Origin of the sequence: Streptomyces sp. NPDC096176, assembly GCF_044763255.1 — a bacterium.
Taxonomy (GTDB): Bacteria; Actinomycetota; Actinomycetes; order Streptomycetales; family Streptomycetaceae; genus Streptomyces.
On the sequence record NZ_JBIWFV010000008.1, the window covers coordinates 171213 to 259464 of the forward strand.

75 protein-coding genes, 1 tRNA gene and 6 pseudogenes (1 of these 82 running past the window's edge) are annotated in these 88252 nt (G+C 70.5%); 56 read left to right on the top strand and 26 right to left on the bottom strand.

The features are described from left to right. The 3 genes and pseudogenes from ACIQ7Q_RS23130 to ACIQ7Q_RS23140 all read left to right on the top strand — a co-directional run. Positions 1-323, top strand: partial view of an ArsR/SmtB family transcription factor gene (locus ACIQ7Q_RS23130; protein WP_403865221.1) — the 3' portion only. It extends 55 nt beyond the left edge of the window; the window shows 323 of its 378 coding nt (coding positions 56-378); its start codon lies beyond the left edge, outside the window; the stop codon is at positions 321-323. Beyond that, a pseudogene (locus ACIQ7Q_RS23135) lies at positions 320-872 on the top strand (aquaporin); the annotation flags it as partial. The gene ACIQ7Q_RS23130 and the pseudogene ACIQ7Q_RS23135, both read left to right, overlap by 4 nt. Before the next feature lie 96 nt (positions 873-968). Continuing rightward, entirely contained in the window at positions 969-1379 is a 411-nt protein-coding gene (locus ACIQ7Q_RS23140) for an arsenate reductase ArsC (RefSeq protein ID WP_403865224.1), read from the top strand. Positions 1380-1383: 4 nt separating this feature from the next. Here ACIQ7Q_RS23140 and ACIQ7Q_RS23145 read toward each other — a convergent pair whose 3' ends face one another. Then, positions 1384-1533 carry a hypothetical protein gene (locus ACIQ7Q_RS23145; protein WP_403865227.1) on the bottom strand — a complete coding sequence of 50 codons (150 nt, stop codon included), beginning with the start codon at positions 1531-1533 and terminating at the stop codon, positions 1384-1386. 130 nt (positions 1534-1663) lie between these two features. Between ACIQ7Q_RS23145 and ACIQ7Q_RS23150 the strand changes: the two genes are divergently transcribed. After that, the gene (locus tag ACIQ7Q_RS23150; RefSeq protein ID WP_403865230.1) at positions 1664-2248 is read left to right on the top strand and encodes a hypothetical protein; all 585 of its coding nucleotides are present in this window, start codon (positions 1664-1666) and stop codon (positions 2246-2248) included. 825 nt (positions 2249-3073) lie between these two features. Here the strand turns inward: ACIQ7Q_RS23150 and ACIQ7Q_RS23155 are convergent. Continuing rightward, positions 3074-4060: a GNAT family N-acetyltransferase gene (locus tag ACIQ7Q_RS23155; RefSeq protein WP_403865233.1), complete on the bottom strand. Its 987-nt coding sequence runs from the start codon at positions 4058-4060 to the stop codon at positions 3074-3076. 807 nt (positions 4061-4867) lie between these two features. Here ACIQ7Q_RS23155 and ACIQ7Q_RS23160 point away from each other — a divergent pair. Then, complete coding sequence (locus tag ACIQ7Q_RS23160) at positions 4868-5173, top strand: TnsA-like heteromeric transposase endonuclease subunit (RefSeq protein ID WP_403865236.1); 306 nt, start codon at positions 4868-4870, stop codon at positions 5171-5173. A 47-nt stretch (positions 5174-5220) separates the two neighbouring features. Here ACIQ7Q_RS23160 and ACIQ7Q_RS23165 read toward each other — a convergent pair whose 3' ends face one another. After that, complete coding sequence (locus tag ACIQ7Q_RS23165; protein ID WP_403865238.1) at positions 5221-6165, bottom strand: LysR family transcriptional regulator; 945 nt, start codon at positions 6163-6165, stop codon at positions 5221-5223. An 89-nt stretch (positions 6166-6254) separates the two neighbouring features. Between ACIQ7Q_RS23165 and ACIQ7Q_RS23170 the strand changes: the two genes are divergently transcribed. The 3 genes from ACIQ7Q_RS23170 to ACIQ7Q_RS23180 are packed head-to-tail and all read left to right on the top strand — an operon-like array spanning position 6255 to position 8907. Then, on the top strand, positions 6255-7175 hold the full coding sequence (locus ACIQ7Q_RS23170; protein ID WP_403865240.1) for a zinc-binding dehydrogenase: 921 nt from the start codon (positions 6255-6257) through the stop codon (positions 7173-7175). Then, a complete protein-coding gene (locus ACIQ7Q_RS23175) occupies positions 7172-8164 on the top strand; it encodes an alpha/beta hydrolase family protein (protein WP_403865243.1) in 993 nt (330 codons plus the stop codon). Before ACIQ7Q_RS23170 ends, ACIQ7Q_RS23175 begins: the two co-directional genes overlap by 4 nt. Continuing rightward, positions 8161-8907, top strand: a complete 747-nt coding sequence (locus ACIQ7Q_RS23180) for an SDR family oxidoreductase (RefSeq protein ID WP_403865245.1) — start codon at positions 8161-8163, stop codon at positions 8905-8907. Before ACIQ7Q_RS23175 ends, ACIQ7Q_RS23180 begins: the two co-directional genes overlap by 4 nt. Before the next feature lie 187 nt (positions 8908-9094). Here ACIQ7Q_RS23180 and ACIQ7Q_RS23185 read toward each other — a convergent pair whose 3' ends face one another. Beyond that, positions 9095-9319, bottom strand: coding sequence for a group II intron maturase-specific domain-containing protein (locus tag ACIQ7Q_RS23185; protein WP_403865248.1), 225 nt, complete (start codon positions 9317-9319; stop codon positions 9095-9097). Positions 9320-10038: 719 nt separating this feature from the next. Between ACIQ7Q_RS23185 and ACIQ7Q_RS23190 the strand changes: the two genes are divergently transcribed. Further along, positions 10039-10458, top strand: a complete 420-nt coding sequence (locus ACIQ7Q_RS23190) for a hypothetical protein (protein WP_403865251.1) — start codon at positions 10039-10041, stop codon at positions 10456-10458. Here the strand turns inward: ACIQ7Q_RS23190 and ACIQ7Q_RS23195 are convergent. Then, positions 10448-11266 (bottom strand): helix-turn-helix domain-containing protein, encoded by an 819-nt coding sequence (locus ACIQ7Q_RS23195; RefSeq protein ID WP_403865254.1) that lies wholly within the window; start codon positions 11264-11266, stop codon positions 10448-10450. The genes ACIQ7Q_RS23190 and ACIQ7Q_RS23195 overlap by 11 nt on opposite strands. A gap of 30 nt (positions 11267-11296) precedes the next feature. Beyond that, positions 11297-11725: an SsgA family sporulation/cell division regulator gene (locus tag ACIQ7Q_RS23200; protein WP_403865257.1), complete on the bottom strand. Its 429-nt coding sequence runs from the start codon at positions 11723-11725 to the stop codon at positions 11297-11299. A 665-nt stretch (positions 11726-12390) separates the two neighbouring features. On the opposite strand from ACIQ7Q_RS23200, the gene ACIQ7Q_RS23205 reads away from it, so the two are divergent. Further along, positions 12391-13929, top strand: a complete 1539-nt coding sequence (locus ACIQ7Q_RS23205; RefSeq protein ID WP_403865260.1) for an ATP-dependent DNA ligase — start codon at positions 12391-12393, stop codon at positions 13927-13929. Positions 13930-13984: 55 nt separating this feature from the next. Here the strand turns inward: ACIQ7Q_RS23205 and ACIQ7Q_RS23210 are convergent, their stop codons facing one another. After that, positions 13985-14491, bottom strand: coding sequence for an FBP domain-containing protein (locus ACIQ7Q_RS23210; RefSeq protein WP_403865263.1), 507 nt, complete (start codon positions 14489-14491; stop codon positions 13985-13987). 103 nt (positions 14492-14594) lie between these two features. On the opposite strand from ACIQ7Q_RS23210, the gene ACIQ7Q_RS23215 reads away from it, so the two are divergent. From ACIQ7Q_RS23215 to ACIQ7Q_RS23230, 4 genes are all read left to right on the top strand, one after another. Continuing rightward, positions 14595-14897, top strand: coding sequence for a 4a-hydroxytetrahydrobiopterin dehydratase (locus ACIQ7Q_RS23215; RefSeq protein ID WP_403865266.1), 303 nt, complete (start codon positions 14595-14597; stop codon positions 14895-14897). Positions 14898-15024: 127 nt separating this feature from the next. Further along, complete coding sequence (locus ACIQ7Q_RS23220; RefSeq protein WP_403865269.1) at positions 15025-15786, top strand: class I SAM-dependent methyltransferase; 762 nt, start codon at positions 15025-15027, stop codon at positions 15784-15786. 79 nt (positions 15787-15865) lie between these two features. Continuing rightward, positions 15866-16828: an AraC family transcriptional regulator gene (locus ACIQ7Q_RS23225; protein ID WP_403865272.1), complete on the top strand. Its 963-nt coding sequence runs from the start codon at positions 15866-15868 to the stop codon at positions 16826-16828. 26 nt (positions 16829-16854) lie between these two features. Next, a complete protein-coding gene (locus ACIQ7Q_RS23230) occupies positions 16855-17718 on the top strand; it encodes a class I SAM-dependent methyltransferase (RefSeq protein WP_403865275.1) in 864 nt (287 codons plus the stop codon). A gap of 70 nt (positions 17719-17788) precedes the next feature. On the opposite strand, the gene ACIQ7Q_RS23235 is transcribed toward ACIQ7Q_RS23230, so the two are convergent. The 5 genes from ACIQ7Q_RS23235 to ACIQ7Q_RS23255 form a co-directional block, all read right to left on the bottom strand. Further along, positions 17789-18262: an RICIN domain-containing protein gene (locus ACIQ7Q_RS23235; protein WP_403865278.1), complete on the bottom strand. Its 474-nt coding sequence runs from the start codon at positions 18260-18262 to the stop codon at positions 17789-17791. Positions 18263-18437: 175 nt separating this feature from the next. After that, positions 18438-19268 (bottom strand): aldo/keto reductase, encoded by an 831-nt coding sequence (locus ACIQ7Q_RS23240; RefSeq protein ID WP_403865281.1) that lies wholly within the window; start codon positions 19266-19268, stop codon positions 18438-18440. Between the two features lie 107 nt (positions 19269-19375). Further along, a complete protein-coding gene (locus ACIQ7Q_RS23245; RefSeq protein ID WP_403865285.1) occupies positions 19376-21175 on the bottom strand; it encodes an AMP-dependent synthetase/ligase in 1800 nt (599 codons plus the stop codon). A 314-nt stretch (positions 21176-21489) separates the two neighbouring features. Then, on the bottom strand, positions 21490-22371 hold the full coding sequence (locus ACIQ7Q_RS23250) for a LysR family transcriptional regulator (protein ID WP_403865819.1): 882 nt from the start codon (positions 22369-22371) through the stop codon (positions 21490-21492). Between the two features lies 1 nt (position 22372). Further along, complete coding sequence (locus ACIQ7Q_RS23255) at positions 22373-23512, bottom strand: PP2C family protein-serine/threonine phosphatase (protein WP_403865288.1); 1140 nt, start codon at positions 23510-23512, stop codon at positions 22373-22375. An 83-nt stretch (positions 23513-23595) separates the two neighbouring features. Here ACIQ7Q_RS23255 and ACIQ7Q_RS23260 point away from each other — a divergent pair. The 6 genes and pseudogenes from ACIQ7Q_RS23260 to ACIQ7Q_RS23285 form a co-directional block, all read left to right on the top strand. After that, a pseudogene (locus tag ACIQ7Q_RS23260) lies at positions 23596-23853 on the top strand (ATP-binding protein); the annotation flags it as partial. A 277-nt stretch (positions 23854-24130) separates the two neighbouring features. Beyond that, the gene (locus ACIQ7Q_RS23265; RefSeq protein WP_403865291.1) at positions 24131-26956 is read left to right on the top strand and encodes a SpoIIE family protein phosphatase; all 2826 of its coding nucleotides are present in this window, start codon (positions 24131-24133) and stop codon (positions 26954-26956) included. A 365-nt stretch (positions 26957-27321) separates the two neighbouring features. After that, on the top strand, positions 27322-28455 hold the full coding sequence (locus ACIQ7Q_RS23270) for an ABC transporter substrate-binding protein (protein WP_403865294.1): 1134 nt from the start codon (positions 27322-27324) through the stop codon (positions 28453-28455). A 307-nt stretch (positions 28456-28762) separates the two neighbouring features. Beyond that, positions 28763-28963: pseudogene (locus tag ACIQ7Q_RS23275) on the top strand (hypothetical protein); the annotation flags it as partial. Between the two features lie 205 nt (positions 28964-29168). After that, positions 29169-30206: a bile acid:sodium symporter family protein gene (locus tag ACIQ7Q_RS23280; protein WP_403865297.1), complete on the top strand. Its 1038-nt coding sequence runs from the start codon at positions 29169-29171 to the stop codon at positions 30204-30206. Then, complete coding sequence (locus ACIQ7Q_RS23285; RefSeq protein WP_403865300.1) at positions 30203-30610, top strand: (2Fe-2S) ferredoxin domain-containing protein; 408 nt, start codon at positions 30203-30205, stop codon at positions 30608-30610. Before ACIQ7Q_RS23280 ends, ACIQ7Q_RS23285 begins: the two co-directional genes overlap by 4 nt. Positions 30611-30691: 81 nt before the next feature. Here the strand turns inward: ACIQ7Q_RS23285 and fdhD are convergent, their stop codons facing one another. From fdhD to ACIQ7Q_RS23310, 5 genes are read right to left on the bottom strand one after another with little or no spacing between them, the layout of a single operon-like run. Then, positions 30692-31531, bottom strand: a complete 840-nt coding sequence (gene fdhD / locus ACIQ7Q_RS23290) for a formate dehydrogenase accessory sulfurtransferase FdhD (protein ID WP_403865303.1) — start codon at positions 31529-31531, stop codon at positions 30692-30694. 5 nt (positions 31532-31536) lie between these two features. After that, the gene (locus ACIQ7Q_RS23295) at positions 31537-32397 is read right to left on the bottom strand and encodes a 2Fe-2S iron-sulfur cluster-binding protein (RefSeq protein WP_403865306.1); all 861 of its coding nucleotides are present in this window, start codon (positions 32395-32397) and stop codon (positions 31537-31539) included. Continuing rightward, on the bottom strand, positions 32394-34268 hold the full coding sequence (locus ACIQ7Q_RS23300) for an NADH-ubiquinone oxidoreductase-F iron-sulfur binding region domain-containing protein (RefSeq protein ID WP_403865309.1): 1875 nt from the start codon (positions 34266-34268) through the stop codon (positions 32394-32396). The genes ACIQ7Q_RS23295 and ACIQ7Q_RS23300 overlap by 4 nt, the downstream gene beginning before the upstream one ends. Beyond that, entirely contained in the window at positions 34259-36184 is a 1926-nt protein-coding gene (locus tag ACIQ7Q_RS23305) for a molybdopterin oxidoreductase family protein (RefSeq protein ID WP_403865311.1), read from the bottom strand. Before ACIQ7Q_RS23305 ends, ACIQ7Q_RS23300 begins: the two co-directional genes overlap by 10 nt. Further along, positions 36181-37170, bottom strand: coding sequence for a 2-dehydropantoate 2-reductase (locus ACIQ7Q_RS23310; RefSeq protein ID WP_403865314.1), 990 nt, complete (start codon positions 37168-37170; stop codon positions 36181-36183). The genes ACIQ7Q_RS23305 and ACIQ7Q_RS23310 overlap by 4 nt, the downstream gene beginning before the upstream one ends. Positions 37171-37418: 248 nt before the next feature. Here ACIQ7Q_RS23310 and ACIQ7Q_RS23315 point away from each other — a divergent pair, with 248 nt between their 5' ends. The 3 genes from ACIQ7Q_RS23315 to ACIQ7Q_RS23325 all read left to right on the top strand — a co-directional run bounded on the left by ACIQ7Q_RS23315 (position 37419) and on the right by ACIQ7Q_RS23325 (position 39639). Further along, a complete protein-coding gene (locus ACIQ7Q_RS23315) occupies positions 37419-38366 on the top strand; it encodes a beta-ketoacyl-ACP synthase III (RefSeq protein ID WP_356631191.1) in 948 nt (315 codons plus the stop codon). A 22-nt stretch (positions 38367-38388) separates the two neighbouring features. Then, positions 38389-38850: an NUDIX domain-containing protein gene (locus ACIQ7Q_RS23320; protein ID WP_403865317.1), complete on the top strand. Its 462-nt coding sequence runs from the start codon at positions 38389-38391 to the stop codon at positions 38848-38850. A 111-nt stretch (positions 38851-38961) separates the two neighbouring features. Continuing rightward, on the top strand, positions 38962-39639 hold the full coding sequence (locus ACIQ7Q_RS23325) for a GntR family transcriptional regulator (protein ID WP_356631195.1): 678 nt from the start codon (positions 38962-38964) through the stop codon (positions 39637-39639). Between the two features lie 20 nt (positions 39640-39659). Here ACIQ7Q_RS23325 and ACIQ7Q_RS23330 read toward each other — a convergent pair whose 3' ends face one another. After that, positions 39660-40733 (bottom strand): FAD-dependent monooxygenase, encoded by a 1074-nt coding sequence (locus tag ACIQ7Q_RS23330; RefSeq protein WP_403865320.1) that lies wholly within the window; start codon positions 40731-40733, stop codon positions 39660-39662. 64 nt (positions 40734-40797) lie between these two features. On the opposite strand from ACIQ7Q_RS23330, the gene ACIQ7Q_RS23335 reads away from it, so the two are divergent. The 17 genes from ACIQ7Q_RS23335 to ACIQ7Q_RS23415 all read left to right on the top strand — a co-directional run bounded on the left by ACIQ7Q_RS23335 (position 40798) and on the right by ACIQ7Q_RS23415 (position 62726). Next, on the top strand, positions 40798-41358 hold the full coding sequence (locus tag ACIQ7Q_RS23335; protein ID WP_403865323.1) for a TetR/AcrR family transcriptional regulator: 561 nt from the start codon (positions 40798-40800) through the stop codon (positions 41356-41358). A gap of 739 nt (positions 41359-42097) precedes the next feature. Beyond that, positions 42098-43279: an ROK family protein gene (locus tag ACIQ7Q_RS23340; protein ID WP_403865326.1), complete on the top strand. Its 1182-nt coding sequence runs from the start codon at positions 42098-42100 to the stop codon at positions 43277-43279. Positions 43280-43376: 97 nt separating this feature from the next. Beyond that, a complete protein-coding gene (locus ACIQ7Q_RS23345; protein ID WP_403865329.1) occupies positions 43377-44900 on the top strand; it encodes a sugar ABC transporter ATP-binding protein in 1524 nt (507 codons plus the stop codon). Continuing rightward, positions 44897-45931, top strand: a complete 1035-nt coding sequence (locus tag ACIQ7Q_RS23350) for an ABC transporter permease (RefSeq protein ID WP_403865332.1) — start codon at positions 44897-44899, stop codon at positions 45929-45931. Before ACIQ7Q_RS23345 ends, ACIQ7Q_RS23350 begins: the two co-directional genes overlap by 4 nt. An 82-nt stretch (positions 45932-46013) precedes the next feature. Further along, entirely contained in the window at positions 46014-47060 is a 1047-nt protein-coding gene (locus ACIQ7Q_RS23355) for a substrate-binding domain-containing protein (protein WP_403865335.1), read from the top strand. Positions 47061-47139: 79 nt separating this feature from the next. After that, complete coding sequence (locus ACIQ7Q_RS23360; protein WP_403865338.1) at positions 47140-48354, top strand: Gfo/Idh/MocA family protein; 1215 nt, start codon at positions 47140-47142, stop codon at positions 48352-48354. Between the two features lie 33 nt (positions 48355-48387). Further along, complete coding sequence (locus tag ACIQ7Q_RS23365) at positions 48388-49395, top strand: sugar phosphate isomerase/epimerase family protein (RefSeq protein WP_403865341.1); 1008 nt, start codon at positions 48388-48390, stop codon at positions 49393-49395. Positions 49396-49633: 238 nt separating this feature from the next. After that, positions 49634-53329: a ThuA domain-containing protein gene (locus tag ACIQ7Q_RS23370; protein WP_403865344.1), complete on the top strand. Its 3696-nt coding sequence runs from the start codon at positions 49634-49636 to the stop codon at positions 53327-53329. A gap of 102 nt (positions 53330-53431) precedes the next feature. Beyond that, on the top strand, positions 53432-54550 hold the full coding sequence (locus ACIQ7Q_RS23375; RefSeq protein ID WP_403865347.1) for an inositol-3-phosphate synthase: 1119 nt from the start codon (positions 53432-53434) through the stop codon (positions 54548-54550). Then, on the top strand, positions 54547-55755 hold the full coding sequence (locus tag ACIQ7Q_RS23380; protein ID WP_403865350.1) for an SCO3242 family prenyltransferase: 1209 nt from the start codon (positions 54547-54549) through the stop codon (positions 55753-55755). Before ACIQ7Q_RS23375 ends, ACIQ7Q_RS23380 begins: the two co-directional genes overlap by 4 nt. Beyond that, the gene (locus tag ACIQ7Q_RS23385; protein ID WP_403865352.1) at positions 55752-56624 is read left to right on the top strand and encodes a sugar phosphate isomerase/epimerase family protein; all 873 of its coding nucleotides are present in this window, start codon (positions 55752-55754) and stop codon (positions 56622-56624) included. The genes ACIQ7Q_RS23380 and ACIQ7Q_RS23385 overlap by 4 nt, the downstream gene beginning before the upstream one ends. Further along, positions 56621-57268, top strand: coding sequence for an EboA domain-containing protein (locus ACIQ7Q_RS23390; RefSeq protein WP_403865355.1), 648 nt, complete (start codon positions 56621-56623; stop codon positions 57266-57268). Before ACIQ7Q_RS23385 ends, ACIQ7Q_RS23390 begins: the two co-directional genes overlap by 4 nt. Beyond that, positions 57268-58116: a TatD family hydrolase gene (locus ACIQ7Q_RS23395; RefSeq protein ID WP_403865358.1), complete on the top strand. Its 849-nt coding sequence runs from the start codon at positions 57268-57270 to the stop codon at positions 58114-58116. Before ACIQ7Q_RS23390 ends, ACIQ7Q_RS23395 begins: the two co-directional genes overlap by 1 nt. Positions 58117-58128: 12 nt before the next feature. After that, positions 58129-59298: a metabolite traffic protein EboE gene (eboE, locus tag ACIQ7Q_RS23400; protein WP_403865361.1), complete on the top strand. Its 1170-nt coding sequence runs from the start codon at positions 58129-58131 to the stop codon at positions 59296-59298. Beyond that, positions 59295-60713 carry a nucleotide pyrophosphatase/phosphodiesterase family protein gene (locus ACIQ7Q_RS23405; RefSeq protein WP_403865364.1) on the top strand — a complete coding sequence of 473 codons (1419 nt, stop codon included), beginning with the start codon at positions 59295-59297 and terminating at the stop codon, positions 60711-60713. The genes eboE and ACIQ7Q_RS23405 overlap by 4 nt, the downstream gene beginning before the upstream one ends. 19 nt (positions 60714-60732) lie before the next feature. Further along, a complete protein-coding gene (locus ACIQ7Q_RS23410; RefSeq protein WP_403865368.1) occupies positions 60733-61899 on the top strand; it encodes a sugar phosphate isomerase/epimerase family protein in 1167 nt (388 codons plus the stop codon). A gap of 203 nt (positions 61900-62102) precedes the next feature. Next, entirely contained in the window at positions 62103-62726 is a 624-nt protein-coding gene (locus ACIQ7Q_RS23415; protein ID WP_403865371.1) for an HAD family acid phosphatase, read from the top strand. Between the two features lie 113 nt (positions 62727-62839). Here the strand turns inward: ACIQ7Q_RS23415 and ACIQ7Q_RS23420 are convergent, their stop codons facing one another. The 4 genes from ACIQ7Q_RS23420 to ACIQ7Q_RS23435 all read right to left on the bottom strand — a co-directional run bounded on the left by ACIQ7Q_RS23420 (position 62840) and on the right by ACIQ7Q_RS23435 (position 69460). Beyond that, positions 62840-64228, bottom strand: a complete 1389-nt coding sequence (locus tag ACIQ7Q_RS23420) for an OFA family MFS transporter (RefSeq protein WP_403865374.1) — start codon at positions 64226-64228, stop codon at positions 62840-62842. Positions 64229-64382: 154 nt separating this feature from the next. Continuing rightward, complete coding sequence (locus ACIQ7Q_RS23425) at positions 64383-66521, bottom strand: acetate--CoA ligase family protein (RefSeq protein WP_403865377.1); 2139 nt, start codon at positions 66519-66521, stop codon at positions 64383-64385. Continuing rightward, on the bottom strand, positions 66521-67762 hold the full coding sequence (frc, locus tag ACIQ7Q_RS23430) for a formyl-CoA transferase (RefSeq protein ID WP_403865380.1): 1242 nt from the start codon (positions 67760-67762) through the stop codon (positions 66521-66523). Before frc ends, ACIQ7Q_RS23425 begins: the two co-directional genes overlap by 1 nt. A gap of 12 nt (positions 67763-67774) precedes the next feature. Then, positions 67775-69460 carry a thiamine pyrophosphate-binding protein gene (locus ACIQ7Q_RS23435; RefSeq protein WP_403865822.1) on the bottom strand — a complete coding sequence of 562 codons (1686 nt, stop codon included), beginning with the start codon at positions 69458-69460 and terminating at the stop codon, positions 67775-67777. Positions 69461-69657: 197 nt separating this feature from the next. Here ACIQ7Q_RS23435 and sucC point away from each other — a divergent pair, with 197 nt between their 5' ends. The 5 genes from sucC to ACIQ7Q_RS23460 all read left to right on the top strand — a co-directional run bounded on the left by sucC (position 69658) and on the right by ACIQ7Q_RS23460 (position 75022). Then, on the top strand, positions 69658-70785 hold the full coding sequence (gene sucC / locus ACIQ7Q_RS23440) for an ADP-forming succinate--CoA ligase subunit beta (RefSeq protein ID WP_403865383.1): 1128 nt from the start codon (positions 69658-69660) through the stop codon (positions 70783-70785). A gap of 15 nt (positions 70786-70800) precedes the next feature. After that, positions 70801-71703, top strand: coding sequence for a succinate--CoA ligase subunit alpha (gene sucD, locus ACIQ7Q_RS23445; protein WP_403865386.1), 903 nt, complete (start codon positions 70801-70803; stop codon positions 71701-71703). Positions 71704-71821: 118 nt separating this feature from the next. Next, positions 71822-73363, top strand: a complete 1542-nt coding sequence (locus ACIQ7Q_RS23450; protein ID WP_403865389.1) for an aldehyde dehydrogenase family protein — start codon at positions 71822-71824, stop codon at positions 73361-73363. 388 nt (positions 73364-73751) lie between these two features. Continuing rightward, positions 73752-74240: a sortase gene (locus tag ACIQ7Q_RS23455; RefSeq protein ID WP_403865392.1), complete on the top strand. Its 489-nt coding sequence runs from the start codon at positions 73752-73754 to the stop codon at positions 74238-74240. Positions 74241-74395: 155 nt separating this feature from the next. Continuing rightward, a complete protein-coding gene (locus tag ACIQ7Q_RS23460; protein ID WP_403865395.1) occupies positions 74396-75022 on the top strand; it encodes a class F sortase in 627 nt (208 codons plus the stop codon). A 49-nt stretch (positions 75023-75071) separates the two neighbouring features. Here ACIQ7Q_RS23460 and ACIQ7Q_RS23465 read toward each other — a convergent pair whose 3' ends face one another. After that, positions 75072-76388 carry a DUF2254 domain-containing protein gene (locus ACIQ7Q_RS23465; protein WP_403865398.1) on the bottom strand — a complete coding sequence of 439 codons (1317 nt, stop codon included), beginning with the start codon at positions 76386-76388 and terminating at the stop codon, positions 75072-75074. Positions 76389-76556: 168 nt separating this feature from the next. Here ACIQ7Q_RS23465 and ACIQ7Q_RS23470 point away from each other — a divergent pair. The 7 genes and pseudogenes from ACIQ7Q_RS23470 (at position 76557) to ACIQ7Q_RS23500 (ending at position 82126) form a co-directional block, all read left to right on the top strand. Further along, positions 76557-76641: transfer RNA gene (locus tag ACIQ7Q_RS23470), tRNA-Leu, on the top strand. Between the two features lie 121 nt (positions 76642-76762). Further along, positions 76763-77182 (top strand): DUF2809 domain-containing protein, encoded by a 420-nt coding sequence (locus ACIQ7Q_RS23475; protein WP_403865401.1) that lies wholly within the window; start codon positions 76763-76765, stop codon positions 77180-77182. A gap of 192 nt (positions 77183-77374) precedes the next feature. Beyond that, entirely contained in the window at positions 77375-78400 is a 1026-nt protein-coding gene (locus ACIQ7Q_RS23480; RefSeq protein ID WP_403865403.1) for a LacI family DNA-binding transcriptional regulator, read from the top strand. Continuing rightward, positions 78352-78546, top strand: a pseudogene (locus tag ACIQ7Q_RS23485) (ATP-binding cassette domain-containing protein); the annotation flags it as partial. The gene ACIQ7Q_RS23480 and the pseudogene ACIQ7Q_RS23485, both read left to right, overlap by 49 nt. A gap of 110 nt (positions 78547-78656) precedes the next feature. Further along, positions 78657-79622, top strand: a complete 966-nt coding sequence (locus ACIQ7Q_RS23490) for a ribokinase (RefSeq protein WP_403865407.1) — start codon at positions 78657-78659, stop codon at positions 79620-79622. Next, complete coding sequence (gene rbsD, locus ACIQ7Q_RS23495; RefSeq protein WP_403865411.1) at positions 79619-80008, top strand: D-ribose pyranase; 390 nt, start codon at positions 79619-79621, stop codon at positions 80006-80008. Before ACIQ7Q_RS23490 ends, rbsD begins: the two co-directional genes overlap by 4 nt. A 168-nt stretch (positions 80009-80176) precedes the next feature. Continuing rightward, complete coding sequence (locus ACIQ7Q_RS23500) at positions 80177-82126, top strand: glycoside hydrolase family 5 protein (RefSeq protein WP_403865414.1); 1950 nt, start codon at positions 80177-80179, stop codon at positions 82124-82126. A gap of 23 nt (positions 82127-82149) precedes the next feature. Here the strand turns inward: ACIQ7Q_RS23500 and ACIQ7Q_RS23505 are convergent, their stop codons facing one another. From ACIQ7Q_RS23505 to ACIQ7Q_RS23515, 3 genes and pseudogenes are all read right to left on the bottom strand, one after another. Beyond that, positions 82150-82413, bottom strand: coding sequence for a GlsB/YeaQ/YmgE family stress response membrane protein (locus ACIQ7Q_RS23505; RefSeq protein WP_403865417.1), 264 nt, complete (start codon positions 82411-82413; stop codon positions 82150-82152). A gap of 499 nt (positions 82414-82912) precedes the next feature. Further along, positions 82913-84583, bottom strand: a complete 1671-nt coding sequence (locus tag ACIQ7Q_RS23510; protein WP_403865420.1) for a sel1 repeat family protein — start codon at positions 84581-84583, stop codon at positions 82913-82915. 197 nt (positions 84584-84780) lie between these two features. Next, positions 84781-84975 (bottom strand): annotated as a pseudogene (locus ACIQ7Q_RS23515) (3-phenylpropionate dioxygenase); the annotation flags it as partial. 281 nt (positions 84976-85256) lie between these two features. On the opposite strand from ACIQ7Q_RS23515, the gene ACIQ7Q_RS23520 reads away from it, so the two are divergent. The 4 genes and pseudogenes from ACIQ7Q_RS23520 to ACIQ7Q_RS23535 all read left to right on the top strand — a co-directional run bounded on the left by ACIQ7Q_RS23520 (position 85257) and on the right by ACIQ7Q_RS23535 (position 87970). After that, positions 85257-85772, top strand: a complete 516-nt coding sequence (locus tag ACIQ7Q_RS23520) for a peroxiredoxin (RefSeq protein ID WP_403865423.1) — start codon at positions 85257-85259, stop codon at positions 85770-85772. A gap of 154 nt (positions 85773-85926) precedes the next feature. Further along, entirely contained in the window at positions 85927-86256 is a 330-nt protein-coding gene (locus ACIQ7Q_RS23525; protein ID WP_403865426.1) for a hypothetical protein, read from the top strand. Between the two features lie 158 nt (positions 86257-86414). Beyond that, positions 86415-86581 (top strand): annotated as a pseudogene (locus tag ACIQ7Q_RS23530) (DUF4031 domain-containing protein); the annotation flags it as partial. 315 nt (positions 86582-86896) lie between these two features. Continuing rightward, on the top strand, positions 86897-87970 hold the full coding sequence (locus ACIQ7Q_RS23535; protein WP_403865429.1) for a hypothetical protein: 1074 nt from the start codon (positions 86897-86899) through the stop codon (positions 87968-87970). Positions 87971-88252 lie beyond the last annotated feature (282 nt).

Here is an 88252-nt window from a genome sequence, read left to right on the forward strand (position 1 = left end):
GGCAACTGGCGGCAGCGCCGCTGGACGAGGACCGGGCCGTGGAACTGGCGAAGGTGTTCAAGGCCCTGGGGGATCCGGTCCGGCTGCGGCTGCTGTCGATGATCGCGTCCCGGGACGGGGGCGAGGTCTGCGTGTGTGAGCTGACCCCGGCCTTCGAGCTGTCCCAGCCGACGATCTCTCACCACCTCAAGCTGCTGAGGCAGGCCGGCCTCGTCGACTGCGAACGCCGAGGGACCTGGGTCTACTACTGGGTGCTGCCTGCGGCCCTGGAGCGGCTGGCCGCCGTCCTGAACGTTCCGCGGACGACCGGGGTGACCACATGAGCGGCCGTCCTCTTCCGCTGGGTCGGCGTGTGGCCGCGGAAGCCGTCGGAACAGCGGCGCTCGTCGCGGTCGTGGTCGGCTCCGGCATCCAGGCCACCGAGCTGTCGAAGGACGTCGGCGTGCAACTGATGGCCAACTGCCTGGCAACGGTATTCGGGCTGGGGGTGCTGATCGCGGTGTTCGGGCCGGTCTCCGGAGCCCACTTCAACCCGGTCACTCTCGCGGCCTGGATCAGCGGCCGCCGCTCGGGCGAGGGGCCCTCACTGCGGGAAGCGGCGGCTTATGTGCCCGCCCAAATCTTCGGCGCGATCACTGGGTCGGCGCTGGCGAACGCGATGTTCGGCCAACCACTGGTGGCCTTCTCGGGCCATGACCGCTCCGCGTCACATCTGTGGCTCGGCGAGGTGGTTGCGACGGCTGGACTGATGCTGGTGGTCTTCGGCCCGGGCCGGCCGGGTGAACCTCGCTCCTGCCGTGGTGGCTGCCTTCATCGGAGCGGCCTACTGGTTCACCTCCTCCACCGCCGCCGTCGGTCTGGCCCTGCTCATCCTGGTCTTCGGCCCGCCCGCGCCCGGGGCAGCCGCCGAATCGGCGGCTCCTCTCGCCGCTGTCCCCGCCCGCTGAACCGTTCTGGAGACTCCTGCCGTGAAACCGCCCTCCTCGCGTCCGTCCGTGCTGTTCGTCTGCGTCCACAACGCCGGCCGTTCACAAATGGCCGCCGCGTTCCTCACCCACCTCGGCGATGGCCGCGTCGAGGTCCGCTCGGCCGGCTCGGCTCCGGCCGATGCCGTGAACCCGGCCGTCGTCGAAGCGATGGCCGAGGTGGGGATCGACGTCTCCGCCGAGACCCCGAAGGTCCTGACCGTCGAGGCCGTCCAGGCGTCCGAGGTCGTGATCACCATGGGCTGCGGGGATGCCTGCCCTGTTTTTCCCGGCAAGCGGTACCTCGACTGGAAGCTCGACGACCCCGCTGCGCAGGGCCTTGAGGCCATCCGTCCGATCCGGGACCAGATCGAGGCCCGCATCCGAGGACTGCTGGGCGAATTGACCGCCTGACACGTTAGTGACGACGGCCTCGACATTCCCTGCCGGCGATGTGAACGGTCAGCGAGACGGCTGCGGCCCAGGCCGAGGTGAGCATCCGGCCGCGGCGCGCCGGCGAGCGGATCGCGGCGCCGAGCTCGAGGACCGCGACGACGGCATCCGTCACGCTGATCACCACGGCGGAGGCCGGCCAGGGGCGGGCCATCCGGGCGGGGCGCCGGGCGCGTACGGCATGGCGGCCCAGGGCCGCGGTGCCCCGCGGCGCATGCTGATGTCTCCCCCTGCAGGAGAGGCCTGTGAGTGATCTCAGCTCCCGAGTGACCCCGAGGCCGGCGTCCGCCGCAGCGGGCGATGGCATTCCCGGACCCGGCGTCATCGGCATCGGGCTCGCCGCGGTGCTGACGTTCGCGCTCGCCCAGGGCTCGTGGCAGTGGTTCGCCACGTTCATCGGGGTGACGCTCCTTGCGGTGATGCTCGCCTTCCAGCAAAGGGCGGAGTGGACGCCGGACATCCGCTCGGCGTACATGCGCGGCCTGGTCGCGTACGCGCTGATCGTCGGCCTGTGCGTGGCCATCGCGCTCGCCCCCCTCCTGCAGCGCTGGGCCTGGTTGTTCCCGATGCGGGGCACGCGCAGGGAGTGCCTGCTGATGGGCAGGTACGAGGCTCTCAAGGTGGAGGCCGCGCTGGGGAACCTGGCCGGCAGTGACAGCGCGGCCGTGGCGTTCGCGCAGGGGGACCAGGCCCGTGAGGCCATTGCCGAGTGCCTGGCAGCCACGACGACCCTGTGGCTGCCCCTGTACGGAGTGGGGATGGCGGTTCTGGTGGGAGCGGGTGCGTGGTTCCGCGACCGGGCCCGGGCCCGGTCGGGCCCCGTCGGCTAGGCGCTTCGTTCGAATCAGGGCGTCATTACCTGGGGCGTGACCGGGGCTCCCCTCCCGTAACCACTACGCGGACGCTATAGCGGCTGGCGCAAACCACAGCATGGGTGTGGCCCGACCCGACGACAAAAGGTAATGCGAGTTTTCTCAGCTCACTGTGCGAAGGAAGCGAGATGATAGGGGTTCACCCCATCACCAGTGAAGGTGACAGGCGGTGCAGACTCCCGCCCAGCCAAGCGGGCGCCCGTCGCTCTTGTACCCGCGCCGCTACGACAGCGCGCGAGGATTTGAACCGGTTTCGGGAAATCCTTCGGCACCGCGCACGCCTACGTCACCGCCATCACCGGGCCTGCTCGCCGCCCGTGCCCAGGGCCACCCTTCACGGCAGGCCGTCTGTGGGCCGTCCGAAGGCGGCCCACGACCATCAACGACCAGCGACAGCAGCTACTGCGCAGCTCCCCGAGGGGGCGCATGGTTGCGGTCGCCGGAGGTACCTCCCAAGCGTCCTTGGCTGCGCCGTGGCCCGCCGAGGCAGCTCTGCGCGGGCCCTGCGCATGCTGTGACAGGACGCGGAATGGATCGGCCAGAGGCCTCTTGGGCTGCATTGAGTTGAGACAGCGGTGTCTGCTCGACGGGGCAGCACGCGTCGAAGGAATTTGCTGGCGCGAGCGGTCAGGAAGAGGCCGACCCCTTCGCCTGGCTCTGTCCATGAGAAGGGACAGCACTTCGACAGTGGTCCGGGAGGTGTCTGGCCGTCGGCGCCGACGCGGAATGTTCATGGGCTCGGGCAGCACCGGGCCTTCCTCGCGGGCCGAGTGTGGCGGGGTCTCAGCGCCAGTCGTCGATCACGTAGGCGTCGGGGTGGCTGTAGCAGGGTTCGTTGGGCCTGTGCATGGTCACGCCCTGCAACCAGGTGCGGAAACCGCGGTCGACCATTCGACGGTAGGCATCCGGGCGGCCCAGGTTCACCCCGGCGTCCAGTTGAGCCAGTCCGCGCTCGGCGGCCAGCTGCTCGCACGCGCCAAGCAGTCGTTCGAACCGGTCGGCCGCCTCCGGGCCAGGGCGCACGGCGCCGAACTTGACGAAACACACGTCCTCGCCGGCCTCCGACCCGGCTCCGCAATGGCAGACGGCCAAGCCATCGAGCTCGGAGCCGGCGCCCTGGAGCAGAATGGTGTCACCGAGTCCCTGCGCGTGCGTGGCCACGATCTCGCGTTCCAGGCTCAGGCCCTCGTACACGGCCCCGGTCAGTGCGCGACAAAGGCTCAGGGCGTCGGGCTGCTCGGCGGCGGGCAGCTGGCTGTACAGCACTCGGCCGGGGACTGCGGCGCTGCCTGCCACCACCTGCTTCTTCATGATGGCTGTGAGGAATCGGGGCCAGAAACCGTAACGGCGGTAGAGCTCAAGGTGCTTGGGACTGTGCGAGAAGGTGAACAGGCCCAGGTGGCGGTTCTCCCAGGTGTCGAAGCAGTCCATGACCGGCTCCATGAGGCGCCTGCCGACGCCCTGGTCCCACAGGTCCGGACGCACGGTCAGCGGACCGAAGTACCCGACGCTGCCCCAGTTGACGGCGAAGTTCGATGCAACGACTTCGCCCTCGACCGTCGCTGCGAAGGCCGCCTGTGGATCGGCCGCCCAGCGAGTACGGACGTAGTCGGCGGTCCCAAAGAACGTCTTCGGCTCAGGAGCCCCGAAGAACGTCCCGAAGGCGACCCTGAAGATCTCGTCGGCCCGATCCAGATCCGCCTCACCCAGCGGGCGCACCGACACAGGGCCGCCCGTGCCACTCTTGCGCTCCCCTGCCGGTGGGATCATCGCTCTCTCCTTCCCGACCCCCTGTTTCATCGCACCATGTGCGTGCGCCGCAGGCGAGGCGAAAGGTCCACCGATACCAGGGACCGAGGACCCGGCCGGTCTGCCTTGCCTGTCCGCCGGGAACTGCAGCAGTCACCAGGCCGAATACCGACCGGTCGAACAACGGCTACTACGGGTACCGAGGCCCAGGAAGGCCACCCTCTGCCCAGGCGGGGAGTCAGTCGACGGGTGCTGTCCGTTCTCGGACCCGTGAACAAAGCCAGGCTGGCGACGCCCCGGGCCGCGGGCACCGCCGGCGCAGGGGGACCCGCCACGCGAACAGCTGCGATCTCGCCGGCTCCCGCCGCCGATGTAACTCCGCCGCGTCCCAATGGTGCGGTGATCGGGTCAGTCAGGGAGCGCCGGAGGCAGCTCGGCCTGAAGATGCTTCGCCCCTCATAGGGGTATCGACGAAATGCGCCCCGAAGTGACGGAATGCGCGGGTCAGAGTCAGCGAGCCCGGCGACCGCTGCTGACCTCTCGCAGCGAAGGTTGAGCATCGTCACCGAAGGTTGGTGACCGCTGGGTTTTCTCAGCGAAGGTTGAGTGGCCGTTGAGATCTGGCTGTCTGGGGAGACGGTGGGGGAACCGTTACACGCGTACGGCGATCCCGTACTCGGCGCCTTCGACTTGGACTTCTTCCACGGCAGCCAACGTCGTCGTACCACGTTAGGTGCCGGGTGGAACGTCCGATTCGAGGACGCGCCTCCCGCACGGGGGTTCCGCTGGAACGAGGGCGACCGCAGCTTCCCGGGTTGATACTACGCGGTGACCACCGGTGGCCATGTGGGCCACGAGTCGTGGCTGGAGCGGGATCGGCTAATACTGCTGGACTCCGCCCCGGACGTGGTGGGGATCGCCTCCCAGCCGTTCTGGCTGAACTGGCGCGAAGGCGAAGTGCGGCGACGGCACGCGCCTGACTACTTCATACGGCTGGCCGACGGCCGCGCTCGGGTGGTGGGTGTCCGTGCCGAGGATCAGGTCGACGAGCGGACCGCGGAGGCGTTCGCCGCGACCGAGCGGGCCTGTTCGGCGGTCGGCTGTTCATCGGTCGTGCAGCTCTATCCGGTTTGATCCAAGTTTGCGCACGGTGGGAGACGGCGCGCTTGAGGCAGTACTGCTCAATGCTCCTTGCCGGCGGCGCGGTTCGCGGGCGGTTCGGGCAGCCAGTCGCGAGCCGGGTCGTACTCCAGCCAACGGCGTTGCCCTGCTGCGGTGGCGCAGACGGCTGCGAGGTCGCTCAGTCCCGGGTGTGCGTTGCCAGCGCACCACAACAGCGACCAAGCGTACAGCGGCGTGGGGTTGACCAGCGGGACGGAGCGCAGCCCCGGGATCTCTGGCAGCGGCGCGTCGGCGGGCAGCAGCGAGAAGCGTCGCGGGTCTTGCGCCACCTCGGCGAGGAAGTGGGCGAGGCCCAGGTTGACGCTCGTGGCTGTGTCTCGGATGTCGAATCGGTCGGCGAACCGGTGCAGGAAGTCGAGCCGGTCCAGCTGACTGGGTGCCCACAGCACGCTGTCGCTCAACTGGTCGGGTCGCAGTGCTGGTTCGGCTGCGAGTGGATGGTCCGTACTCAGTACGGCGTCCACCGGCTCGAGGCGGACGAGGCGGTGTGCAAGGCCGGAGCGCAGCGGGGGGTGGACCCGGCCGAAGGCCGCGTCGATGTCGCCGTGCAGCAGTGCCGCTGTCACTGACGGCAGGTCGCGCCCGTGCCCCAGCGTCAGGTCCCCGGCTTCTCCGGCGACCTGGGCCAGTGTCCGCATCGGTGCGTAGAGGTGCCCCCAGACATCGACGCGCAGTGGACGGTGCTTGCCGACTGCCGCCGCGACCGCGGCGTCGGCGGCGGCCAGGGTCTGCCGGGCCGGCGGAAGGAAACGCTGTCCGGCCTCGCTGAGGCGTACCCCGTTGCCGGCGCGCTGGAACAGTTCGGTGCCGAGCAGGGATTCCAGCCTCGCGATCCTCTTGGACAGCGCCTGCTGGGAGATGGCGAGCGTCCCTGCTGCTCGCCCGAAGTGCAGTTGCTCGGCGGCTCGCACGAAGGCGCGTACCTGTGCCACGTCGAGATCCATGGCTTCCACCATAGGTGACAACCGAAAGTTGTCGGCTGTGCGTGTGCGTTGTTGGATCACGGGGCTGCTGTGGAGGTTGCATTCTCGGCATGCAAAGACTGATTCCCACAGGGGAAGCGGCGCGTCCCGTCGCCTTCGCCGAGGTTCCCCAGCCCGTCCCGGAGCCTGGTGAGGTGCTGGTCAAGGTCGAGGCGTTCGCTCCGAATCGGGGTGAGACGTTTCTCCTCGAACGCCCCCGGCGGGGGATGCTGCCCGGCAAGGACATCGCGGGGCTCGTCGTGCAGGCGGCGGCCGACGGCTCGGGTCCCGGCATCGGCACCCGTGTGGTCGGACATCCGACGCACGGCGGCTGGGCCGAGTATGCCGCCGTGCCCACGCACTCGCTCGCGGTGCTCCCGGACAGTATCGACAGCGTACGGGCGGCAGCCCTGCCCCTGGCCGGGATCACCGCCCTGCGCCTGCTGAGTACGGCCGGTTCCCTGGCCGGCGGGCGGGTGCTGCTGACTGGCGCCGCGGGCGGGGTTGGCCACTACGTCACCGAGCTGGCCGTCGGTGCTGGGGCCGAGCTGACCGCGGTCACGGCCACGCCGGCTCGCGGCGAGCGGCTCGCGGAGCTGGGCGCGCAGGTGGTGCACGACGTCGCGGCGGCTCAAGGACCGTTTGACGTCGTGCTGGAGTCTGCGGGCGGGCCGGATCTGCCGGTCGCCCTCGCCAAGGTGCGCCCCGGCGGGCTGCTCGTCTGGTTCGGCCAGGCAAGCCGCACGCCGGTGACCCTCGACTTCTTTCAACTGCTGAGCGGGCCCGAGCGCGTCACGATCCAGCACTTCCACTACGCCGGCGCCCCCTACGGCTCCGAACTCGCAGCCCTGGTACGCCTAGTGGAGCAGGAGCGGCTGCACCCGGAGATCGGCCGGATCGCCGCCTGGGCGGAGACCGCCGACACGCTGGTCGACTTGCGGGAGCGCCGGATACGGGGCAAGGCCGTACTGACAACAGGAGCGACACGATGAGCATCGCCGAGTTCGCCGCCGCCCAGCGGACACGCGCCACCGGCGCGGGCGTCGACCCCCACGAGTACCGGCGCGTGACCGACGCCCTCACCTCCGTCGCCGACGTGGAGGCGTCCTTCATCCGCACCGCACACGCCTATCTGGAGCGCGCGCAGAAGGCGGGATCGTCCGTCTCCGCGGGGGAACATCTGCTGATGGCGGCCCGGTGGTTCCACCTCGCCACGCTCGCGCCGTACGCGCGGTCAAGCCGTGCCGCCGTCGAGGCCGACCATGCCTTGAGCAGAGCACTCACTGCGCTGGAGCCCGGCGCCCGACGTGTGAGCGGTGAGGGGTTCACCGGCTGGCTGCGCGGCCCCGCCGACGCTCCCGGTACCGTGGTCGTCGTCCCCGGCCTGGACTCGGCCAAGGAAGAGTTCCTCGATCTGGCCTCCGCGCTGCTGGCCAGAGGGCTGGCGGTGTTCGCCATGGACGGGCCCGGGCAAGGCGTGCTAGCCGCCACGACAACCTTCCAGCCGGACTACGAGCAGGTCGTGGGCCGGGTCGTCGATGCCCTCGGCGTCGCACGGATCGGGCTCGTCGGCCTGAGTCTGGGCGGCTATTTCGCGGCCCGGACCGCGGCGCTTGAGCCGCGCGTGGCCGCGGCCGCAACCGTCAGCGGCCCCTTCCGCCTCGGCTGGGAGGAACTGCCCCCGCCGGTACGGGACATCATGGCCCGACGTACCGGCGGCCCCGATGCCGCGCACGCGTTCGCCCGCCAGGTGGACCTCTCTGCCCTCGCACCTCGTATCGCGGCCCCGCTGCTGGTCGTGGACGGGGGTCAGGACGTCATACCCGGCGTGACGAACGGCGAGCCGCTGGCCCGTCTGGCACCGCACGGCACCTATCTGTCCGTACCGCACGGCGACCACCTCCTCGGCAACGCACGGGCCGACTGGCTGCCCCACCTCACCGACCACATCACGCGCACCCTGACGGGAGCATCGGCATGAACCGCTTCACCGGGAAGACCGTCCTCATCACCGGCGGCACCAGCGGCATGGGCCTGGCGACCGCACACCGCCTCATCACCGAAGGCGCTCACGTCATCGTCACCGGCCGCACCCGCGCACGAGTGGACACCGCCGTCCAGCAGCTCGGTCCCAACGCCTCGGGAGTCGTGGCCGACTCCGCCGACCTCGCCGCGGTGGACACGCTGATGCAGAGGGTCCGCGAGCGTCACGGGCGTCTCGACAGCCTCTTCGCGAACGCGGGCACTGGCACGTTCCTGCCGTTCGACAAGGTCGCCGAGACTGACTTCGACCACGGCGTCGACGTCAACTTCAAGGGGGCGTTCTTCACCGTCCAAAAGGCACTGCCGCTCCTGGCGGACGGAGGCTCGATCGTCATCAACGCATCGTGGACCATCCACCGGGGCAACAGTGTCCTCACCCTGTACTCGGCGACCAAAGCCGCCGTACACAACCTGGCCCGGACCCTCGCTGCCGCACTCTCCCCGCGCGGCATCCGCGTCAACTCCATCAGCCCCGGGTACATCGATACCCGGATGTATCCGTCCGCCGCACTGAGTGCGGCGGAGATGAAGGCACTGACCGGCCGGATCGCCGCAGGCCGCTTCGGACGCCCGGAGGAGATCGCAGCGGCCGTGGCATTCCTCGCCTCGTCCGACGCGTCCTACGTCAACGGCCAGGACCTCGTCATCGACGGCGGCCTGGTCGGTGCGGTATCCGCCTGACGAACGGTCGCGCACACCCGAAGCCAGCCGGCTTCTCCCAGGCCCGCGCTGGCGACCGCCGTCCAAGCTGTCCCCCTCGGCCGCGGGAGAATGGCCGGGCACCGCGGGAACGATCTCCATGAATGCCTGCGCAGCCCCGGGGCAGCGACCTTCGTCGGCGCCTCTGTTCTTCCGCTTGTTGGCCTCGTCATACGTGCGGCGAGGTACTCGGCCCAGTCGCGTCGGGCGTAGGCGACCCAGCGAGCTCCCGCAGCATGCGGATGAGACGCCACCACACGAAGGCGTCGAGCCTCTCGAAGACATGCTTGGCGACCGCGTGCTTGAAGTAGTTGGCCCAACCGCGCATGATCTGAGTGAGTCTGATCAGCACGGCGGCAAGATCCTGCTGCGTCCACCACGCCATGCTCGGCATCGCCCGCCTCCACAACCTCGCCCTGACCGGATAGCGCATCCACGCCGGCGGCCGATCAGGACCACCTCTGAGGTCACTTGCGGGACAGCCCTTAGCGCCTGCTCCTGCGTAGATCTTGGCCCGAAGGCAGCCGTATGCGCAGCAGTGCGGACGTACCCGTCTAGCTCTCCACTGGGGCTGCTCGCGGCTCAGATTCCATGTGGTGAGTCATGCGAGCCGTTGTAGGAGCAGAGGCAACGGCGAGTCCGAGTAGGGCCAGGTAGTTGCGGGGATGGTGTTCGTAGCGGTGGTTGAGTGCCGAAGACGGCCCGCGCCGCCACGGGTGGCCAAGTGCCCCGGTAGGCATCCCCGGGCGAACTTACAAGGCAGGCGTCGGGAGCGCCCCCGCGTGCCGCTTGTCCCGCGTCACGGCGGTTGCGCGGCGGCTCACGCGGGCCACAGGAAGAGAGCCCGGAGGGGGAGCCCCGGGGAGCCACTCAGGGAGCCGCACGCCACGACACCTAGCGGACTCTCACGGACTCCCACGGCCGATCGTCAGTAGTGGACAGCGGGGTTGGCGCCCGCCGAATGTCGTCCCGTCCGCTGCCGCATTACCTGGCGCGTAATCGACGTCCGAAGGGCCGCGCGGCAGCCTGTGAGCACCGGGTCCCGGGCGGCGCACTCCGTCCGGGACCCGGGCCCACCACGTCCCGCGAACCCTCGACGGAGGCTGATCCGCCATGTCCGCCACGCTGCTCGCCGGAATCTCCCGCACCACCGAACCGCAGTCCATGCTGCGCCGCTTCCTCGCCGCCGACGCGCTCGTCACCGGGGCCAACGGCCTTGCGTACTCCGTGGCTTCGGGCCCACTCGGACGTCTGCTCGGTGTCGACGGCACGCTGCTGCTTGTCCTCGGCCTGCTCCTGACCGCGTACGCCGCCGGTGTCGGCATGCTCGCCGTGCGGCCCCGGCCGCCGCAGCTCGCCGTCACGCTCGTCGTCGACATCAACATCGTGTGGTCGGTCCTCGGCGTCGTCGCGCTCGCGCTGTGGCTCGAGCCCACAGCAGTGGGCGCCGCCTGGACCGTGCTGCAGGCGCTGGCCGTCGCCGGCTTCGCCGTGCTGCAGTGGTCCGCTCTGCGCGCCGCCGCTACGGCGTGAGCGACTGCAGGTACTTCACCGTCGCCGGGTCGGCCGGGAGGAACGTCTCGATGGCCAGCTCGGCGACGGTCACGTCCAGCGGAGTGTTGAAGGTGGAGATCGAGGACACGAAGGAGAGCACCCGCCCCTCGTGCTCGATCCGCAGCGGGAGCGCGAAGTACGGGTACGGCGCGGAATCGGGGCCCGTCGCCTCACTCTCGTCGCCGGCGGCGTTCTGCGGCAGCGGATACGCGGCGACCTCGTCGTACAGGCTGCGCAGCGCGCCGGAGCGGACCAGTGCCATCTGCCGCTCCATCTGGTGCAGGAGATGGCCGCGCCACTCCGGCAGATTGCGGATCCGCGGGGCGAGACCCTCGGGGTGGAGCGTGATCCGCATGGCGTTGAGCGGCGGGGAGAGCAGATGCTCCGGCAGCCCGTCGAGCAGCATCGCGATACCCCGGTTGGCGGCGAGCACATGGTAGGTGCCGTCGACGACAAGTGCCGGGTACGGCTCGTAGCCCTGAAGGAGCCGTTCCATGCCCTCGCGCAGCGCTTCCATCGCCGGGTCGCCCAGCGGTGTCTCGGCGTACCGAGGTGCGTAACCTGCTGCCAGCAGGAGGGCGTTGCGCTCCCGTACGGGAACGTCGAGGTGCTCCGCGAGGCGCAGGACCATCTCCTCGCTGGGGCGGGAGCGGCCCGTCTCGATGAAGCTGACGTGGCGGGCGGACGACCCGGCGCGCAGGGCGAGTTCGAGCTGGCTGATCCGCCGCCGCTCGCGCCAGCCGCGCAGCAGCGGTCCCACTCCCGTACCGGACAGGGCAGTTGTCATAGCCAGACCGTAGTACGGAGCGGCGGCTTGTTACTCTGTCAGCCCCCGTGCGTTGCCCAGGAGCGCGGCCAGCGCCCGTTCGATGTCCATGGCGCCTGCCTCGTTGCCGGAGGGTACGGTCGCGTACGAGCGCACGAGGAACCGGCGCAGGCTCACGGTGTCCAGCTGGAGCAGTGCGACCCCTTCAGGTGAGCGCAGTTCCACCATGGTCTGCACCCGCCCGCAGGGCCAGATGTGCACGTCGCCGTCGCCGGATGGGGCACGCAGGCCCGCGTCGAGCAGACTTCGGGCGAAGGTCCAGGTGACGCCGGTGTCGTTCAGGCAGGCCTCGGGCGGGAAGACCATACGGACGGCGAACGGGTCGCTGTCGCTGTAGCGCAGGATCACCGGCACGGCCAGGGAGTGGGGCGCATCGCTGATGAGGCGGGCCCGGACGGATTGCTCGATGGTCGACGACATCGCTCACTCCTCTGCTGTTCCGCTCCTCGTGCACGTACAGCCACGGGCAGGGCTCACGCTCGCGCGAGCGACACCAGTGGCGTGTGTGACCTGCATCACCCAGCCTGAAACGATTCGGCCTGGATGGCTAGAGTTTTGCGCCATCGCATATCCCCGTAAATAGGGCTCGCCCCTGGTTACGGACGGGTATCCCGGCGGAGGATACGTGCGGGCCGGTCGCAGAGCTGTCGCGAGAGGAGCCCACGCGAAAGACCGGGGGAGAGTCGGCGTGAAAACGGGGGAGGACCCGGCGCGGAGGGTGGCGGAAAAGGAGCCCCGGCCGGACGGGGGTTTCCGGCCGGGGCGGTCACAGGGTGTGGGCACGCATGGCGGTCGCCTCTCGGCGAAACGCTCCACAGGGCTTCAGCCGAACGATCGTCCCCGTGGGCACAAGGTGAGGCCCGGGGACACTGTCCCATCCGCACCCACGCATAGATGAACGATAAACCATCCTCGGCTGTTCCGTGGCACCCCGGGGGTCCGCTGTGATGAGTGTTACTCCCCGTTACCTCGTGGCGCGACCGGGCCCGCGACATTCCGGCCGCGGAGCCGCGCCTCCGCGCGACCACCCGGGTGCGGTGTGCCCGGGGAGTGCGGCATCCGTCCGGCAGGGGCACGATGGCCGCATGCTGCTTGCCCGCGTCGCCGAAGTCTCCCGCGAGGTCGCTGCCACCTCGGCCCGTTCGCGCAAGATCGCCGCGCTGGCGGACCTGTTCTCGGAGGCCTGGCCGGAGGACGTCGCCCTTGTCATCTCCTACCTCGCCGGGCAGCTGCCCCAAGGCCGCATCGGCATCGGCTGGAGCGTCCTGAAAGAGCCGGTGCCGCCGGCCGCCGTCCCGGCTCTCACCGTCGGCGAGACCGACGCCGCGTTCACCGCCCTCGCCGGCGTGTCCGGCCCGGGATCCCAGGCGGATCGCCGCGACCGGGTGCAGCGGCTGATGTCCGCGGCCACCGAGGACGAGCAGCAGTTCCTGGTACGTCTCCTCACCGGCGAGGTGCGTCAGGGGGCACTGGACGCCGTCGCGCTCGAGGCCGTCGCCCGGGCCGCCGGGGCGCCGGCGGCGGACGTGCGCCGCGCCGTGATGCTGGAGGGCTCGCTGCCCCGGGTGGCACGTGCGCTGCTCGCGGAGGGTCCGGCGGCGCTGGAACAGTTCCGGCTCCGTGTCGGCAGCCCCGTCCAGCCGATGCTCGCGCACACCGCCAAATCCGTCACCGAAGCGGTCCAGTCGCTCGGTGTCGCCTGCACGGTCGAGGAGAAGCTCGACGGCATCCGCGTCCAGGTCCACCGTGCCGGAAGCGAGGTCCGGATCTACACCAGGTCCCTCGACGACATCACCGACCGGCTTCCCGAAGTGGCCCACCAGGCCCTCGAGATGACCGGTGACGGGTTCATCCTCGACGGCGAGGTCATCGCCCTGGCCGCCGACGGGCGGCCCGTCCCCTTCCAGGACATCGCCTCACGAGTGGGGTCCCGCCTCGACGTGGAGACAGCCCGCGCCGCACTGCCGCTGTACCCGGTCTACTTCGACGTCCTGGCCGCCGACGGCGAGTCGGTGCTCGACCGGTCGGGGGCCGAGCGGCACAAGATCCTCGCCCGGCTCGTTCCCGAACCGACCCGGGTCAGGCGGGTTGTCGTCGACGACCCGGAAGTCCCCGACCAGGTCGTCGCGGCGGAGGAGTTCTTCGCCGCGACACTGCAGCGCGGCCACGAGGGAGTCCTGGTCAAGGCCCTGGACGCGCCGTACAGTGCAGGCCGCCGAGGTCGCTCGTGGCTCAAGGTCAAGCCCGTCCACACCCTCGACCTGGTGGTCCTGGCCGCCGAACGGGGCCACGGCCGGCGCACCGGACTGCTGTCCAACCTCCACCTGGGTGCCCGCGCCGAGGACGGCGGGTTCGTGATGCTCGGCAAGACCTTCAAAGGCCTCACCGACGAGATGCTCCGCTGGCAGACCGAACGGCTCCACGAACTCGCCGTCGACGACGACGGTTTCACGGTGCGGGTCCGCCCCGAACTGGTCGTGGAGATCGCCTACGACGGGCTGCAGCGCTCCACCCGCTATCCGGCGGGCGTCGCCCTGCGCTTCGCCCGGGTTCTCCGCCACCGGCCCGACAAGTCCGCGGCCGAGGCGGACACCATCGACCAGGTGCTGGCGGCGCGACCCTGACCGAACGACGGGCGGGACCCGACGGGCTCGTCAGCCAAGCCCAGCGACCGGCTCGTCAGCGCAGACCCAGCACCTTGTCCGCGAACGCCGACAGGTTGTCCCTGGTCCGGGCGATCTGCTCCTCGAGCGTGAGGCTCTCCTCGTACCGGCCGTGTCGCAGCTTCGGCTGCTTCTTGCCACGCACGTACAGCGAGCAGGCCAGATCCGCGCACAGGTACGTGCCCACCGTGTTCCCCTCCCGGCCTGCCGCGCCGGCCAGCGGCGCGGTGAACAGGGTCACCCCCGAGGCCGCGTGCGCGGTGAGACACGCCTGGCACATGCTGGACTTGAGAACGCTGGTCCGCCCGGTGGACGGGATGCGCAGGGTGATGCCGACCGGCCCGTCCTCCCGGGGCAGGACGATATACGCCCTCAGCGGCGCGCCCGGATCCACCCACCCGAGAAAGTCCAGGTCGTCCCAGGGAAGTTCGGCGAAGTCGGCGGGCAGCCGCATCCGGCCGGCCTCTCCCTTCGTGCAGTTCACAAAGGACGTACGGATCTGTTTGTCGGTCAATGGTTCCACTCGGTGGAACGTACACAGCGTGGCCTGGTGCAGGCATCCGAATTACCGGGCATCCGATCTATGGTGTCCCCGTCCGCCGCCCCCTCCCGGAAGGATCCTGGTCATGCCCACAGAGCCGCTGTCGCAGAAGGAGATCGAGGACCGGCTGCGTGAGCTTCCCGGCTGGTCCCTCGAGGGCGCCAGGATCGCCCGCTCCTACCGTCTCGACTCGCACTTCGCGGCGACCGCCATGGTCGTGCACATCGCACAGATCCAGGAGGAGCTGAACCACCACTCGGAGATGACGCTCGGCTACAACTCGGTGGCGCTGACCGTTCAGTCCCACGACGCGAACGCGATCACCGAGCGGGACTTCCGGCTGGCCGAGAGGGTGGAGGAGATCGCTGCGGGCCACGGCGCGAACTAGCATCCCTCCCGGGCAGCTTTGCCCGTCGCGCAAGCAGTGCCGGTCACGGCACTGCTTGCGGCCAGCTGACGGAGGGTGCCGCCGTCATGCCCGCGGTGTCTCCCGATGGTTCTGGCATGCTCCAGACATGCTCGACTACGACCGTGAGGCCGCCGTCTACGACGCGACGCGTGGCGGCGTGCCCAGGGCCGAGGCCGCCGCCGCGGCGGTGCTCGGCCTGATACCGGCACAAGCGCGCACACTCCTCGACATGGGCTGCGGCACCGGCCTGGTGACGACACGTCTGCGCCGCCCCGGCCTGCGCGTGATGGGCTGTGACGGCTCGTACGGCATGGCGCACAAGGCTGCCGAGCGCATGGGCGCCGCCGTCGTGCTCGGTGACGTGCGGCGGCTGCCGCTGCGGGACGGAGCCTTTGACGCGGTCAGCGCCGTATGGCTGCTGCACCTGGTGCCCGACTCGGCCGCGGTGGTCGCGGAGGCCGCACGGGTGCTGCGGCCCGGCGGGGTGTTCGTCGCCACCGTCGACAAGGACGTCGGGCACGACGTGGACAGCGACATCGACATGATCCTGCGTCCACACCGCTCGTTCGCCGCCGCCTCCGACCGCGCGGACCTGATCGAAGCGCACGCGGCCGCCGGCGGCCTGCGACCCTTCGGCCGGGCCCGGTTCGCCGGCCATGGCCAGGGCCGCACCCCTCGTGACACGGCAGCTGCGCTGCTCGCGGGTCGCTTCCGTTCCTGGTTCTCCCACGGCGGCGACAGCGCGACGGCCCGCGAACTCGCGGACCGGCTGGCCCTGTTGCCCGGTCAGGCCACCCGCCGCCCTGACCCCTCGTACGTACTGCACGCCTTCCGCAGGGAGGCCGGCTTGACCGCGGGCGCACGGTGACGGGCAGAGCTCGCCCGGAGGTGTGACTTGCGCAGGTGCGCGGCCGCGCCGTCATACGCGTCCGTCTACGCTGGTGGTCATGGACGCTCTCGCCGGACTTCTGGACGGGCCGCGGGCCAGGGGGGCTTTTCTGCTGCGCATGGTGATGGAGCCGCCGTGGTCCGTGCACATCGACGACGAGGCCCCGCTCTGTCTGATGTGCGTCACCCACGGCGAGGCCTGGATCGCCCCCGCCTCGGGGGAGCCGGTGCTGCTGCGGCCCGGTGATGTGGCCGTCGCGCGGGGCCCCGAGCCCTACACCGTCTCCCACACGCCCGGTGCCGAGCCGCACGCCCGGATCGGTCCCGGCGGCACCTGCCACACCCTGCAGGGCGAACCGCTCAACCAGTCCATGCGGCTGGGCGTGCGGACCTGGGGCAACGCGCCCGACGGCTCGACCTCCATGCTCATCGGGACGTATCAGATGAAGGGCGAGGTCAGCGGCCGGTTGCTGGACGCGCTGCCGCCGCTGCTGCACCTGTCGGCGCAGGTGTGGAACCACCCCCTCATGACCGTCCTCGACGAGGAGATCGCCCGTGACGACCCGGGTCAGAGCGTGGTGCTCGACCGGGTGCTCGACCTGCTGCTGATCGCCGTGCTGCGCACCTGGTTCTCCCGGCCCGACGCCGAGGCGCCCGCCTGGTACCGGGCCATGGGCGATCCGGTGGTGGGGCAGGCGCTGCGGCTGATCCAGGACGGCCCGGCCCGCTCCTGGACCGTCGCCTCGCTCGCCGCGGAGTGCGGCGTGTCGAGGGCCGCGCTCGCCCGGCGCTTCAACGAGCTGGTCGGCGAGCCGCCCATGGCGTACCTCACCGGCTGGCGGCTCACGCTCGCCGCGGACCTGCTGCGCGAGAGCGACGCGACGGTCGAGGCGGTGGCGCGGAAGGTCGGCTACAGCGGCTCGTTCGCGCTCAGCGCGGCCTTCAAACGGGTGCGAGGCATCAGTCCGCAGGAACACCGCTCGGGTGGTGTTTTGCCGGACCGGCAACGAAGTTTGCCGTAGGGGAGCGGCCGGGTAACCCTGGGCCCATGAGCAACCACCACGACTCCACCCACATCGACTGGGACGAACTCGGGCCGCTGCTGGAGCGCGGCGCGGAGGTGCAGAGCCCCCTGTACCGGCAGGCGACCGACTGGCTGCGGGAGCTGGTACCCGCCGGAGGTGTCCGGCGGATCCTGGACATCGGCAGCGGACCCGGCGTGATCACCGGGCTGCTCGCCGAGGCGTTCCCGTATGCCGAGGTCGTCGCCGTGGACGGCACCGAGCCGCTGCTGGAACGGGCCGCCGCGCGCGCCGCGCGGGCAGGCCAGGGCGACCGTATCCGTACGCGCACGGCCGAACTTCCCGATGACATGGCCGACTTGGGCGAGGCAGACCTCATCTGGGCCGGCGGCTTCGTGCACCATCTGGGCGACCAGCGCGCGGCGCTCGGCACCCTGGGCCGGTTGCTGCGGCCCGGTGGGCTGCTCGCCGTCGTCGAGGGCGGACTGCCGGCCCGCCACCTCCCGCGCGACTTCGGAATTGGCCGGCCGGGCCTGGAGAGCAGGGTCGGCGCGGCCGTGGAGGACTGGTTCGCCCGGATGCGGGCCGAGCTGCCCGGAGCCAAGGACGAGGTCGAGGACTGGCGGGCACTGCTCGCCGCATCCGGGCTCACCCCGAGCGGCACCCGCTCGTTCCTGCTCGACGTCCCGGCGCCCGTCCCCCTGTCCGTGCGCGAGCAACTGGTGTCGGCCTTCGCCTGGCAGCGCAGGCTGGTGGAGGGCCTGCTGCCGGCCGACGACATCGCCGTCCTCGACCGGCTGCTGGACCCCGAAGACGCGGAGGGCCTGCTGCAGCGTTCCGACGCGTACCTGCTGACCGCCCGCACCCTCTACACGGCACGCAGGGACTGAACGGGGCGGCCCGCAGGGACTGGCCGGCCGGGCGGGACCGGCGTGCGGCACCGGGGGGCAGGGCCGGTGGTCAGAGTTCCGGGCCGTCGGGGACCACCGGCTCCAACTGCCACCACTGGCCCGGCGAGTCGGTGTCCTCCCACTGCTGCACGTTCGCTCCGTCGTCGGTGGCGCCATCGGCCACCTCGAGCATCAGCCCGCTGATGAAGCTGACGATGGTCACCGTGCCCGGCGAGTCGACGTGGCGTTCGACGATCCATTCCTGGGCGCCGAAGTTGTTCGCCTTCCACTGCTGGACGTTGGCGCCGTTCTCGGTCGAGGCGTTCGCCACGTCGAGCCGCTTGCCGCCGGCCGCGTTGACGAAGTGGTACAGCCCGTTCCCGTTCGGTACGGGGTCGATGCGCCATTGCTGAGCGGTCGTACCGGCGTCCTTGCCCTGCTGGACGTTGACGCCGCTGCCCTTGCCGCCGCCGTACACCTCCAGCAGCAGCCCGCTGTTGACATTCCGCACGCGATAGAGCCCTGCCTCAAGTGGTCCGTCCACTGTTCCCCCTCGTGCCCGGCCTGCGATTGACGACCTGGATCATCGTCGCAGCCTCCACTGACAACGGCCTTCACCGACTACGACGGACAACGACGGACAGCGAAGAACGAAGAACGGCGCAGCCGCCTCCTCGCGACTGCGCCGTTTCCGTCCTTGAGGCCCGGTTCTCGTGCGGTCAGGAGTTGATGTCGGCCGGGTCCGGGCCGAGCCGCTTGCCCTCGTCCAGTGCCGCGAAGGCGGCCAGGTCGTCGGCGTCCAGCTCGAAGTCGAACACGTCGATGTTCTCCTGGATCCGCGACGGCGTGACGGACTTGGGGATCACCACGTTGCCCACCTGGAGGTGCCAGCGCAGCACCACCTGGGCCGGGGTGCGGTCGTGCTTGCGGGCGACCGCGACGACGGCCGGGGCCTGCAACAGCTCCTTGCCCTGGCCGAGCGGGGACCAGGCCTCGGTGGCGATGCCGTGCTTCGTGTGGAAGTCCCGTGCCGCGGACTGCTGGAGCTGCGGATGCAGCTCGATCTGGTTCACCGCCGGGACCACCGTGGTCTCGTCGATGAGGCGCTCGACGTGCTCCGGCAGGAAGTTCGACACGCCGATGGCCTTGGCGCGGCCGTCCGAGAGGATCTTCTCCAGGGCCTTGTAGGTGTCGACGTAGATGTCGCGCGCCGGCATCGGCCAGTGGATCAGGTACAGGTCGACGTAGTCGAGGCCCAGCTTCGCGAGGGATGCGTCGAAGGCGTGCAGCGTGCTGTCGTAACCCTGGTCGGAGTTCCACAGCTTGGTGGTGACGAACAGCTCGTCGCGGGCGATCCCGGAGCCGGCGAGGGCCTTGCCGGTGCCCGCTTCGTTCCCGTAGATCGCCGCGGTGTCGACGCTGCGGTAGCCGGCCTCCAGGGCTGCGCCCACCGTCTGCTCCGCCTCGTCGTCGGGCACCTGCCAGACGCCGAAGCCGAGCTGCGGCATCGCGACGCCGTTGTTGAGAGTGATGAAGGGGACCTTGCTCACGAGCGGTCGATCCTTACGTCGTCGGTTTGGGACTCCCATGCTCAACGATCAGCACCCTGATCGCATTCCCGCCGCCGCGAGCCGGACCGGAGCGAAGGACTGCAGGCTCACCGGTAGAGGGCCTCCACTTCGGCCGCGTACGCGTTCTCGATCGCCTTCCGCTTCAGCTTCAGCGACGGCGTCAGCAGCCCGTGTTCCTCGCTGAACGGATGCGCCAGTATCCGGAACGTGCGGATCGACTCCGCCTTCGACACCAGGGTGTTCGCGGACACCACCGCTCGGCGGATCTCCATCTCCAGGTCCGGGTCGCGCACCATGTCCGCCGGCGGCAGATTCGGCCTGCCCTGGATGGACAGCCAGTGGTCGACCGCTTCCTGGTCGAGGGTGACGAGTGCCGCGATGTAGGGCCGGTCGTTGCCGACGACGATGCACTGCGCGATGAGCGGATGCGACCGCACCCGCTCCTCCAGGCCCACGGGCGAGACGCTCTTGCCGCCCGAGGTCACCAGGATCTCCTTCTTCCGCCCGGTGATCGTGAGATAGCCGTCCTCGTCGAGCGCGCCCAGGTCCCCGGTGGCCAGCCAGCCGTCGTGGAGCACGGCGTCCGTGGCCTTCGGATCTCCCAGGTAGCCCTGAAATATGTGCCCGCCGTGCAGCCACACCTCGCCGTCCTCCGCGATGTGCACGGTGGTCCCGGGGATCGGCAGGCCGACGGTGCCGTAGCGGGTGCGCTCGGGAGGGTTCGCGGTGGCCGCCGCGCTCGACTCCGTCAGACCGTAGCCCTCGTAGATGGTGACGCCCGCACCCTCGAAGAACAGACCGAGCCGGCGGTCCATGGCGGAGCCGCCCGACATCGCGTGCCGCACCCGGCCGCCCATCGCGTCGCGGACCTTTCCGTACACCAGCTTGTCGAAGAACTGGTGCTGCATACGCAGACCGGCGGAGGGACCGGGCCCGAGGTCGAACGCCCGGTGCTCCACGGCCTCCGCGTACCTCACGGCCACCTCGACGGCCTTGTCGAAGGCCCCCACCTTGCCGGCGCTCTCCGCCTTGCGGCGGGCGGCGTTGAAGACCTTCTCGAAGATGTACGGCACAGCCAGGATGAACGTGGGCCGGAACGAGGCGAGATCGGGCAGCAGCGCGCTCGCCTGGAGGACCGGCTGGTGACCGATCTTGACGCGCCCGCGGATCGCCGACACCTCGACCATCCGGCCGAAGACGTGCGACAGGGGCAGGAAGAGCAACGTCGACGCCTCGTCACCCGGCTTGGAGGTGAACACCGGCTCCCACCGGGTGAGCATCGTGTCCGTCTCGAACATGAAGTTGGAGTGCGTGAGCACACAGCCCTTGGGGCGGCCCGTGGTGCCCGACGTGTAGATGATCGTGGCAACCGAGTCGGGGGTCACCGCCCGCCGGTGCCGGTGCACCACCTCGTCGTCGATCTGCGCGCCGGCCGCGACCAGCTGGTCCACCGCGCCGGCGTCCAGCTGCCACAACCGTTTCATCAGCGGCAGCCGGTCGATCACGGAACCGATCGTCATGGCATGGTCCTCGTGCTCCACCATGCACGCGGTGACCTCCGAGTCGTGCAGCATCCAGAAGACCTGCTCCGCCGACGACGTGGGATACAGCGGTACGGACTGGGCACCGACCGTCCAGAGCGCGAAGTCGAACAGCGTCCACTCGTAGCGGGTACGGCACATCAGGGCGACACGGTCGCCGAACCGGACGCCGTGCGCGAGCAGTCCCTTGGCCACCGCCAGTACCTCGTCGCGGAACTGGGCCGACGTCACCTCCTGCCAGACGCCCTCGGCGTCCTTGCGGCCCAGCGCGACGCGGTCGGGATCGTCCACGGCATGGTCGAAGACCGCGTCCGCAAGTCCGCCGACCTGAGGCGCCGCGGCCATGGGTGGGACAGTGAACTCGCGCAATGGCTGCTCCTTGTGGCGCTCCGCACAGCGCCGTGACCGTACCTCACGATTTCGCCCGGCGGGAGGCCTCTCGTCAACTGTGTACGAATAGCGTAGACACAGGTCAGCACCCGTAAGGTGCCGTCGAAGGGGACCCGCCGAGCCGTCCACTGACGGGCGAGTAAGTACGCCGCGGCGGAATCTCCACCGAATCTGCCCGCGGCGATCACCGCCGCTCTACCTGCGCTTCGGCCTTGGTCCGTACCTGTGGCAACAAGGGGCGAGAAACCGAGGGACGCCCGGTTACGCGGTCAACGCGTCGCCGGCCCCTCCAGCCGGTCGCCCGCGGCGAGCAGGGCGTCGGCCAGTGCGTCGGCCGCCTCCTTCGCCGCCTCCCTGCGCCGGCCGTGCAGAAGGACGAAGTCGACCGCGCCGAGCTCAGGCAGGCCCACCCGGTCCGGCACCGTGACGAGCCCCGGCGGGATCAGCCCGCGGGTGTGCGCCATCACGCCCAGCCCGGCGCGGGCGGCTGCCACCAGGCCGCTGAGGCTGCCGCTCGTGCACGTGATGCGCCAGGCGCGGCCCGCCTGCTCCAGTACGTCCAGCGCCCTGGCGCGCGTGACAGCCGGTGGCGGGAACAGGATCAGCGGCAGTGGACGCTCCGGATCGACCCGCAGGCCCTCCGCGGAAATCCACACCATCCGGTCCCGCCACACCAGTTCGCCGTGCGTCGCCCCCGGCCCCCGCTTGGCGAGCACGAGGTCCAGCCGGCCCGCCTCCAGCCGCTTGTGGAGGGTGCCCGACAGCTCCACCGTGAGCTCCAGGTCCACCTCGGGATGGTCACGGCGGAACGTCTCCAGGATCTCCGGCAGCCGCGTCAGCACGAAGTCCTCCGACGCGCCGAACCGCAGCCGTCCGCGCAGTCTCGTCCCCGTGAAGTACGCGAAGGCCCGCTCGTGCGCCTGCAGGATGGTGCGGGCGAAGCCGAGCATCGCCTCGCCGTCCTCCGTCAGCTCCACGCTGTGCGTGTCGCGGCTGAACAACGGCCGCCCGGTCGCCTCCTCGAGCCTGCGCACATGCTGACTCACCGTCGACTGCCGCAGCCCGAGCCGGCGGGCGGCCTGGGTGAAGCTCAGGGTCTGCGCGACCGCGAGAAAGGTCCGAAGCTGCGTGGGCTCGTACACGCCGTCGATCCTAGGCGCGCGGGGCCGGCCGGCTCTGGGGGCGGTCCGTCAGGGTGAGGGCGAGGACGGCCTGGTCGTCGTCGCAGTCCTTCGCCCAGCGTGCCGTGTCGGCGCGTACGAACGACACGACGTCCGCCGGGTCCGGTGCCCGGCCGTCCCCGAACCGTGTCGCGAGGCGTTCGAGCACCGGGTAGAACGCTCCGGTGCCGTCGCGTGCTTCGCTCACCCCGTCGGTGTGGACGACAACCACATCTCCGGGGCGCAACGTGTGCGCCGTCGTTTCCGCGGCGCCGCCGGGCGACAGCGCGCCGAGTCCCAGCGGCAGCGCGGGGGCGGTGGCCAGGCGCCGGGCGCCGTCCGGGCCGACGACGATGGGCGGCGGGTGGCCGCGGTCGACGATCCGCACCTCTCCGCCGGAGAGTGGGAACTCCAGCACCAGCGCGGTGACGAAGAGTTCGGGATCGTTCGTGTCACCGACGGGATCGTTGCGGGCGATGCTGAGTTCCAGCCGCTCCGCCAGGCTGGTCAGATCCTGCCACTCGTGCGCGGAGACCCGGAAGCTGCCGAGCACCGCCGCCACCGTCTGCACCGCGCCGAGCCCCTTGCCGCGGACGTCGCCGATGATCGCCCGCACCCCGAAAGGGGTCGCGCACACGTCGTAGAGGTCGCCGCCGACGAGCGTGCCGCCCTCGCCGGCCGAGTAGAAGGCCGCTGCCCGCACCGGACCGAGCCTGTGCGGAACGGGTCGGAGCAGGGCCCGCTGCATCGCTTCGGCGACCGAGTTCGCCCGGATCAGGTGCGCTCTCGTCCGCACCCGCTGCCAGGACAGGGCCGTACTGACAATGCCGATGATCAGTGTGGCTGCGTAGAGCGCCACATGGTGCTGCTCGTCGAAGTGACCGGGACGACGAGCGGCGAAGAGCATCTGCAGCCCCAGGCAGACGACCGCCGACAGCGCCGTGCCCCGGGGGCCGTGCGTCGCGGCGGCAAGCGGGGGGACACCGACGAGCAGGAAACTCACCGGCTCGCGCCCGCTCAGGGCCAGCTCGGCGACGAGGTCCGCCAGCACGGCGGCGAACGGCAGCCACCAGACCCACCCTTGACGCAGCAACAGGGGAGGCCGGCCGTTCGAAGATCCCTTGCGAGGCATAAGGCGACCTTAGACCGTGTCCTATGCGGCGAGGCGGTCGTTGGGCTCGGCATGAAGCGAGCGTAGGGCCGCCTTCGGGCAGTCTGATCGCCAGTGAACTGGTCACCAACGCCTACCGCTACGCCAGTGGCCCCGTGACCCTGCGACTCATCCGGGAACGGTGTCTCGTCTGCGAGGTCGCCGACGCCAGCCACACCTCACCACACCTGCGCCGCGCCCGCACCACCGATGGGGGCGGCCGGGGCCTGTTACTGGTGGCCCAGCTGACCGAGCGCTGGGGCACCCGCTACGCGCGCGAGGGCAGGACCGTCTGGACCGAACAGTCGCTGCTCGGGCTGTGAGCCAGCACCCCGGCCGCGCCCGCGAGTGTGTTGCTACCGGTCGATGTGCAGCAGGCTCTGCAGGGGTCGGGCCGGGCCGGGCTGGGCGGGAAGCGGGGAGCGGCCACTTCCCTGCCGGAGGTCGCAGGACTGGATCACGCGCGCGCCCGACTTCCGGCAGGCGACTTGGGGCCGGATGCCCGTCCGGGCGCGGCGGGCCGAAACGCCCGGCGGTTCCACCGTGACCGGTCACCCCACTCGCCCCGTGATCGGCAGCAGAAAACGATAGAAATGTTCCATGTGCAAATTTTTGGGGCGAATCGGGCGTAGATCGCCCGCGTCGCCCGGGAGCGACCAGGCGCTCGGTAGATGGAGCGCGCGGCGGTTGCTGCGGCGCCTGCGTTCCCTGCTGCGCGTGCGCAGCCTCGCCGGCCAGGTGTTCCTCCTGCAGCTGGCGGTTGTGGTGCTGGTCGTCGTTGCCGCGCTGGTGGCTCTCGTACTGCAGGCGCGCCGCGACAGCATGGCGGACGCCCGGAGCCGGACGCTCACCGCGGCCGAGACCTTCGCGAAATCGCCAGGGCTCCTCACGGCATTGGAGAGTCCCGACCCCGCAGCGGTGCTGCAGCCGAGCGCCGAGGCGGTTCGCAGGGCCGCCGGTGTCGACGCCGTCATCGTCTACCGGCCGGACGGGATCACCCTCACCCACAGCGACCCGAAGCAGATCGGAAAGCACGTCATCGGCCCCTACGCGGAAGCGGCGGCAGGAAAGTCGTTCACCAGGACCTTCGAGGGTGCCCTGGGGCTCTCCGTGATCTCGGCCGTCCCCGTCAAAGACACCGGCAACTCGACCGTCGCCATTGTCTCCTCCGTCGTCACGGTGGAAAAAGTTCAGGACCGGGTGAACCAGCAACTGCTGGTCCTGTTCGGCGTCGCGGCCGGGGCACTCGCCCTCGCCGCGGGCGGGTCGGCACTGGTGAGCCGTCGCCTCCAGAAGCAGACCCACGGCCTGGGCCCCGCCGAGATGACGCGGATGTACGAGCACCACGATGCGGTCCTCCACGCCGTACGGGAAGGAGTGCTGATCGTCGGAGGTGACGGCCGGCTGCTGTTGGCCAACGACGAGGCCCGCCGCCTGCTGGACCTGCCGGGGGATGCGGAACGTCGCCACGTGAGCGCGCTGGGGCTGAACGCCGACCTCGCCGAGCTGCTCACCTCCGATCGCCCGGTCACCGACGAGGTGCACCTGGCGGCCGACCGGCTCCTCGCCGTCAATAAGAGGTTGACCGCTCCTCATGGCCCGGCGAGCAAGGTGGTGACGCTGCGGGACACCACCGAACTGCAGGCTCTCTCCGGCAGGGCCGAGACCGCGCGACGGCGCCTGGAGCTGCTCTACGACGCAGGCATGCGGATCGGGACCACCCTGGATGTCACGCGCACCGCCGAGGAACTCGCGGAGGTCGCGGTTCCGCGCTTCGCCGAGGTCGTCACCGTCGAGCTCCTTGACCCGGTCCTGCACGGTGAGGAGCCCTCCGGCGCCAGCACCGAGTTGCGCCGCACCGCCGTCGTCGGACTGGAGGGGGACCAGCTGCTCTACCCGGCCGGCACGCTGATCCGCTTCGTCCCCGACCACCCCATGGCCGCGGGCGCGCGCGACGGCCGAGCGGTCCTGGTGGAGGACCTGAGCACCTCCGAGGGCTGGCGGGCCCAGGACCCCGATCGCGCCCGCCGGGTCCTGGACCACGGCATCCACTCCCTGATCGTGGTCCGGCTGCGCGCCCGGGGCGTGGTGCTCGGAACGGCCCACTACTGGCGGGCGAATACCTCCCCGCCGTTCGAGGAGGAGGACGTGTCCTTCGCCGAGGAGCTGGCCGCCCGGGCGGCGGTGTGCATCGACAACGCCCGCCGCTACACCCGCGAGCACACCATGGCCGTCACGCTGCAGCGCAGCCTGCTGCCCAGCCGGGTGCCCGAGCAGACGGCACTGGAGGTGGCCTACCGCTATCTGCCCGCCCGGGCCGGGGTGGGCGGGGACTGGTTCGACGTCATCCCGCTGTCCGGTGCCCGGGTCGCACTGGTCGTCGGAGACGTCGTGGGTCACGGCCTGTACGCGGCGGCCACCATGGGGCGACTGCGCACCGCGGTGCACAACTTCTCCGTCCTGGACGTCCCGCCGGAGGAACTGCTGGGCCGCGTCGACGAACTGGTGGCCCATATCGACAGCGACGAGGCCGCCGACGACAGGGAAGGGCAGGGCATCACCGGCGCGACCTGCCTGTACGCCGTGTACGACCCCGCCTCCGGGCAGCTGGCGGTCGCCACCGCCGGCCATCCCGGACCGGCGGTGGTCCACCCCGACGGCACCGTGGAATTCCCCGAGCTGCCGATCTCCCCGCCGCTGGGCCTCGGGGCCGGACTGCCCGACGAGAGCGCCGAGCTGACCGTGCCCGAGGGCTCCCGGCTGGTGCTCTACACCGACGGGCTGATCGAGGACCGGGACCGCGACCTGGACGTCGGCATGGCGACCCTGCGCGACGCGCTGACCGGGCCCGACCGTTCCCCGGAGGACACCTGTGCCGCGGTCGTCGACGCCATGATGCCGGACCGGCCCCGGGACGACATCGCGCTGCTGGTGGCCCGCACCCACCGGCTCGATCCCACCCGGGTCGCCGAATGGCAGGTGCCCCGCGACCCGGCGGCGGTCGCCCCGGTCCGTGCTGCCTGTGTCCGGCGGCTCCAGGAATGGGGCCTCGAGCAGATCGACTTCGCCGCCGAACTCGTCCTCAGCGAGCTGATCACCAACGCCATCCGCTACGGCACCGAGCCCATCACCGTCCGGCTCCTCCGTGACCGAGCCCTGATCTGCGAGGTCTCCGACGGCAGCAGCACCTCGCCACGACTGCGGCAGGCCAAGGTCACCGACGAAGGCGGCCGCGGACTCTTCCTCGTGGCCCGGTTCGCCGAACGCTGGGGAACCCGCTACACACCCACCGGCAAGGTCATCTGGGCCGAACTGTCCCTCCACGGCGGCGCCGGTCCGTTGGTGGAGGGACTCGCCGAGATCCTGCTCGACGAGGACGAGCCGCTCTCCGGCGAAGGCCGGGAGCAGAACGGCGCGGCATGGTGAGGGGCATCGCGAAGCCGCCGTACGACCGCTCGCCCACCACGCCCCACGGGCCGGGCCACGGCTTCCGGCCCGCCGCCGTTCCCCCGGCCGGGGCGGCGGGCATGAACGGCGCGGCGACCGAAGGCTGCGCCGACCACCCGGATTCCGCCCCCGGCGCATCGCGCCTCCCTGAACCGGCTGCTCGGGTCCGTGACTCGCCCCGGGCGCCGTGCCGCGGGTGCCACGCCGTATCTCGCCGCAAGACCGCTCAGCACCACCGCTCCTCACACCGGGATCGCGTCGGATCCGGCGAAAACCGGACCTGCACCGGTGACAACCGCTCGTCGCCTCCGCTCTGTCCCGACCCCCTGCGTCCTGGAGCCATCGTGACCGCACCTCGTGCCCGGACAGCTGCCGCCGCAGGCTGCCTCACCCTCCTGATCCTGAGCGGCTGCACAGAGACGCCGAAGGTCACGCCCGTGAAGCCTTCGGTGGCCACCTCCGCCGAGGAGGCCGGGGGCATGAGCAAGTTGATCGCCGCGGCGAGGGACGAGGGCGCGCTCAACGCGATCGCTCTTCCGCGCGACTGGGCCAACTACGGGGGTCTGATCGACGGCTTCGAGAAGAAGTACGGGATCAAGGTCACCGTCGACGAACCCCAGGGATCCAGCCAGGACGAGATCGACGCCATCAAGGAGCGGGGGAAGAGCGCCGACGCCCCCGACGTCATCGATGCGGGGGACACGTTCGCCCGGACAGCGGCCCGGCAGAACCTGCTGGCGGCGTACAAGGTCGCCGCCTACGACTCGATCCCGGACAACCAGAAGGACGCCGAGGGCCGCTGGTCCAACAACTACGGCGGCTACATCTCCATCGGCTGCGACGCCAACCGCGTCAAGCCCTGCCCCCGGACCTTCGCCGATCTGCTGGACTCCCGGTACAAGGGGATGGTCTCGCTCGACGGCAACCCCACCCGTTCCGGCACCGCCTTCGCCGGCGTCTACGCGGTAGCCCTCGCGAACGGGGGGTCGTTCGACGACATCCGTCCCGGCCTCGACTTCTTCGCCGAACTGAACGACAGGGGCAACTTCAACCCCGTCGAGTCGACCTCGACCGCGGTCGAGACCGGCAGGACCCCCATCAGCATCGACTGGGACTACATCAACCTCGACTACGCGGAGCGGTTCCGCGGCAAGGGCCTGGACTGGCAGGTTGCGATTCCCTTCGACGGCAGCTTCGCCCAGTACTACGCCCTGGCCGTCAACAAGAACGCCCCGCACCCGGCGGCGGCCCGCCTGTGGCAGGAGTATCTCTTCAGCGCGACGGGCCAGAACCTCCGGCTCAAGGGCTACGCCCGCCCGGTACTGATGGAGACCATGCGCGAGGACGGCACCCTCGACGAGGACGCGGCGGCAAAACTGCCGACGGTGGAGGGGGAGCCCAAGTTCCCCACGGACGCGCAACTGGAGAAGGCGAGGATGACGGTCGACCGGGGCTGGGCGAAGGCCGTAGGAGGCTGAACCCATCACGTGAGGGATTCACGAGTCCGGCACCCGGGCCGGGTGATGCCAGGCGGCTCTCTGCTCAGGTGTGTGCCGTGAAGGGTGCCTGACGGGCAGAAGCCCACGTCAGGCCACCTTCGCGCATCCCAATGAGTGGTCGAGTCGTCGCGGGGACGCCAGGCGGCCAATCGTTTGAAGCCACCCACGAGGCTGGAGACACGCGGCCACACCCAGCATCCCTGGGCTTCCCGATCCTACGAGTGACCGGAATCAACCCACGAACAACGTAAGGAGACACGACCCGCACAACGGCCGCGACTTCGACCGCCGAAGGTGGGTGATCGAGCGCACCATGTCATGACTCACCGGGTACCGCAGACTCAACCACCGCTACGAGGGCAATCCTTGCGACTACCTGGGCTTCCGCTCCCCGCATAGTTCCCACAGCCCGTCCGGAACAATCCAACTCCACGTACCCCGCCCCATGCAGACCTCAACGAGCCAGCACCACATAGGAACCACATAGGACACGGTCTTAGGATCCGCGGCCGCCCGCCGGCGGCCACCGAACGCGACGTGGCATGCTCGGTGACCGCCGGTGCTTACCCGTCCTCAGGCGGGGATCATCACGAATCGTGATGGCAATCAGTACGGTGTGCGGGATTCCCGATCAACGGGGGACGGAGGATCATGGGGAGGGCACGACCCTGAACCGAGAGCAAGTGGAGCACATGAGCCGCCCCCGCGCCCCGCGCCTGCCGTCCTGGCTGCCGATCGACCCGTACATACTGGCGTTGCTGGGGACCGTGGCTCTCGCGGCACTGCTGCCCGCTTCGGGAGCGGCGGCCGATGTGGCGGGCGGCGCGTCGACCGGCGCGGTTGCCCTGCTGTTCTTTCTCTATGGCGCTCGGCTCTCCACCCGCGAGGCACTCGACGGGCTGCGGCACTGGCGGCTGCATCTGACGGTGCTGGCCGCGACGTTCGTGGTCTTCCCGCTGCTGGGACTCGCGGGGCGGGTGCTCGAACCGTCCGTGCTGACGCCCGCCCTCTACAGCGGGCTCCTCTTCCTGTGCCTGGTGCCCTCGACCATCCAGTCGTCGATCGCGTTCACGTCCATGGCGCGCGGCAACGTGCCCGCCGCGATCTGCGCCGGCTCCTTCTCCAGCCTCGCCGGCATCGTGCTCACCCCGCTGCTCGCGGCCCTGTTGCTCGGCGGCGCGGCCGGCGGCTTCTCGGCCGGTTCGCTGCTGCGGATCGTGCTCCAGCTCCTCGTGCCGTTCCTGGTGGGACAGCTGCTGCGCCGCTGGGTCGCCGGGTTCCTCGTCCGGAACAAGAAGGTGCTCGGGTACGTCGACCGGGGCTCGATCCTGCTCGTCGTCTACACGGCCTTCAGCGAAGGCATGAACGCCGGGGTCTGGCGCCAGGTCACGCCCGTCCGGCTGGGCGCCCTGCTCGCCGTCGAGGCGGTGCTGCTGGCGGCGATGCTGACGCTCACCTGGTACGGCGCGAAGCGCCTCGGCTTCGGCAGGGAGGACCGGGTCGCGATCCAGTTCGCCGGTTCGAAGAAGAGCCTGGCGGCGGGACTGCCCATGGCCGCGGTGCTGTTCGGCGCGCAGGCGAGCCTCGCGGTGCTGCCGCTGATGCTCTTCCACCAGATGCAGCTCATGGTGTGCGCGGTGATCGCGAAGCGCCGGGCACATGACACCCCTGACCCGGCCGCGCCCGTGCGGCGGGACGCCGGGTCGCAGGGTGCGAAGATCACTGCGTGAAGACGTATCCGATACGCCCGTTCGGTGCCCGCCCCTGCACGCTCGTCGTCTGCCGCGGCTGTTGCTGCGGCGACGCGCGGAAGAATCCCGGCACGGACCATGCCGGTCAGCTCGCCAGACTGCGTGACGCCGCAGCTGTGTCCGGTGGGCGGCTCGCGGTGCGGACCAGCGACTGTCTCGGGCCGTGCGGCCAGGCCAATGTGATGGTCGTCCAGCCGTCCACCGAGGGCCGCCGCCGCGGGGCGCGGGCCGCGTGGATCGGCTGGGCGCTCGACGACGACGCGACGGACGACGTGCTGGCGTGGGCCACGGCCGGCGGCCCCGGGATCGCCCCGCCCCCGGCCACGCTCACGCTCCAGATGATCCCGCCGCCGTCGGATGCCGGACGCCGGAACCGCCGCTGACGCGGGGGACGCACGGAAGGACCCGGCCGGCGCAGGGGGCGCTCCCCGCCGGCCGGGCCGTATCCCGTGCAGCGGGGCGCCTCACACCCCAGTGCTGAGGGCGATGCGCTCGTCGCCCGCGTACACGTTCATGTTGGGGCCGCGCAGGAAACCGACCAGCGTCAGACCGGTCTCCGCGGCCAGGTCCACCGCCAGCGACGACGGCGCGGACACGGCCGCGAGCACCGGGATGCCGGCCATCACCGCCTTCTGCGCCAGCTCGAACGACGCCCTCCCCGAGACGAGCAGGATCGACCGGGACAGCGGCAGCCGGTCGTCCTGCAGCGCACGTCCGACGAGCTTGTCGACCGCGTTGTGCCGGCCGACGTCCTCGCGGATGTCGAGCAGCTCGCCCTCCGGCGAGAACAGCGCCGCCGCGTGCAGGCCCCCGGTCCGGTCGAAGACCCGCTGTGCCGCCCGCAGCCGGTCGGGGAGGCCGGCGAGCAGAGCCGGCTCGACACGGACCGGGGGAGTATCGGCGATCGGATGGCGGGTCGTGGTGCGCACGGCGTCGAGGCTGGCCTTGCCGCACAGTCCGCACGACGACGTCGTGTAGACATTGCGCTCCAGCGTGATGTCCGGCACCGCCACACCCGGCGCAAGCGCCACGTCGACCACGTTGTACGTGTTGGAGCCGTCCTCCGTCGCGCCCGCGCAGTACACGATCGACCGCACCTGCGAGCCGGAGTGGATCACGCCCTCGCTGACCAGGAAGCCGGCCGCCAGCGCGAAGTCGTCGCCCGGGGTGCGCATGGTGATGGCGAGCGGCTTGCCGTTCAGCCGGATCTCCAGGGGTTCCTCCGCGACGAGGGTGTCGGGACGGGACGAGACCACCCCGTCCCGGATACGGATGGTTCGGCGGCGCTCGGTGACCCGTCCCATGGCGATCAGTTCCGATTCTGTACGTGTTGGTAGCCGAAGCGGCCCTTGAGGCAGAGGTTGCCGTGGGTCACCGGGTTGTCGTGCGGCGAGGTGACCTTGACGATCTCATTCTCCTGCACATGCAGGGTCAGGTTGCAGCCGACGCCGCAGTACGCGCACACCGTCGTCGTCTGCGTCTGGGCCGACTCGTCCCAGGTCCCGGCTTCCCGCATGTCGAACTCCGACTTGAAGGAGAGCGCCCCCGTGGGGCACACCTCGATGCAGTTGCCGCAGTAGACGCACGCCGAGTCGGTCAGGGGCGCGTCGTGCTCGGTGGAGATACGGGAGTCGAAGCCGCGGCCCGCGACGGCGATGGCGAAGGTGTTCTGCCACTGGTCGCCGCAGGCGTCCACGCACTTGTAGCAGAGGATGCACTTGTCGTAGTCGCGGACGTACAGATCGTTGTCGATCTTCGGCTCTTCGTTGACACGGGCCGCGTCCGTACCGAAGCGGTCCGGCTTCGCCTCGTACTCCTTGATCCACTCGGCGGCGCGGGGCGTCGTGGAGAGGTCGGTCGACGACGCCAGCAGCTCCAGCACGACCTTGCGGCTGTGCCGGGCCCGCTCGGTGTCGGTCCGCACGCTCATACCGGACTCCGCCCGCCGGGAGCAGGCGGGCGCGAGGGTCCGGGAGCCCTCGACCTCGACGACGCACACCCGGCAGGCGTTCTTCGGCGTGAGCGTGTCGCCCTGGCAGAGCGTCGGTATGTCCTTGCCCGCGGCCCGGCACGCGTCGAGGATCGTGTCGCCCTCCGGGACCCTTACGTCCTCGCCGTCGAGGGTGAAGCCGACGAGCCTGCGCGGCATGTGGAGGGGGATCGAGGTCATTCGTAGGCTCCCAGCCGGTCGATGGCGGATTCCACTGCGCTCCAGGCGGTCTGGCCGAGACCGCAGATCGAGGCGTCCCGCATGGCCCGTCCCACCTCGCGCAGCAGGGCGATGTCGTCGGCGGCGTCGGCGCCGGTGCGGTCCTTGATGCGGTGCAGCGCCTCCTCCTGCCGGACCGTGCCGACCCGGCAGGGCACGCACTGCCCGCAGGATTCGTCGCGGAAGAACTCGGCGATGCGCAGCAGGACGCGGGGGAGTTCGACGGTGTCGTCGAACACGAGGACCACGCCGGAGCCGAGAGTGGTGCCGGCCGCCCTGGTGCCCTCGAAGGTGAGCGGGATGTCCAGCTCGTCGTGGCGTACGAAGCTGCCGGCCGCCCCGCCGAGGAGCACGGCGCGGATGCGTTCGGGCGGTCCCGCGAGCTCGATCAGTTCACGCAGCGTGACGCCGAACGGCAGCTCGTAGACACCGGGGCGGGCCACGTTGCCGGAGAGGCAGAACAGCTTTGTCTCCTCGGTCCTGCCGGTGAGGATCGGCAGGACGTTGACGAGCGTCTCGACGTTGTTGACGGCGGTCGGCTTGCCGAAGAGGCCCTTCTCCACGGGGAACGGCGGCTTGGTGCGGGGCTCGCCGCGGTAGCCCTCGATGGAGTTGAAGATCGCGGTCTCCTCGCCGCAGATGTAGGCGCCCGCGCCTCGGCGGATCTCGATGTCGAACGCGTAGCCCTGGCCGAGGACGTCGTCGCCGAGGAGGCCGCGGGCACGGGCGGAGTCGATGGCGTTCTGCAGGAGCCGCAGGGCTTTCGGGTACTCGCCGCGGAGGTAGAGGAAGCCCTTGTGGGCACCGACGGCGTACCCCGCGACGGTCATGGCCTCGATGAGCGCGTACGGGTCGCCCTCCATCAGAACCCGGTCCTTGAAGGTGCCGGGCTCGCTCTCGTCGGCGTTGCACACGAGGTAGTGGGGGCGGTCGGGCTGCGACGCGGTTGCCTGCCACTTGCGCCCCGTCGGGAACGCCGCCCCGCCGCGGCCGACCAGGTTCGCGTCGGTGACCTCCCGGCTGACGCCGGCGGGGCCGAGGTCGAAGGCGCGCCGAAGGGCGGCGTAGCCGCCGTGCGCACGGTAGTCGTCGAGGCTGTACGGGTCGACGACGCCGACGCGCCGCAGGAGCGTGAGCCCTTCGGAACCGGCCTGCGGCACGGCGGCGCTCGCGGCGGCCTCGTCGGGGGCGCGCTCGGGGGAGCGGGCGGCGGCGAGGAGGGCGTCGGCGGTGGCGGGGGCGACGACGGCGGTGGTGCTTTCCCCGCCGCGCCCCTTCCCGAACCGGGGCTCCGCTCCCGCCCCCGACCCCGGACCGCCTTCGGCGGTGTCCTCGAACACCGGACGGGCCGGCGATGCGCCCGCGCGGATCAGCAGCGCTGCCGGGGCCCGTTCGCACAGGCCCAGGCACGGGCTCGGCTGGACGGCGACGTCCGGGCCGAGCCCGTCGGCCAGGGACAGCGAACCACCCCGCGCCGCGCACGCGATGTCCGTGCACACATGCAGCACCTTCGCCGCACGCGGCTTCACCGAGAACATCGAGTAGAACGTTGCCACCCCGTACGCCTCCGCCGGCGGCCCCGTCAGCCGTCGGCAGATGTAGTCCAGCGCCCCTTCGCTCAGCCACCCCACCCGGTCGTTGACCGCGTGCAGCGCGGGCAGCAGCAGGTCCCTGCGGTCCCGGGCCGCCGCCCCGCCCTTCGCCCAGCGCAACTCGTCGGACGAGCGGGCCGACCCGCCTTCCCAGCCGCTCTCCGGCGGGCCCAACAGCCCGTCGACCGCGTCCCGTTCCTCGTCCGTCGCCTTCGCCGCGTCCGTGAACTTCAGGTCCATGCGGGCTCCAGCTTCTCGATCCGTACCGCCGACGCCTTGAATTCGGCGGTGCCCGCGATCGGACAGTTCGCCTCGATCGTCAGGGAGTTGGTGTCCACCTCGTCGGGGAAGTGCATCGTCATGAACGCGAGCCCGGGCCGCAGCCCGGGATCGATCCACACCGGCGCGGTCACCGAGCCGCGCCTGGAGGAGACACGGACCTCCTCCTCGACCTGCACCCCGTACGCCGCGGCGTCCTCGGGGCACAACTCGATGTACTCGCCGCGCCGCAGGGGGGAGGCGAAAGAGCCGCTCTGCACACCGGTGTTGTACGAGTCGAGCCGGCGCCCCGTCGTCAGCCGCAGCGGGTAGTCCTCGTCGGTGAGGTCGACCGGCGGGTCGTGCTCGACCAGCCCGAACGCCGCCGGCATGCCTCGCGCGGCGGGGTCCTTCTCCCAGAGCCTGCCGTGGAGGAAGCTCGACGGCAGTTCGTCGACGTCCGGGCACGGCCACTGCAAGCCCTGGTGCTCGTCCAGCCGTTCGTACGTCATCCCGAAGTGGTCCGGTGACAGCGAGCGCAGCTCGTTCCAGACGGCCTGCGAGTCGGCGAACTTCCAGTCGTGGCCGAGTCGTCCGGCGAGGTCGCAGATGATGGCGATGTCCTCGCGGGCCTCGCCCGGCGGAACGAGCGCCGCCCGTACCCGCTGCACTCGGCGTTCGCTGTTGGTCGTCGTGCCGTCCGTCTCCGCCCAGGCGGCCGTCGCGGGCAGCACCACGTCCGCCAGCTCCGCGGTCCGTGTCAGGAAGATGTCCTGCACCACGAGGTGGTCGAGGGCCTCGAGCCGCCGTATGGCCTGACCGCTGTCGGCCTCCGACTGCGCCGGGTTCTCGCCGATGCAGTAGACCGCTCGCAGCTCGCCGCTCTCCATCACCTCGAACATCTCGGTCAGGGTCTTGCCGTAGTGCGGCTGGATGGTGGCGCCCCAGGCCCGTTCGAATTTCTCCCGGGTGTCCGGGTGGAGGATGTCCTGGAAGCCGGGCAGCCGGTTGGGGATGGCGCCCATGTCGCCGCCGCCCTGGACGTTGTTCTGGCCGCGCAGCGGCTGGACCCCGGCGCCGTACCGGCCGACATGGCCGGTGAGCAGGGCGAGATTGATCAGCGCGCGGACGTTGTCGGTGCCGTTGTGGTGCTCGGTGATGCCCAGGGTCCAGCAGAGCTGGGCGCGTTCGGCGGTCGCGTAGGCGTGCGCCAGCTCGCGGATCGCCTCGGCCGGTACGCCGGTCACCTTCTCGGCGGCGGTCGGCGTCCAGGGCTCGACGAGCTTCGCGTACTCCTCGAAGCCGGTCGTCGCGCGGTCCACGAAGGCACGGTTGACGAGGCCGGCGTGGATGATCTCGCGGCCCACCGCGTGGGCGAGGGGTATGTCGGTGCCCACGTTGAGGCCGAGCCAGCTCTCCGCCCACTCGGCGGTCGAGGTGCGGCGCGGGTCGACGGCGTACATCCGTGCCCCGTTCCTGATCCCCTTCAGTACGTGCTGGAAGAAGATCGGGTGCGCGAAGCGGGCGTTGGACCCCCACATCACGATCAGATCGGTGTGGTCGACCTCCTCGTACGAGGAGGTGCCGCCGCCGGAGCCGAAGACCGCCGACAGGCCGGCAACGCTTGGCGCGTGGCAGGTGCGGTTGCACGAGTCGACGTTGTTGGTGCCCATCACGACGCGGGTGAACTTCTGCGCCACATAGTTCATCTCGTTGGTGGCGCGGGCGCAGGAGAGCATCGCGAAGGCGTCGGGGCCGTGCGTCTCGCGGGTCCGGCGGAACCCGGCCGCGGCCCGCTCCAGCGCCTCGTCCCAGCTCGCCCGGCGCAGCTGTCCGTCGTCGCCGCGGACCAGCGGATGGGTGAGCCTCGGATACCGCTTCTGCGGCTTCTTCTTCATGCTGCGCTCCCTGTGGAAGGGGTCGAGGTCGATGCGAGAAGGTCGGCGAGTGCGTGCACGGCGCACAGCTTCGGTACGGGGGTCCTCGTCAGAGCGGCCAGTTCGACGACGGCCGCGAGCAGCACGTCCAGTTCGAGCGGCTTGCCCTTCTCGAGGTCCTGGAGGGTGGAGGTCTTGTGGTCGCCGACGCGCTCCGCTCCGGCGAGACGCCGCTCGACGGAGATCTTGGGGTGGCAGCCGACGGCGGCCGCGACCTCGAGCGTCTCGTGCATCATCGTCTCGACCAGTGCCTTGGTGTCCCGATGGCGGCAGATCTGGGACATCGTGGCCCGGGACAGAGCGCTGATCGGATTGAAGGAGATGTTGCCGAGCAGCTTGATCCAGATGTCGTTGCGCAGATCCGGCTCGACGGGGCACTTGAGCCCGCCGGCGATCATCGCGTCGCTGAAGACGGCGCAGCGCCGTGACACGGTCCGGTCGGGCTCGCCGATGGAGAACCGGGTGCCTTCCAGGTGCCGTACGACGCCGGGGGCCTCGAGTTCGGTCGCGGCGTAGACGACGCAGCCGATGGCGCGCTCGGGCGGCAGGGTGGCGCTGACCGCGCCGCCGGGGTCGACGGCCTCGATCCGTCGGCCGGTGTACGGGCCGGGCAGGCCGTGGAAGTACCACCACGGAATGCCGTTCTGGGCGGCGACGACGGCGGTGTTCCCGTGCAGCAGAGGATGCACCAACGGGCCCGACGCCGCATAGGAGTTGGCCTTGAGGCCGAGGAATACATAATCGACGGGCCCTACGGCGGACGGGTCGTCCGTCGCGGCGGGGCGTGCGGTGAAGTCACCGCGGGGGCTCAGTACGCGGACGCCGTGGCGGCGCATGGCTGTGAGATGGGCGCCGCGAGCGATGAGATGGACCTCGGCGCCGCCGCGGTGGAGCGCGGCCCCGACATATGCGCCGATGGCACCGGCGCCGACAACTGCGACTTTCACGGGGCTCTCCGTTCGGTTGACGACCGAGCGAGGGCGGACTGTGATGAGGGTTGAGTCGACAGAATATTGTCTACAGTATGCCTTCACGGGGGGTCAAGACTCGTGCCGGGACGCGTGACCGAGGGGCCCGGACTCTCGGGAAGCTCCAAAGTCCGGCCTTGGAAGCTGTGGGATCACCTGCCGTCGTACCGGTCGGTAGCAGCCAAGACTGGGTTGTTCCTGACATCCGATCGAGGAGAACGCCGCCCATGACAGGCTCTCGTGTCGTCGCCCTCGGGCACTATCAGCCCGCCAAGGTGCTCACCAACGACGACCTGGCCCTCATGGTCGACACGAGTGATGAGTGGATCCGCAGCCGCGTCGGGATCCACACCCGTCATGTGGCCGGCCCCGACGAGCCCGTCGACGAGCTCGCCGCGCACGCCGCGGCCAAGGCCCTGGCGTCGGCCGGGCTGATGCCCGCCGACGTGGACCTGGTGCTGGTCGCCACCTCCACCGCGGTCGACCGGTCGCCCAACACCGCGGCCAGGGTGGCGGCGCGGCTGGGTATGGCCTCTCCCGCGGTGATGGACCTCAACGTCGTCTGTGCCGGCTTCACCCACGCGCTCGCCACCGCCGACCACACCCTGCGGGCGGGAGCGGCGACCCGCGCCCTCGTCATCGGGGCGGACAAGATGGCCGACATCGTCGACTGGACCGACCGCACGACGTGCGTCCTCGTGGGCGACGGCGCCGGCGCGGCCGTGGTCGAGGCCGTCCCGGACGGGCAGGAGCCCGGCATCGGCCCGGTGCTGTGGGGGTCGGTGCCCGAGATGGGGCACGCCGTGCGGATCGAGGGAACCCCGGCGCGCTTCGCGCAGGAGGGTCAGGCCGTCTACCGCTGGGCCACCACCCAGCTGCCGCCGATCGCACGCAAGGTCTGCGAACGGGCGGGCGTCGCACCCGAGGACCTGGCGGCAGTCGTGCTGCACCAGGCCAATCTGCGGATCATCGAGCCGGTCGCACGGAAGATCGGCGCGGTCAACGCCGTCATCGCCCGCGATGTCGTCGACTCGGGCAACACCTCCGCCGCGTCGATCCCGATGGCCCTGTCGAAGCTGGTCGAACGCGGCGAGATCCAGTCCGGCGACCCCGTCCTGCTGTTCGGGTTCGGCGGAAACCTGTCGTACGCGGGGCAGGTGATCCGCTGTCCGTGACGTTCACGGGCAGACTGGCGGCATGGTGACGAAGCGAAGCGCCGGGCTGCTGCTGTGGCGGCGCCGGGAGGCGGGGGTCGAGGTCCTCATCGGACACATGGGCGGCCCGTTCTGGTCGGCACGGAACGAGGGAGCCTGGTCGATCCCGAAAGGCGAGTACGCCCCCGACGAGGAGCCGATGGCGGCCGCGCGGCGTGAGTTCGAGGAGGAGCTGGGGCTCCAGGCGCCGGACGGCGACTGGCATCCGCTCGGCGAGACGCGCCAGTCGAACGGCAAGCTTGTGACGGTGTGGGCGATGGAGGGCGATCTCGACACGGCGCTCGTCGTGCCGGGCACCTTCACCATGGAGTGGCCGAGGGGATCGGGCGTGACACAGGAGTTCCCCGAGATCGACCGGGCCGAGTGGTTCGGTGTGGAAGAGGCGCGGCCGAAGCTGGTGACCGGCCAACGGGTCTTTCTGGACCGACTTCTTCCGCTTCTGTGACGTGACCGGCGTCTCGGTGTGGCCGGTGATTGCGCTCGGTAGACTGTAGACGATAGCCAATCGCTCGATCGCCGTTGTCGTTCGCCGCTCGCTGGCCGGAGGGGACCGCCGATGTTGTCAGCAGGACTGCCGCAGGGAACCGTGCCCAAGCTGGAACGCCCCGGTCCACTGCGTGAGCGTGTGTACGAGGCGCTGCTGGAGCTGATCACCACCCGTGCGCTGAGGCCGGGGCAGCATCTGGTCGAGAGCGAGCTCGCCGGGCACCTCGGCGTCTCCCGCCAGCCCGTGCGCGAGGCGTTGCAACGCCTCAACACGGAGGGCTGGGTGGATCTGCGCCCCGCTCAGGGCGCATTCGTCCACGAGCCCACCGAGGCGGAGGCCGATCAACTCCTTTCCGTACGAACGCTGTTGGAGGCGGAGGCCGCCCGGCTCGCCGCGGCGAACTCGGGCACGGCGGGCATCGAGGCCCTCGAATCGCTGTGCGCCAAGGGCGAGCAGGCGGTCGCCGACGACGACGTCGACCTGGCCGTGGCCACCAACGCCGCCTTCCACGCCAAGGTGATGGAGCTCGCCGGCAACCTGGTCCTGGCGGAGCTGGCGGCCCAGGTGGACCGCCGGGTCCGCTGGTACTACACCCCGGTCGCCCGTCAGCGGGGACGCCAGTCGTGGATCGAGCACCGAGAGCTGATCGCCGCGATCTCCGTCCGCGACGAGAAGCGGGCCACCGAGGTCATGCGCGCGCACACCGAGCACACCCGCACGACCTACCACCAGCGCGAACAGGCCTGACCGGCCCGGTCCCCGCGCCCTCAGGCGGGCGGCCTGCCGACGGCGAGCATCAGCCGCATCGCCGTGTTGCGGACCGGCGCGACACCGGGCGTGTGCACCATCTTGTTCATCAGCCGCGCGGCCCGGGCCAGCCGCTGCGTCGGTACGCGCCGGAGCGCGTCGTACGCGGCGAGGGCGTCCTCGACCCTGTGGTGGGTGCACAGCTCGCGGGCGAGCGTCACGCCGTCGATCAGCGCCTCGCAGGCGCCGCGGCCCAGGTCGGGCGTCATGGCATGGGCCGCGTCCCCGATCAGAGCCGTGCGCCCGCTGACGTAACGGGGCAACGGCCGCGCGAGGTCGTGGAGGTCGAGGCGCAGCACGCCCTCACCGTCGTTCTCGCGCACCCGGTCCAGGACGCTCCGCACGCCGGGGTGCCAGTCGCCGAAGCACTTTTCCAGCGCGGCGAGTTCGCCTCTTGGTGCCTTGGCCCGCTCCGGGGCGCGAACGCACGCGAACCAGTTGGTGCGGCCTTCCGTGTGCGGGGTGACGCCGAAGCGGGCACCCGAGCCCCACGTCTCGACGACGGTGTCCGTGTCGCCGTCGACGATTCCGCGCCAGGACGTCACGCCGGTGTAGCGGGTGCCGTAAGTGTTGCCGAACAGGGAATTGCGCGCACGGCTGTTGATGCCGTCGGCGGCGACGACCACGTCGTAACCCGACAGTTCGCGGACATCGTCGACGCTCTCGCCGAAACGGATGACGCCGTCGTCGAGCGGGCCGGCGAGCGTGCGCAGCAGCGGGACCCGGGAGATCAGGTACACCGGGTCGCCCGTGCGGCGCCGCAGCGCCGCCACGTCGACATCCGCGATGCGGGCGCCGTCCGCCCGTACGAACCCGCCGCCGGTCTGCGGGCGAGCGAGCGAACGCACGGTGGCGCCGAGCCCGAGGGTGTCCAGGGCCCGCAGGGCGCTCGGCCACATGCCGAGTGCCGTGCCGGTCTCCGGCAGGCCCGCCGCGCGCTCCCGCACATCCACGTCCCAGCCGTTCGCGTGCAGATGGACAGCGGTGGCGAGACCGCCGATACCGGCTCCGATGATGATCGCTGTTCTGGCCATGCGTACACGGTACTATGTTTGTAGTGATCGGACACGGTTTCATCGGGAAGGCGGCTGGAACCCCATGGCGGGCAGGCGTGACGAGGTCCTCAATGCGGCGATCGCGGTGCTGGCCGCGGGTGGACTGCGCCGGCTGACGTACCAGGCGGTGGACGGAGCAGCCGGTGTCCCGGCCGGCACCACGTCCAATCACTTCCGCAACCGGGACGCCCTGGTCGACGGGGTGGTCGCGCACCTGGAGAAGCTGGACCGGCGTGACTGGGAGTCCTTCGCCGGGCGTGCCGCCCCCCACGGGATCGACGAACTGGCGGCCGCCCTGGCCCGGATGGTGGAGCACCTGGTCGGCCCGGCCCGCGACCGCACGAGCGCCCGATACGCCCTGCTGCTGGAAGGCCTCGCCCGCCCCTCGGTGCGGGTTCCGCTTGTGCGCGGGCGGGAGTCGCTGGTGCGCTGGGGCGCGGAGTGGCTTGCGGCATCGGGCTCGCCGGACCCGGAGGGGCACTGCCGGGTGCTGTTCGACCTGCTCGAGGGCATGATGTTCCACCAGGTCACGCTGCCGGACGAGTCGTTCCGCCCGGAACGTGCGATCCGCACGGCACTGAGGGCGTTCTTCCCGGAAGCGTGACGCTCCGGGCATGGCCCGGTCGGGGGGCGTTGCGCCCCTGTGCCTGACCGGTCCGGCGGGCGCGGCGCCCCCCGTGTGCCCCTGCCGGGGGTGGGTGCGGGGGCGGGGCCTCCGGAGGGGGATCGCGGACTGCTTTCCCGTACTTGCCCCGCCCTGACTCACGACGCTTTACGTCCGCTCACCCCCCTCCTGCGACCCCGCCCCCTCCCGCCGGTCGCGGGACCGTGGGGCCGGTGCGCCCCTACGCCGGCTCCACTTCCGTTGCGGGGAGCGCAACGGTCGCTCAGTGCCGACGCTTGTGTGCTGCGGGCGGTGGCTGTCCACCTCCGGGAGCGAAGCCGTTGGCCGGGGGGAGGGGGACGCGCAGGGGGCGTGTTCGGGACGTAAGGCGTCGTGAGTTAAGGCGAGGCAGGTACGGGAAAGCAGTCCCGGACATGCCCCCGGAGCGGCACCCGGACGCCACACGACAAGGACCAGGCCACGCCCGGCAGCGCACCCGGGACAACCGGGCCCCGCCCGGCATCGCACCCGGGGAAACCGGGCCCGCCCGAGACGCCCCGCCCGAGACGCCCCGCCCGTGGGGACCTTTGTCCCGGGTGTGGAGAAAGTTGCGCCGGAACTGCGCGCAAGTTCTTCCCAGTTCGGTAAAGCGCTGCTACGTTCCCCTCGAAAGCCCGACGGAGACAGCCGACTGGGTCCCCAGCCGAAGGCCAGGGGAGGGGAGGGGCACGTGAGACGGATGACAGCTCGACCCGCGAACGCGCACCAGGCGCGACTGCTTCGGCTGCTGCGTGACGGTGGCCCCAACTCCCGCGCGCAGTTGGGCGACGAGGTGGACCTGTCCCGTTCCAAGCTCGCCGTCGAGGTCGACCGGCTGCTGGAGACCGGGCTCGTGGTCGCCGACGGACTCGCCGCCTCCCGCGGCGGCCGTCGCTCCCACAACATCCGGCTCGCGCCGGCGTTGCGTTTCCTGGGCGTCGACATCGGCGCCACCTCGATCGACGTCGCCGTCACCAACGCGGAGCTGGAGGTCCTGGGGCACCTCAACCAGCCCATGGACGTCCGCGAAGGTCCTGTCGCCGTCTTCGAGCAGGTGCTGGCGATGGCGGCGAAGCTCAAGGCCTCTGGGCTGGCGGAGGGCTTCGACGGGGCGGGCATCGGCGTGCCCGGCCCGGTCCGCTACCCGGAGGGCGTGCCGGTCGCGCCGCCGATCATGCCGGGCTGGGACGGCTTCCCCGTGCGGGAGGCGCTCAGCCAGGATCTGGGCTGTCCGGTGATGGTCGACAACGACGTGAACCTGATGGCCATGGGAGAGCAGCACGCGGGCGTCGCGCGTTCCGTGGGTGACTTCCTGTGCATCAAGATCGGCACGGGCATCGGTTGCGGCATCGTCGTCGGCGGAGAGGTCTACCGCGGTACGACCGGCAGCGCCGGCGACATCGGCCACATCCAGGTCGCACCGGACGGTCGCGCCTGCGCCTGCGGCAACCGGGGTTGTCTGGAGGCGCATTTCAGCGGCGCCGCGCTCGCCCGTGACGCCGAGGACGCGGCGCGCGCCGGCCGGTCGGCCGAGCTCGCCGCCCGGCTGGAGGCGGCCGGGCAGCTCACGGCCGCGGACGTGTCCGCCGCCGCGGCCGCGGGGGACGCCACCGCCATCGACCTCATCCGTGAGGGAGGCAACCGCCTCGGTCAGGTCATCGCGGGACTCGTCAGCTTCTTCAACCCGGGTCTCGTGGTCATCGGCGGCGGTGTGACCGGCCTCGGCCACACCCTGCTCGCCAGCGTACGCACCCAGGTCTACCGGCAGTCCCTGCCGCTGGCCACTGGCAATCTTCCCATCGTGCTGGGCGAGTTGGGTCCGACCGCCGGAGTCATCGGCGCGGCCCGGCTCATCAGCGACCACCTGTTCTCACCAGCCTGATCCCTCAAGGCCGGCGTCGCACACGGCTCAGTAAAAAGCACACGCACCTGGTTCCACCCTGCCCGCTCACCGGCCGCACCCGCCGAGGGGATTTGTCATGGCCTCAGAACCACCGCTGCTCACCATGTCCGGCATCACCAAGTCCTTCCCGGGCGTCCGCGCACTGGACGGAGTGGACCTCGAGGTCCTGGCCGGCGAAGTCCACTGCCTCCTCGGCCAGAACGGCGCCGGCAAATCCACCCTGATCAAGGTGCTGGCCGGGGCCCATCAGCCGGACGGCGGGGAGATCACCTGGCGCGGGGAGACCGTCGCCCTCAAGTCGCCCATCGCCGCCATGCGCCTCGGCATCGCCACGATCTACCAGGAACTCGACCTGGTGGAAGGGCTGTCCGTCGCGGAGAACGTCTTCCTCGGGCACGAGCCCACCTCCGCCGGATTCGTCGTGCGCGGCGGCACGGCCCGGACGGCGACCACGCGACTGCTCGAGCGGCTCGGCCACCCGGAGATCGACCCCGCGCGTCTCGTGGGCGAACTCTCCGCAGCACAGCAGCAGATCGTCTCGATGGCACGCGCGCTCTCCCACGAGGTGCGGATCATCGTGATGGACGAGCCGTCGGCCGCCCTCGACCCCGACGAGGTCGACAACCTTTTCCGGATCGTCGGCGACCTGACCGCCGACGGTGTCGCCGTCGTCTACATCTCCCACCGCCTCGAGGAGATCCGGCGCATCGGTGACCGGGTCACGGTACTCAAGGACGGCCGGGCGGTGGCCGTCGGACTGCCCGCCAAGGCGACCCCGACCCGTGACATCGTTGCCCTGATGACGGGACGCAACGTCGAGTACGTCTTCCCCGAGCGCCCGGCCGGCGGTGCCGCCGCCGCGAAGGAGCCCGTACTGCGCGTCGAAGGTCTCACCAGGAAGGGCGAGTTCGCCCCGGTCGACCTGGAACTGCGGCCCGGCGAGATCGTGGGCCTCGCCGGACTCGTCGGCTCGGGGCGCAGCGAGATCCTGGAGACGATCTACGGCGCACGCAAGGCCGACGCCGGCCGTGTCCTCGTCGACGGCACCGTGCTGCGACCCGGCAGCGTCCGTGCCGCCGTCCGCGCGGGGATCGGGCTCGCCCCGGAGGAGCGCAAGGCGCAGGGGCTGCTGATGCTCGAGTCCGTCACCCGCAACGTCTCCGTGTCCACCCTCTCCCGCTTCGCCCGTGCGGGCTGGCTCGACCACCGTGCGGAACGGGCGGCCGCCCAGCAGGCCACCAGGGAACTCTCCCTGCGGCCCGACAACCCCGACGCCCGTATTCGCACCCTGTCCGGCGGCAATCAGCAGAAGGCCGTCCTGGCCCGCTGGCTGCTGCGCGGCTGCAAGGTGCTGCTGCTGGACGAACCGACCCGCGGCGTCGACGTCGGGGCCAGGGCCGAGCTCTACGCAGTGATCCGCCGGCTGGCCGACGAAGGCCTCGCCGTACTTCTCGTATCCAGCGAGGTGCCCGAAGTTCTGGGCCTCGCGGACCGGGTGCTGGTGCTCCGGGAGGGCAGCGTCGTCCACACGGCGGACGCCCGGGAGCTCGACGAGCACCGTGTACTCGACCTCGTGATGGAAGGGAGCCCGACGGCATGACGCAGCCGGCCACTCCGGCGCAGCAGACCGCGCCGATGCGTAGCCCCAAGACCACCCCGGACAAGGGGGAGTCGCGCCGTCCGCTCGGACTGCGCCTCGATGTCCGCAACCTCTCGCTGCTCGGCGTCCTCGCCGTCCTCGTCGCGGTCGGCGGCATCACCAAGCCCGACGAGTTCCTCGCGACGAGCAACCTGCAACTCGTCCTCACCCAGGCCTCCGTCATCGGCGTCGTCACGGTCGGCATGACGTTCGTCATCACCAGCGGCGGCATAGACCTGTCCGTCGGCGCGATCGTGGCGCTCGCCTCCGTGTGGGCGACTACCGTCGCCACACAGGAGTACGGTTTCGCCGGCATCCTGTTCACGGCCGTCATCGTCGGCCTGGGCTGCGGTCTGGTGAACGGCCTGCTCATCGCCTACGGCAGGATGGTGCCGTTCATCGCCACCCTCGCCATGCTGGCCTCCGCCCGCGGCCTCGCCCTGCAGATCACGGACGGCAAGACCCAGATCGTCACCGTCGACTCGGTGCTCGACCTCGGCATCAGGGACGCCTACATCCTCGGCATCCCGCCGCTGGTGCTGGTCTTCGCCGCGGTCACCGCCGTCGGCTGGCTCCTGCTCAACCGCACCACCTTCGGCCGCCGCACCGTCGCCGTCGGTGGCAACGCGGAGGCGGCACGGCTCGCCGGCATCGACGTACGCCGGCAGCGCCTCTACCTGTACCTCCTGTCCGGTCTGTGCTGCGGCATCGCCGCCTTCATGCTGATCGTGCTGGCGGGCTCCGGCCAGAACACCAACGGCAACCTCTACGAACTCGACGCCATCGCCGCCGCGATCATCGGCGGCACGCTGCTCAGCGGCGGTCGCGGCACCATCGTCGGCTCCGTCCTCGGCGTCCTCGTCTTCACCACGATCACCAACATCTTCGCCCTCAACAACCTCGAGAGCGCGGTCCAGCAGATCGCCAAGGGCGCCATCATCGTCGCCGCCGTACTGGTCCAGCACCGGACGCTGCGGGGCGGCGACGTCTGACACCGCCCGTCCCGCGCCTCCCTCCTCTTCCGACACCTTCTCGCACCGCCCACACCCGCATAGTTGAAGGGGCTGACCCGTCATGCCAGAAATCCCAGCCACCAGCCGCAGAGGACTGCTCTTCGGCACCGCCGCGATCTCCGCCGGCGCGCTGCTCACCGCCTGCACCAGCAACGAGCCCAAGACCGAGAAGACGGCCGCCGACAACGCCCCGGCCGCCGACGACAAGCCCGGCAAGGCCGTCACCATCGGCTTCGCCGGCCCGCAGGCCGACCACGGCTGGCTCAACGCCATCAACCAGAACGCCAAGTCCCGCGCGGAGAAGTACTCGGACGTCACCCTGGAGATCACCGAGGGCTCCAACGACACGGCCGCGCAGATCGGCCAGGTCCAGACCCTGATCAACAAGAAGGTCGACGTCCTGGTGATCCTGCCCGCCGACGGCAAGGCGCTCACCCAGGTCGGCCTGCAGGCCATGAAGGCGGGCATCCCCGTCGTCAACCTGGACCGGATCTTCGCCTCGCCGCAGGCGTACCGCTGCTGGATCGGCGGCGACAACTACGGCATGGGCCTCAACGCCGGCAACTACATCGGCGAGCAGCTCAAGGACAAGCCGAATGCCAAGGTCATCGAGCTCGCCGGGCTGGACAACCTGGAGCTCACCAAGCAGCGCACCCAGGGCTTCGACGACGCCCTGAAGAACTACCCCAACATCAAGAAGGTCGCCCGGCAGGCCGCCGACTTCACCGTTGAGTCCGGCCAGGCGAAGATGGCGCAGCTGCTGCAGGCCCAGTCGCAGTTCGACGCGCTGTGGAACCACGACGACGACCAGGGCGTGGGCGCCCTGCGCGCCATCGCCCAGGCGGGCCGCAAGGACTTCCTGATGGTCGGCGGCGCCGGTGCCAAGTCCGCCATGGACGCCATCAAGGCCGACGACAGCGTGCTGAAGGCGACGGTGCTGTACCCGCCGACCATGGCCGCCTCCGCCATCGACCTGGCCCGTGCGCTCGGGCAGGGCAAGGGCGTCAGCGGGATGGCCGAACTGGAGATCCCGGCCTCCCTGACCCTCTACTCGGCCGTCGTCACCAAGGACAACGTCGACGAGTACCTGCCCACCGGCTTCAACTGACCGGCACGCCCGGGCGATCCTCTCGGGCCCCCCACCGAGCACACCGACGAGATCGTGACTCCGACGAGGAGGATTCCGTATGGAACCAAGGGACAGCGACGCCGCACCGCCGACACTCGGCGTCGGCATGGTCGGCTACGCGTTCATGGGCGCCGCACACTCCCAGGGGTGGCGCACCGTAGGGCGCGTGTTCGACCTGCCGTTGCGGCCGGTCCTCGCCGCGATCGGCGGCCGTGACGCCGCCGCCGTGCGGGCTGCGGCAGGCAAGCACGGCTGGGCGGCGGCGGAGACAGACTGGCGCGCCCTCGTGGCCCGCGACGACGTGCAGCTCGTCGACGTCTGTACGCCGGGCGACAGCCATGCGGAGATCGCGATCGCGGCGCTGGAAGCGGGCAAGCACGTCCTGTGCGAGAAGCCGCTGGCCAACTCGGTCGCAGAGGCGGAAGCCATGGTCGCGGCAGCCGAACGTGCCAGGGAGAACGGCCAGTTGGCCATGGTGGGTTTCAACTACCGGCGGGTCCCGGCCCTCGCGTACGCCCGCCGGCTGATCGCCGAGGGCCGGCTCGGCTCCCTGCGGCACGTACGGGTCACCTACCTTCAGGACTGGCTGGTCGACCCGGACTTCCCGCTGACCTGGCGGCTCCAGCGCGAGCACGCGGGCTCCGGTGCGCTCGGCGATCTCGGCGCGCACATCGTCGACCTCGCGCAGTACCTGGCGGGGGAGCCGCTGGTCGGGGTCTCCGCCCAGATGGAGACCTTCGTGAAGGAACGGCCCCGGCTCCAGGGCGCCTCCGCGGGCCTGACTGCATCGGGCGGCACGGAGCGCGGGTCGGTCACCGTCGACGACGCGGCGGTCTTCAGCGGCCGGCTCGCCTCCGGTGCGCTCGCCACTTTCGAGGCGACCCGGATGGCGACGGGCCGCAAGAACGCGCTCCGGCTGGAGATCAACGGCGAGCACGGATCGCTCGCCTTCGACCTCGAGCGGCTCAACGAGCTGTCGTTCCACGACCATCACGAGCCCGCCGCCACGGCCGGGTTCCGCCGGATCCTCGTCACCGAGGCCGAGCATCCGTACGTGGAGGCCTGGTGGCCGCCGGGTCACGCGCTCGGATACGAGCACACCTTCGTGCACCAGGCGCGCGACCTGGTCGAGGCCATCGCCAGCGGCACCGACCCGGTGCCGTCGTTCGCCGACGGGCTCCAGGTGCAGAGGGTGCTCGCGGCGGTGGAGGAGAGCGCCCAGAAGAACGCCGTCTACACCCCAGTACAGGCAGTACAGGCACAGGTCCGGTAGAGAGATCCGGCAGGGATCCGGTTTGGAGGCGCCATGCCACGCCCGTTCACACTGTTCACCGGCCAGTGGGCCGATCTGCCGCTCGAGGAGGTCTGCTCCCTCGCCCGTGAATTCGGCTACGACGGTCTGGAACTCGCCTGCTGGGGCGACCATTTCGAGGTCGACAAGGCGCTCGCCGACCCGTCCTACCTGGACGGGCGGCACGCGCTGCTGGAGAAGTACGGCCTCAAGTGCTGGGCCATCTCGAACCACCTGGTCGGCCAGGCCGTCTGCGACAACCCCATCGACGAGCGCCATCAGGGCATCCTGCCCGCCAGGATCTGGGGAGACGGCGAGCCCGAGGGCGTGCGGCAGCGGGCCGCGGCCGAGCTGAAGGACACCGCGCGCGCCGCGGCCGCCTTCGGTGTCGACACCGTCATCGGCTTCACCGGTTCGTCGATCTGGCACCTCGTCGCGATGTTCCCGCCCGTGCCCGAGCGGATGATCGAGCGCGGCTACGAGGACTTCGCGGAGCGCTGGAACCCGATCCTCGACGTCTTCGACACCGAGGGCGTCCGCTTCGCCCACGAGGTCCACCCCAGCGAGATCGCCTACGACTACTGGACGACCAAACGGGCCCTGGAGGCGGTCGGCAACCGCCCGGCATTCGGGCTGAACTTCGACCCGAGCCACTTCGTCTGGCAGGACCTCGACCCCGTCGGCTTCCTGTACGACTTCCGGGACCGGATCTACCACGTCGACTGCAAGGAGGCTCGCAAGCGCCTCGACGGGCGCAACGGGCGGCTCGGCTCCCATCTGCCGTGGGGCGACCCCCGGCGCGGCTGGGACTTCGTCTCCGCCGGGCACGGCGACGTGCCGTGGGAGGACGTGTTCCGGATGCTGCGCTCGATCGGCTACGACGGCCCCATCTCCGTGGAGTGGGAGGACGCCGGCATGGACCGGCTGACCGGTGCTCCACAAGCGCTTGCCGCCCTGAAGCGCTTCGACTTCGACCCGCCCACCGCCTCTTTCGACGCGGCATTCGGGGGCGGCGAGAACTAGTAACTCCAGGTCCGAGCCCGGTGGTCGGCAAGGCCGCCGGGCCGGTCAGGGCTGCCCGGGTGCATCTTTGTCCTGCGCTGGGAAGAAGTTCAACTTCTCTGCTGCGCAAGGGCTTTCGGCACAAGACGAACCCGGCTACGGTCCCATCTCGTGTACACGACATAGGTGGTTCGGGAGTGACGGCGCATTCCGGTTCCACGGCACACCGCCCGTTCGACCGGCATACCGGAGGACATTCGTGCACAGAACAAGGCTCAGAGGCCGCAAGGCGCTCGCGCTCCTCACCGGCGGACTCCTCGCCGCAGGGTCGCTCGCCCTCACCGCGCCGACAGTGGCGTCCGCCGCAGACCCGGAGGCGGCGCGCTCCGCGGCCGCCGAGGAATTCCAGCAGGTGACCCTCGCCAAGGGCGGTGAGGAGACCGGCGAGCCCATGTCGCTGGCCGTGTTGCCCGACCGGAGTGTGCTCCACACCTCCCGCAGTGGCGAGCTGCGCATGACCGACGCCGCCGGCAACACCCGGGTCGTCGGAACCATCCCGGTGTACTCGCACGACGAAGAGGGACTCCAAGGCGTCGGCCTGGACCCCGACTTCGCGCAGAACCGGTTCATCTATCTCTACTACGCACCCCCGATGGACACTCCCGCAGGCGACGCCCCCAACGAGGGCACCGCGGCGGACTTCGCGAAGTTCGACGGCGTCAACCGGCTCTCGCGGTTCGTCCTCAACGAGGACGGCACACTGGACAACGCCAGCGAGAAGAAGATCATCGACATCCCGGCGACCCGCGGCATCTGCTGCCACGTCGGCGGCGACATCGACTTCGACGCCGAGGGCAACCTGTACCTGTCGACCGGCGACGACTCCAACCCCTTTGCCTCCGACGGCTTCACGCCCATCGACGACCGCCCCGGCCGGAACCCCGCGTACGACGCCCGCCGCACCTCCGGCAACACCAACGACCTGCGCGGCAAGATCTTGCGCATCAAGGTGAACGAGGACGGCTCCTACTCCGTACCCGAGGGCAACCTCTTCGCGCCGGGCACGGACAAGACCCGGCCCGAGATCTACGCCATGGGCTTCCGCAACCCCTTCCGCTTCAGCGTCGACAAGAAGACCGGCATCCTCCACGTCGGCGACTACGGGCCCGACTCCGGCACCGCCGACCCCAAGCGCGGCCCGGCCGGACAGGTCGAATTCGCCCGCGTCACCGGCCCCGGCAACTTCGGCTGGCCGTTCTGCACCGGCGACAACGACCCCTACGTCGAGTACGACTTCGCCACCAAGACCTCGGGCGCCACCTTCGACTGCGCGAACCTGAAGAACACCTCGCCGCACAACACCGGCCTCGTCGACCTGCCGCCCGCACAGCCCGCCTGGATCCCGTACGACGGCGGTTCCGTGCCCGAGTTCGGCAGCGGCTCCGAGTCCCCGATGGGCGGTCCCGTCTACCGGCACAACCCGGACTCCGACTCTCCGGTGGCCTTCCCCGCCGAGTACGACGGTGACTTCTTCGCCGGCGAGTTCGGCCGGCGCTGGATCAAGCGGATCGAGCAGGGTGAGGACGGCACCGTCCAGTCCATCAACCCCGTCCCCTGGACCGGCACCCAGATCATGGACATGGCCTTCGGGCCCGACGGCGCGCTGTACGTCCTCGACTACGGCACCGCCTGGTTCGGCGGCGACGAGAACGCCGGCCTGTACCGGATCGAGAACGCCACCGGCGGACGCTCACCGGTCGCCGAGGCCTCAGCCGACAAGACCTCCGGCCAGGCGCCGATGCGCGTCTCCTTCTCCTCCGCGGGCACGACGGACGCCGACGGCGACACCCTCACCTACGCCTGGGACTTCGGTGACGGCACCACCTCCACCGCGGCCAACCCCGTCCACCGCTACACCAAGAACGGCACCTACACGGCGACGGTCACCGCCAAGGACCCCACGGGCCGCACCGGCTCCGCCAGCGTCCATGTGGTGGTGGGCAACACCGCGCCCAAGGTCACCCTCGAACTCCCCGCAGAGGGGACGCTGTTCAGCTTCGGCGACGAGGTCCCCTTCAAGGTGACGGTCACGGATCCCGAAGACGGCCCGATCGACTGCGCCAAGGTCAAGGTGAACTACATCCTCGGCCACGACAGCCACGGCCACCCCATCACCTCGGCCACCGGCTGCTCCGGCACCATCAAGACCTCCGCCGACGGCGGCCACGACCCCAACGCCAACATTTTCGGAGTCCTCGACGCCGAGTACACCGACGGCGGAGGCGGCGGCCAGGCCGCGCTGACCAGCCACGACCAGGCACAGCTGCAGCCCCGCCACCGGCAGGCGGAGCACTTCGACAACCAGTCCGGCATCAAGACCTACGACAAGGCGGCCGCCAACGGCGGCAAGACCGTCGGCGACATCGACAACGGCGACTGGATCTCCTTTGAAACGTACAACCTCGCCGGATCGACCAAGCTCACCGCCCGGATATCCTCCGGCGGCGCCGGTGGCTTCCTCGAGGTGCGCACCGGCTCCGCGAACGGCCCGATCCTCGGCTCGGCACCCGTCCCGGTCACCGGCAGCTGGGAGACGTTCCAGGACATCGACGTACCCCTGCGGGGCGTGACCAAGAAGACCACCGAACTGTTCCTGGTCTTCAAGGGCGGCGCCGGCGTGCTCTATGACCTCGACGACTTCGAGTTCTCCAACACCCCCGTCGACCGGACCGCCAAGCGTGTCCTCGTCTTCTCCAAGACCGCCGGCTTCCGCCACGACTCCATCGAGAGCGGTGTCACCGCCCTGAAGGAGCTCGGGAAGACCAGCAACATCACGGTCGACGCCACCGAGGCGGCGGGCCAGTTCACCACCAACAACCTCGCCCGCTACGACTCCGTCGTGTTCCTCTCCACCACCGGTGACGTGCTCAACGCCGAGCAGCAGAAGGCGTTCGAGAACTACGTCGCCAAGGGCGGCGGCTACATGGGCGTCCACGCCGCGGCCGACACCGAGTACGACTGGGAGTTCTACGGCGGGCTCGTCGGCGCCCACTTCCATTCCCACCCGCACATCCAGCCCGCCACCGTCCGCGTCGAGGACCACGCCCACCCGGCCACCGCGCACATCGACGGCCCGTGGGAGCGCACCGACGAGTGGTACAACTACCGCACCAACCCCCGTGATCAGGCCCGCGTCCTCGCCACCCTCGACGAGACCACCTACGAGGGCGGCACGATGAAGGGCGACCACCCGATCGCCTGGTGCCAGACCTACGAGGGCGGCCGCGCCTTCTACACCGGAGGCGGCCACACCAAGGAGTCCTACGCGGAGCCGGCCTTCCGCCAGCACCTGCTCGGCGGCCTGCGCTACACCACGGGCCAGGTGAAGGCCGACTGCAAGCCCCGCACCGGCTACCGGACGATCTTCAACGGCGAGACCCTCGAAGGCTGGAAGCAGGCCGGACCGGGCAAGTTCACCGTCGCCGACGGCGAACTGCGCACCGAGGGCGGTATGGGCATGCTGTGGTACCAGGGCAAGGAGCTCGGCTCGTACTCGCTGAAACTCGACTGGAAGATGGACGGTGACGACAACTCCGGTGTCTTCGTCGGCTTCCCGGCCTCCGACGACCCGTGGTCCGCGGTGAACAACGGTTACGAGGTCCAGATCGACGCCACCGACGCCGCCGACCGCACCACCGGCGCCGTCTACGGCTTCAAGTCCGCGAACATCAAGGCCCGCGACCAGGTACTGCGGCCGCCCGGCCAGTGGAACAGCTACGAGATCCGCGTCCAGGGTGAGCGTCTGCAGGTCTTCCTCAACGGAGTGAAGATCAACCACTACACCAACACGGACCCGGCCCGCAGCCTCAAGGACGGTTACATCGGCATCCAGAACCACGGGGCCGACGACCAGGTGTCCTTCCGGGACATCCAGGTGAAGCAACTGCCCTCGTAGCCCCCCGGGCCGCCCATGAGCCGGCGGCGGGCGGGGAGGCGCCGTACCCCCCGCCCGCCGTCCTCCACCACATCGGAACATCGACTGGCAGGGAGGCAGCCCGTGACAGACGGGAATGCACGCACCGGAGTCTGGTTCGTCGGAGCACGCGGCTCAGTGGCCACCACAGCCGTCGCGGGATGTGCGGCGGTCACGGCCGGCCTGCACCCGCCGACCGGCATGGTCACAGAGACCCCGGCCTTCGCCGGGGCCGGGCTGCCGCCCCTGTCCTCCCTCGTCTTCGGCGGACACGACACCGCCCACTGCCCGCTGCCCAAGCGCGCGGAGCACCTCACGGAGGCGGGCGTCCTGCCGCACGGGCTCGCCGCCGCCGTACGCGCCGAACTGGCCGCGGCCGACGCGGAGATACGGCCCGGAGGTCCCGGCGCCGGCGACACCCGCTCCGACGAGGAACTCATCACCGCGTTCGCCGCCGACATGGAATCCTTCCACTCGCGTCACGCCCTGGAACGGGTCGTCGTCGTCAACGTCTCCTCGACCGAACCGCTCCCCGAGCCCGGCGCCGTACGGCTGCCGCCGAGCTCCCTCTACGCCGCCGCCGCCGTGCGCGCCGGCTGCCCCTACGTCAACTTCACCCCCTCCACCGGGCTGCGCACCACGGCCCTCACCGACGCCGTCGCGGCCAGTGGACTTCCCCACGCGGGCCGCGACGGCAAGACAGGCCAGACACTCCTGCGGGCCGTACTGGCCCCGATGTTCGTACAACGGGCCCTTTCCGTACGGGCCTGGTCCGGCACCAACCTGCTGGGCGGCGGGGACGGGGCCGCGCTGGCCGACCCGGCCGCCGCGGCGGCCAAGAACGCCGGCAAGGAGCGCGTCCTCGCCGACACCCTCGGCCACACGCCGGAGGGCGAGGTCCACATCGACGACGTACCCGCGCTCGGCGACTGGAAGACGGCCTGGGACCACATCGCCTTCGAGGGCTTCCTCGGCTCGCGGATGATCCTGCAGACCATCTGGCAGGGCTGCGACTCGGCGCTCGCCGCGCCGCTGGTCCTGGACCTGGCACGACTGGTGGCCCGCGCCCACGAGGCGGGCCTCTCCGGCCCGCTCCCCGAACTCGGCTTCTACTTCAAGGACCCGGACGGCGGCCCGGCGGGCCTGTCCGAACAGTTCACGGCGCTGCTGTCCTTCGCCGACCGGTTGCGGGAGACCCGTTGATCAGCTCACTACTGGCCCGCCTCGCGCCGGCGCGAGCGGGTGACGCACCCGAGTCACCCCGCCGCGCCCCGGCCCCGGCGGCTGCTGCCGCCCGTCCGCCCGCCGGCACCCCGCGAGGCCGCGCCAAGCTCCGGGACTGGGCCGAACTGCTACGCGTCTCCGCTCTGTTCACGGTCCCGGGCGACGCCCTGGCAGGCGCCGCCGCGGTCGGACTGCGTCCCAACCGCGGCACGGCGCTCGCCATGGGCGCCTCCTTGTGTCTGTACGAGGCGGGCATGGCGCTCAACGACTGGGCGGACACCGCCGAGGACGCCGTCGACAGGCCCCACCGGCCGATTCCCTCCGGGCGCATCTCGCCCCGCGCCGCGCTGGGCGCGGCGGGGGTGCTCACGGCGGCCGGCCTGACCCTCGCGGCCCGCGCGGGTCGCCCCGCCCTCGCTGTGGCAACGGCCCTTTCGGCGACGGTCTGGGCGTACGACCTGCGCCTCAAGCACACGAAGGCCGGCCCGACGGCGATGGCCGCGGCCCGCGGCCTCGACGTACTCCTGGGCGCGACGGCAACGTTGTCCGCGGCGACGGACTCCCCGCGACCAGGCGGGGTGCCGTCGCCGGCCCCTTCCCGCGGGCCGCGGCGCGGGGCGGCCGTTGACGGCACAGGGGCAGGTCCCGGACGGACCTACCCTGCCGCGCCCGGCCGCGGGGCCGCTGCCCAGCGGACGGAGGCAACGCCGCCGGTGTCCCGTCAGGGGTTCGGGGAGGGGTGGGGCGGGGGATCCTCCATCCCTCCCCGGACCGCCCTGCGCGCCTCCGCTCCCGCCGCCGCGATGCTCGCCGCGCACACCTACGCCGTCACCTCAGTGTCCCGGCACGAGGCGCAGGGCGGCTCGACGCTGGTGCCGCTCGCCGCGCTGGCCGGCACCGCCGTGCTGGGCGTCCTCGCCGGGCGGCCACGCGGCGCGGCGGCGGCCACGGCGCCGGCCCTGCTCGCCGCCGCGTACCTGCGTACCGCCGCAACCGGCTACCTCCATGCCGCACTCAACCCGTCCCCGCCCCTCACGCAACGCGCCGTCGGCGGCGGTATCCGCGCCATGATCCCGTTCCAGGCGGCCCTCGCCGCCCGCTCCGGGGCGGGCGGCATCGGGCTCGCCGTGATGGGGCTCGTACCGCTTGCCCGCACACTCGCACGGAAGGTGAGCCTCACATGAGCCCTTCGCCCGCACCCCTGCGGTTCGGCTACGGCACCAACGGCCTCACCGATCTGCGCCTCGACGACGCCCTCGGCCTGCTCGCCGACCTCGGCTACGACGGTGTCGGGCTCACGCTCGACCACATGCACCTCGACCCCCTCGCGCCCGACCTCGCGACCCGCACCGCGGCTGTCGCCCGCAGGCTCGGCGCACTGGGGCTCACCGCAACCGTCGAGACCGGCGCGCGCTACATCCTCGACCCGCGCCGCAAGCACGGCCCGTCCCTCCTCGAGCCGGACCCGGACGCCCGCGCCGCCCGCACCAAGCTGCTGATCACGGCCGTGAAGGTCGCCGCAGACCTCGGGGCGCACGCCGTGCACTGCTTCAGCGGCATCATCCCGCCCGGCACGGACGTCGACACCGCCTGGAAGCGGCTGGAGGACGCGCTGCTGCCCGTCCTCGACGCCGCCGCCTTCGCCGGCGTGCCGATCGCGATCGAGCCCGAGCCGGGGCACCTGCTCGGGAACCTCGCCGACTTCCACCAACTGCGCACCTCTCTCGGGAATCCCGCACCCCTCGGACTCACCCTCGACATCGGCCACTGCCAGTGCCTGGAGCCCGTCCCCCCTGCCGACTGTGTCCGGGACGCCGGCCCCTGGCTGCGGCATGTGCAGATCGAGGACATGCGCCGCGGCGTCCACGAGCACCTGCCCTTCGGCGAGGGCGAGATCAACTTCCCTGCGGTCCTCGACGCCCTCGTAGCCACCGGCTATCAGTGCCTCACCGTCGTCGAACTGCCCCGGCACTCCCATGCCGGGCCCGAGCTCGCCCGCACGTCGATCGAGTTCCTCAACTCCGCACGCACGAAGGGAGAGACCGCATCGTGAAACAGGCACCTCCCTGGACGCGCGAGGACGTCGACGCCGGGCTCGCCGACGACACCGCCCGCGCCTGGCTCGACGACGCTCTCGCCGACGCGGCCCGCGCCGCCCAGGCGCCCTGGGCCGGACCCTCCCCGTACACCGCGAACACCTGGGAGCTGCGCTTCGCCGCCGCGGGCCGGCACTGCGGCCGGGACAACGCGGACGGTGTCCGTACCCTCCTGCTGGTCGAGGCCCGCGCCGATGTGGAGACCCTCACCCGCCTCTACCGGCAGGGCAGCGCCGCCGAGCGCCGCGCCGTGCTCCAGGCCCTGCCCGCACTCGTCGACGGCCCCCATGCCGTGCATCTGGTCGACGACGCGCTGCGCACCAACGACACCCGGCTCGTGGCCGCCGCCGTCGGCCCGTACGCCGCCGCCCATCTCGAACCGCACGCCTGGCGGCACGCGATCCTCAAGTGCCTGTTCACCGGCGTCCCCCTGGACACCGTCACCGGTGTCGAACAGCGCGCCCTCGGCGACGGCGAACTCGCCCGCATGCTCACCGACTTCGCGGCGGAGCGGACCACCGCCGGCCGAGACGTCCCCCACGACCTGGATCGCGTGCTGGCCCTGACCGGCACGGCGTTCCCGCAAGCCGAGGAGTCCTGATGCGTATCTTCGACCCCCACATCCACATGACCTCACGCACCACCGACGACTACGAGGCGATGTACGCCGCCGGTGTGCGTGCCGTCGTCGAACCGTCCTTCTGGCTGGGACAGCCCCGCACTTCCCCGGCCGGCTTCTTCGACTACTTCGACGCCCTCCTCGGCTGGGAACCCTTCCGCGCCGCCCAGTACGGCATAGCCCACCACTGCACCATCGCGCTCAACCCCAAGGAGGCGAACGACCCCCGCTGCGTCCCCGTCCTCGACGCGCTGCCCCGCTATCTCGTCAAGGACTCGGTCGTCGCCGTCGGCGAGATCGGCTACGACTCCATGACCCCGGCGGAGGACACGGCGCTCGCCGCCCAGCTGCAACTCGCCGCCGACCACGGCCTGCCCGCGCTCGTCCACACGCCGCACCGCGACAAGCTCGCCGGCCTGCACCGCACCGTGGACGTCGTCCGTGAGTCGAACCTGACCACCGACCGCGTCCTGCTCGACCACCTCAACGAGACCACTGTCAAGCACGCGATCGACAGCGGCTGCTGGCTCGGCTTCTCCATCTATCCGGACACCAAGATGGACGAGGACCGCATGGTCACCGTCCTGAAGACGTACGGAACCGAGAAGGTCCTCGTCAACTCGGCCGCCGACTGGGGCAAGAGCGACCCGCTCAAGACCCGCAGGGTCGGCGACGCCATGCTCGAGGCCGGCTTCACCGAGGACGACGTCGACCAGGTGCTGTGGCGCAACCCGGTGGCCTTCTACGGTCTCAGCGGGCGGCTCCAGCTGGACGTCCCGGAGCCGGACACACTCCACGAGGGCAACTCCATTCTCCGCGGCGGGGAATGAGAGGAGCCACGGATGCGCTTCCGCCACCCCGACGGCTCCACCGTCCACCTGTCGTACTGCACCAACGTCCACCCCGCGGAGACCCTCGACGGCGTCCTGGCACAACTGCGCGACCACTGCGAGCCGGTACGCAAACGCCTCGGACGCGACCGGCTCGGCATCGGCCTGTGGCTCGCCAAGGACGCCGCCCAGGCGCTGATCACCGACCCGGCCGCACTGCGCGGCCTGCGTGCGGAGCTGGAGCGTCGCGGCCTGGAGGTCGTCACGCTCAACGGCTTCCCCTACGAGGGCTTCGGCGCGGAGGAGGTCAAGTACCGCGTCTACACACCCGACTGGACGGAACCGGAACGGCTCGGGCACACCACCGATCTGGCCCGCCTGCTCGCCGCGCTGCTGCCCGACGACGTCACCGAGGGCACCATCTCCACCCTCCCTCTCGCCTGGCGCACCGGCTTCGACGACGAGGCCGCCGCCACCGCCCGCACCGCGCTGACCACCCTCGCCGAGCGGCTCGACGCCCTCGAGGAGCTGACCGGCAAGTCCGTCCGGATCGCCCTCGAACCGGAACCCGGCTGCACCGTGGAGACCACCGCCGACGCGATCGGACCGCTCACCGCCGTCCCGGGCGACCGGATCGGCGTCTGCGTCGACACCTGCCATCTCGCCACCTCCTTCGAGGAGCCCCGTACCGCCCTCGCCGCCCTCGCCGCGGCGGACATCGCCGTCCCGAAGGCGCAGCTGTCCGCCGCGCTGCACGCCGAGAACCCCCATCTTCCGGAGGTGCGCGAGGCGCTCGCCGCCTTCGCGGAACCCCGCTTCCTGCACCAGACCCGCACCCGTACGGCGGCGGGACTGCGTGGCACCGACGACCTCGACGAGGCCCTGGCCGGCGACGCCATCCCCGACGGCGCACCCTGGCGCGCGCACTTCCACGTCCCCCTGCATGCGCCGCCCGCCCCGCCGCTCACCTCCACCCTGCCGGTGCTGCAGGACATCGTGACCCGGCTCGTGGGAGTCCCGGAGCCCCGCACCCGTCACCTCGAGGTCGAGACCTACACCTGGCAGGCCCTCCCGCCCGAGCTGCGCCCCCGCACCCGCAGCCAGCTCGCCGAGGGCATCGCCGCCGAACTCACCCTGGCCCGCGACCTGCTCACCGACCTCGGCCTCAAGGAACTGCCATGAGCGAGACACGCCCCACCCCCTTGCTGGTCCTGGACGTGGTCGGCCTCACCCCCCGGCTTCTCGACCACATGCCCCGCCTCAAGGCCCTCGCCGCCGCCGGTTCCCAGGCGGCCCTGTCGACCGTGCTGCCGGCCGTCACCTGCGCCGCCCAGTCCACGTTCCTCACCGGAGCGCTCCCCGCGGAGCACGGCATCGTCGCCAACGGCTGGTACTTCCGCGAGCTCGGCGACGTCCTGCTGTGGCGCCAGCACAACGGCCTCGTCGCCGGCGACAAGCTCTGGGACGCCGCCCGCCGAGCCCACCCCGGCTACACCGTCGCCAACATCTGCTGGTGGTACGCGATGGGCGCCGACACCGACATCACCGTCACCCCGCGCCCGGTCTACTACGCGGACGGCCGCAAGGAGCCCGACTGCTACACCCGCCCGCCGGCGCTGCACGACGAACTGACCGAGAAGTTCGGCACCTTCCCCCTCTTCCACTTCTGGGGCCCGGGCGCCGACATCGTCTCCAGCCGGTGGATCGCCGACGCGACCCGCCACATCATGCGCACCCGCCACCCCGACCTCACCCTGTGCTACCTGCCGCACCTCGACTACGACCTCCAGCGCTACGGCCCCGACGACCCCCGCTCCCACCGGGCCGCGGCTGACCTCGACGCGGTCATCGGCCCGCTGCTCGACGACGCCCGCAAGGAGGGCCGCACCGTCGTCGCCCTCTCCGAGTACGGCATCACCCGTGTCAGCCGCCCGGTCGACATCAACCGCGCCCTGCGCCGCGCCGGACTCCTCGAGGTCCACACCCAGGACGGCATGGAGTACCTCGACCCGATGGCCTCCCGCGCCTTCGCCGTCGCCGACCACCAGCTCGCACACGTCTACGTCCGCCGCCCCGAGGACCTCGAGGCCACCCGGGAGGCGCTGGCCGGACTGCCCGGCATCGACGAACTCCTCGACGACGAGGGCAAGAAGGCCAACGGGCTGGACCACCCCCGCTCCGGGGAGCTCGTGGCAGTCGCCGAACCCGACGCGTGGTTCACGTACTACTACTGGCTCGACGACGCCCGCGCCCCCGACTTCGCGCAACTCGTCGAGATCCACCGCAAGCCGGGCTACGACCCCGTCGAGCTGTTCATGGACCCGCTCGACCCCTACGTCCGCCTCAAGGCGGCCAAGGCAGTGGCGCGCAAGAAACTCGGCATGCGCTACCGCCTCGCTGTCGTGCCCCTCGATCCGACCCCGATCCGAGGCAGCCACGGCCGCCTCCCCGCGAGCGACGAAGAAGGTCCGCTCCTCCTGTGCTCCACCCCCCGCACCGTTCCAGGCCGCGTCGCGGCCACCGATGTGAAGTCACTGCTGCTCCGCCTGGCCGGCCTCGAGGAAGACGCAGAGCGCCCGGTATCCGTGTCCGAATGAAGTGAGAGTGAGAGTCACCGTGACCGCGTTCAACGAAGAGACCACCACCGACGAGTCCCTGCGCCGCACGCTCGGCGTCAGCCGTCGCCGGTTCCTCAGCACCTGCACCGCCGCCGCTGCCGCGGCGATCGCCGCCCCGGTCCTCGGCGCCTCGCCGGCGCTGGCTCGGGGACGGGAGAACCACGACAGAGGCGGCGACCACGGGCGCTCCGCCCTGATCCCGTCCCACAAGCGCGGCATCATCCTTTACACGGTCCGTGACGCGACGGGCCGCGACCCGCTGTCCACGGATCTGCCGTCGGGCTTCCGCGAGGTCTTCAAGCAGCTGTCCCGCTACGGGTACAAGCAGGTGGAGTTCGCCGGCTACCGCCAGCACGCGAACGCCCCGGGCGGCGCGGACCTCGAGACCGTCGCGGGCGCGAAGCTCCTGCGCTCGTGGCTGGACGAGTACGGGCTGCGGGCGCAGGGCAACCACGGCTTCATTCCGGGCTCGTGGCCGCTGACACCCAGCGACCTCGACACCTTCAAGCGGCACTTGGAGATCGCCAATATTCTCGGCATGCCGCACATGGGCACCGGCGGCGACCCGACGGGCAGTTCCTACCGGGCCGACTGGGACGTTGCCGCGGACAAGTGGAACGCTCTCGGTGCGATCGCCCGCCGGGAGGGCATCAAGCTCTACACCCACAACCACGACTCGGCGTACGGCTTCCTGCTCGACGGCGGTCCGCTCGACGACCAGGGCCGCCCGACCCGCAGTTCCGGCATGCGCAAGCTGGAGTACTTCCTGAAGAAGACCGACCCGCGTGACGTCTGGCTGGAGATGGACATCTACTGGGCGCACGTGGCCCAGTACAAGTTCCACACATACACCGCTCACGACGGCTCGCAGCGGGAGAAGGTCTTCGACCCGGCGGGCCTGGTGGCCCGTCACACCATGCGCTACCCGCTCTTCCACGCCAAGGACGGCACGGTCAACACCCAGAACGGCCAGGGCTACGACATGGTGACGTTCGGCGAGGGCGACATCGACTACCGCACGTTCTTCAGGCGGGTGGGGGCGAAGAACTACCACAACCCGATGATCGAGCACGACGGCGCGCCCAGCGCCACGGTTCCGGGGCAGTCCCTCGAGGTCGCCCGCAAGAGCTACGACAACCTCGCGGCGCTGCGCGCGCACCGCTGAGCACCCACCGCTGAGCACAGCGGCCCGCCCGGTGGACGCGGTCACCGGGCGGGCCGCCGGCGCGTGCCCGCACAAAAGACGCTACCGACCGGTAGTAAGAACGTCGCCTTCCGTCCATCATTAAGCGCGAGCATGTCAACCCGTTCGGTCGAATATGGCCGGACGGGCTCCCTGAGCTGCCTCCACACCCAGGAGAACCCCCCATGCATGCACGCACATGGACGGTCCGCGCCTCGGCGACCGCCGTCACGCTGACGTTCGTCGCCGCCCTCCCCGTCGGATCCGCCCACGCGGACACCGCGACGACGACCACGGCGGCACAGACCCAGAGCGTCGACTACAACACCTGGCTCCGTGACGTCTCCGCCGTCGTCGCCGAGGCCCGCCCCTACATCGAACAGCGCACGGCCGACGCCTCCGGCGAGAAGCAGGCGATCGTCCTCGACATCGACAACACCTCGCTGGAGACGCACTTCCATCCGTTCTGGAAGCTGCCCACCCCCGCCATCCAGGAGATGCGCGAGCTCGCCCGCTACGCCGACTCCCGTGGCGTCGCCGTCTTCTTCGTGACCGCCCGCCCCGGCATCATCCACTCGCTCACCGACTGGAACCTGAAGAAGACCGGCTACCCGGTCGACGGACTCTACGTCCGTGACCTGCCCGACCTGTTCCACGAGGTGAGCGCCTACAAGACCGAGAAGCGCGCCGAGATCGAGGCCAAGGGCTACACGATCATCGCCAACATCGGCAACAACACCACCGACCTGGTCGGCGGCCACGCGGAGCGGACCTTCAAGCTCCCCGACTACGACGGCCAGCTGTCGTAAGGGAGCTCGTACAGCGGCAAGGCGTCTCAGCACGCCCCGCACAACGGCCGGGTGGCCGCGGTGACCGGTCTCCCGGCCGCCGCGGCCACCCGTGGCCGTTCACGATCGACGCGTCAGCCCGCGTCCCGGCTGATCGGCTGCGGATTGGCAGTGATCCGTCCCTTCTTCGGCCGGCCCGGCGGATGCAGGAACGTGGCCACGAAGCCGGCGAACAGCGAGATCGAACCGGCCAGGATGAACGCGCCCGCGTAGTCCCAGGCACCCACCACCACGGCCCCCATGCCCGAGCCCAGCAGACCCGACACCAGCTTCGAGCTGTAGACGAGGCCGTAGTTGGAGGCGTTGTTGTTCTCACCGAAGTAGTCCGCGGTCATCGCCGCGAACATCGGGAAGATGGCACCGCCGCCGAAGCCGGAAATACTGGAGAAGAGCAGGAACAGCGGCAGGTTGTTGATGTTGCCCGACCAGAGAATGCCGTACTGGGAAAGCCCCAGCACGATACAGACGAAGATCAGGCACTGCTTGCGTCCGTAGCGGTCCGAGAGCCAGCCGATGACACCGCGGCCCGTGCCGTTCACGATCGCCTTGAGCGACATCGCCGTCGCGACGATGCCTCCCGCGAAGCCCGCCTCGTCACCGAACGGCACCTGGAAGGCGATACCGAAGATGTTCACCCCGGATGTGCAGAGCAGACAGAACCACATCAGCGCCACACGACCCGTCTGCCAGGCCTCCCTCGGCGTGTACTGCTTCACCGCCGGCGGGTTCTTCTCCAGGGCGCGCCGCGTCCGCGGGTCGTCGGGCTTGCGCAGCGGGTCGACGTCGGCGGGCCACCAGTTCTTCGGCGGGTCCTGGAAGAAGTAGCCCGCGACGGCCACGGTGGCGGCCAGGAACAGACCGACGCAGACCAGCACCCAGCGGAAGTTCGTCAGGTCCATGTAGCCGGTGAAGATGAAGACGAACGGCACCGAACCGTAGGCGAAACCGCCGTTGACGAAGCCGGTCTTGCCGCCCTTGCGCTCCGGGTACCACTTGCCGACCATGTTGACGCACGTCGCGTAGACCATGCCCGCGCCCATACCGCTGAACATGCCGAAGCCGAGGTAGGCGACCACCACATGCGGCGCGTACGCCAGTGACAGATAGCCCAGCAGGGTGCCCACGGCGCCGAGCATCATCGCCCACCGGGCAGGCAGTTTCCCGCTCTCACGGAGCTTGCCCGCGGGGAAGGCGACAGCGGCCCGGAAGAACACCCACACACCGAGCATCCAGAAGATGTGTGCGCTGCTCCAACTGTGCGCGGTGTGCAGAGTCTCCTCGGCGGACGCGAACGCGTACTCCGCCGAGCTGATGCCCATCATGCCCACCCACGGCAGGATGACCATCCACTTGCGCCTGCGGCCCATGATGTCGATATCGGTCTCGCCGATCCGGTACATGCGCCCGTTGGCGTCCGTCACCTCCCTGTAGGGGACGGACGTGGGGATGTCGGTTGTCGTCATGGTGATCGAACCCCTCGCGTGGAAGAAGTCTGGCCAGCGCCCCCTGTCCGTTTCTCTTCGCACCGGGGTCCGCGGCGAGCGGCCACCGCAGACCCCGTGGTTCGAGCCGTCGCTCAGGTCATGGACCGCCTCCCCACACCCCGGTGTCGGCGCGTCACAGCAGCCCCGCCGCTCGAGCCCAGGCGTACTTGGCGCCGAGGACCGCGACCGGCTTCTCCGTCGTGTACGGGTACGCCACGACACCGCGTTCGAAGAGGTACTGGCACGCCTCCTCGACTTCCACGTCGCCGGCGAGCGAGGCCACGACCGGCTTCTCGATCCCGCGCGCCCGGAACTCCTCCACCACCCGCGCCGTCAGCTCGGCGAACACCATCGGTGGCGTGACGATCGTGTGCCAGTAGCCCAGCACCAGCGCATGGATCCGCGGGTCCTCCAGGCCGAGTCGGATCGTCGCCTCGTAGGTCGAGGGCGGCTCACCGCCGGTGATGTCGATCGGGTTCCCGGCCGCTCCGAACGGCGGGATGAACGCCTTGAACGCCGTGTCCAGATCCGGCGGGATCTCCATCAGGGACAGGCCGTTGTCGACGATCGCGTCCGACAGCAGCACCCCCGAGCCGCCCGCACCCGTGATGATCACAACGTTGTCGCCCCGGGGAGCCGGCAGCACGGGCAGGGCCCGCGCGTACTCCAGCATCTCGTTCAGCCCCGGCGCACGGATCACCCCCGCCTGCCGCAGCACGTCGTCGTAGACCGCGTCGTCGCCGGCCAGCGCGCCCGTGTGCGAACCGGCCGCCTTCGCGCCCGCCGCCGTACGCCCCGCCTTGAGGACCACCACCGGCTTCCTGGGCACCGTCGCGCGCGCGGCATCGACGAAGGCCCGCCCGTCCTTCAGGTCCTCCAAGTGCATCGCGATGCAGTCGGTGTTGGGGTCCTCGCCGAACCAGGTCAGCAGATCGTCCTCGTCCAGGTCCGACTTGTTGCCGAGCCCGACGATCGCGGACACCCCGGTGCGCGTGGTCCGCGCGAAGCCGAGGATCGCCATGCCGATGCCCCCCGACTGCGAGGTGAGCGCCACTCCGCCCTTGACGTCGTACGGGGTGCAGAAAGTGGCGCACAGGTCCTGCCAGGTGGAGTAGTAGCCGTAGATGTTCGGCCCCAGCAGCCGCACCCCGTACCGCTCGGCGATCGCCACGATCTCCGCCTGCAGTTCGTGCTCGCCGGTCTCGGAGAACCCGGACGGGATCAGCACCGCGTTGGGAATGCCCTTGCGGCCGACCTCCTCCAGCGCGGACGCGACGAATTTCGCGGGGATCGCGAAGACCGCCACATCGGGCTCGCCCGGAACATCCATCACGCTCTTGTACGCCTTACGGCCGAGTATGTCATCGGCCTTGGGGTTCACCGGATGGATCTCGCCCGGAAAGCCACCGTCGATCAGGTTCCGCATGACCGAATTGCCGATCTTCCCGGGCTCGTTGGAGGCCCCGATCACCGTCACCGAGCGCGGCTGCATCAGCCGCCGCATCGAGGCGAGGATCTCCTCCCGTGAGTACTTCCGCCGCTCGGCCGAAGGCTCGTCGTTGAGCAGGATCCGCACATCGGCGGCCATCGCCCCGTCCGCGGAGGCGAACACCGGGTTCAGGTCCACCTCGGCGATCTCGGGGAAATCGGCGGCCAGTCGGGAGACCCGCACCACCACATCGGCGAGTGCGTCACGGTCGGCGGCCGCGCCTCCTCGCACCCCGCGCAGGATCTCCGCGGCCCGGATGCCGTCCAGCATCGACAGCGCCTCGTCCTTCGAGGCGGGCGCGAGACGGAAGGTGACGTCCTTCAGCACCTCGACCAGCACACCGCCGAGACCGAACGCCACCACCTTCCCGAAGGTCGGGTCCGTGACCGTGCCGACCAGCACCTCCGTCCCGGCGGGCACCATCTGCTGCACCTGCACGCCCAGGATGCGGGCGCCGGGCGCGTACGCCTTGGCGTTCGACACGATGGCCGTGAACGCGCCCCGTACCTCCGCGCAGGACGCGAGTCCGACCTGCACACCGCCCGCATCCGTCTTGTGCAGGATGTCCGGCGAGACGATCTTCAGCGCCACCGGGAAGCCGATTCGGTCCGCCAGCGCGACCGCCTCGTCCGCCGTCTCCGCGAGGCCCTCCGCAGGCGTCGCGATGCCGTACGCGCCGGTGACCGCCTTGCCCTCCGGGGCCGTCAGCGCCGTACGGCCCTCGGCGAGCGCGCCCGCCAGGATCGCCCGTACCGCCGCCTGCCGTTCCTCGTGCTCCGTCACTAGATGACTCCGTTCGACTTGAGCAGGCCGAGCTCCTCGTCGCCGAGCCCCAGCTCGCCGACGTACACCTCTTCGTTGTGCTGACCGAGCAGCGGTGAAGTGATCACGTCCACGGGGGAGTCGGACAGCTTCAGCGGGCTGCCGACGGTGGTGAAGCTGCCGCGCTCGGGGTGCTCCACCTCGACGACCATCTCGTTGGCGGCCAGCGAGGGATCCTCGATGATCTCCCTGGTGGAGAGGATCGGGCCGCAGGGGATGTTGCGGGCGTTGAGCTTCTCCAGCACCTCCCACTTGGGAAGCGTCGAGGTCCACTCCTCGATCAGCTGGAACATCTTGCCGAGCTTCGGCAGCCGCGCCTCCGGCGTCGCCCACTCGGGGTCGTCCGCGAGCTCGGGCCGGCCGATCAGCTCCGAGACCGGCTGCCAGCCGACGGGCTGGACGATGACGTACACGTAGTCGTTCGGGCCGCCCGGCGCGCACTTGACCGCCCATCCGGGCTGCCCGCCGCCCGACGCGTTGCCCGAGCGGGGGACTTCGTCGCCGAAGTCCTCGTTGGGGTATTCGGCGAGCGGGCCGCGGGCCAGCCGCTGCTGGTCGCGCAGCTTCACCCGGCAGAGGTTCAGCACGGCGTGCTGCATGGCCACGTTGACCCGCTGGCCGCGCCCCGTGTGCTCCCGCTGGAACAGCGCGGCGAGGATGCCGGCGACGGCGTGGATACCGGTGCCCGAATCGCCGATCTGGGCGCCCGTGGCGAGAGGCGGTCCGTCCTCGAAGCCGGTGGTCGACATGGAGCCGCCCATGGCCTGCGCCACCACTTCGTACGCCTTGAAGTTGGTGTACGGGCCTTCTCCGAATCCCTTGATCGAGGCGTAGACGATCCGGGGGTTGATCTCCTGGATCCGTTCCCAGGTGAAGCCCATCCGGTCCACGGCCCCCGGGCCGAAGTTCTCCACCATCACGTCGCTGCGGCGGATCAGCTCGGTGAGGATCTCCTTGCCGCGCTCCGACTTGGTGTTGAGCGTGATGCTCCGCTTGTTGCAGTTGAGCATCGTGAAGTAGAGGGAGTCGACGTCGGGTACGTCGCGCAGCTGCTTGCGCGTGATGTCGCCGCTCGGGGCCTCCAGTTTCACCACGTCCGCGCCGAGCCAGCCGAGCAGCTGGGTCGCGGAGGGGCCGGACTGGACGTGCGTCATGTCGAGGACGCGAATGCCCTCAAGAGCCTTGGTCATGGTCCTGGTCATGGCCCGTGCTCCTCACTTGTACATGGTCTGGTTCATGGTTCCGGGGGCGTACGCGTCGGGGTCCACCCAGACGTTGATCAGCGACGGCAGCCCGGACTCGCGGGCGCGGCGCAGCGCAGGGCCGATGTCGGCGGGGTCGCGCACCTCCTCGCCGTAACCACCCAGCATCTGGGCAAACTTGTCGTAGTGGACGTCACCGAGGGTGTTGCCGACCCGCTCGCGGTCGAGGCCGTACTTCTGGGCCTGGCCGTAACGGATCTGGTTCATCGATGAGTTGTTGCCGACGATCCCGACGAAGGGCAGGTTGTAGCGGACGAGGGTCTCGAAGTCCCAGCCGGTCAGTGAGAACGCGCCGTCGCCGAAGAGGGCCACGACCTCCTTGTCCGGGCGGGCCTTCTTGGCGGCCAGCACGAACGGGACGCCGACGCCGAGGGTTCCGAGCGGCCCGGGGTCCATCCAGTGGCCGGGGGACTTGGGCTGCACGACCTGGCCGGAGAAGGTGACGATGTCGCCGCCGTCGCCGATGTAGATCGAGTCCTCGGTGAGGAAGTCGTTGATCTCGCTCACCAGGCGGTACGGGTGGATGGGGGAGGTCTCCGAGCGCAGGTGCGGCAGCCGCTTGTCGAGAGCGGTCTGCTCGGCGGCGCGGAGTTCCTCGAGCCAAGCCTTGCGCTTGACGGCACCGCCGTTGAGCCGGCCGGACACGGCCTCCGTCACGGACTTGAGGATCAGTCCGGCATCGCCGACGATCCCGAGGTCGATGTCCCGGTTCTTGCCCACGGTCCGGTAGTCGAGGTCGATCTGCACCACCGTCGCGTCGGGCGAGAGCCGCTTGCCGTAACCCATGCGGAAGTCGAAGGGGGTGCCGACGATGACGATGACGTCCGCGTTGGAGAACGCGTAGCGCCTCGACAGCTGGAAGTGGTGCGGGTCCCCGGGCGGCAGCGTGCCGCGTCCCGCGCCGTTCATGTACGCGGGCACGTTCAGAGTGCGCACCAGCTCGACGGCGGCGTCGGTGCCGCGTGTCGTCCACACCTGGCTGCCGAGCAGGATCGCCGGCTTCTCTGCGTGCACCAGCAGGTCGGCGAGCTTCTCCACGGCCTCGGGGTCGCCCGCGCTGCGTGTGGAGGCGCGGTAGTGGCCGGCCTGGGGCACGCGTGCTTTGTCCACCGGCGCCTTGGCGTCGAGCACATCGCGCGGGATCTCCAGGAAGGAGGGCCCCGGCGCGCCGTGGTAACACTCGCGGAACGCCATGGAGACCATGTCGGCCGCGCGTGCCGTGTCCGGCACGGTCGCGGCGAACTTGGTGATCGGCGTCATCATGTCCACGTGCGGCAGGTCCTGCAGGGAGCCCATCTTGTGCTGGGTGTGGGCCCCTTGACCACCTATCAGCAGCATCGGCGACTCGGCGCGGAAGGCGTTGGCGACGCCGGTCACGGCATCGGTGGTGCCCGGCCCGGCGGTGACGACGGCGCAGCCCGGCTTGCCGGTGATGCGCGCGTAGCCGTCGGCCGCGTGGGCGGCGACCTGCTCGTGGCGTACGTCGACGACTTCGATGCCTTCGTCCACGCAGCCGTCGTAGATGTCGATGATGTGGCCGCCGCACAGGGTGTAGATGACCTCCACGCCTTCTGCTTTGAGCGCCTTGGCGACCAGGTGTCCACCCGAGATGAGTTGCTGGCTGTTGTCGTCGGGCATGGCGAAGTCCTGTCCCTTCGTAGGGGAGTCGGTGTGCTGGCCGGGGAGGCGCCGGTGCGCCTCCCCGGTGTGCTTCGGCGTATATTGCATACAGTCGACGAATACTGTATGAAGCTTGTTATCCCGCATCCGGTGGGTGGTGTCCAGGGGGCGTGCGGCACTTTCATTCGTTTCGGACGAAGCACTGGGAGCCCGGCATGGATCTGTACGAGCACCAAGCGAGGCAACTCTTCGGGGAGTACGGCATCCCCGTTCCGGAAGCAGAGACCGCGGACACGGCCCGACAGGCCCGCGAGGCCGCCGAGCGGCTCGGCGGCAGCGTCGTCGTCAAGGCCCAGGTGAAGACCGGAGGGCGGGGCAAGGCGGGCGGCGTCAAGCTCGCCGCCGACGCCGCGGCCGCAGAGGTGACGGCCCGACAGATCCTCGGCATGGACATCAAGGGCCACACCGTGCGCAAGGTGATGCTCGCCCGGCCCGTCGACATCGAGGCCGAGTTCTACGTCTCCTACGTCCTCGACCGCGCCGCCGGCACCTTCCTCGCCATCGCGTCCGCCCAAGGAGGCATGGACATCGAGAAGGTCGCCGCCACCCGCCCCGAAGCCGTCGCGCGCATCCCCATAGCACCCGCGGAGGGCCTCACGCCCGCCAAGGCCGCCGAGATAGCGGCGGCAGCAGGACTGCCCCCGGACGTGGCACCCGTCCTGCAGTCCCTGTGGCAGGTCCTTGTCCGCGAGGACGCCCTCCTCGTCGAGGTGAACCCGCTCGTGCGCACCGCGTCCGGAGACATCGTCGCCCTGGACGGCAAGGTCACCCTCGACGACAACGCACGCTTCCGCCAGTCCCGTTGGGGCGGCGACGAAACCGGCATGCACGACGACCCGCTGGAGGCGTTGGCCGCCGCCAAGGGCCTCAACTACGTCAAACTCGACGGCACGGTCGGCGTCATCGGCAACGGCGCCGGCCTCGTCATGTCCACGCTCGACGTCGTGGCCGGCTGCGGAGCCCGCCCCGCCAACTTCCTCGACATCGGCGGCGGAGCGTCGGCTCAGGTCATGGCCGACGGACTGTCGGTCATCCTCTCCGACCGCGACGTGAACAGCGTGCTCGTGAACGTCTTCGGCGGGATCACCGCCTGCGACGCGGTCGCAGAAGGAATCGTCCAGGCACTCGACTCGGTGCGCCTGACCAAACCCCTCGTCGTCCGCCTCGACGGCAACAACGCCGCCCGCGGCCGCGCCATCCTCGACGACCGTGCCCACCCGCTCGTCCGCCAGGCCACGACCATGGACGGCGCCGCCCGCCAGGCCGCCGACCTCGCCATCTGAAAGGACCGGGAAACCATGGCCATCTTCCTCACCAAGGAGAGCAAGGTCCTCGTCCAAGGCATGACCGGCGCCGAGGGCATGAAGCACACACGCCGGATGCTGGCGTCCGGGACCGACGTCGTCGCCGGGGTGAACCCGCGCAAGGCCGGCCGGCTCGTCGACTTCGACGAGCGGGCAGTCCCCGTCTTCGGCACCGTCGGCGACGCCATGGCGGCCACCGGCGCGGACGTCACCGTGGTCTTCGTGCCGCCGCCGTTCGCCAAGGCCGCCGTCATGGAGGCCGCCGACGCGGGCATCGGGCTCGCCGTCGTCATCACCGAGGGCATCCCCGTCCACGACGCCGTCGCCTTCCAGGCCTACGCGGCCGAGCGCGGCACCCGGATCATCGGCCCCAACTGCCCCGGACTCATCAGCCCCGGCCAGTCCAACGCGGGCATCATCCCCGCGGACATCGCCGCCAAGCCCGGTCGCATCGGACTCGTCTCCAAGTCCGGCACCCTCACCTACCAGCTCATGTACGAACTCCGCGAGATCGGCTTCTCATCGGCGGTCGGCATCGGTGGAGACCCCGTCGTCGGCACTACCCACATCGACTGCCTCGCCGCCTTCGAGCAGGACCCCGACACCGAACTCATCGTGCTCATCGGCGAGATCGGCGGCGACGCGGAGGAGCGCGCCGCCGCGTACATCGCCGAGCACGTCACCAAGCCCGTCGTCGGCTACATCGCCGGTTTCACCGCCCCCGAGGGGAAGACCATGGGCCACGCCGGCGCCATCGTCTCCGGCTCCAGCGGCACGGCCAAGGCAAAGCAGCAGGCACTCGAAGCCGCGGGCGTACGGGTCGGCTCGACGCCCACGGAGGCCTCACGGCTGGTGCTGGAACTCCTCGCGGAGCTCACACCCAAGACCCCGGCCTGATTCGGCGGGCACGCCCGCCCACCTGCCAACAGAGCGACTTCCGGGCGGCCGGCGTGTGCGAGCCGGCCGCCCCTGCCACCTCCCGCCCCGTCCGACTCGTCACGAGCGGAGTTCACCCATGGCACCCACCCTCACCCTCAAGCCCGGCACCGCCTGGACCGACGCTTGGCAGCGCTGCCTCACCCTCGCCCCCGAAGCGTTCCGGGACGAGCGCGTCCTCAACCTCTGGGGCGGCGAGTGGCACGCGGACGGCCGCGCCCTGCCCGCCACCAGCCCCGTCGACCTCGGCCCCGTCGCCGGCCCGCCCCGCCTGGACGCGGCCGCCGCGCAGCAGGCCGTCCGCGCCTCGCTCGACCAGCACCGCGCCTGGCGCCACATACCGCTGCCCGAACGCCGCGCCCGTGTCGCCGCCGGACTCGACGCCCTGACCCAACACCGTGAACTGCTCGCCCTCCTCCTCGTCTGGGAGATCGGCAAGCCCTGGCGGCTCGCGCAGGCCGACGTCGACCGGGCGATCGACGGCGTGCGCTGGTACGTCGAGGGCATCGAGCCGATGCTGGAAGGACGTTCACCGCTCGCGGGTCCGGTCTCCAACATCGCCAGCTGGAACTACCCGATGTCCGTCCTCGTCCACGCCATGCTGGTGCAGGCTCTGGCCGGCAACGCGGTCATCGCCAAGGCCCCGACCGACGGCGGCGTCGCGTGCCTCACCCTCGCCTGCGCCCTCGCCGCCCGCGAGGGCGTGCCCCTCACCCTGGTCAGCGGCAGCGGCGGTGAACTCTCGGAAGCCCTCGTCCGCTCACCGGAGATCGGCTGTGTCTCGTTCGTCGGCGGACGCGACACCGGCGCCCGTATCGCCACCGCCGTGGCCGACCTCGGCAAGCGCCACATCCTGGAGCAGGAGGGCCTCAACACCTGGGGCATCTGGAACTACACCGACTGGTCCGCCCTCACCGCCGTCATCCCCAAGCTCTTCGACTACGGCAAGCAGCGCTGCACCGCCTACCCCCGGTTCGTCGTCCAGCGGGAGGCGTTCGCCGACTTCCTCGCCGCCTACCTCCCCGCCGTACGCTCCGTCCGCACCGGCCACCCCCTCGCCGTCGAACACCCCGACGACCCGTTGCCCGCACTCGACTTCGGCCCGCTCATCAACGCGGCGAAGGCGAAGGAGCTCGCCGACCAGGTGGCGGAGGCGATCAACCGCGGTGCCGTCCCCCTGCACCGCGGCTCGCCGGCCGACGGCCACTTCCTCCCCGGCCAGGACACGTCCGCCTACCTCCCGCCCGTCACGCTCCTGGGCCCGCCGCCGTCCTCTCCGCTGCACCACGCGGAGCCCTTCGGCCCGGTCGACACGATCGTCCTCGTCGACACGGAGGCGGAGCTGCTCGCCGCGATGAACGCCTCCAACGGCGCCCTGGTGGCGACCCTGTGCACCGACGACCCGGCGGCATTCCGGCGCCTCGCCCCCCAGATCCGCGCCTTCAAGGCCGGCCACAACAAACCCCGTTCACGCGGCGACCGCGACGAGCTCTTCGGCGGCTTCGGTGCGTCGTGGCGCGGAGCGTTCGTCGGCGGCGAACTGCTGGTACGGGCGGTGACCGAAGGCCCGGCGGGGGAGCGGCTGCCGGGCAACTTCCCCGAGTACCAGCTCAACGCCTGAAGGCCGGCCGGCTGAGCAGTGAGCGGGCTCAGCCGGTTCGCCGAGCCATGACGCGCTCGGCGGTCAGCCGCCGGGCTCCATCTCGCCCGGCCGGCAGGTCCGGGTGAGCTGTTCACTCCGAGCGGTGGACGGGCCCGCCCCGCGACACGTCCGATGCAACAGAGCCCACTAGCCCGTTCGCCATCACGCGGTTGCGGTCGTCGCAGTTCCTCCACCGCGACGACCTGCGACGCGACATCAGTGGGAGGAACGGGCCCTGCCCCTTACCGGGTGACAGAGGTGTCGGCAAGGCGTCCAGCGGTGATCACTAACTGTCGGTTGCCTCGTGCGAGGAGCACAGCCGAGGCGCCCGCAGACAGGCCGGACCCTGCTCCACTGGAGGATTTACATGCGTATGGCACGTGCCGGCATCCCGGCCGCCCTCATCCTTGGCGCCCTTGCTCTGTCCGCCCCGGCCGCCATGGCCGCGGAGGAGGACGACGGGCGCATCAGCATCAGCGAGCGGAGGGCCGCGCCGGGTACCACGGTCACCGTCACCACCAACGCCTGCGGCGACGAGACCTACGGGAAGGGAGAGTCGGAGGCGGGCGGACAGTTCCATCTGATGGAGAGCGACGAGGCGGGCGTGCTGAAGGGCGAGTTCACGATCCCCGACGACGCCGAGTCCGGCAGCGACACCGTCACCCTGAAGTGCCCCCCGAGGACCAAGGTCACGGGCACCTACGAGATCAGCGGCCGTCCCAACGGCGCGGTCGACGCCGGCATCGGCGCCACGGACAAGACCACCCAGCTCGCCCTCGGCGGTGTGCTGGTCACCGGCGCCGTCGCCGGGACTGTGGTCAGGATGCGTCGCCGCCCGAGCGGCCTCCACGCCTGACCGATCGTCATTCTCCCGCGGCCCCCGGCCACCGCACAGGTGCCGGGGGCCGCGGGGATGCCCCGTCCGCCGCAGAGCAAAGGCCCGCCCCGATGGAAAACGGTCACCGGCCGAGGAGCGCTGAAGAACCGCGGTCCCTGGTCCCCTCGTTCAAAATGTGCTCCTGCGCCCTGATCGCGGGAGTCCTGCTGGTGGCCAACGCCGTGCGCGACGATCAGCCGCCGCAGCCCACGCCCGCCCAGGCACGGTCCGTATCCGTCCAGGACGACCGGCCTGCTCGACCCGCTCCTCGGGAAACGCCGAAGCCCACCGGGGTGCCGGGGCTTGTGCCGTCGGACCCCGTCCGGATGATGATCCCGGCCATCGGGGTGAACGCCCCCGTGTCAGGGCTGGAGCTGGACCACACCGGCACGCTGCAGGTACCGCCCGCCGACCAACCCGGCCTGGCCGGCTGGTACCGCGACGGCACGGCCCCCGGCGCGGTCGGAACAGCCATCACCGCCGGGCACGTGTACACCCCCATGGGCCCCGGTGTCTTCTACCGTCTCGGCGCCCTCACCAAGGGCGATACCGTCGAGATCGTGCGGGAGGACCACCGCACCGCCGTCTTCACCGTCGACGCGGTCGAGGTCCACGACAAGAGGGACTTCCCCGACGAGAAGGTCTACGGCGATTCGGACCGGCCCGAACTACGGGTGATCACCTGTGGCGGCGACTACTCCCGCAGCACGGGCTACGAGGGCAACGTCGTCGTCTACGCGACACTGAGCGCGGTGCGGTAGAGGCACCTCGACCGGCATGTGCGGGCCGCCGTCTTCGCCGGCCGGCGGCTCAACCGATGCCCTGGCGGTCGGCCTCCAACGCGAAAGCACGCTCGGTTGCTTCGGGCAGCCACCGTTCCACCGCCTGCACCAACAGCGCCCGGTGGCGGAGCAGGGGCTCGCGCCGCTCGTCCGGCACGAACCGCAGCAGGTCGTCGAAGGAGGCCATGAGCCGCCGGCTCACCTGCGGATCGCCCACCGCACGGCCCCGCAGCTCCGTGAACCCGAGATCGACCAGATCACCCCACCCGGGACCGTCCTGCACCAACCGCACCACGCCGTCGCCGTCCTGGTGCTGTACGGCCCCGAGCGGGAGATGCGCCGCCGCGGCGAGGAAGTGCACGATGCGGTCGATGCACTGCACTGCGGTGGTCGGGTCGTTCACCGCCGGCGAGAGCGCGCGTAGACCGATGTCGGACAGCTGACGCAGTCCGAAGCCCAGGTCCTGATGGAACGTCCGCTCCGTGCCGACCGACAGCGAGGACTGGAGGACGCGCCGCGCGGGCAGCCCCTCCCGCCCGCCGTGCACGGCGACAACCTGCATGCCGGGCACGACGAAGTCCCCGATGCGGGGAATGATGCGCAGTACCACGTCCTTGCGGCGTGCGGTCCGCACGAGCCGGGCCACATGCACGTCCCGCAGCGTCCCCGCCCGTCCGTGATGCGGGACGAACGTCACCTCGGCGGACAGGGGTGCCGGCGCCGGCGCCGAATCCTGCGCCGGCATCCGGTGCAGCACCCGGAACGACTCCTTCGTCACCCGCTCCACGACGGGTCCGACCTTCATCAGCTGCAGAGTTTGCGTCACATAGGCGATGAACAGCAGCAGACTGAGCCCGACCATCAGCAGCGTCAGCGCACCCTGGAACAGCGGCACCGACACCACCTTCCGCGGGTCGGTCTCGCTGTCGTACGACGTGAGAACCAGCAGCGACAGCAGGAACGTCGACAGGAACACCGAGAACGTCAGCTTGCTGATCCGGCTCCGGATGAAGATCCGTACGATCCGGGGGCTGAAGTTGCCCGCCGCCATCTGCACGGCGACGAGCGAGATGCTGAAGACGACACCGATGAAGGTCATCATCGCGGAGCTGACCGTGGTCACGACGACCTTGGCGTCCTCCGCCCATGAGATCAGCGTCCGCACGGTGCCGAAGTCGCGGTCCGCCTGGAGCGACTCCAGGAGAGCAGTGTCGAAGGCGTCGATCAGACCCCACACCACACAGACCAGCACGAGCGCGAGAGTGGGGGCGAACCAGAACGTGTCCCGCAGATGCTCGCGCAGCGGAGAGAGCGGGCGGGGCCGTCGATAGGGGCGTTGACTCACGCAGCCGACGGTAGCCTCACGCGTTGCAACTGCATGGGCACGGGCTGTGGCGACGGCGTCCGCGCGTCGCCGCGCACGCCACTGACCACGCAAAACGTGGGTGAGGGGCACCTCGATCCTTTGGTATTGTTGTCCATGTCGCCGCGGGAGACCGGGGCCGACCACCTGGTCCGGGTGGCGGAATGGCAGACGCGCTAGCTTGAGGTGCTAGTGCCCTTTATCGGGCGTGGGGGTTCAAGTCCCCCCTCGGACACTTGCTGAGACCCCAGTAGATCTGGGGTCTCTCGCGTTTCCCGGGTCACTATGCCGCGACATCGTGTAAATGTGATCGTCTGCCGGTCGCACGTCCTCCTCGCGCGTCCTAGGTTGATCGGATGATCTCTCAAGGGGTGGGCGGGTCCTCAGGGACCCGGTCGGTGGCGGCCGCGGTGGCGGTGGTGACGATCGTGGCGGGCCTCGGGGTCAGGGCGCTGCTGGAGGGGAGCGTCGCGAAGTACGCCGGGGACGCGCTGTACACCGTTCTGATCCTCGCGCTGGTCGTGTTCGTGGCACCCCGGTCGCGGCCCGTCGCGGCCGCCGGGGCGGCGCTGGCGTTCAGTTGGGCGGTCGAGCTGCTGCAACTCACCGGCGTGCCCGCGGAGCTGGCCCGGCACAGCGCCGTCGCCCACCTCGTTCTCGGCTCCACCTTCAACGCGCCCGACCTTGTCTGGTACGCGGTGGGCGCGGTCATGGGGTGGTGGGTCCACGGCTCGCTCGCCCGCCGGTTCGCCACTCCATCCGTAGCCGGCGCGTAAGCGGCCACGGCCCCGGCGTCGCGCCCGCCCCGCGCTCGCCTGAGCGCCCGCGTCACGATCTGATCTCGCCCGCCGTGAGAGTCTTGCGCCGCGTGGAGTGTAAACGTTTCCATCTCCTCGTGTAATCGTTTCCATGCGGCATCGGCCCATGGCACCGCAGGCTCACGGAACCCGCAAGGAGGTGGTCCGGACATGGCCGGCATCAAGGATGTCGCGGCCGCGGCGGGGCTGTCCGTCGCCACGGTCTCCCGCGCACTCAACAACCACCCTTCCGTCAGCCCCGACGCCAAGGCCCGCGTCCTCGCCGCCGTCGAAGCCCTCGGCTACCGGCCCAACGCGGTCGCCCGTTCGCTGCGCACCGACCAGACCCGCACCCTCGGGCTTGTCATCAGCGACGTCCTCAACCCGTACTTCACCGAACTCGCCCGCTTCGTCGAGGAAGAGGCCCGAACTCTCGGCTTCAGCGTCATCATCGGCAACGCCAACGAGCAGCCCGACCTCCAGGACCACCACGTCCGCACCCTGCTCGAGCGTCGTATCGACGGGCTGCTCGTCTCACCGGCCGACGGGCGTTCGCCGCTGATGGCCGACGCCGTGGACGGCGGCACTCCCCTGGTCTTCGTCGATCGCTGGATCCCCGGAGTGGACGTCCCCGTCGTCCGCGCCGACGGCCGGCAGGCGATCCGCGACCTGGTCGCCCACCTGAACGGCCTCGGCCACCGCAGGCTCGCCATCATCGCCGGCCCCGCCGCCACCACCACCGGCCACGAACGCGTCGAGGCCTTCCGCGCGGCGCTGGGCGAGCACGGGCTGCCGCTGCCCGACGACTTCATCGGCCAGGGCGACTTCCAGGCCGACAGTGGACGCCGCGCCACCGAGCGCTTCCTCGAACTGCCAGAACCGCCCGACGTCGTCTTCGCCGCCGACAACCTGATGGCCCTCGGCGCACTCGACGCCATCCGCGCCCGCGGGCTGCGGGTGCCGCAGGACATCGGGCTGGCCGCGTTCGACGACATTCCATGGTTCGTGCACACCGACCCGCCGATCACGGCGATCGCCCAGCCCACGGACCAGTTGGCGCGCGCCGCCGTACGCGCACTCGTCGACCTCATCGAAGGCAGACCCCCGCAGTCCGTCACCCTTCCCGCACGCCTCGTCGTACGCCGGTCCTGCGGCGAGCCGCCCACCCCCACGTCTCAGGAGAGGAGCAACCGGTGAGCAACCCGGACGAGTTGCTGCGCATCGAAGGCATCCGCAAGACCTTCCCCGGCGTGGTCGCTCTCGACCCCGTCGACTTCGACCTGCGCCGCGGCGAAGTGCACGTCCTGCTCGGCGAGAACGGAGCCGGCAAGAGCACCCTACTCGGGAAGATCGCCGTGCAGAACGCGGTGAAGGCCGCCAAGGGCGAGAAGACCGAGAGCACGGTCAAGGTGCCGGTCAAGGTCGTCACCCGCGAGAACGTGGCGGACTTCTCATGACCCTCGACCACGAGAACGGGGTCGGTCCGACCGGTTACGACGACTGTGCGAACGGGGCCGGCCCGATCGGCTACGACCTGCTGGTCGTCGGCTCCGCCAACGCCGACCTGGTCATCGGCGTCGAACGCCGCCCCGCCGCCGGCGAGACAGTCCTCGGCTCCGACCTCGTCGTCCACCCCGGCGGAAAGGGAGCCAACCAGGCGGTCGCCGCAGCCCGCCTCGGCGCCCGTACGGCCCTGCTCGCCAGGGTCGGCGACGACGCCCACGGGCGGCTGCTGCTCGACTCGCAGCGGGCGGCCGGTGTCGACACGGCGGGTGTCCTCGTCGGCGGGGCGCCCACCGGGGTCGCGCTGATCACGGTCGACCCGTCGGGCGACAACAGCATCGTGGTCTCGCCCGGCGCCAACGCCCGGTTGGCACCCGACGACATCCGGGCCGCGGGCGATCTGCTCGCCCGCGCCCGGGTGGTGTCGGTCCAGCTCGAGATCCCCCTCGTCACGGTCGCGGAGGTGGCGCGCACCCTGCCGTCCGGCGCCCGCCTCGTCCTCAACCCGTCCCCGCCCGCGCCGTTGCCCCTGGACGTGCTCGCCGCCTGCGACCCGTTGGTCGTGAACGAGCACGAGGCTCGGTTCATCCTGGGGGAGTCGGCAGGGCCCGGGCCCGAGGAGTGGGCGCAGGCGCTCCTGGGTCTCGGCCCCCGGACGGTGGTCGTCACCCTGGGCGCGGAGGGCGCCCTGGTCGCCGGCGACGGCGTCTGCGAGCGGGTGGCGAGCCCGCGAGTGGAACCGGTCGACACGACGGGCGCCGGTGATGCCTTCACCGCGGCTCTGGCGTGGCGGCTCGGGCAAGGCGAAACCCTCGTGGCCGCAGCAGGGTTCGCCGTCCGGGTGGGTGCGGCCGCGGTCACCCGCGAGGGCGCTCAGGAGTCGTTCCCGAGGGCCGAGGAGGTCGGTGACGCGTGAAGAAGTCCGGAATTCTCAACCGTCATCTCGCCGGAGCCGTAGCGGAGTTGGGCCACGGTGACGGGGTCCTCATCTGCGACGTGGGCATGCCCGTCCCGGACGGCCCGCGTGTGGTGGATCTCGCCTTCCGGGCCGGGATCCCGTCGTTCGCCGACGTGCTCGACGGGCTGCTCGCCGAACTGGTCGTGGAGGGCGCGACGGCCGCGAACGAGGTGTACGCGGCCAACGCAGCCACCGCCCGCCTGCTGGAAGTGCGCCTTCCCGGCCTGGAGTTCGTCCCGCACGACGAACTGAAGGCGCTCACGGCGCGGGCCCGGCTGGTGGTGCGGACGGGCGAGGCCCGACCGTACGAGAACGTTCTGCTGCGCTGCGGCGTCTTCTTCTGACGGACCCGTCTCGGAGGGGTCGGCTCCGTCCACGCCCTTGGTCCGTACCTCTGGTCATCGAGGCCCGGCACCGTCATCATGGCGCAGTCATGTCAAACCGCTGCATTCGTCATGTGACGCCGCCGGGCACGCGGGCTCGAACGGGTTACGGATCGGGGAGCGACGATCATGAATAGGCCACTCGGCAAGTTAGTGCTCGGCGCCGTTGTTTCGGGCCTCCTCGCCGGCGCGACGGCAGCGCTTCCCGCCAGAGCGGACGAGCAGTCACCCGCGTCCAGCGCGCCCGCCGCCGACCCACCCGCCGTACGGCCGGCGGCAGCGGACTGGACGCCCCCGCTCAGCACCCGCGGCCGCTACATCGTCGACGCCGCCCGCAACCGCTTCAAGCTCAAGTCCGGCAACTGGCACGGCGCGAGCGGCACCTGGAACGGGAGCGGCGACCGGGAGGACCCGGCGAATCATCACGCGGGCGAGAAGGCCGACCGCATCCCGCTCGGCCTGGACCGCGCCCCGATGTCCGAGATCGTCGCCGGGTTCCGTGAACTCGGCCTGAACAGCGTCCGCCTGCCCTTCTCCAACGAGATGCTGCACGACCGACGCCCCGTCGCCGACGCCTCGGTCGCGGCCAACCCGGCCCTGCGTGACAGGACACCGCTGGAGATCTACGACGCGACCGTCACCGCGCTCACCGACGCGGGCCTCGCCGTTGTACTCAACAATCACACCAACACCACCCGATGGTGCTGCGCCGTGGACGGCAACGAGCGCTGGAACGCGAGCCAGAGCAACCAGGCGTGGGAGGACGACTGGCTCTTCATGGCGCGCCGCTACAAGAGCAATCCGCGAGTCGTCGGCGCCGACCTCTACAACGAGGTCCGGCGCTCGGTCTGGGACGACCCCAACTGGGGCCTCGGCGACAACCACGACTGGTTCGCCGCCTCTCAGCGCCTCGGCGACCGGATCCTCCAGGAGGCGAACCCGGACCTCCTGATCATCGTCGAGGGCATCAACTGGACCGGCATCCCCGTCGACGGCCTGCCCCACGAGCGCCCCACCCTGGAGCCCGTCCAACGGCTTTCCCACACACTCGTGCGGTCCGGAAAACTGGTCTACTCGGCCCACTTCTACGGTTACACGGGGCCCAGGCACAGCGGTGCGACCGGCGTCGGCGAGACCTCCGACAGCCGTTACCAGGACTTCAGCCGCGCGGAGCTCCGTGACGTGCTGCACCGGCAGGCCTTCTACGTCACCGCCGAGGGAGAGCGGCACTTCACCGGCCCCGTGTGGATCAGCGAATTCGGCGTGGGCGGCCGGGACGAGCGCGGCGAGAAGCCGCGGGCGTGGTTCGAGAACTTCGTCGACGAACTGGTCCGGGCAGACGCCGACTTCGCCTACTGGCCCCTCGTCGGCCGGCACGAGAACAAGAAAGGCAACGGCTGGGCCCTGCTGCACTGGGACTCGGCCGGACACCGGATCGGCGTCTTCGACGGTGACGACTGGCGTGCAGGCGCGTGGAGCCGGCTGATCGCCGCCGAGGGGCGCACCGGCACGGTCCCGATCACCGACCGCTGGTCGATGCTCAGCCCCGACCACGGCGACTTCGTCCAGTCCTTGCGGATGCGGGCAGCGGGGGACTGGGACGCCGGCGCCCGCAAGGCGGTCTGCCCCGACGGCCAGCGCCTCACCGGCCTCGGTCACACCGGCAACCGCGGCCTGTGCACCGACGCGGGCGGGCGGGACCTGTGGGCGGTGAACGGCCGCCACGAGGTGGTGCGCGACGAGCGGCACGTCCGTCCGGGCGGCGACTGGGCCTCGGGCTACACCAAACTTCAGTGCCCCGCCGAGCACTTCCTCATCGGCTACAGCATCCGAGGGGCCGCCGTGTCCAGTGCCCTCTGCGCCTCGGCCGGGGCGACGCGGCTGGGGACGACGGGCCGGACCGTGTGGTTCGACCGCGGCGACAATCGCCCTCCGGCGGCCGGGGGTGGCGACTTCGCCCACGGCCGCTTCAAGGGCCAGTGCGCGGACGACGAGTACGCGGCCGGTGTCGCGTACACCGGCCGCGTCGGCTCGGCCAGGACACCGGACGCGCTGCTGTGCCGACCGCTGTCGCCCTGACGTTCCCCGGAGTCGGGCCGTGGTCAGCGAAGGGCCTTGACCCGGCTCAGTGCGGCAACTCCCGTCGCGGCGAGTGCGATCTGGATGAGCCACTGCATCCAGTCGACACCATCGGTGTCCGCCACCCCGAACGCCGCGGCCAGAGCGGTGCCGACGAACGCGGCGGCGATGCCGACGACGATCGTCCACAGCACCCCGATGTGCTGACGACCGGGAACCACCAGCCGCCCCAGAACGCCGATGGCGAGGCCGATCACGATCGCGCTGATGACGCCGGATATCTCCATGGCGCACACCTCTCGGATTTTCCATCCGGCGGTCCCTGCTCCGCCGAGCCGTCGTACGAGTGCCCTCCTTGGGGGGAGCTACGCCCGCCTCGCGCGACCGGTGTTCGGTGTGATCGGCCGACCCATCCATCGATGCCGTGCCACGGCTCGGCCCCGAACGTCCATCGGCCGGACGCCCTGGAGCGGCGGGTGGGCACCCGACGCTCCTGACGGGCTTCAGGGCCGCCACCCGTCGGACGCCGGTTCGGCGGGCGACCTGCCGATCCGCCCGGATTGCCTCGGACAGCTCCTCGGGCGCGAGCGACCCGCTGTCGTCGTCAGACCGGGTAGCCGATGTCCTTGGCCTCCTGCAGGACGTCCGCGAAGGAGACGCCCGGGCAGCCTGACCACAATAGGCGTGACCGAGAGGGACAGTTGGTACCAGAGCGCGCTGGATGGCCACACGATCTCGCGCGGAGGCGTCCCAGTCGGGCACGCCCGCAGGCTCCAGCCGGCAGCGTCACGCCGTCAGCGCCGACTCCACCTTCGCAAGCTCCTTCTCCGGGTCGACCGTCCGGGTCAGTACGTCCAGGTCGTCCCGGCTGTAGCGGGCGCTCACGTCGTCGTCCCAGCGTGCGGCGGCCGTCCGCAGCGGCTCGATGGCTTCCGCGAGGCGGCCCAGCCGGTGCAGGACGAGTCCGTAGTACCCGGCAGCCTCCGTCCTGTACGCGGAGTCGCCACCTTGTTCCCAGGCCATGTGGAGAAAGGGTTCCGCCTCGGCGTATGCGCCGCGCTGAGCCTTCAGTTTGCCCGCCAGCATGGCGTTCAGCGGGGACCCGTCACCGGCCGCACGCACATACCAGCGCTCGGCCTCCTGGTAGTCCCGGTGGTGCTCGGAGAGCCACCCCATCTGGTTGCACGCGTCGTGGTGGCCGGCCTCGGCGGCCGTCCGGTACCACTGGTCGCGCAGCGTGGGCCTGCGCAGCGCCCCGTACAGCTCCGCAAGGTCGTACGCCGCCTGTGGGTCCCCGGCCAGCGCGGCGGGCTCGATCCAGCGGACCAGGCGGCGGTCGTCCGCGCCGCCCCAGTCGCCGAGGATCCTTCCGTACGCGTACGAGGCATGCACGTCGCCCGCCTCGGCCCGCTCCCGCAGCCCTGGCAGACGGCGCAGGTCTTTGCCGGGGGCGACACCGCCGGCCGCTCGGATCACGGCGATCCGGGCCAGCTGCGCGACGACGTCCTCGTCGTCCTCGCCGACCTCCCGGAACCAGCGTTCCGCCTCCTCGTACCGCCGCTGGCGCTTGCAGAGGAGCCCGAGGTTCCACTGGGCCGCCCCCTGCCCACGAGCGGCCGCGAGGCCGTACCAGTGCTCGGCGTCGCCGAGGTCGCCGCGTTGCTCGTGCAGGACACCCAGTGCGTACGCGGCGCCTTCGTAGCCCTCCTCATGGGCCTGGAGCACCAGGCCGCGGGCCTCGGGCCAGGACGCCTCGCCGCCGGTCTCGGTCAGGAACACGGCGTGGTCCACGCGGGCGGCTCCGCTGAGCGCGGAAGCCCTGCGGTAGTAACCGGCGGCCTCGGTCGTCAGGCCCGGGTAGGTGAGGAAGTGCTGTTCCAGGTCGAACAGCGGGCGCAGCGCCTCGGCGGCGGCGTCGCCGTCCCCGGCGGCCTCGGCGGCATCGAGCCCCGCCGCGACGCGGTCGAAGTCCGCGCGGATCGACTCGAAGAGCTGCGCCCAGCGGAAGACCGCGATGTCGCCCAGCTCGATGTCGCTCATCAGGAACTTCGCCGCCGCGTCGATCCGCCCCTCGGCCGCCAGCAGCTTGCCGAGCTCGATCTTGCAGTCGAGGTGGCGTCCTCCCTCCCAGCCGCGGCGGAACCAATCGGCGGCCTCCGGATCACCGTCCTCGCGGAGCAGTACGCCGAGTCCGTAAGCGCACCCGGCGTGCCGGTCGGCGACGGCGCGGTAGAGCGCCTCCGCCGCCTGCCGATCACCCCGGATCTTCCGGTACCGGGCAAGGGTGTAGTGCGAAAAGGCGTCTCCGGCCGCCACGGCCTCCTCCCAGTACGGGATGCCTTCGTCCACGTGCTTGCGCAGCACGAAGAAGTCGGTGTGGCGGCGGGCGGTCTTGGTGTCGCCGGCGCGGGCGGCGGCGACAAGCGCCTCTCCGTGGGCCTGTATGTCCTGCGTCATGATCGCATCGTGCCAGGTAGCGCCAAGGGCCAGCCATTCGGCGGCCGTTGCCGTCCGGCAAGGCCGGTGCGTCACGGGCCGCCTCTACGCGGCCGGGATGCGTCGAGGCGGTCCGGCCCGGAAACCGCGGATGTGCGGGCCTCGTCGACCGAGCCCGCACCGTCCGTGCCGGAAACGAGGGCCCCGTCGCCCGGTGCTCAGGCGCCCGCCGACGACTGCGCCTCCGCCTGTGCCCGGAACAGGCGGCGAAGCCGCACCACTCCCAGGTCGTGCTGGTACAGGTTCTCCTGCTGATCCGCGTCGGCCGGCATCACCTCCAGCATTACCCGGTCCTGCTCCAGCACGTCCCAGTGGCGCTTCTCGATCAGCGTCTTGGACAGGAACCGCCACGACGCCAGATCGCGCGGCTGCTGCGCAAGCTCGAGCACTCCATCCTCGCGACGGACGACGAACCGGAGGAGTCCTAGGTCCCCGGGTACTCGACGCCCCGCGCACTCGGGACACCGGGCACTCGGGACACCGGGCACCCGAGGCGCCGGCCACCCGGGGCGCCGGCCACCGGCGACACCGGAGGCCACCGCGCCGCGGGCCCCTGCGGAAGGGACTGGCAGACTGCCCGGCGGGTCCGCGACGCGGCGGTCCCGCCCCGCTGCCCCCGAGAGGGAGATTCACCATGGCCAGGACGCCCGACATCGGTACTCCCGCCCCTGACTTCACCGTTCCGGGAACCGTCCGTACCTCCTCGGGGCCCGAGCGGAGCGACTACACGCTCTCCGCCCACCGCGGCAGCCCGCTGGTCCTGGCCTTCTACCCGGGCGACAACACGGCCGTCTGCACCCGCCAGCTGTGCTCCTACACGTCGGAACTCGACCGGTTCAAGGACCTCGGAGCCACCGTCTGGGGCATCAGCCCGCAAGGCCTCGACAGCCACGAGGGCTTCGCCGAGCAGTACGACCTGCGCTTCCCGCTACTGGCCGACACCGACCGCGAGGTGGCCCGCGCGTACAGCATCGCCGTGCCCGGACTCGGCCTGCGGCGTTCGGTGTTCGTGCTGGACGCCGAGGGTGTGGTCCGCTGGAAGCACGTGGCGCTGGCCGGGCTCACCTTCCAGAACGTGGACACGCTCGCCGAGCGGATCGCCGAGGCGACGGCGGGCCGCGCCGACGGAGCGGACCAGCGCGACCAGTAGGGGCCCCGATACGGGTCGCCGGGCCGACGTCAGGGGCCGCGGGGAGCGGCACAGCCCCGTGAAATCCCGCCCTGGCCCCGCGGAGACCTGCCCGGACGACCAGGTGAGCATCCGTACTCATGACGGGCCGCGACGCGGACACGAACCTTGCTCCATGCGGACACTCGTGCTCGACCTCGTTGTTGCGGCGGTGACGACCGTGCTGGAGGGAGCGGCTCTGTTCTGCTACTGGCTGGGGGAAGGGCTCAAGCAGCGGGCCCGCAACGGCAGCAGACTCCCCGGCGCCGAACGCCGGTTCGTCCTCGTGCTCGCCCTGGGTGCGACGCTCACGGCCGTCGCGGCCGTCGGGCTCTTCCGCGCCGGCCTGGTGGTGACGGGCAGCGTGCAGATCATGCTGTCCGTGGCTCTCGCGCTGCTCCTGGGCCTGGGGGCGGTGACCGAACTGCGCCGCGCCCTGGCACGCAGAGCGCGGCTACGGCGCTGACAGCGGCCGGACCGCGCCGACCGGAGGCCGGCCCAGGCCCGGAGCTCTCCCGGGGCCTGGGCCGCCCCGCCTCTAGGAGAGCCTGTTCTGAGTCGTGATCATGTGGCGGGGTTGAGGCTGCGCAGCCAGGATGACCGCGCCGCGCAGCTGTAGCCCTGCCGCGCGCCTTCGAACGCGACCACTACGACGTCCCTTCCCACCGCTACGCGGACGCCTGGCGGCGGGCGCGGTGGAGGTCGGCGCCGAGGAACTGGTGCGCCGGCTGACGGCCGGGGGGCTGCGCAGACCGAACGGCCGGCCCGCTTGGATCTCCGTCAGCGCGTAGATCTCCGTCAGTGCGGCCGATGTGTGCTGACGGACATGTGTCTGTTTTGCCGGCTCGGATCATGGCTGGAAACTTCGCCGTTCCGAACTGTTTCGTAAATGTAAAAGATGTGTACTTGACAGATTCTGATCGAGGGAAATCGCATGATGGCTGCGGTGCAGCTATGGATTTTTTGCTTCCGGTTCCCGGTTCTCTCCGTTTAAACCTCCTTCAATTCAGGCCATAGTTCCAGGCATTGTTGTGCGCCTTGACTTGGTTGATGTTGGCTATGGCCTGGGTCGAGTGGCTAAGGACCGACGAGAGGACTTGCTGGTTATGACGGCGATCAAGATAAACCCTGCTCGATACAGTCAGTTCGGGTCGGCGGAGGGGAGTGTCTTCTGTCTGATTACGAACCGCGAGCTCGAGAACGAGCTGGAGATCGTCAAGGAAGCCCCGTACGTCGAATACCGGACGATCCTTATCGGCAAGGGCGACGACTTCGAGGCCATGCTCGCTGACGAAACGATTCCTCAGCAGTCGCACTCCTTGGTCATCTCACCGTATCGATTCTTCGAGTCACCCTCGGAAGAAGCCCTCGGTCAGAATCGCAAGCTGATGGGGATGGCCTGCAACTCGACGCCCGCTGATCTCGACATCATCCGCCACTTCATCGGCGTCATCGAGCACACCTCCGCCAAGGAGCAGGGCGAGTTCAGCGACCGCTTCTTCGAGCTCGCCGAGTCCACGGACCACCTGGTCTACGTCGACGAGCGTCACGGCACGCGCGCCGTACTCGACCACCTCGCCGACGGCCTGATCTGGAACCAGCAGGCCGGCCCTCTCGAATGGGGAGAGCAGCAGATCGTTCCCTCCGGGGAGATCAGCGTTCTGCCGATGCAGATCGTCGAATTCGACGAGAAGCTGCACCTTCCACTCGAAGGCAGCATCGCGTTCCGCGGATTCCCCATCCTGCACAGCGGTACACCGTCGTTCATCCGCAAGGACCAGGCCCGCCTCTCCGGCAAACTCGCCGGCCTGGAACACGAAGCGGTGGTCTGCGATGTCGCCAAGGGGACGATCACGTCACTGCGCCCCTTCCGAAAGGAAGGCGCCGCGGTCGCCAAGGTCTTCGAGGCCATGTTCGAGATCGACTCCCGCTACACGTTGGTCTGGGAGATCGGACACGCCCTCAATACCAGCCTGGACATTCTGCCGGGCAACCATGCCATGAACGAGGTGTACGGCGGCGAGCGAGGCTGCCTCCACTGGGGACTGGGTCTCACGCCCTTCACCCAGTACCACCTCGACATCATCTCGCCCGACACCACCGTGTACACCGAAAGCGGTGACGTGGTCCTGGGCGACAAAGGCGGCGCTCCCAGCGTTCGCATGGCCGCAGTTGCCTGACCGGCCATGAGCGAATCGCACGAGCGCGAAATCCATCACGGAAGGAGGTGTCGGCCGTGAAGAAGACCATCAAGGTTCGTAAGAACAGCAACTACCTTGGCACCCTGCTGGGCTGAGTCGGTTTTCGGGCCGGTTTTCTGGGCCCGCCCGCTTGCCTGTCGGATCGAGCAGCAGTTGGGGGGTGTTCGCCATGAAGAAGACCATCAAGGTTCGTAAGAACAGCAACTACCTTGGCACCCTGCTGGGCTGAGTCGGTTTTCGGGCCGGTTTTCTGGGCCCGCC

What these genes read in the sequence shown, in the direction of transcription:
- ACIQ7Q_RS23295 (WP_403865306.1), bottom strand. Translation starts at nt 32,397, where the DNA reads ATGACCTCGATCCCCCTCCACATGCCGCGCAGGCTCGTCGGCTTCACC.
- ACIQ7Q_RS23520 (WP_403865423.1), top strand. Translation starts at nt 85,257, where the DNA reads ATGGCCAGGACGCCCGACATCGGTACTCCCGCCCCTGACTTCACCGTT.
- ACIQ7Q_RS23205 (WP_403865260.1), top strand. Translation starts at nt 12,391, where the DNA reads ATGCTGCTTGCCCGCGTCGCCGAAGTCTCCCGCGAGGTCGCTGCCACC.
- ACIQ7Q_RS23220 (WP_403865269.1), top strand. Translation starts at nt 15,025, where the DNA reads ATGCTCGACTACGACCGTGAGGCCGCCGTCTACGACGCGACGCGTGGC.
- ACIQ7Q_RS23180 (WP_403865245.1), top strand. Translation starts at nt 8,161, where the DNA reads ATGAACCGCTTCACCGGGAAGACCGTCCTCATCACCGGCGGCACCAGC.
- ACIQ7Q_RS23185 (WP_403865248.1), bottom strand. Translation starts at nt 9,319, where the DNA reads ATGCCGAGCATGGCGTGGTGGACGCAGCAGGATCTTGCCGCCGTGCTG.
- ACIQ7Q_RS23350 (WP_403865332.1), top strand. Translation starts at nt 44,897, where the DNA reads ATGACGCAGCCGGCCACTCCGGCGCAGCAGACCGCGCCGATGCGTAGC.
- ACIQ7Q_RS23450 (WP_403865389.1), top strand. Translation starts at nt 71,822, where the DNA reads ATGGCACCCACCCTCACCCTCAAGCCCGGCACCGCCTGGACCGACGCT.
- ACIQ7Q_RS23170 (WP_403865240.1), top strand. Translation starts at nt 6,255, where the DNA reads ATGCAAAGACTGATTCCCACAGGGGAAGCGGCGCGTCCCGTCGCCTTC.
- ACIQ7Q_RS23420 (WP_403865374.1), bottom strand. Translation starts at nt 64,228, where the DNA reads ATGACGACAACCGACATCCCCACGTCCGTCCCCTACAGGGAGGTGACG.
- ACIQ7Q_RS23395 (WP_403865358.1), top strand. Translation starts at nt 57,268, where the DNA reads ATGCGTATCTTCGACCCCCACATCCACATGACCTCACGCACCACCGAC.
- ACIQ7Q_RS23245 (WP_403865285.1), bottom strand. Translation starts at nt 21,175, where the DNA reads ATGGCCGCGGCGCCTCAGGTCGGCGGACTTGCGGACGCGGTCTTCGAC.
- ACIQ7Q_RS23305 (WP_403865311.1), bottom strand. Translation starts at nt 36,184, where the DNA reads ATGAAGAAGAAGCCGCAGAAGCGGTATCCGAGGCTCACCCATCCGCTG.
- ACIQ7Q_RS23415 (WP_403865371.1), top strand. Translation starts at nt 62,103, where the DNA reads ATGCATGCACGCACATGGACGGTCCGCGCCTCGGCGACCGCCGTCACG.
- frc (WP_403865380.1), bottom strand. Translation starts at nt 67,762, where the DNA reads ATGACCAGGACCATGACCAAGGCTCTTGAGGGCATTCGCGTCCTCGAC.
- fdhD (WP_403865303.1), bottom strand. Translation starts at nt 31,531, where the DNA reads ATGGGACGGGTCACCGAGCGCCGCCGAACCATCCGTATCCGGGACGGG.
- ACIQ7Q_RS23280 (WP_403865297.1), top strand. Translation starts at nt 29,169, where the DNA reads ATGAGCCGCCCCCGCGCCCCGCGCCTGCCGTCCTGGCTGCCGATCGAC.
- ACIQ7Q_RS23320 (WP_403865317.1), top strand. Translation starts at nt 38,389, where the DNA reads ATGGTGACGAAGCGAAGCGCCGGGCTGCTGCTGTGGCGGCGCCGGGAG.
- ACIQ7Q_RS23435 (WP_403865822.1), bottom strand. Translation starts at nt 69,460, where the DNA reads ATGCCCGACGACAACAGCCAGCAACTCATCTCGGGTGGACACCTGGTC.
- ACIQ7Q_RS23340 (WP_403865326.1), top strand. Translation starts at nt 42,098, where the DNA reads ATGACAGCTCGACCCGCGAACGCGCACCAGGCGCGACTGCTTCGGCTG.
- ACIQ7Q_RS23355 (WP_403865335.1), top strand. Translation starts at nt 46,014, where the DNA reads ATGCCAGAAATCCCAGCCACCAGCCGCAGAGGACTGCTCTTCGGCACC.
- ACIQ7Q_RS23490 (WP_403865407.1), top strand. Translation starts at nt 78,657, where the DNA reads ATGACCCTCGACCACGAGAACGGGGTCGGTCCGACCGGTTACGACGAC.
- ACIQ7Q_RS23500 (WP_403865414.1), top strand. Translation starts at nt 80,177, where the DNA reads ATGAATAGGCCACTCGGCAAGTTAGTGCTCGGCGCCGTTGTTTCGGGC.
- ACIQ7Q_RS23535 (WP_403865429.1), top strand. Translation starts at nt 86,897, where the DNA reads ATGACGGCGATCAAGATAAACCCTGCTCGATACAGTCAGTTCGGGTCG.
- ACIQ7Q_RS23510 (WP_403865420.1), bottom strand. Translation starts at nt 84,583, where the DNA reads ATGACGCAGGACATACAGGCCCACGGAGAGGCGCTTGTCGCCGCCGCC.
- ACIQ7Q_RS23475 (WP_403865401.1), top strand. Translation starts at nt 76,763, where the DNA reads ATGATCTCTCAAGGGGTGGGCGGGTCCTCAGGGACCCGGTCGGTGGCG.
- ACIQ7Q_RS23155 (WP_403865233.1), bottom strand. Translation starts at nt 4,060, where the DNA reads ATGATCCCACCGGCAGGGGAGCGCAAGAGTGGCACGGGCGGCCCTGTG.
- sucD (WP_403865386.1), top strand. Translation starts at nt 70,801, where the DNA reads ATGGCCATCTTCCTCACCAAGGAGAGCAAGGTCCTCGTCCAAGGCATG.
- ACIQ7Q_RS23345 (WP_403865329.1), top strand. Translation starts at nt 43,377, where the DNA reads ATGGCCTCAGAACCACCGCTGCTCACCATGTCCGGCATCACCAAGTCC.
- ACIQ7Q_RS23325 (WP_356631195.1), top strand. Translation starts at nt 38,962, where the DNA reads ATGTTGTCAGCAGGACTGCCGCAGGGAACCGTGCCCAAGCTGGAACGC.
- ACIQ7Q_RS23505 (WP_403865417.1), bottom strand. Translation starts at nt 82,413, where the DNA reads ATGGAGATATCCGGCGTCATCAGCGCGATCGTGATCGGCCTCGCCATC.
- ACIQ7Q_RS23255 (WP_403865288.1), bottom strand. Translation starts at nt 23,512, where the DNA reads ATGCCTCGCAAGGGATCTTCGAACGGCCGGCCTCCCCTGTTGCTGCGT.
- ACIQ7Q_RS23525 (WP_403865426.1), top strand. Translation starts at nt 85,927, where the DNA reads ATGCGGACACTCGTGCTCGACCTCGTTGTTGCGGCGGTGACGACCGTG.
- ACIQ7Q_RS23365 (WP_403865341.1), top strand. Translation starts at nt 48,388, where the DNA reads ATGCCACGCCCGTTCACACTGTTCACCGGCCAGTGGGCCGATCTGCCG.
- ACIQ7Q_RS23360 (WP_403865338.1), top strand. Translation starts at nt 47,140, where the DNA reads ATGGAACCAAGGGACAGCGACGCCGCACCGCCGACACTCGGCGTCGGC.
- ACIQ7Q_RS23480 (WP_403865403.1), top strand. Translation starts at nt 77,375, where the DNA reads ATGGCCGGCATCAAGGATGTCGCGGCCGCGGCGGGGCTGTCCGTCGCC.
- ACIQ7Q_RS23460 (WP_403865395.1), top strand. Translation starts at nt 74,396, where the DNA reads ATGTGCTCCTGCGCCCTGATCGCGGGAGTCCTGCTGGTGGCCAACGCC.
- ACIQ7Q_RS23265 (WP_403865291.1), top strand. Translation starts at nt 24,131, where the DNA reads ATGTGCAAATTTTTGGGGCGAATCGGGCGTAGATCGCCCGCGTCGCCC.
- ACIQ7Q_RS23335 (WP_403865323.1), top strand. Translation starts at nt 40,798, where the DNA reads ATGGCGGGCAGGCGTGACGAGGTCCTCAATGCGGCGATCGCGGTGCTG.
- ACIQ7Q_RS23165 (WP_403865238.1), bottom strand. Translation starts at nt 6,165, where the DNA reads ATGGATCTCGACGTGGCACAGGTACGCGCCTTCGTGCGAGCCGCCGAG.
- ACIQ7Q_RS23330 (WP_403865320.1), bottom strand. Translation starts at nt 40,733, where the DNA reads ATGGCCAGAACAGCGATCATCATCGGAGCCGGTATCGGCGGTCTCGCC.
- eboE (WP_403865361.1), top strand. Translation starts at nt 58,129, where the DNA reads ATGCGCTTCCGCCACCCCGACGGCTCCACCGTCCACCTGTCGTACTGC.
- ACIQ7Q_RS23195 (WP_403865254.1), bottom strand. Translation starts at nt 11,266, where the DNA reads ATGACAACTGCCCTGTCCGGTACGGGAGTGGGACCGCTGCTGCGCGGC.
- ACIQ7Q_RS23300 (WP_403865309.1), bottom strand. Translation starts at nt 34,268, where the DNA reads ATGGACCTGAAGTTCACGGACGCGGCGAAGGCGACGGACGAGGAACGG.
- ACIQ7Q_RS23230 (WP_403865275.1), top strand. Translation starts at nt 16,855, where the DNA reads ATGAGCAACCACCACGACTCCACCCACATCGACTGGGACGAACTCGGG.
- ACIQ7Q_RS23175 (WP_403865243.1), top strand. Translation starts at nt 7,172, where the DNA reads ATGAGCATCGCCGAGTTCGCCGCCGCCCAGCGGACACGCGCCACCGGC.
- ACIQ7Q_RS23385 (WP_403865352.1), top strand. Translation starts at nt 55,752, where the DNA reads ATGAGCCCTTCGCCCGCACCCCTGCGGTTCGGCTACGGCACCAACGGC.
- ACIQ7Q_RS23200 (WP_403865257.1), bottom strand. Translation starts at nt 11,725, where the DNA reads ATGTCGTCGACCATCGAGCAATCCGTCCGGGCCCGCCTCATCAGCGAT.
- ACIQ7Q_RS23225 (WP_403865272.1), top strand. Translation starts at nt 15,866, where the DNA reads ATGGACGCTCTCGCCGGACTTCTGGACGGGCCGCGGGCCAGGGGGGCT.
- sucC (WP_403865383.1), top strand. Translation starts at nt 69,658, where the DNA reads ATGGATCTGTACGAGCACCAAGCGAGGCAACTCTTCGGGGAGTACGGC.
- ACIQ7Q_RS23455 (WP_403865392.1), top strand. Translation starts at nt 73,752, where the DNA reads ATGCGTATGGCACGTGCCGGCATCCCGGCCGCCCTCATCCTTGGCGCC.
- ACIQ7Q_RS23405 (WP_403865364.1), top strand. Translation starts at nt 59,295, where the DNA reads ATGAGCGAGACACGCCCCACCCCCTTGCTGGTCCTGGACGTGGTCGGC.
- ACIQ7Q_RS23190 (WP_403865251.1), top strand. Translation starts at nt 10,039, where the DNA reads ATGTCCGCCACGCTGCTCGCCGGAATCTCCCGCACCACCGAACCGCAG.
- ACIQ7Q_RS23215 (WP_403865266.1), top strand. Translation starts at nt 14,595, where the DNA reads ATGCCCACAGAGCCGCTGTCGCAGAAGGAGATCGAGGACCGGCTGCGT.
- ACIQ7Q_RS23315 (WP_356631191.1), top strand. Translation starts at nt 37,419, where the DNA reads ATGACAGGCTCTCGTGTCGTCGCCCTCGGGCACTATCAGCCCGCCAAG.